Raw genomic sequence first — 111,983 nt, 5'->3', positions numbered from 1 at the left:
TCACCGGGATCATCAGCAGCGTCATGGCGACGCCGGTGATGCGCTGGCGCCAGAAATCGGACGTGCCCGAATGCGCCGCGCCGAGATTGCGCACGCGGCCGAGCGGGGTGCGCATGGAGGAGCCCTTCGGAGAGCCGTGGGATTCGTCGAAACTCATCGTCCGCCTCCGATCGCGTAGGCGATGATCCAGACCAGGACCGTGAGCACGATGCCGCCGATCAACGCGCCCCAGGTCAACGCTTCGCGCTCATTGGCCTTGAAGCCGTAGCCCAGGTCCCAGACGAAATGCCGGATGCCGCTGAGCATGTGGTGCATCAGCGCCCAGGTGAAGCCGAACACGATCAGCCGGCCGATGATGCTGCCGGTGAAGGCCTGGACGTGGCTATAGGCGGCCGGGCCCGAGGCTGTCGCAATCAGCCACCAGGCCAGCAGCAGCGTTCCGGCGTAGAGGGCAATCCCGGTGGCGCGATGGACGATGGAGAGTGCCATCGTCAGGGTCCAGCGGTAGACTTGCATGTGCGGCGAAAGCGGTCGTTCGATCCGTGCGGTCATGGGCTTCAATTGCTTTATTGCGGCCCAGCATGGGGCGCGCGGGGATCGCGAAAGGTCGGCTCTATTTACGGAGTCGATTTCACCTGCGCAATCACCAAATCGCCATAAATCGAACCTGGGTTCAGCTCTAGGCCCTTGATGTAACAAGGCCAATCGCCGGCTTGGTATACCAGAGCCATGGCGCACCGGCTAAAGACAGAACCAGAATTCATCTCTTGTTAGGAGGGCCGCGGCGCATTGAAATTACTATTGGAACGGCTCTAAGCCGCCGCAGTCCGGCGAGGCTTCGAACCAGTCGGTTCATGACGTTCAAACCGGCAGCGGTGGTCGGCGAGCAATTTTCAATTTCCGCCAAGCGCACCGATTTTTCGCGAGACGGACGGATATGCGCAACCTGCATCCCACCCCAGACCGCCGATGCGGCGGTCGACCCGACAAATCAGATCGCCTAGAGCATTGCGGGCAGCTGTCCGAGCGATGCATCGGAGAAGTTGCGAGCCATCGCCGGGGCAGGTCAGGGGTGATTGCAGGACTTGATATCAAGGAGATCCTTGAGCTCGCGCTGTTGCTGATCGCAACCGGCGCGCTCTCCGGATTTTTGGCCGGCGTGTTCGGCATCGGCGGCGGCGCGATTCTGGTGCCGGTATTCTACGAGTGCTTCCGCATCGCCGGTGTGCCGCTGGAGGTGCGGATGCCGCTCTGCATCGGTACCTCGCTTGCTGTCATCATTCCGACCTCGATCCGTTCGTTCCAGGCGCACTACAGGCGCGGCGCCGTCGATCTTGCCATCCTTCGGGTCTGGTGGCTGCCGATCCTGATCGGCGTCGTCGCCGGCAGCGTGGTCGCGCGCTACGCGCCGGAGCGGCTGTTCAAGATCGTGTTCGTCGCCGTCGCCTGGTCGGCCGCGGTACGGCTGATCTTCGCGCGCGAGAGCTGGAAGCTCGGCGATGATCTGCCGAAAGGTCCGCTGATGCGAATCTACGGCTTCTGCGTCGGCATTTTGTCGACGTTGATGGGTATCGGCGGTGGATTGTTTTCGAATCTGCTGATGACGTTCTACGGCCGTCCGATCCATCAGGCCGTGGCGACATCGTCGGCGCTCGCGGTGCTGATCTCGATCCCCGGTGCGCTCGGCTACATCTATGCCGGCTGGCCTGCGGCGGCTAGCTATCCCGGCGTTGCAGCCCTGCAAGTGCCGTTCGCGCTCGGCTACGTCTCGCTGATCGGCGCCGTGCTGGTGATGCCGATGAGCCTTGTGACCGCACCACTCGGTGTGAAGGCGGCGCATGCGATGTCGAAGCGGACGCTGGAGGTCGCGTTCGGGTGCTATCTGTTTATTGTCGGCAGCCGGTTTGTGATGAGCTTGATAGGCGGGCAGTAGCCGCCGCAAAATCCGTCATTGCGAGCGTAGCGAAGCAATCCAGAATCTTTCCGCAGCGGTAGTCTGGATTGCTTCGTCGCAAGGGCTCCTCGCAATGACGACGAGAGTGCAGCGAACAACAGCCCCTATTTCTTCGCGTAAAGATCCTTGTAAATATCCCGCAGCACGTTTTTCTGCACCTTGCCCATGGTGTTGCGCGGCAGCTCGTCGACGACGAAGACGCGTTTGGGCATCTTGAACTTCGCTAGCCGGCCGTCGAGCGCCTTCAGCACCGCGGCCTCGGTCACATCGGCGCCCTTGTTGCAGACCAGCACCGCCGTGACGCCCTCGCCGAAATCGGCGTGGGGCACGCCGATCACGGCAGATTCGATCACGCCGGGCATGGCGTCGATCTCGCTCTCGATTTCCTTGGGGTAAACGTTGAAGCCGCCGGAGATGACGAGATCCTTGCCGCGGCCGAGAATGTGGACGTAGCCCTTGGCGTCGATCTTGCCGAGGTCGCCGGTGATGAAGAAGCCGTCGTCGCGGAATTCCGCCTTGGTCTTCTCCGGCATGCGCCAATAGCCCTTGAACACGTTGGGGCCCTTGACCTCGATCATGCCGATTTCGTCACGCGGCAGTTCCTTGGCCGTCTCAGGATCTGTGACGCGTACGGAGACGCCGGGGAGCGGAAAGCCGACTGCGCCGGGCACGCGCTCGCCGTCATAAGGGTTCGACGTGTTCATGTTGGTCTCGGTCATGCCGTAGCGCTCGAGCACCGCATGCCCCGTCCGGGCCGACCATTCGCGATGGGTTTCGGCCAGCAGCGGCGCGGAGCCCGAGATGAACAGCCGCATGTGCTTTGTAGTTTCGCGCGACAGCGCAGCGTTCTGGAGCAGCCGGGTATAGAACGTCGGCACGCCCATCAGCACCGTGGCGCGCGCCATCAGCTTGATGATCAGATCCGGGTCGAGCTTCGGCAGGAAGATCATCGACGCGCGCGCGAACAGCGTCACGTTGGTCGCCACGAACAGGCCGTGGGTGTGGTAGATCGGCAGCGCGTGGATCAGCACGTCCTTGTCGGTGAAGCGCCAGAAGCCGACCAGCGAGAGCGAGTTCGACGCCAGATTGTCTTGGGTCAACATCGCGCCCTTGGAGCGGCCGGTGGTGCCGGACGTGTAGAGGATCGCGGCGAGATCGTCGTTTGAGCGCGGGACCGTGGCGAATTCGCTGCTCGCCTTGTCGGCGGCGTCCGTCAGCGAGCCCTTGCCGTCAGCCCCGAGTGTCTCGACTTTCGCCTTCACCTTGGCGGCGATGGGGGCGAGGCCCTCCGCCTTGGCGGGATCGCAGACCACCAGCGAGGGCTCGGCATCGCCGATGAAGTAATCGAGCTCATTCAGCGTATAGGCGGTGTTGAGCGGCAGGTAGACCGCGCCGGCCCGCACCGTGGCCAGATACAGCACGATGTTGGCCACGGATTTCTCGACCTGAACCGCAACGCGGTCGCCGGGCTTCACGCCGCGCGCGACCAGCACATTGGCCATTTGCCCGGCCCGGGCGATCAGATCGCCATAGCTGATGCGTCCTCCGTCGTGCGTCTCGATCGCGAGGCGCTTCGGATCGTCGAGGCCATCGAACAGGCGGGAAAACAGATTGGCGTTGGCTGCTTGGTTCATGCAAGATTTCCTCGACCGCAAGGCTTGACCACAAGGCTCGTCAGACAAGGCCGGTCAAAACCGAGGGCTGGATTAGCAAAAACCGCCCCGATGAAGCAACGGAGACAGTTTGCATGACCAAAAACGGGAAACGCGTGGCCTGGGTGACAGGCGGGGGCAGTGGGATCGGGGAGGCCGGCGCCGAGGCGCTGGCGGCTGACGGCTGGACGGTGGTGGTCTCGGGCCGGCGCAAGGACGCCCTGGATACCGTAGTCGCGAAGATCACCGGGGCGGGCGGCGCCGCCGAGGCCATCGCGCTGGACGTGTCGGTCGCCGCCGCCGCCCAGAAGGCTGCCGATCAAATCGTCGCGAAGCACGGCCGCATCGACCTGCTGGTCAACAATGCCGGCATCAATGTCCCCAAGCGCAGCTGGAAGGACATGGAACTGGAGGGCTGGGATAAGCTCGTCCAGGTCAATCTCAACGGCGTGCTCTACTGCATGCGCGCGGTGCTGCCGACGATGCGCAAGCAACAGGACGGCTCCATCATCAACGTCTCGTCCTGGGCCGGCCGCCACGTCTCGAAAATGCCGGGCCCGGCCTACACCACGACCAAGCATGCGGTGCTGGCGCTGACCCATTCCTTCAACATGGACGAATGCGTCAACGGCTTGCGCGCCTGTTGCCTGATGCCGGGCGAGGTGGCGACCCCGATCCTGAAGCTGCGCCCGGTGGTGCCGAGCGAGGAGGAGCAGGCCAGGATGCTGCAATCCGAAGATCTCGGCCGCACCATCGCATTCATCGCCAGCATGCCGGCGCGGGTGTGCATCAACGAACTCTTGATCAGCCCGACGCATAATCGCGGGTTCATTCAGACGCCGCACAACAGGGATTGAGCGGCAGGTAGATCGTCGAGGCTCGTCATTGCGAGCGAAGCGAAGCAATCCAGCGGTGCATCCGCGGTGGCAGCCTGGATTGCTTCGTCGCTTCGCTCCTCGCAATGACGCCCCCCACGAACACACCTGAACTTAGTTTCACCCATCACAAAGAAGTTTAATCCGAAACCGCTTCGCAAACCCTCCCGTAATTCGAGCCAACGACGTCGCTGCTGCTTCACGCTCACAGGTCGCAGCCACCGTTGTTGCCCAACTCGAACGCCGGCAATCGCCGGTCACAATCCAATCGGGAGACCCTCCATGTCGAAACGTATTGCCTATCTCGCTGCCGCCGCGTTCAGCACCCTGGCCATCACCGCGACCGTTGTCGCGCCCGCCCGCGCCGAGGAAAAGACCGTCATGGTCGGCGGCGCCGCGATGTTCCCGTCGAAGAACATCGTCCAGAACGCCGTCAACTCGAAGGACCACACCACGCTGGTGGCGGCGGTGAAGGCGGCCGGCCTGGTGCCGACGCTGGAAGGCAAGGGCCCGTTCACGGTGTTCGCGCCGACCAACGCCGCGTTCGGCAAGCTGCCGGCCGGCACCGTCGACACTCTGGTGAAGCCCGAGAACAAGGCGACGCTGACCAAGATCCTCACCTACCATGTTGTGCCCGGCAAGCTCGAGGCGTCCGACCTCACCGACGGCAAGAAGATGAAGACCGCCGAAGGCGAGGAGCTGACGGTGAAGAAGATGGACGGCAAGGTCTGGATCGTCGACGCCAAGGGCGGCACCTCGATGGTGACGATCTCCAACGTCAACCAGTCGAACGGCGTGATCCATGTGGTCGACACCGTGCTGATGCCGGCGACGTAAATACCGCGCGGCCCGGCTTCATCCCCGAACCGGATGCGACGAAATGGCGAGCCGGGGGTGCCCGGCTCGCTTTATTGTGACCACGATAGCCCGCCGGTATCGATTCGATGCCGGGCAGGGCGTAACGAAAGCGGAAGCATCGGCGTATAATTGCTGTCAGACGATGTTCAGGACGGAACCATCATGTCGAGCCTCACAGTCACCGACGAGCAGGTCAGCGCCGCCCCGGCCAAGGTGATCCAGCCGGCCTGGGTCCGGGTCATGCACTGGATCAACGCCCTCGCCATGATCCTGATGATCCTGTCGGGCTGGCAGATCTACAACGCCTCGCCGCTGTTCGGTTTCAGCTTTCCGCGCGACTACACGCTCGGCGGCTGGCTCGGTGGCGGCCTGCTCTGGCACTTCGCGGCGATGTGGCTGTTGATGATCAACGGCCTCGCCTATCTCGTCACCGGTTTTGCCACCGGCCGCTTCCGCAAAAAACTGCTGCCGATCACCCCGTCCGGCGTGCTCCACGATGTCAGGGCTGCGCTGACCTTCAAGCTCGGCCATGCCGATCTCACCGTCTACAATTACGTCCAGCGCGTGCTGTATGCCGGCATCATCCTGGTCGGCGTGATCATCGTGCTGTCGGGGCTGGGAATGTGGAAGCCAGTGCAGCTGCACTGGCTCGTGAGCCTGTTCGGCGACTATCCGACCGCGCGCTACATTCATTTCTTCTGCATGGCCGCGATCTGCGCGTTCCTCGTCATTCACGTTTTACTCGCGCTGCTGGTGCCGAAGAGCCTGCGTGCGATGATCATCGGTCGCTAGAGCGGAGAGAGAGTCATGGCCAAGCGCTCATTCCTGATTCCCGGCGTCGACAAGCGGCTGCTGATCAAGGACTCCATCAAGACGATGCCAGAGGTCAGCCGCCGCCGCTTCATCGCGGGCGGCGCCAGCCTCGGCGCGTTGACGCTGCTCACCGGCTGCGACGTGATCGACTCGTCCTCCGCTGAGGAGATGCTGAAGTCGGTTTCGAAATTCAACGATGCCGTGCAGGCCTTCATCTTCAATCCCGACGCGCTGGCGCCGACGTTTCCCGAGAGCGCGATCACAAAGCCGTTTCCGTTCAACGCCTATTACGATCTCGACGACGCGCCTGATGTCGACGGTGCCGACTGGAAGCTCGAAGTCCGCGGCCTCGTCGACAACAAGAAGTCGTGGACGCTTCCGGAATTGTACAAGCTGCCGCAGGTCACGCAGATCACCCGTCACATCTGCGTCGAGGGCTGGAGCGCGATCGGCAGCTGGACCGGCACGCCGATGCGCGACTTCCTCAAGCTGATCGGCGCCGACACGCGCGCCAAATACGTCTGGTTCCAGTGTGCCGACAAGGACGGCTACAATTCCCCGCTCGACATGCGCACCGCGCTGCATCCGCAGACCCAGATGACGTTCAAATACGCAGGCGAAATCCTGCCGCGCGCGTATGGGTTTCCAATGAAGATCCGCGTGCCGACAAAACTCGGCTTCAAGAACCCGAAATACGTGGTGTCGATGGAAGTCACCAACGACTACAAGGGCGGTTATTGGGAAGACCAGGGGTACAATTCGTTTAGTGGGAGCTAGGCGCGCCGCTGCCGTAGGGTGGGCAAAGCGTAGCGTGCCCACCAACACTCCATCCGCGACAACGGCCATCGTGGGCACGGCGCTTCGCGCCTTTGCCCACCCTACGGCACCGTTTTTTTGGCCGGCCCCACCTTCCGCTGGCACAGCGCCGCCACCGCGCCCAACGCCAGCAGCGCCGCCGAGACATTCAGCGCGTAACTCAAGCTCCCCAGCGCGTCCGTGATGGCGCCGACCACGATCGGGCCGAGCGTCTGGCCGACGCCGAACGAGATCGTCATCGCCGCGATCGCGGTCGGCCATACCTCGGGCGGATAGTTGAAGCGCACGAAGGCGGTGGTCGAGCCGACCACGGCGAAGAAGGCGACGCCGAACACGACGGCCGACACAGCGAGCCATGCCGGCGAATGCCCGAGCATCGGCAGGGCGGCGCCGAGCGCGTTGGTACCGAGAATGATCGCGGTGGCCAGTCCGCCGCGATCGAGCGCGAGCACGCGGCGCCAGGCCCACGGCGTGACGAAGGCGCTCAGCCCGATTAGGCTCCAGAACCCGGCCTGCGCCGCGGCCCCGCCGCCGCCGTCGCGCACATAGGCGATCATGAAAGTCATGTAGGCGATGTAGCCCGCGCCGAACAGGAAGTAGCCGGCGAGATAGATCAGCACGGGAAGAATCGCGAAGGCGCCGTGGCTGCCTTGCGAGAACCGCACGCCGCTCTCGATGCGGACCAGGAACAGCGGCACGGTCATGACGACGGACAGCAGGGTCATCGCCCACCACACTATCCACCACGAGCCCGGCCCGAAATATTGCAGCGTGAACGGGGCGATCAGGCCCGAGGCGAGAATGCCGATGCCGGGCCCGGCATAGAACAGGCTCAGCAGGAAATTGGCCCGCTCCGGGCGCGACTGCGCGATGGAAGCGGCCAGCGCGCCGCCGGCGACGAAACCGGCCGCCGCGCCAACGCCCAGCACGAGACGCGCCAGGCTCAGCGCGACGAAATTCCCGGTCAGCGCGCAAGTCGCGAGCGCGGCGACGCAGGCCAGGGTTCCGCCGCGGATCGCGGCCGACCAGCCGACGCGCTGGATCAGCCGGGACGCCACAAGCGCGCCCGCGAGATAGCCGACGGCGTTGATGGTGTTCATGAAACCGGCCGCCGAGTAGGACCAGCCGAGGTCCTCCCGCATGTCGGGCAGCACCAGCGAATAGGCGAAGCGGCCGATACCCAGCCCAACCGTCGCGGCCAGCGACAGGGTCAGGATCAACCGTGCGGGGTGGGCATCGGGTGGAGGGCGGTCAGGTGCGTGCAAGGGGTACTCCGGCATGCGCAGTGTGGCAGGCCCTGCCCGCCTTGCACAGCCGCGAGGCGGCAATGGTGTCTTGCCAAGCACGCATCGCCGCTCTAGCACTCCGGCCGAAATCGACCTCAGAGGAAACGACCATGGCGACCCACAAACTGCTGCTGCTTCCCGGCGACGGTATCGGCCCCGAGGTGATGGGCGAGGTGAAGCGGCTGATCGACTGGCTCAATTCGGCCGGGATCGCCAAGTTCGAGACTGACACCGGCCTCGTCGGCGGTTCGGCCTATGAGGCGCACAAGGTGTCGATCTCGGAAGGCGACATGGCCAAGGCCAAGGACGCCGACGCGATCATCTTCGGCGCGGTCGGCGGTCCCAAATGGGACGCGGTGCCCTACGAGGTCCGCCCCGAAGCCGGCCTGCTGCGCCTGCGCAAGGATCTCGGTCTGTTCGCCAACCTCCGTCCCGCGGTCTGCTACCCGGCGCTGGCGGAGGCCTCCAGCCTCAAGCGCGAGGCGGTCGAGGGCCTCGACATCATGATCGTGCGCGAGCTCACCGGCGGCGTCTATTTCGGTGAGCCCAAGACCATCACCGACCTCGGCAACGGCCAGAAGCGCGCCATCGATACCCAGGTCTACGACACCTATGAGATCGAGCGCATCGGCCGCGTCGCCTTCGAGCTTGCCAAGAAGCGCAAGAACAAGGTGACCTCGATGGAGAAGCGCAACGTCATGAAGTCGGGCGTGCTCTGGAACGAGGTCATGACCCAGGTCCACAAGCGCGAATACCCCGACGTCACGCTCGAGCACCAGCTCGCCGATTCCGGCGGCATGATGCTGGTGAAATGGCCGAAGCAATTCGACGTCATCGTCACCGACAATCTGTTCGGCGACATGCTGTCCGACATCGCGGCGATGCTGACGGGATCGCTCGGCATGCTGCCCTCGGCCTCGCTCGGCGAGGTCGACGTCAAGAGCAAGAAGCGCAAGGCGCTGTACGAGCCCGTGCACGGCTCGGCGCCTGATATCGCAGGCCAGGGCCTCGCCAATCCGATCGCGATGATCTCGTCGTTCGGCATGGCGCTGCGCTATTCCTTCGACATGGGCGCGCTCGCCGACAAGGTCGACGCCGCGATCGCCGCGGTGCTGGCCAGCGGCCTGCGCACCGCCGACATCAAGTCGGAAGGCACCATTGCCGCCTCGACCACGCAGATGGGCGAAGCGATCCTGAAGGAATTGCAGAAGCTGCACGCGTAACGACGCGCGTCGCTGACATCTCAAACAAAATGGCCGGGCGCGAGCCCGGCCATTTTTATTCGTCGATATGTCCGCCTCAGTTTGTAGGGTGGGCAAAGCGAAGCGTGCCCGCCATTCTGATCGGCATTGCCGAGAGATGGTGGGCACGGCGCTTCGCGCCTTTGCCCACCCTACAAGGTCTCATCAAAACAAAAATGGCCGGGCGCGAGCCCGGCCATTTTGATTCGGTCGATATGTCCGCCTCAGTACAGCGGGAAATTCTGCGGATAGCCGCCAACATCCTGCGGCGTGCTCAGCGGCTGGCGATCGATCGGGCGGTTGAGATTTTCGCGCGCGAAGGTCGGATAGCCCACCGCCGGCGGGAAGGCGTAGTCGGAGAATTTGCGGTCGCCCGGATTGACCTCGGTGCCGCCGTCGAGCCAGGAGCGCTTGCTCACATAGATGCGGGTGCGGCCCTGCTGATAGCTCGCATTGGGGCCGCTCGGGCCGTAATAGTGACGGCCGCTGTCATAGCGCTGCTTCTTGGTGTCGGCCGAGGCGGGTGTCGCGAAGGCTGAGGACATGGCAATCACGGCGCCGGCCGCAAGCCACATCGCCAGTTTGTTCGCGGCAGAGAAATTCGAGCTCATCACGTCCCCTTCAGGCGGCAAGCCGCCAATCAATTTCACCCCCATACTAACCCGGCCGGGGCGACTGCAACTAGGTCTATTGGGTCACACCAGCGCTGAATAATCGTGCACGCCGGCAAAAGTTGCATGGATACAGCCACTTGAGCTTGATGCCGGTCAGAGCGCGCCGCGCAATTGCGCATTGGCGGCGCCGAGCAGCCAGTCCGACGAGCCCGGGAGCGCGCAGGGGCGGCGCTTCAGCTCCGCATGGGCGAACAATTCGGCCAGCTTCGGCTCGTTGCCCGAGGTCAGCAGCGTCAGCCGGTTCAGCGTGCAGGCGATCGCCGCGCGCCGGGCGGGCAGGCTGTCGCCCTGGCAGGAAAATCCGGAGATCTGGAGCGCCGGCTCCTCGCTGCGCTTGAGGTAGCCGAGGCAGGCCCGCGCGCCCTCCGTCGTGCCGGTCGGCTGGAATAGGGCGACGGGGCCGAATTTCGTGTCGATCAGGCCGGCTTGCTCCAGCCGGGCCGCGGTGCCCAGTCCCATCCGGGCGGCCAGATCCAGAGTTGCCGGGCGCGCCACGTCGAATTCGCCGCCTTCCCGGTAGATCTCGAGCTCGGCCATGAGTTCGGCTATGGGCTTGTCCGCCTCGCTGGCCCAGCGCATCACGTCCCTGCGGCCGCCTTCGGGGTGCCTGAAGATGGCGTAAGAAGCTGTTTTTTCTGACGAATCCAGCCGGCTAAGGGCGAAACCCTGAGGCGAGCGGTCGGCCACGCTCCAACTCGGCTTCAGCGCCGGATCATCGTCGCGCAAGTTTGGCAGCTGGCCGAGTGCGGCAAGGCCGAGGATGGCAAACAGCACCAAAGCCCCCACATAGGCGAACAGGCGCGCCAGCGTGCCGACGACCTCGTCGGCGAAGGCCGCAAGCGCCAGATGGATCTGGGTGGGGTTTGTGGCCGTGCTGGCCTCAGGCGACTGCATCCACGTCCCTAAGGCATGGTCCAACGTTGTCTTGAGGCCGGTTCTCGCATAGAAGCGCTGCTCTTCCTGTTTAAGCCTCAGCTTCAGGAAAGAGCTTTTTCGTCGGAGAGTGAACGATGGGTTACAAAGTCGCAGTCGTCGGCGCGACCGGCAATGTCGGACGGGAAATGCTCAACATTCTGGATGAGCGCAAATTCCCTGCGGACGAGGTGGTGGCCCTGGCCTCACGCCGCAGCATGGGCGTCGAGGTCTCCTACGGCGACCGCACCCTGAAGGTCAAAGCGCTCGAGCATTATGACTTCTCCGACGTCGACATCTGCCTGATGTCGGCGGGCGGCGAGGTGTCGAAGGAATGGTCGCCGAAGATCGGCGCCGCCGGCACCGTCGTGATCGACAATTCCTCGGCCTGGCGCATGGACCCGGACGTGCCGTTGATCGTGCCGGAAGTGAATGCGGACGCGACTGCGGGCTTCAAGAAGAAGAACATCATCGCCAACCCGAACTGCTCGACCGCGCAGCTCGTGGTCGCACTCAAGCCGCTGCACGACAAGGCGACGATCAAGCGCGTCGTGGTCTCGACCTATCAATCGGTGTCGGGCGCCGGCAAGGACGCAATGGACGAATTGTTCTCGCAGACCAAGGCCGTCTACACCAATCAGGAGCTGGTCAATAACAAGTTTCCCGCGCGCATCGCCTTCAACGTCATTCCCCAGATCGACGTCTTCATGGAGGACGGCTACACCAAGGAAGAGTGGAAGATGATGGCGGAGACCAAGAAGATTCTTGATCCCAAGATCAAGCTCTCCGCGACCTGCGTGCGCGTGCCTGTTTTCGTCGGCCATTCCGAAGCCGTCAACATCGAGTTCGAGAACCCGATCAGCGCGGACGAAGCGCGCGACATCCTGCGCAAGGCGCCGGGCTGCCTCGTCATCGACAAGCATGAGCCCGGCGGCTACGCCACGCCGTATGAAGCCGCCGGCGAGGACGCCACCTATATCAGCCGCATCCGCGAGGACGCGACGGTGGAGAACGGTCTCGTGCTGTGGTGCGTCTCGGATAATCTACGCAAGGGCGCCGCGCTCAACGCGATCCAGATCGCGGAAGTCCTGATCAACCGCAAGCTGATCAGCGCGAAGAAGAAGGCGGCGTAGCTCCGCTGCCGTAGGGTGGGCAAAGGCGCGGAGCGCCGTGCCCACCATCTCTCCACGATCGCGATAGAAGCGGTGGGCACGCTACGCTTTGCCCACCCTACAAGAGCTGGGGACCTACGCCACCTCGCGCGCGTTCCTGAATTCCTTCGCCGCCTTGTCCAGCACGAACAGCGATCCCTCCGCGACGCCGAAATAGGCGCCGTGGGTCTGCATCTGGCCGCTCTCGACCGCCTTCTGCACGAACGGGAAGGTCATCAGGTTTTCCAGGCTGCGGAACACCGCGGCCTTTTCGATGCGCTCGACGAATTGCGCCATGGTCTCGTGGTCGCGCTGCTCCACCACTTCGCCCGGCTTGATGAACATCTGCATCCATTTGCCGATGAAGTCGCCCGGCGTGAGCGGCTCGATCTTGTCGACGAAGGCGCGGATGCCGCCGCATTGCGCGTGCCCGAGCACCACGATGTGCTTCACCTTCAGCACCGTCACGGCATATTCCAGCGCCGCCGAGACGCCATGCGCGTTGCCGTCGGGCTGATACACCGGCACCAGATTGGCGATGTTGCGGACGACGAAGAGTTCGCCCGGCCCGACGTCGAAGATCACTTCGGGAGAAACGCGGCTATCGCAGCAGCCGATCACCATCACTTCAGGGAACTGCCCCTTCACCGACAGCTCGCGGTAGCGGGTCTGCTCGGTCGGCAGCCGCTGGGTGGCGAAGGCCTTGTAGCCTTCCAGCAAATGCTCTGGGAATGTGGTCATAGCCTATGCCTAATCATATACCGCTGGGACGAACAAGCCTTTCGAATAGGCAGGCCAGATGCTATCGGCTTCGGTCGGAAGTGAGACGAGGTAACCGGAAGGAACGCTTGCATGACCCGCCCGCGCCGCAGCCATCTGTTCATGCCCGGCTCCAACCCCCGCGCGCTGGAAAAGGCGCGCAATCTCGCCGCCGACGGCCTGATCCTCGATCTGGAAGACTCCGTCGCGCCCGATGCCAAGGCGGTGGCGCGCGACGGCATAGCGGCCGCGATCGCAGCCAAAGGGTTCGGCAAGCGCGAGATCCTGATCCGGACCAACGGCCTCGACACGCCCTGGTGGAGCGACGATTTCGCGATGGCCGCCAAGGCCTCGCCGGACGGCATCCTGGTTCCAAAAGTTTCAAGCGTCGAGGACCTCGACACGATCGGCCGTCGTCTCGCCGAACTCGGCGCGGCGCCGACCGTAAAGGTGTGGGCCATGATCGAGACCGCACGCGCCGTGCTGCATGCCGAAGAGCTGGCGGCCGCCGGGCGCGATCCAGCGCGGCGCCTGTCAGGCTTCGTGTTCGGCCCGAACGACATCTCGCGCGAGACGCGCATCAAGATGCTGCCGGGCCGCGCGGCGATGATCCCGATGATCACCCATTGCATCCTGGCGACGCGCGCCCATGGCCTCGAAATCCTCGACGGCCCCTACAGCGACATCGCCAATTCCGATGGTTTCGCCACCGAATGCGCGCAAGCGCGCGATCTCGGTTTCGATGGCAAGACGCTGATTCATCCCTCGCAGATCGAAGCCTGCAACGCGATCTTCACCCCGCCCGAAGAGGACGTCGCGCGCGCGCGAAAGATCATCGCCGCGTTCGAATTGCCGGAGAACGTCTCGCGCGGCGCGATCCGTCTCGACGGCGCCATGGTGGAGCGCCTGCACGCCGACATGGCGCGGCGCACGATCGAGATCGCGGACGCGATTGCGGCGATGGGGAAGGGCTAGTTGCCTAGCCGAAAAAGCGGAGCGCCGGCGCCATGAAAGTGAAACGCATCGTCACGAACATCGCCGCGGCCGACGTATCGCTGGCGCGCCGATTCTACCAGGACGTCCTCGGCCTGGAGGCCGTCATGGACCAGGGATGGATCGCGACATTCGCTGCACAATCGAAAATGGCTCCTCAACTGAGCATCGCAAGTGAAGGCGGTTCGGGTACGCCGGTCCCGGATCTTTCGATCGAAGTGGATGACCTGGATGAAGCGTTACGCAGAATGGAGCGTGCTGGCGTCACATTGGAGTATGGACCTGCGACGGAGCCGTGGGGTGTACGCAGGTTCTACGTGCGCGATCCTTTCTTCTAGCTCACGAGTGACGCCGTCGGCCGTGGTCGACGCATTGGCGCAGTAGCCGTGTGGGAATCAAAGGGCGATGGGTGCGGCCGCGGCGGGCGGGCCAGGGCCGCATCCAGTTCGTAACCCAATCGCGCCTCGCTCAGATCGTCTGGCCGCCGGACACCTCGATCCGCTGCGCCGTGACCCAACGATTGTCGGGACCGAGCAGGCTCGCGACCATCGGTCCGATATCATCGGGCAGACCGACGCGGCCCAGTGCGGTCATCTGCGCAAATTGGTTGTTCAAATCCGGCATGTCCCGAACCGCGCCACCGAGAAAATCGGTTTCGATCGCGCCCGGCGCGACGACGTTGGCCGTGATGCCGCGCCCACCAAATTCCCTGGCCATGTAGACGGTCAGAACCTCGATGGCGCCCTTCGCAGCCGCGTAGGCCGAGAAGCCGGGGAAGGACACGCGCGTCAGCCCGCTCGAGAAGTTGATGATCCGGCCCTTGTCGGAGAGCAAGGGTAGCAAGGCCTGCGTCAGGAAGAAGGGTCCCTTGACGTGCGTGGCGAACAGGGCATCGAACTGTTGTTCCGTCGTCTCCGCGATCGCGGCCATCTCGCCCTGACCGGCATTGTTGACGAGGTGATCGAATCTCTCGGCGCGCCAATGCTCCGCCAACGCGGATCGAACTTTTGTGAAGAACGCGGGAAAGCTCGACACGGCGGTGACATCAAATTCCAGCGCGATGGCCTTGCGCCCCAGCGATTCAATCTCGGCGACGACTTCGCGTGCTGCGGCGGCCCCGTTGCGATAGGTCACGATCACATCGCCGCCGTGACGTGCGATGGCGATGGCGGTGTTGCGGCCAAGGCCACGACTGGCCCCGGTGACGAGAGAAATGGTGGGCATCGGAAATTCCTCGAAGCGTTGCGGTGATGTCCGTTTGCCCGCGATCGATCGTCCGGTGTTGCCGGATCCTCGGAGTGCCTTGCCCAACACTCCGGGATGCGGCGACGGCGGACTTGCCCAAAACTCCTGATTTTCTGCCTGAACGGCCGGCGCCGATTGCCTGTGCGCCAAGCTCGGCCTAAAATTGGCGCGTGACCGAAACGCTTCTCCAGATCGCCAGTCGTTATTCCGCGGCTCACGCCGACGACAGGGGCGTCGCCTCCACGCCCTTCGCCGGCGTCTCGATCATCCGCGAGACCGCGCCGAGTGCGCTCCTGTACGCGATCTCCAGGCCTCTGGTCGCACTCGTCTTGCAAGGCGCCAAACGTGTGGCGACGGGCCGGACGTCCTTCGACTTCGGAGCAGGCGCTTCCTTGTTGATTGCGAGTGATGTGCCGACGGTCAGCCAGATCACGCGCGCGACGGCGGCCGCGCCCTATTTTTCGCTCGTCGTCGAGCTCGACCCCACAATCATCGAGGGACTGGTGGTCGAGATGGGTTCGCTCCCGTTCATCCCATCCCGGCCGCTGCGAGTCGAGCCGACGGAGCAGGAGCTCGCGGACGCAGCGCTCCGGCTGTTGCGCCTGATCGACCGCCCCTCAGCCTTGCCGATCTTGCGCGGCCAGCTGATGCGAGAGCTGCATTATTGGCTGCTGGCCGGCCGCCACGGCGGGGCCATCAGGGCGCTCGGAATTGCCGATAGCCATGCACAGCGGATCGGCCGCGCGGTTGCGCTCATTCGTGCCGGCTATGCCAAGCCGTTGCGCGTCGATCGGTTGGCCAAAGCCGCCGCGATGAGCCCGTCGGCATTTCACGCGCACTTCCGGAGCGTCACTTCGCTGACCCCGCTACAGTTTCAGAAACAGCTTCGCCTGATCGAAGCCCGCCGCGCGATGCTGGCCGACGGTGTGCAGATCGCGACCGCGGCTCATCAGGTCGGCTACGAAAGCATCACGCAGTTCACGCGAGAATATTCCCGGCTGTTCGGCATGCCGCCTGGGCGCGACATGCGCGAGGCGAAGCGGCGGATTGAATCGGCGGCTTGAAGAGTTCTCCAATGGCGACGGTTGACAGACTCTACATCCTCGACGGTGGCATTGCGCAGGTCGCGGACGGGTCGATCTATTCTCCGGGCATCAATGTCGGGATACCCATGACGCTGAGCTGCAATGCCTATCTCGTCAGTCATCGTGGCGAATGGCTGATCTGGGATACGGGAATCGAGGATGAGCTATCGAAGCATCCGGAAGGACGCATCATTGCCCATGGCATACGCGGCGTCGTGCGTCGTCCCATCGCGGACCAACTGGACGAAATCGGGGTGCGGCCCCGCGACATCGGCACGATCCTGCTTTCCCACGCGCATTTCGATCATATCGGGAATGTCGATCTGTTCGAAAATGCCAGATGGATCGCTCAGCGGGCTGAATTCGAGGCCATGTTCGGACCGGAGCCCGAAGAATTCGGCTATTCGCTGCAGCACTACAGATCCCTGAAAGAGCGGCCTTACCAGATCGTCGATGGTGACCACGACGTATTTGGCGACGGCGCGGTGCGCATGATCTTCACGCCGGGCCATACCCTCGGGCATTGCTCGCTGATGGTGAGGCTACCGCGGCGCGGCGCTGTGCTGCTGAGCGGCGACGTCGCGCACAATCGCGAGAACCTCCGGCACATGCGCGTGCCGTCCTTCAATGCCGACCCGCAGGCAACGGTCGCGTCCATGGCCAAGGTGGTCGAGCTGCTTCGCTCCGAGAATGCCGAAATCTGGATCAATCACGATACGGCTGAGAGCGACGAGCTGCCTCACGCGCCAGACTGGATCGTGTAAGCGCGCGTCACCGTGGCGCGATCGCAGCACGATCGAGCGCCCGCGATTCTGCCTTTTCCCGTTGCGGCGGTGAAGAACAATGCTACCTTCGCGCCCGACATTTTGATCCGGGCAAGCATTTGATGCGCGTTCTTTGGCTAGCTGCCGTCGTCGCCACTTCACTCTCGTTGGTCTCGCCGGCGCTTGCGCAGCAGGCCCGGGTGGCGCTCGTCATCGGAAACGGTGCCTATGAGAAAGTGCCCGAATTGCCGAACCCGACGCGCGATGCGGCAGACGTTGGTCGCGCGCTGGAGCGGCTTGATTTCAAAGTCACCCAGGTCAAGAACGCGACGGCGCAAGAGATGAGGAAGGCCGTCGTCGAGTTCGGCCGCTCTGCCGAGGGAGCAGACCTTGCGGTCGTTTTCTATGCCGGACACGGCATGGAGGTCAGCGGCGAGAACTGGCTGATTCCGGTTGGCGCAGAGCTGCGCAGCGATACCGACATCGAAAGCGAGGCCATCAGCCTGCGTTCGGTGAGCCTTCAGGTTTCGAAGGCACGAAAGTTGGGCCTTGTGATACTGGACGCATGCCGCAACAATCCTTTTGCCGCAAAGATGAGGCGCTCGCTGAGCACCCGGGCCGTGGCTCGCGGACTCGCTCCGACGGAGCCATCCGATAACGTTCTGATTGCGTACGCCGCCCGGGACGGTACTACGGCAAGTGACGGGGATGGCCGGAACAGCCCATTCACGGCATCGCTCCTTCGGCACATTGAAACGCCGGGGCTGGAGATATCGTTTCTGTTTCGTCGTGTTCGTGACGACGTGATGGCGGCCACCAGACGCGAGCAGCAGCCTTTCGTATACGGCTCTTTGTCGAAGGAAGAGATTTACCTGAGAGCTCCTGTGGCGAGCGCTCAAACGCCAGTCGCGTCGGCTCCCGTGCCCGCAGATGCCGCGGAAGACGAGAAGTTTTGGCTGTCTATCCAGACGTCCACGGTGGCAGGCCTCTACGAGGAGTTTCTGGCCAGGTATCCCCGCAGCAGCCACGTCGCAGAAGCGCGCCAGCGGGTCAAGAATTTCAACGCCAACGAAGTTGCGGTGCTCTCATCTCCAGCTGCCCCTCCGAAACCGGACGCAAAAACCGTCGTCCGAAATCTATTTGCGCCCGAAGATAATCAGAAAGTTGCAGCCATCGCGGCAGCTCAGCAACTCAAACTGCCAAGCTTCGCTATCTCGCCTGATCAGAATGATCCGCTCAATGCCAACTCCAGATTTGTCGGCGTGTGGTCCAACAAGCGTGGATGGACGAATGGCAAAGGGCGCTATGCCATGCTGATCGTTACGGAGGTCTCTGCCACCGGGTTAGCCAAGGGACACTACCTCTGGGGGCCGCCGACAAAGGCATCGTGGGTGAAGGATCAGGCGGGGTATCGATCGTTTTCCGAATACATTGTGAACGACAAATTTTCCATCAGCGGAACACCCGTCACCGTCAGGATGGACAAGAACGTCCTTGCGCTGTCGTCCGTCAACAAGGACAATCCAACTGAGAAGGCGAACATAGAGCTTGGCCCTGTCTGGAAGCTCGTGCCGGTGCCGGAGGATGTTGAGCCTTCAAGCAAGCGCGAGAAAACCTCGCAGCCTCGTGCTGCCAAAAAGGAAAGCGCGGCCGAACCGAGCCCGCCGGGCAATGTCAGTGGGACGAGCATGGAAGAGCGCTATCGTGCTTGCAGAAAGCTCGTCAAAGGATTTTCCCGGCGCGAAGCTTGTGCCCGAACGGGCGTGATCTAGCACCGGCGGGACATCCGGCCGCTAAACTAATCCCTTGATAAGAGCAATGCCTCAGCGATGCGCGTGATCGGCGCGATCGAGCGACTCCAGTGTCGAGGCATTCGCGCAGAATCCGTGGTAGTTCTCCGCGGCGGTGCCGTCGGCCAGCTCGCGATCGCACTGGCCCTTGTGGCTGCAAAGTGCGCACACCCGCTCCATGTCGCGCAGCAGCAGCGGATGCGCGCGGCCAAGCCCTTCGGCGCTGATGCCGAGCTGCTCCAGCATCTTCGGCAGCTCGTCCGCGGCGTGCTTGCCGTGGCGGACCAGCTCCTCCAGATCGTCAGGCGCGATCCGCAGATCTTGCGCGATCCGGTCGAAATCGGCGCGGTCGAGCTGCCGGATCTCGTTCAGCTCGCGGCGATGCTTCAGCCAGCTTGCAAAGGATTCGATGAGGTCCTGGACAATGGGATAAGGCCTGGTTGCGGTGCTCATGCGAAGCTCCATTGGAACGGCGGAATTGGAGCGAGACTAGGCACAATGGTGCAGGTGCGCGTTGCGCTGGATCAAATAGCGATGACGGGACCGCGGCCTCCGGTGTACCTCTCCCGCTTGCGGGAGAGGTCGGCGCGTCCGGGCGATGCGAAGCATCGTCCCGCGCGCCGGGTGAGGGTTCTCTCCTCTAGGGGATTGTCCCGTCGTGGAGACTCCCTCTCCCGCAAGCGGGAGAGGGAGCGCACCTCTTGCGCGGCAGTTAGCCAAACCGCTCCGCGGCCCACGCATAAAGACTGCCCGGGATCGGTTTCTCGCCGCCGCGACCCTTGGGCGAGATGTGCAGGCCGATGATGTCGCGGTCGGTGACGAGGCCGAGATAGCTCGAGGGATCGAAGAACAGTTTTGGCTCGGCATGCACGGCGTAGAACGATTGCTTCGGCAAGGCGCAGTGCAGCTCGCCGGTGCGGCGCGCGAGCGCGGTGAGTGCCGCCGGGCCGAAGATCGCAACACGGATATCGGAGAGGCGGTTCGAGCCGCCGCGCAGGCGGCGCATCGCAAACGTGACGCGATGGCGTATCGACAGCCAGTTCGGCGTCAGCTCCTCCTGCTCCATCAGCTCTTCGAAGGCGGCAACGATGCCGTGCCGGGGCGGAAGGTAAATCACGGAATTGCCGAGCTGGCGCGGACGCTCCCACGCGAAGTAGGGCTTTGCCGGATCGATCTCGACGGGCCTCAGCAGCAGCACGTCGGCGTCGAGCCAGAGGCCGAGTCCCTTCGCCATCAGCTTCATGCGGAAGAAGTCGCTGAACTGAAGCGTGGTCCAGTCGCGCCAGCTGCCGTCCGGCTGCGGCGGTCGCAATCGTTCGGAGAACGCATGCGGCAGGATCGCCTCGGCATCCGCATTCGCGATGCCTGCGGGCAGGCCGGGAATGGTGTCGAAACTGTAGACCGTGACCTTGTGGCCGGCAGCCAGCTGCGAGCGCAGACAGGTCTGGCGCAGGGCGTCCATCGGGCCGTGCCAGAAGGTGACGATGTCAGGCAACATGGGCGCAAGCTATAGAGGACAACGCTGGCAAAGAAAAAGCCCCGGCGCTGTCAGCACCGGGGCTCAAACAAAAACTTGAGATCAGGCCCAGGCGCGTTCGCGCTTGAGCTTCTCCTCATAGGTATCGATCGAGGCCTTCTTCTCCATCGTCAGGCCGATGTCGTCGAGGCCGTTGATCAGGCAGTGCTTGCGGAACGGGTCGATCTCGAACTTGACCTTGCCGCCGTCGGGGCCGCGAATCTCCTGGTTCGGCAGGTCGATCGTCAACGTCGCGTTGGCGCCGCGCTCGGCGTCGTCGAACAGCTTGTCGAGGTCTTCCTGGGCCACGCGGATCGGCAGAATGCCGTTTTTGAAGCAGTTGTTGTAGAAGATGTCGCCGAACGAGGTCGAGATCACGCAGCGGATGCCGAAGTCGAGCAGCGCCCAGGGCGCATGCTCGCGGCTCGAGCCGCAGCCGAAATTGTCGCCGGCGACCAGCACCTTCGCATTGCGATAGGCCGGCTGGTTGAGGACGAAATCAGGATTCTCGCTGCCGTCGTCCTTGTAGCGCTGCTCGGAGAAGAGCCCCTTGCCAAGGCCGGTGCGCTTGATGGTCTTGAGGTACTGCTTCGGAATGATCATGTCGGTGTCGACATTGATGATCTTCAGCGGCGCCGCGACGCCTTCCAGCGTGGTGAACTTGTCCATGGTTGCACTTTCCCGGGATGGTCTAGGGAACCGGTATTTATCGCGATCGCGGCGGAAATCCTAGGCCGAATTCGGCAGGTCTCGTCTGCCTAACCAGGCTCTTGAGCCTCGATCGCGGCCATATCGTCGTCCGAGAGACCGAAATGATGGCCGATCTCGTGGATCAGGACGTGGCGAACGATATGGCCGAGGCTTTCGTCGTGCTCGGCCCAATAGTCCAGGATCGGCCGTCGGTAGAGCCAGACCATGTTGGGCAGCCGTGCTACGTCGCCAAAACTCTGCTGCGGCAGGCCGACGCCCTGGAACAGGCCGAGCAGGTCGAACTCGCTCTCGCATGCCATCTCGTCCAGGACTTCCTCCGTGGGGAAGTCGTCGACGCGGATGATCACGCCCTCGCACAGCCTACGAAACTCCGCCGGCAGGCGTTCGAAGACTTCATGCGCCATGGCTTCCATCTCGGCCAGCGAGGGCGCTTTCAATTCCGTCCACATGGGCTTCTCATAGCGTGGGTTTCGCGGCGACGCATCCGGCTTTATAAGCGCGGCGAGGTTGACGGGCGCCGTCAAAACGGGGAGCGTAGGCCTCGAAGTGGACGTTCAAATGGGCGGAAAAATGCGAGCGAAAACAGCGCTGACGCTACTGTGCATGGGGTTGTTTTCGCAGTTTTGCGTTGGCGCGGAGGCCCAGACCGCGACTCCCGGGATCAGGCTGGCCCAGGCGGCCTCGCGAGACGATCTGCCGCCGCCGCGCAAGCGGCCCCCGGCGCGCCTGCGCGTCACGCCCTATTACAGTCCTGATGGCGTCTATCCCCGCTACAATCCCGGTCCCGATGCGGTCCGCGAGTGCAACGCCACCTATGTGCAGGAATTTCGCCCCAGCGGCACGGTGATCGTGCCGCATATGAGCTGCTACTGGCGCCGGGGCTGATACGAACGCCGTGCCCGTCGCGCGCTGAGGCGGAGGTCGTCATGACGAGATGGTTCGCATTGGCGGTTGGCGTCGGGCTTGCCGCAGGCCTGTCTCACGCGTCCGCTGCGCACAGGGTGACGAAGCTGCCCGATGCGTCGGCCGGGCGCGCGGTGTTCGACGGGCGCCGACATGTGCGGTCCGACGTCGTGCGATACGCCCCGCGTCGTGATCCGCATTACTACGCGCGGCCGGTCTACTACCGTCCTTATCCCTACGGCGTGCCCGCACCGTTCGTGCTCGGCTTCGGGCCGTGGCGGTGACCTCGCGGCGCGATGCTGCGCCCGTCGTTCATTCATGAGGCATTCACGTCGCTGTCCCTAATTTAATCTTGGGAGCGACCGCCAATGAACAGGGATGACGCGCGCCGGGAGCGAGCGTCGCAACTCCGCTGTCCAGATTCAGGGAGAAGTCCATGCTGAGAATATTGGGTCTCAGGGCAAGCCCGATGCGCTTGCTCGGCATTGCGGCCGCCGCGACGCTGATGCTGTCGGCCGGAACGACGCGTCGTGCTGAGGCGATGACTCCAATCAATCCGACGGCGTTGCCTGTGGCGAAGGCCGCAAGTGACGATGTGATCCCGGTTCGCCACGGCGGCGGTGGCGGCGGTGGGCATGGTGGCGGCGGCTTTCATGGCGGCGGCGGTTTCCACGGTGGAGGCGGCTTCCACGGTGGCGGAGGACATATCGGTGGCTTCCGCGGCGGTGGTTTCCATGCTGGTGGCTTCCGCGCCGTGCCCGCGTTTCATGGCGGCGGCTATCGCTACGGCGGAGTTCGCCACTATGGCGGAGGCGGATTCCACCGCTACGGCATCTATCGCCCGCATTACGGCTATCGCCATTTTCATCGGCGCTATTACGGCGGCTACTATCCCTATTACAGCCATCCGCGCCGATGCCGGGTCATCTGGACCTATTACGGCCCGCGCCGCGTCTGCCGCTGGCATCGCTGGCACCATCCGTACCGCTATTGGTAAGCACGATCGAAATGAAAAGGGCGCCTCGACGGCGCCCTTTGTTCATCCGGTGGCTTAAAGCCAATCCTTCAGTTTCCACGACGCCGACGTCCATCGCGTCAGGTTCTCGATCTTCCATTGCTTGAACATCGCCGGCGGCCAGCGGCTGAGCTTCGAGGTCTCCTCGACCTCGGGCTTGGCGACCTTGCGCAGCGGTGCCGCGCGCCGCCGATGCTGGGGCGTCGCCGCGCTGATCAGATCGACATATTCAGGCTTGCTGGCCATGAGCTCGTGTCCTCGCGAAATGTTCGCGAGGACGCAGTGTCGGCGCTGCCGATTAACGGCGGTTTGCCGCAATCGCTCAAATTAAAACGAGCGGCTTACCGCCACTCCCTGATGTCGACGAAGTGACCCGCGATCGCCGCGGCTGCGGCCATCGCCGGCGACACCAGATGGGTGCGGCCCTTGAAGCCCTGGCGGCCCTCGAAATTGCGGTTCGAGGTCGAGGCGCAGCGCTCTTCCGGAGCCAGCTTGTCGGGGTTCATCGCGAGGCACATCGAGCAACCGGGCTCGCGCCATTCGAAGCCGGCCTTGATGAAGATCTTGTCCAGACCTTCAGCCTCGGCCTGCTCCTTCACGAGGCCGGAGCCCGGCACGACCATGGCGTTGACGCCGCCTGCGACCTGCTTGCCTTCCGCGATCTTGGCGGCGGCGCGCAGATCCTCAATCCGGCCGTTGGTGCAGGAGCCGATGAAGATGCGGTCGAGCTTGATGTCGGTGATCTTCGTTCCCGCGGTCAGGCCCATATATTTCAGCGCGCGGTGCTTCGACAGGCGCTTGGCCTCGTCCGCGATCTTGTCGGGATCGGGCACGCTGCCGGTCACCGAGATCACGTCTTCAGGGCTCGTGCCCCAGGTCACGATCGGCGGCAGCTTCGCTGCATCGAGCCGCAGCTCGTGGTCGAAATGCGCGCCCTCGTCCGAGCGCAACTTCTCCCAGTAACGCATCGCCGCATCCCAGTCGGCGCCCTTCGGTGCCTTCGGGCGGCCGCGCAAGAAGTCGAACGCCTTCTGGTCGGGCGCGACGAGGCCGGCGCGCGCGCCACCTTCGATCGACATGTTGCAGACGGTCATGCGGCCTTCCATGCTGAGTGCGCGGATCGCGTCGCCGGCGTATTCGAGCACGTAGCCGGTGCCGCCCGCGGTGCCGATCTCGCCGATGATCGCGAGGATGATGTCCTTGCCCGTCACACCATCCGGCAATTTGCCGTCGACGGTGACGCGCATGTTCTTCGCCTTCTTCTGGATCAGCGTCTGCGTCGCCAGCACATGCTCGACTTCCGACGTGCCGATGCCGTGCGCGAGCGCGCCGAACGCACCATGCGTCGAAGTGTGGCTGTCACCGCAGACGATGGTGGTGCCGGGCAGCGTGAAGCCCTGCTCGGGACCGATGACGTGGACGACGCCCTGACGCTTGTCGAACTCGTCGTAATATTCGATGCCGAATTCCCTGGCGTTATCGGCGAGTGCCTTGATCTGCTCGATGCTCTCAGGGTCGGGGTTCGGCTTGGTGCGGTCGGTGGTCGGCACGTTGTGATCGACGACGGCGAGCGTCTTTTCCGGCGAATGCACCTTGCGGCCGGTGGCGCGCAGGCCTTCGAACGCCTGCGGTGAAGTGACCTCGTGCACCAGATGACGATCGATATAGAGCAGGCAGGTGCCGTCGTCGGCTTCGTGCACCAGATGGTCGTTCCAGATCTTGTCGTACAATGTGGTCGGCTTGGACATGAGCGTCAGCTCCAGAATGTTGTGTCGAGCGGGTTGCGCGGCTGGCGCGCGGGGCAACAAAATCGTCAGCGCAGCTTTTAGGCTGCGCGCGTAAGCTCTGACGTTGCCGAGGTCGCGAAGCGTCCGAAGAACCGGCCGGGCAGCCGCGAGCGATCGTCGATGACGACGCGCTTGACGGGCGAGAGGCTGGTCAAATCTGGAAACATTCCAGGAATATATAGCAGGCCGAACCGGAATCGCGAGGGCTTTGACGCGCACGGCTGACGCAACAAAAAAGCGCGGGGTTTGGCCCCGCGCTTTCTAAAACTCGTCTGTAAGCGGAGCTTACTCGTTGACGGCAGCAGCCGGGCGGTCCTGCTTCTTCTCGACGATGCGGGCCGACTTGCCGCGAAGGTTGCGGAGATAATAGAGCTTGGCGCGACGCACCTTGCCGCGGCGCACCACCTTGATCGAGTCGATCATCGGCGACATCACCGGGAACACGCGCTCCACGCCTTCGCCGTACGAAATCTTGCGCACCGTGAAGCTCTCGTTGAGGCCGCCGCCGGAACGGCCGATGCAAACGCCTTCATAGGCCTGCACGCGGGTGCGGTCGCCTTCGACGACCTTCACGTTGACGATCACGGTATCGCCGGGGCCGAACTCCGGGATCTCCTTGTTGGCGGAGAGCTTGTCGAATTGCTCTTTTTCGAGCTGTTGGATCAGGTTCATGGGTAAATCTCCATCGGCGCGCCCAGCCTTGGAAAACGGGGGCTGCGCGAAATTCGTTTATCCAGCCATTGCGGATGTGGCCGCTGCTATAAGGCAAGCCGGAGCGTTTGTCACCCGTCTGTCTTGTTTTTTGGCGTTTTTTGGCGTCCTGCCTGATTCGGGACTTTGCTCGGGATCTGGGCCCACAAATCCGGTCGCCGGGCCGCCGTCAGGGCCTCGGATTCCGCCCGCCGCCAGCTCGCGACCTTGGCATGGTCGCCCGAGGTCAGGATCTCCGGGATCGGGGTTCCCTCGAACAGCTGCGGCCGGGTGTATTGGGGGTATTCGAGCAGGCCGTCCGAAAAGCTTTCCTCGGTTCCCGAGGCTTCCTTGCCCATCACGCCCGGTAGCAGCCGGACGCAGGCGTCGATCAGGGCCAAGGCTGCGATTTCACCGCCGGAGAGGACGTAATCCCCGATCGAGACCTCCTCCAGGCCCCGCCCGTCGATCACGCGCTGGTCCACCCCCTCGAACCGCCCGCAGACGATCAGGGGACCCGGACCCTTGGCCAGCTCCGTGACCCGGGCCTGGGTCAATGGCCGACCCCTCGGACTCATCAGCAGTTTCGGCCGGTCCGGGCCGATCCCGGCGGCATCGATGGCCGCCGCCAGAACATCGGCCCGAAGCACCATGCCCGGTCCGCCGCCGGCCGGGGTATCATCGACGCTGCGATGGCGGTCGGTGGCCGAGGCCCGGATGTCCCGTGCCTCCAGCTCCCAGAGCCCGCCAGCCAGCGCCCGGCCGGCCAGGCTCACGCCGAGCGGCCCCGGAAACATCTCCGGAAACAGCGTCAGCACCGTCGCGCGCCAGGGTGAGGGGTTGGTCATCGGATCTCAGTTATTGTCGTCCCGGACAAGCGGAGCGCAGATGGGACCCATAACCACCGCACTTCGTTTGGCGACGGCTGGAGCGATCAGTTTAGCTAAAAATTCTGGCCTGTGGTTATGGGTCCCGGCCCCCCGTGCGCAAGTTGCGCACTAGGCCGGGACGACCCGGGGAGGGATCCTCCCCCGCGATCTCCTGCGGCAGCGCGATCACGACGCGGCCGCCGGTGAGATCGACCTCCGGCACCACCGCGTCCGTGAACGGCAGCAGCATCGTGGTCCCCGTGGGCGGCGCGATCTCGATGATGTCGCCGGCGCCGAAATTGTGGATCGCGAGCACGCGGCCGAGCGCATCGCCGGCGGTGGTGACGGCGGCGAGCCCGATCAGATCGGTGTGGTAATATTCGCCCTCGTCCGTCGCGGGCAGCTTTTCGCGCGCGACGTAGAGCTCGATGCCGTTGAGGCGCTCGGCCTCATCGCGGGTCGTGACGCCCTTGAACGTCGCAACCAGATAATCCTTGGCCGCGCGCGCCGTTGCGACCTCGAACTGGCGCTTGCCATCCTTGGACGAGAGCAGGCCGTAGCTCCGCACGGCAAATGGATCCTCGGTAAAGGTCCACAGTTTGACCGCGCCGCGCACACCATGCGCGGCGCCGATCCGCGCGACGCAGACCAGCGCCGGCATGATCTGGCCTTAACCCTTCGCGGCGGCTTCGGCCTGCGCCTTGCGCTCCTTGCGCGGCACGGCCTTCTCGGGATTGTTGCGCACTTCGCGCTTCTTGACGCCGGCGGCGTCGAGGAAGCGGGACACGCGGTCCGACGGCTGCGCGCCCTTGGCGAGCCAGGCCTTCACCTTGTCCATGTCGAGCTTCAGACGGGTCTCGTTGTCCTTCGGCAGCAGCGGGTTGAAATAGCCGAGACGCTCGATGAAGCGACCGTCGCGGGGAAAGCGCGAATCGGCGACGACGACGTGATAGACGGGGCGCTTCTTGGTGCCTGCGCGGGCGAGACGGATAACGACGGACATCTAAGTTCTCCTTCAAAGTACGTTTTGTTCGGTTGATTGGTATTCCGCGTTGCGCGAGACCGTTGCGATCTCCCGCGACGAATTCCTCATTTCTTCTTGCCCGGGAAACCGCCGAGGCCCGGCAGCATCGGCTTGCCGCTCAGCCCGGTCAGACCCGGAACGTTCGGCAGACCCTGGCGCAGCCCGGGCGGCAAATCCTTCGGCAGGCTGGGCAGACCTTGTCCGCCGCCGCTCTGCATCTTTTCCTGCAGCGCCTTCATCTCTTCCGGCGAAGGCGGCTTCATGCCGCCGCCAAAGCCCATCGCCTGCGCGATGCCCGCGAGCGGACCGCGCTTGCCGGAGCCCATGGCCTTCATCATGTCGGCCATGTTCCGGTGCATCTTGAGCAGCTTGTTGACCTGCTCGACGCTCTGGCCGGAACCTGCGGCGATACGCTTCTTGCGGCTGGCCTTGAGCAGATCGGGATGACGGCGCTCGTCGCGCGTCATGGAATCGATCACCGCGACCTGGCGCTTCAAGATCTTGTCGTCGATGCCGGCGGCCGCGATCTGGTTCTTCATCTTGGCGATGCCGGGCATCATGCCCATCAGCCCGCTGATGCCGCCCATATTGGCCATCTGCGACAGCTGCTCGCGCATGTCGTTGAGGTCGAACTGACCCTTGCGCATCCGCTCTGCGGTGCGCGCGGCCTTTTCGGCGTCGATATTGGCCGCAGCGCGTTCGACCAGCGACACCACGTCGCCCATGCCGAGGATGCGGCCGGCGATACGGTCGGGATGGAAATCCTCCAGCGCGTCGGTCTTTTCACCGGTGCCGAGCAGCTTGATCGGCTTGCCGGTGACCGCGCGCATCGACAGTGCGGCGCCGCCGCGGCCGTCGCCGTCTACGCGTGTCAGCACGATGCCGGTGAGGCCGACGCGCTCGTCGAAGGCGCGGGCGAGGTTGACGGCGTCCTGGCCGGTGAGGCTGTCCGCCACCAGCAGCACTTCATGCGGATTGGCGGCGGCTTTGATGGCTGCTGCTTCCGCCATCATCTCTTCGTCGAGCGTGGTGCGGCCGGCGGTGTCGAGCAGCACGACGTCGTAGCCGCCGAGCTTGCCGGCCTCGAGCGCGCGCTTCGCGATCTGCGCCGGCTGCTGGCCGGCGACGATCGGCAGTGTCGGAATGTCGAGATCGCGGCCCAGTACGGCCAGCTGCTCCATCGCCGCGGGACGGTAGATGTCGAGCGAGGCCATCAGCACCTTGCGCTTGTCGCGCTGGACCATGCGACGGGCGAGCTTTGCGGTGGTGGTGGTCTTGCCGGAGCCTTGCAGGCCGACCATCATGATCGGCACCGGCGGCACGGAATTGATGTCGATGGTCTGGCTTTCGGCGCCGAGCGTATTGATCAGCTCGTCATGGACGATCTTGACCACCATCTGGCCGGGCGTCACCGACTTGACGACGGTGGCGCCGATCGCCTGCTCGCGGACCCGCTCGGTGAAGCTGCGCACCACTTCGAGGGCGACGTCGGCTTCCAGCAGCGCGCGGCGCACCTCGCGCATGGCGGCGTCGACGTCCTTTTCGGTCAGCGCACCGCGCCCCGTCAGACGATCGAGAATGCCGCCAAGCCGTTCCGACAGATTGTCGAACAATGCCGTTGTCCTCTTTAACCTCTCCCTGCAAGAGCGGGGCGAGGGAGCAGAAATCCAAACACCTTTACGCCCGAGGGCGCATCGCGCTGTCGGGCGTTGGCCTCTGGCCTCTGGGGCCAGTGGGCGGGTCGAAAAGAAAGCCTTTCCGAGAAAGTGCCGGGGTTAAACGCCGCTCCCGCCCGAAAGTCAAGGAAAGTTAGGACGCCGGGACGCCTTCGGGAGGGCAAGGCCTTGAAAATATGACATTTTCGGCATTGGGTTCCTTTTCCGCAGACCCCGCCCATATAGCGGTAATGTCCTGCCCCTCCGACCATCCCTGAAGCCAGATCCGTGCCGATCACCCGCCGCCGCCTTTTCGGACTGCTCGCCGGGGCCAGCGCATTGGTCGGCGTGCCCTCCCTTTGGATGTCCCGCATGAAAACCTATGACGGCCCGGTCTCCGACCATTTCGACGGACTGACCTTCTTCGATCCGGACGGCGCGCCGCCACGATCGCTTCGTGAGGTCCTGCGCTGGCAGTTCGGCGGCAAGCGGCAGCGCGCGACCTGGCCGGATTGGGCGCCGAGCCCCCATGCCGACACCCCGCCGAACCGCGTCGACGGCAACAAGGTGCGGCTCTCCTTCATCGGCCACGCCAGCTGGCTCATCCAGACCGGCGGCCTCAACATTCTCGTCGATCCCGTCTGGTCGACGCGGGTCTCGCCCGTCAGCTTTGCCGGGCCGAAGCGGCACAACGATCCCGGCATTGCCTTCGACAAGCTGCCGAAAATTGATGCCGTGCTGGTCTCGCACGGCCATTACGATCATCTCGACATGGCGACGTTGTCGCGGCTCGCCAAGAATTTCGCCCCGCGTGTGGTGACCCCGCTCGGCAACGACGTCACGATGCGCAGCACCGATGCGACGATCAAGGTGGAAGCGTTCGACTGGCACGATCGCGTCGAGCTCGGCGGCGGCATCGCCGTGACGCTGGTGCCGACCCGGCACTGGTCGGCGCGCGGCATGTTCGATCGCAACAAGGCGCTGTGGGCGAGTTTCGTGCTGGAGACGCCTGCGGGGAAAATCTACGTCGTCTGCGATTCCGGCTATGGCGATGGCGGGCATTTCCGCCGCGTCGCCGACAAGCACGGGCCGCTCCGTCTGGCGATCCTCCCGATCGGCGCCTACGAGCCGCGCTGGTTCATGCGCGATCAGCACATGAACCCGGAAGACGCGGTGAAGGCGCTGGCGGATTGCGGCGCGCAGAAAGCACTAGGGCATCACCACGGCACGTTTCAGCTGACCGATGAGGCGATCGACGCGCCAGCGAAGGCGCTGGTCGAAGCACTCGATGCCGCAAAGGTTCCGCAGGAAAGATTTGTGGCGATGAAGCCGGGGCAGGTGGTGGAGATTTAGCTTCGTCGCCGCTGCTAACACCTCTGTCGTCCCGGCGAAGGCCGGGACCCATACTCCTCAGAAGAAGTTATGGCGCGAGGTGGCAATGACCAATCCTTGCCAAATCGCATTCGGTGGTTGTGGGTCCCGGCCTTCGCCGGGACGACAATTGAATCTGTAGCGGCAGCTGCCTCACTGCCCCTGCTTGATCGCCCAGCTCACATTCACCGTCACCGCCAGCGTTTCCTCGCCGGGCGCAACGGCCGCGCCGCCTGCGGCCATCGGCGCTGCGGCCATGCGTCCCTTGAACAGCGGCATCGGAGCGCCGCCTTCGGACACACTCAGCGGCGCGCCGAGCGTGACGCCAGTGGCCTTGGCGTAGATCTCCGCTTTGCGGCGGGCGTCTGCGACAGCCTTCTCGCGGGCATCGTCGAGCAGTCTTGAGGCCTGCGTCACCTCGAAAGAGATGTTGCCGATATCGTTGGCGCCGGCGCCGACCAGTGTGTCGATGATGGCGGCGACCTTGGTCACGTCGCGGATCTTCACGGTGACGCGGTTTGAGGCGCGGAAGCCGACCACGGGCGAGGCGCCGGTGGATTTGTTCTGGCCGTATTGCGGCTGCAGCGACAGCCGCGAGGTCTGGTAATCCTTCTCGTCAATGCCTGCGCCCTTCAGCGCCAGCAGCACCTTGCCCATCGCGGCGTTGTTGGCGTCGGAGGCTTCCTTCGCGGATTTGGCGTCGTTGGCGACGCCGGCGTCGATCTGCGCCAGATCAGGCGCGGCGGAGATCGTGGCTTCGCCGCTCACCGAAATCGCGGACGGAAAATCGTCGGCGAGCGCGGGCGCTGCCGGCAGCACGGCGGCAAAGGACGTAACGAGGGAGGTCAAAAGGATGGCAGGCTTGTTCATCAGTCTCACTTCAGCGGCACGAAAACATTGATCACGAGTTTGTCCTCGGCCGTCTTCAGGGGGTCGGTGAGGTATTCCTCGATGAAAGTGTCCTTGGCTTCCAGCTTCTTGTCGTCGAGGTGATTGGTGATCGCCTCATAGGTGTTGTCCATGTTGTCGTAGGAGCCGCGATGGACGAATTTCAGCGCCTTGCCCTCCGGCGATTTGCCGATGCTCATGTCCTTGGGCAAGTTCTTCGGGTCTTGCTCGACCGGGATCTCGGCAAGGAAGGTGAAGCCGGTATCGTCAGTCGAAGTGTAGACAATCATCGAATTGCCGGCGTGCTTGATGCCCTGCTTGTCCAGCAGCGTGTTCAGTGCCTTGAAGGCGTCGATCAGCGTGTCGAAGGCAGAGTCCCAATTGGCAGTGCCCTTGACCATCACGACCTTCTTGGGCTCGAGCGTGGTCTCCTGTCCGAAGGGATCGGCCGTCTGCACGGGAGCCGGCGTAGCGGCCGCAGCGGGCGGCGGGGCGGCCGGGCTCGGTGAGGCACTGGCTGCGGGCGAGGGCGAAGCGCTTGCCGCCGGCGACGGGGTGGCCACGGGTGCCGCGCTCGCGGCCGGGGAGGGCGAAGCTGACGGGGCCGGCGAGGGGCTCGCTGATGCCGCCGGCGCCGGGCTCGGCGTCTGGGCCAGCGTGGCGGACAGACCAAACGACAAGGCTGCTGCCGGGATCAGCGCGGCCAAAGCGAGACGACGAAACCTGAACATTTTTATTCTCCCCAAAACCTTGCGCACCAAGGCCTTAACCCGCCAAAGCCTCAATCCGGCTGCGCCGTCCCGGTTTGCGCGAATTGCGCCGTTCTAACACGCGAGCGCCGAATTCGTCCCATGACAGATGCGTCATGGCAGCGTCCTGGCTCTCGGCGGCAAATTACTGGCCAAGCCGGCCAGGATCGCCATATAAGGCAGGCGAAATTCGGGAATTTTCATGAGCGCGCTGGCCAACCACGCATTTGCCAAGATGAACGGCATCGGCAACGAGATCGTCGTTGTCGACATGCGCGATTCCACCTCAAAGGTCACCCCGGACGATGCCCGCGCGGTGGCATCGGCGCGAGGCGGCGTGCCCTTTGATCAGCTCATGGTGCTGCAGAAGCCGCGCTTCGACGGCACCGAAGCCTTCATCAGCATCTACAACAGTGACGGCTCCGAGGCAGGCGCCTGCGGCAACGGTATGCGCTGCGTCGTCCGCCGCATCTTCGAGAAGACCGGCCAGACCAATGCAACGTTCGAGACGGCCGCGGGCCTGCTCAATGCCTGGCAGGGTCCGGCGCCCGATCTTTATACGGTGGACATGGGCGCGCCAAAATTCGGCTGGCAGGACATTCCGCTCGACCAGGAATTCCGGGACACCCGCTACATCGAATTGCAGATCGGCCCGATCGACAATCCGATCCTGCATTCGCCCTCGGTGGTCAGCATGGGCAATCCGCATGCGATCTTCTGGGTCGATGACGTCAACGCCTACGACCTCGAGCGTTTCGGTCCGCTGCTGGAGAACCATCCGATCTTCCCGGAGCGCGCCAACATCACGCTCGCCCATATCGTCGATCCCCAGCACATCACGATCCGCACCTGGGAGCGCGGCGCCGGCCTGACCAGGGCCTGCGGCTCGGCCGCCTGTGCCACGGCGGTCGCGGCGGCGCGGCTGAAGCGCGCCGAGCGCAATGTCGAGATCACGCTGCCCGGCGGCAAGCTCGGGATCGAATGGCGCGAGCGCGACGATCACGTGCTGATGACGGGCACGGCGACCTTCGAATATGAAGGCAGTTTCGATCCCGCGCTGTTCGCGTCGGTCGGGTAATGACCGTCGACATCGTCACCTTCGGCTGCCGCCTCAATGCCTTCGAGGCCGAGGTGATCCGCCGCGAGGCCGAGGGCGCAGGCCTCTCCGATACCATCGTCATTAATAGCTGCGCCGTCACCAACGAGGCGGTGGCGCAGGCGAGGCAGTCGATCCGCAAATTGAAGCGCGAGCGGCCGGGAGCACGCATCGTCGTCACCGGTTGCGCGGCGCAGACGCAAAGCGGCATGTTTGCCGGGATGGCCGAAGTCGACCGCGTCGTCGGCAATGACGACAAGATGCGGTCGTCCGCATGGCGCGAGGCGCGTACGGCGTTCGATCTCGGTGCCAGCGAAAAAATCGCCGTCAGCGACATCATGTCGGTGAAGGAGATGGCGCCGCATCTCGTCGACGGCTTTGCGAGCGGCCTGCCGCGCGTGTTCGTGCAGGTGCAGAACGGCTGCGACCATCGCTGCACCTTCTGCATCATCCCGTTCGGGCGCGGCAATTCGCGCTCGGTGCCGATGGGCGCCGTGGTCGATCAGGTGCGGGCATTGGTCGAGCGCGGCCATGCCGAGATCGTGCTGACCGGCGTCGACCTCACCAGTTACGGCACGGACCTGCCGGGCGCGCCGAAGCTCGGCATGCTGACGAAGCAGATCTTGCGGCATGTGCCGGAGCTGAGGCGCCTGCGCATCTCATCGATCGATTCGATCGAGGCGGACAGCGATCTCTTGGATGCCATCGCCGAGGATTCGCGGCTGATGCCGCATCTGCACCTGTCGCTGCAGTCCGGCGACGACATGATCTTGAAGCGCATGAAGCGGCGACATACACGCGGCGACGCCATCGCGTTCTGCGACCAGGTCCGTCGCCTGCGCCCGGATATCGCGCTGGGTGCCGACATCATTGCGGGCTTTCCGACCGAGACCGAGGAGATGTTCTCGCGTTCGCTCGATCTGGTCGAGGAATGCGGCCTGACCTTCCTCCACGTCTTCCCCTATTCGCCGCGTCCCGGCACGCCGGCCGCGCGGATGCCACAGGTTGCGGGCGGTGCGATCAAGGAGCGTGCGAAGCGGCTGCGTGCGGCGGGCGAAGTGGCATTGCGCCACCGGCTGCAAGCCGAGATCGGCGCCACGCGTGAGGTGCTGATCGAGAGCGACGGTCAGGGACGCACGGAGCATTATCTGCCGGTGGCGATTGCGGGCGAGCGTATCGGCAGCGTCGTGCCGCTCCGGATCGCCAGTCATGATGGCGCGCGGCTGACGGTTTAGCTCTCGAGACGCTGAACTTGCTCCGCCGTCGTCCTGGCGAAAGCCAGGACCCATTACCCCAGGGAGAAGTTGTCGCACGCGACGGCCAACTAGCAGTCTTCGCCAAACTGAATTCGGTGGTTATGGGTCCTGGCTTTCGCCAGGACGACGGCGGAATATTTGGCGCGCAGCGTCTCTAACGCGCCTACAACGCCCGCACCTGCCAGAACCGCAGCGTCCGCCGCGCATTCTCCGGGGTCATGCGCGCGTAGTTGCTTTGAGCCCTTGCGATATCGGCGGGCTTCATCGCGCCGCTCGCAAAGCGGCTTTCGAGCACGGCGGCGGTGGTTTCCCAGGTGAGCTGCGCCGCCTTGCATGGCACCAGCAGGCCGTCCTCGCGCAGGCTTTGCATCAGCGGGCGAATCACTTCGACGGTCGATCCCGACAATGCGGCCAATGCGGCCACCGCCTCTTCGTAGCGCCGCTGCGTGGCGAAGCCGAGCAGCGTCGCTTCGCTGAGCTGGCCGGCCGCCTTGAGGCCCGCGACGGCGCGCTTGGCACCTTCGAAATCGCGGACCCCCGACATCTCGCGCTCGACACCGACGGTGACGGCGGCGATCGCGGTCTGGATCTCCTCGAACAGATGCGGCGGCGCGCGCGACAACAGACGGGTCCGCACGGCATCGCTCGCCGAGCGCAGCAATTGACGGCGCAGGTCTGACGGCAGATCGACGCGGACGCCGACGCTGACCGCGAGCTCGGGATCGGCCTCGGCTTGTCCGACGATGACAGCAAATCCGTTTCCGGACACGCGCGCCCCGGGATTGGCGGCGAGCCGCCGGCTGACGCTGGGATAGCGCCGCGCCAGCAATGCATCGGTGACGATCTCCCTCAGCCACCAACGTCCGGCGACCGCGAGCAGATGCGGCTCGCCCTTGGATGATGCGATCTGCACCAGCGCGCCATCGTCGAGGCGCGCGGATTCCCGCAGCACGGGACCGGCGATGCGGATTTCGTCATTGTTGGCGAGGCGGCGAATGACCGATGGCGGCGCCTGCGCGATCGGGGCGAGTTGCGCGCTGATCTCGGCGAGCGCAACGCGTGCGCCCATGTCGGCGATGGCCCGGAGCTCGATGGTGCCGATCAGGCGATCGAGCACGTCGTCGAACAGGGCGATCTGCTCGTCATCGAAACTGCCGGCGGAGGACAGGAACAGGTCGGTGACGCGGCGGGCTGTTGCCAGGCCCTTTTCCGCCGAGCCAGTCCGAAGCGCGGACTCGACCTCGTCGATGATCGATAATTCGGCCGTGGACATGACGCGCAGCTCGTCCTGAGCAGATTGACGGAAGCTTGTTCTAAGCAACCATTATCATTAGCGACGAGCACTGAACGTTTCGTAAACTATAGGGAGCGCGGCGGGCACTGCCCTCATCCTGAGGGGCCCGCAAAGCGGGCGTCTCGAAGGATGGCCGCGGGCGAGATGCGGGCCTGCATGGTTCGAGACGGCCGCTACGCGGCCTCCTCACCATGAGGGACTGACAGGATTATTCTCCGTTCCACCCGCAGGCCCGGAGCCGCTCGTGCATGTGGGGTGGGGCCGGCGCCACCACGCGGACCGGCTCCTTGTTCCGAGAGATCGGCACCACGATCTCGCGGGAATGCAGGTGTAGCTTCGGCTCGCCGAAGCGCGGGCCGTTGCCGTAAATGTTATCGCCGAAGATCGGCCAGCCGGTCGCCGACGAATGCACCCGCAATTGATGGGTCCGTCCGGTCACCGGTTCCATGGCGAGCCAGGTCAGGCCGTCGCCCCGGCCCATCACCTTCCAGTTGGTGATGGCCTTCTGGCCCTCGGGATCGGGCTTCTGCCACCAGCCGCGCTCGGCATTGAGCCGGCCGAGGGGCATGTCGATGGTGCCTTCGTCCTCAGTGGGGCCGCCCTCGACGATGGTCCAGTAGGTCTTGCCGATCTTGCCATGCTTGAACAGCAGGCCGAGCGACGCCGTCGCCTTGCGATGGCGGCCGAGCACGAGGCAACCGGAGGTGTCCTTGTCCAGCCGGTGGGCCAGCACCGGCGGCCGCGGCAAGCCGAAACGAAGCGCGTCGAAGGAGGTTTCCAGATTAGCGCCGCCCTTGGGTCCGCGATGCACCGGCAGGCCGGCCGGCTTGTCGATGACCAGCATCAATCCGTCGCGATGGAGCACGCGGCCTAAGATTTCCTCGGCGGTCAATTCGGGAACATCGAGCAATTGCAGGACTTTCGGTCAAGACTTTCGTTTGCGAGCCGGAACGGCTAACACACCGCCACCATGAACGATACCACCCCCGAGACCCCCAAGCTGAGCTGGTGGCGCCGCCTGTCCGACGGGCTGAAGCGCACCTCGTCCTCGCTCGGGACCGCGGTCGCCGACCTCGTCACCAAGCGCAAGCTCGACCGCGCCATGCTCGACGACATCGAGGACGTGCTGCTGCGCGCCGACCTCGGCACCTCGGTCGCGGTGCGGATCGCGGATGCGGTCGGTAACGGGCGCTACGACAAGGCGATCTCGGCGGACGAGGTCAAGGACGTCGTCGCGACCGAGGTCGAGAAGGTGCTGGCGGCGGTGGCGAAACCGCTCGAGATCGACGCCGGCAAGAAGCCGTTCGTCATCCTGGTGGTCGGCGTCAACGGCTCCGGCAAGACCACCACCATCGGGAAACTCTCGCAAAAATTCGCGTCCGAAGGCCGCAAGGTGATGATGGCGGCCGGCGACACGTTTCGCGCCGCAGCGATCGAGCAGCTCAAGGTCTGGGGCGAACGCACCAGGACCCCCGTCATATCGGGCGCACAAGGCTCGGATTCGGCGAGCCTCGCCTTCAACGCGCTGACGGCGGCGAAGGAGCAGGCCACCGACGTGCTCCTGATCGACACCGCCGGGCGGCTTCAGAACAAGGCCGAGCTGATGAACGAGCTCGAAAAGGTCGTGCGCGTCATCCGCAAGGTGGACGCGACTGCGCCGCATGCGGTGCTGCTTGTGCTGGACGCCACCGTCGGCCAGAACGCGCTGTCGCAGGTCGAGGCCTTCCATCGCACCGCCGGCGTCACCGGCCTCGTGATGACCAAGCTCGACGGCACCGCCCGCGGCGGCATCCTGGTGGCGCTCGCGGAAAAATTCAAACTACCGGTGCATTTCATCGGCGTCGGCGAAGGCGTCGACGATCTCGCGCCGTTCACCGCGCGCGATTTCGCCCGCGCGATTGCCGGAATCGAAAGCTGAAGAATGGATAAGACCCAGCCGCATCCGCTGTTCAAGCTCGCGACCGAGCTCGGCCCGCTGCTCGTGTTCTTCTTCGTGAATGCGAAGTTCAATCTGTTCGCCGCGACCGGCGCCTTCATGGTCGCGATCGTGGCGGCGATGATCGCCTCCTATGTGGTGACTAGGCACATCCCGATCATGGCGATCGTAACAGGCGTCATCGTGCTGGTGTTCGGCACGCTGACCCTGGTGCTGCACGACGAGACCTTCATCAAGCTCAAGCCGACCATCATCTACGCTTTGTTCGCTGCGATCCTCGGCGGCGGCCTGTTGTTCGGCCGCTCCTTCATCGCCGTGATGTTCGACCAGATGTTCAATCTGACGCCGCAGGGCTGGCGCATCTTGACGCTGCGCTGGGCGCTGTTCTTCGCCGGCATGGCGGTGCTGAACGAGATCGTCTGGCGCACCCAGAGCACGGACTTCTGGGTCAACTTCAAGGTGTTCGGCGTCACCCCGATCACGATGATCTTCGCCATTGCCCAGATGCCGCTGACCAAGCGCTATCACCTCGAGCCGGCGTCGCTGGAAGCGAGCGAGGCCGAGACGGGGGATGTGCGGAAGGGGTGAGGGTCCCGTGTCCCGGACGCGCTGCAGCGTGAAACGCTGCTGCGCAGAGCCGGGACCCAGAAGGCAACGCGTCGCGCTGTGACATGGGCCCCGGCTCTGCAGCGCACCGCTCACGCGCTGCGCAGCGTCCGGGGCACGAGAGCGGCGATCAGCTCCCCGCCGCCTTCAACGCCTTCTCCATCTGCGGCAACAACACCGTCCGCAAATTCTCCGGCGTGATCGGTCCCACCAGCTTGTAGACGATGGTGCCTTCGCGACCGACGACGAAAGTCTCCGGCACGCCATAGACGCCCCATTCGATCGAGGCGCGGCCGTTGGCATCGACGCCGACGCGGCCGAACGGGTTGCCGTAGCGCCCCAGGAAGCGCCGCGCATTGTCGGCGGCATCCTTGTAGTTGATGCCGACGAGCTGGAAGCGCTTGTCTTTTGCCAGTTCGGTCAGCAGCGGCGCCTCGTCGTGGCACGGCACGCACCAGGACGCCCAGACATTGACGAGGCTGACCTTGCCCTTGAACGCAGCGGGATCGAGGCCGGGGACCTGCGCGTTGTCAGCCTGCAATCCCTCGAGCGCCGGCAGCATGGTTTGCGGCGCAGGCCGCCCGATCAGCGCGGAAGGGATCCGCGAGGGATCGCCGCTGCCAAGCCGGAACCAGAACAACACCGCCAGCGCAATGAAGGCGATCAGCGGCAGCACCATCAGGAAGGTGCGGCGCTGTGGCGGAGCGGACGTCGATTGCTCGCTCATGATTGCTCGCTCATTCTCGATCTCTCATGGCCGATCCGTCGCGCTACGGCCGGAGCGGCGGGTCACGCCGCTGCGCTCGAGCTCGCGCAGGCGCTGTGTCTGGCTACGATAATCGAGCACGATCCAGCCGATCAGGATCACGACCACAAGGGCGGCCGCGACATAGGACGTCACGATGAAGGACGCGTAGGGACCGAGCGACATGATCATGCAGCCCCAGCTTCTTTTGACGTGCTGCCCTCGCGCGAGCCGGTGCCGACTTCTGAAAAGGCCACACGGCTCGCCTGCATCATCTGCAGGGACCGCACGCGCCGGCGCAAAATCTCGTTGCGCATCGCAGCCAGATGCAGCGTGACGAACAGCAGGGTGAACGCGATCGCCATCACCAGCAACGGAATCAAAAAGGATTTGTCGAGCGACGAGCCGCCCATCCGCATCACTGACGCCGGCTGGTGCAGCGTGTTCCACCAGTCGACCGAGAACTTGATGATGGGCAGGTTGAGCGCGCCGACCAGCGTCAGCACGGCGGCGGCGCGCGCCGCGCGGGAGGGCTCGTCGACCGCGCGCCACAGCGCCATCAGGCCGAGATACATCAGGAACAGGATCAGCACCGACGTCAGCCGCGCGTCCCATTCCCAATAGGTGCCCCACATCGGCCGGCCCCACAGCGAGCCCGTCAGCAGCGCAAGGAAGGTGAAGCTGGCACCGATCGGAGCTGCCGCCTTGGCGGCGACGTCGGCCAGCGGATGCCGCCACACCAGCGTGCCCAGCGAGGCGATGCTCATCACGCCCCACACGAACATCGACAGCCAGGCATTGGGCACGTGGATGAACATGATCTTCACCGTCGCGCCCTGCTGATAGTCGTCGGGCGCGGTGGCGGACTGATAGAGCCCGATCGCGAGCAGGATGATTGTCGCAGCCGCAAGCCACGGCAGCAGCCGCGCCGTCAGCGCGAGGAACCGTGTGGGGTTGGCGAGGTCGATCAGCGTCATGGTATCCTGATAATCACAGGTAAGCGCTCACGCAATCAGCACGAAAGTCCGCAGCGAAAGTTGATCGGGGTCAAGGTCAGTCCAGCCCATCTCAATCCAGCCCATGCTTCAGGCTCGCCGCAGCCGCGAACGGGCCGATCACGAGGCTGACCAGCGACAGCGCGCACAGGATCGAGAACGGCGCGCCGAACGTCATGGGTCCGACGATCGCCGCCTGCGAGGCCGCGACGCCGAAGATCAAGACCGGTATCGACAGTGGGAGCACCAGAACCGCCATCAGCAAGCCGCCACGATGCAGCGTCACCGCCAGCGCCGCGCCGATCATGCCGGTGAACGTCAGCGCCGGGGTGCCGGCGAGCAGCGTCAGCGCCACCGCGCCGGTCGCGACCATGTCGAGGTTGAGCAGCAGGCCGAGCACGGGGGTTGCGACGATCAGCGGCAGGCCGGCGGCCAGCCAATGCGCCAGCGCCTTTGCCGCGCAGGCGAGTTCCAGCGGGGTCCGGCTCATCGTGATCAGGTCGAGCGAGCCGTCCTCGTGGTCGGCCATGAACAGCCGGTCCAGGGTGAGCAGGCTCGCCAGCAGCGCCCCCAGCCACAGGATCGCCGGCCCGAGCCGCGACAGCAGTGCCAGATCCGGCCCCACCGCAAACGGCATCAGCACCACCACGGTCAGGAAGAACAGCACGCCAATCAACGCCCCGCCGCCGACGCGGAGCGCAATCCGGATGTCCCGGCGGATCAGGGCAGACAGGGCGGTCATGGGTTGGCTCTTTCCACGGCGAGACGGCCATAAGAGCTCGGCTGGTGCCCAGGGCAAACTGCGCTCCCTCCCCCCTTGTGGGGGAGGGCGGGGGAGAGGGGTGGCCCCGGGAGAGATGCGGATCGTTCGCGCGCGGCCAGCAACAGATAGCCCGTTTTTCCAGCGCTTGATCCGAGAAAGTGTCGCCCGCCGCACCCCCCTCCCTGACCCTCCCCCACAAGGGGGGAGGGAACGGAGAGAGCGGCACCCCGCCGCTCGGAAAACTGAGGGTCCATCGGAATCACACCGCACCCCCGATCCGCAGCTCCCGCGAATCGATCCCGAGGGGGGCGTGGGTGGCGGCGACGATCAGGCCGCCGCGCGCCAAGTGCTCGCGCATCAATCCGGAAAACATGTCCTGGCCCGCGACATCCAGTGCCGTGGTCGGCTCGTCCAAGAGCCAGACCGGCCGGCGGACGGTCAGCAGGCGGGCCAGCGAGAGCCGGCGGCGCTGGCCTGCGGACAGGAAGGCGGCGGGCAGATCGGCGGCATGGTCGAGCCCGACGGTGGCGAGGCTCTCGCCGGCGTCGAAACGCTCGCCGCCCAAGAAATCGGCCCAGAACGTCAGATTCTCCGCCACGCTCAGGGCTGGCTTCAGGGCGTCGCGATGACCGAGATAATGGCATTGCTCCGGCAATGTCAGCTCGGCGTCACCTCCATCCAGCGCGATCGTGCCGCCCGCCGGAATGAGCAGGCCCGCGATCAGCCGCAGCAGCGAGGTCTTGCCCGATCCGTTGCGGCCGACGACCGCCACGGCTTCGCCGGAGACGGCCCCGAAATCGAGCCCGGCAAACACCTCGCGGCCGCCCCGCACGCATGTGACCCCATGTCCGGAAAGCTGCATCTCGCCTCGTACCAGCCCGCTCAACGTCAGGCCTCAGGAAAACTTGGGGTAGCGTATGGGAATTTTTGGCTCGCGGATTGCCGCGGCACGTTTGTGGCTGTGGCGGCGCGGTTAGAAAGCTTCTATAAGCCCGGAACTACTTGATGCAGCAACTCAACCTGCCCCTGCAAGCGACTCAGCCTGCCTACGCTGACGGTGTTAAAATACCCTGCCGGGTATAACTGACAATTGGGATTTCCTACATGACCTCGCTCGACAGCTTCAAATGCAAAAAGACCCTCAAGGTCGGCGCCAAGACCTATGTCTATTACAGCCTGCCCACGGCCGAGAAGAATGGTCTGAAGGGAATTTCGAAACTCCCCTATTCGATGAAGGTCTTGCTCGAGAACCTGCTCCGCAACGAGGACGGCCGCTCGGTCAAGAAGGAAGACATCGTCGCGGTGTCGAAGTGGCTGCGCAAGAAGTCGCTGGAGCATGAGATCGCCTTCCGCCCGGCGCGCGTGCTGATGCAGGACTTCACCGGCGTCCCCGCCGTGGTCGATCTCGCCGCGATGCGCAACGCGATGCAGAAGCTTGGCGGCGATGCCGAGAAGATCAATCCGCTGGTGCCGGTCGACCTCGTCATCGACCACTCCGTGATCGTGAACTTCTTCGGTGACAACAAGGCGTTCGGCAAGAACGTCACCGAGGAATACAAGCAGAACCAGGAACGCTACGAGTTCCTGAAATGGGGCCAGAAGGCGTTCTCGAACTTCTCCGTCGTGCCGCCCGGCACCGGCATCTGCCACCAGGTCAATCTCGAATATCTCTCCCAGACGGTCTGGACCAAGAAGGAGAAGATGACGGTCGGCAAGAAGACCGGCACCTTCGAGGTCGCCTATCCCGACTCGCTGGTCGGCACCGATTCCCACACCACCATGGTCAACGGTCTCGCCGTGCTCGGCTGGGGCGTCGGCGGCATCGAGGCCGAAGCCTGCATGCTCGGTCAGCCGCTGTCGATGCTGCTGCCCAACGTCGTCGGCTTCAAGCTGAAGGGCGCGATGAAGGAAGGCGTCACCGCGACCGACCTCGTGCTGACGGTCACGCAGATGCTGCGCAAGCTCGGCGTCGTCGGCAAGTTCGTCGAGTTCTTCGGCCCCGGCCTCGACCATCTCTCGGTCGCCGACAAGGCGACCATCGCCAACATGGCGCCCGAATATGGCGCGACCTGCGGTTTCTTCCCGGTCGATGCCGCCGCACTCGATTATCTCAAGACCTCCGGCCGGGCCTCGGCGCGCGTCGCGCTGGTGCAGGCCTATGCCAAGGCGCAAGGGCTGTTCCGCACCGCCAAGTCGGCCGATCCGGTGTTCACGGAGACGCTGACGCTCGACCTCGGTGACGTCGTGCCGTCGATGGCCGGTCCGAAGCGCCCCGAAGGCCGCATTGCGCTGCCGTCCGTGGCCGAGGGCTTCTCGCTCGCGCTCGCCACCGAATACAAGAAGGCCGAGGAGCCGGCGAAGCGCTTTGCCGTCGAGGGCAAGAAGTTCGACATCGGCCATGGCGACGTCGTGATCGCCGCGATCACCTCCTGCACCAACACCTCGAACCCGAGCGTGCTGATCGGCGCCGGTCTGCTGGCGCGCAACGCCGCCGCGAAGGGCCTCAAGGCAAAGCCGTGGGTGAAGACTTCGCTCGCCCCGGGCAGCCAGGTGGTGGCGGCCTATCTCGCCGATTCCGGTCTCCAGGCCGATCTCGACAAGGTCGGCTTCAACCTGGTCGGTTTCGGCTGCACCACCTGCATCGGCAATTCCGGTCCGCTGCCCGAGGAGATCTCGAAGTCGATCAACGACAACGGCATCGTCGCGGCTGCCGTGCTCTCCGGTAACCGCAACTTCGAAGGCCGCGTCTCGCCGGACGTGCAGGCGAACTATCTGGCCTCGCCGCCGCTCGTGGTCGCCCACGCGCTCGCGGGCACCGTCACCAAGAACCTCGCCATCGAACCGCTCGGTGAAGGCAAGGACGGCAAGCCGGTCTACCTGAAGGACATCTGGCCGACGACGAAGGAGATCAACGCCTTCATGAAGAAGTTCGTGACCGCGGCGATCTTCAAGAAAAAGTATGCCGACGTGTTCAAGGGCGACACCAACTGGCGCAAGATCAAGACGGTCGAGAGCGAGACCTATCGTTGGAACATGAGCTCGACCTATGTGCAGAACCCGCCCTATTTCGAAGGCATGAAGAAGGAGCCGGAGCCGGTCACCGACATCGTCGAGGCCCGCATCCTCGCCATGTTCGGCGACAAGATCACCACCGACCACATCTCGCCGGCCGGTTCGATCAAGCTCACCTCGCCCGCCGGCAAATATCTCAGCGAACACCAGGTACGTCCGGCCGACTTCAACCAGTACGGCACGCGGCGCGGCAACCATGAAGTCATGATGCGCGGCACCTTCGCCAATATCCGCATCAAGAACTTCATGCTCAAGGGCGCGGATGGAAATATCCCTGAGGGCGGTCTGACAAAACACTGGCCAGACGGCGAGCAGATGTCGATCTACGACGCCGCGATGAAGTACCAGCAGGAGCAGGTGCCGCTGGTGGTGTTCGCCGGCGCCGAATACGGCAACGGCTCCTCGCGCGACTGGGCCGCGAAGGGCACGCGTCTGCTCGGCGTGCGCGCCGTGATCTGCCAGAGCTTCGAGCGCATCCACCGCTCCAACCTGGTCGGCATGGGCGTGCTGCCGCTGACGTTCGAGGACGGCACCTCCTGGTCGTCGCTCGGTCTGAAGGGCGACGAGAAGGTCACGCTGCGCGGCCTCGTCGGCGAGCTCAAGCCGCGCCAGAAGCTGACCGCGGAGATCGTCTCCGGCGACGGTTCGCTGCAGCGCGTTTCGCTGCTCTGCCGCATCGATACGCTGGACGAGCTGGAATACTACCGCAACGGCGGCATCTTGCACTACGTGCTGCGCAAGCTCGCGGCGTAAGCGCGGACTTGTGAACGGTGGCTCACTGCGAAGTGAGTAGTAGGTTACACGAAGGCGGCCTATCACAAGGCCGCCTTCACGCGTTTGCGGCAGGCTTCAGATGGGCCCGCCCGGCGGAGAACCCCACGCTTTGGACGGTTACTTTGGCGGACGAAAGTGTGAGGCCCGTAAGACTACGGTGACCATCCGGCGGTAAGATTTCCCTCTCACGAGCAATGGTGTACGGCGTTCGACATGACAACAATGACGGCTTCTCATCTGGTTTCACGCTGGTCCGGCGCCCTCTGGTCGGGAGCTCTTGGTCTCTGTGCAATCGTCGCCGTCATTCGTCCTGCCGAGGCTGATCCCCGCGCCGTTGTCGAATTGTTTACCTCGCAGGGCTGCTCCTCCTGCCCGCCGGCCGACAAGATCATCGGCGACCTCGCCCGCGATCCTTCGATCATCGCGCTGAGCATGCCGATCGACTATTGGGACTATCTCGGCTGGAAGGACACATTGGCCGATTCGCGCTTCTCTGCACGGCAGCGTGCCTATTCGCGCATGCGCGGCGACCGCGAAGTCTACACACCGCAGGTCGTGGTCAACGGCTCCACGCATGTCGTCGGCAGCGACCGCACCGGCATCGAAAGCGCGATCGGCAAAACCGACACGGGCACGGGCGTGATGAGCGTGCCGGTGACGATGTCGCTCGCGGGCAAGCAGATCAACGTCTCGGTGGCCGCGAGCAACGAGCCGACCGTGTCCCACGGCGAGGTCTGGATCTGCTCGATTGCGAAATCGGTGCCGATCGCGATCAGCCGCGGCGAAAATCGCGGACAGCAGGTCATCTATCACAACGTGGTGCGCAACCTGCTCAAGGTCGGCGACTGGACCGGCCGTCCGGAAAGCTGGACGGTGCCGATCGAGAACCTCACGCGCGACGGCGTCGACGGTGCCGTGGTCTATGTTCAGGACGGCAGCCGCGAGAAGCCGGGCCCGATGCTGGGCGCGGCGTATACGTCGCTGCACTGACGCGCACACTTCGAATCTTCCGACTCAAGCACGCTCTCAATCCTCATGGTGAGGAGGCGCGTCAGCGCCGTCTCGAACCATGCAGGCCCTACTGAGGCAGCTCGGCCTCGATCCTTCGAGACGCCGCTTCGCGGCTCCTCAGGATGAGGGGAGAGAGTTTGTGCGGAGATGGTGAGATATGCGTCGAGGCAGAAACATCCCGACACAGACAAAACCGACCCAAACAAAAAAGGACCAACTCGCGTTGGCCCTCCTTGTCGTGCGAACAGACCCGATCCTGACGGCCCCGGGGGGCTGGGGGCTGAGGAATCCGGAACCGAAAGGACCGGGTCAACGCACACAAGCCTTTTCGCAATGCAGGGCGGCAGTCGCTTGGCGGAAAAGCGGCGACACTATGATTCCTGCTAACGATCCCGTGACGGTTTGCCGCGACAGAGTTCCACCGCTGCGTGTGGGCGGTTTGCTCCGGTCCAGTGTCCTTCCAGGGGCCCCTTGCGGTGGGGAACAGTTGGCGCGATCATGCAACTGTCATGATCCGCGGTTCCGGGGACGGTCTTCGCGGACGCGGTCATGCTGATGCGACAGGAGGCGACCTATGAGTCTGTCGGAGGATGCCGATCCGAGCGAACAGCGCGCGGCGGCGCGCCCCGCCGCTTCGAATGCGCAGCTGAGCCGCGTGACGTTCAACCGGCTCGAGCTGCACCGTATTCTCAATCTCTACGGCCGGATGGTCGCCGACGGCGAGTGGCGCGACTATGCCATCGACTTCCTCAGGGATCGCGCCGTGTTCTCGGTCTTTCGCCGCGCCTCGGAAGTGCCGATCTATCGTATCGAGAAGGATCCGCGCCTCGCGCGCAAGCAGGGCATGTACAGCGTGATCTCGGCGACGGGCCTGATCCTGCGCCGCGGCCACGAGCTGGAGCGCGTGCTCCTGGTGATCGATCGCAAATTGGCGGTGGTGTGAGCAGGGATCCAGTAGCCCGGATGAGCGTAGCGACATCCGGGTCTTTGCTTGCAGCCTTCCCGGGTATCGCTTCGCTCACCCGGGCTACGGGCCTTACTTCCCCGGCACGCTCTTCGCGCCCTCGCCAAGATCCCGCTGCATCATCACCGTGTCCAGCCAGCGGCCGAATTTCAGCCCGACGCTGGGATGCGTGCCGATCATCTTGAAGCCGCCCTTGCTGTGCACGCCGATCGAACCCGCATTGGCGGAATCGCCGATCACGGCGATCATCTGGCGGAAACCGCGCGCCTCGCACTCGACGATCAGCCGCTCCAGCAGGAGCGCTCCGATGCCGCGGCGGTGGAAGGACGGATCGAGATAGATCGAGTTCTCGACCGTGAAGCGGTAGGCCGGCCGCGGCCGGTAGGCGCCGGCATAGGCGTAGCCGGCGACGCGCCCGTCGAGGATGGCGACGAAATAGGGGTAGCCGCCGTCGATCAGCGTACGGTAGCGGCGCGTCATCTCGGCGAGATCGGGCGGCTCCAGCTCGAACGTCGCGGTGCCCTCGCGGACAGCCTGCTGGTAGATGGCGGTGATGGCGGGAAGGTCGGCCTCAATGGTGGGCCTGATATCGGGTGCGGACATGCCGCAAGATTAGAGCCTTCCTGGGACGGCTGGAAGAGGCGAACCGCCTCCCCACGTCGTCATTGCGAGCGAAGCAGCCTCCATCTTCTCCGCTGTCATGCCCCGCGTAGGCGGGGCATCCAGTACTCCGAAACAGTGCAGCAAGAACAGAGCCGCTGCGGCGTACTGGATCGCCCGCCCCAGTGCGCAATTGCGCACAAGGCGGGCGATGACGACGTCCGGCCCACCCAAACAAAAACCCCGGCCTTTCGGCCGGGGTTCGTGTCCGTCCTCTCGCCTCAGCGCTTAGTCGCGCTGGCCGAGGAGCTGCAGGAGCAGCGTGAACAGGTTGATGAAGTTCAGGTACAGCGACAGCGCGCCGGTGATGGCCGCACGCTCTGCGATGTCACCGCCGGCCGAGGCGTAGCCGTAGATGTAGTCGTTCTTCAGCCGCTGGGTATCCCAGGCGGTGAGGCCCGCGAACACCAGCACGCCGACCACCGACACCACGAACTGCAGCACCGAGCTCGCCAGGAACAGGTTTACCAGGCTCGCGATCACGATGCCGATCAGGCCCATGAACAGGAACGAACCCATTCCGCTCATGTCACGCTTAGTGGTGTAGCCGTAGAGGCTGAGCGCGCCGAAGGTCGCCGCGGTGATGAAGAACACCCGCACGATCGAGGTGTGCGTGAACACCAGGAAGATCGAGGACAGCGAGACGCCCATCAGCGCCGCGAACACCCAGAACAGGATCTGGGCGGTCGAGGGAGCGAGACGGTTGATGCCCGCCGAGATCACGAACACCATGGCGAGCGGCGCGAGCATGAACAGCCACTTCAGCGGGCTGACGAACATCGCGTAGCCGAACGGCGTCAGGAACAGCTTGCCGACGCGGACGGCTTCCGGGGTCGGAACATCCGTCACGGCGGCCATGTAGACGCCGAGCGCGGCCAAGCCGGTGATGGCGAGGCCAATGCTCATGTAGTTGTAGATGCGCAGCATGTAGGCGCGCAGGCCGGCATCGACCGTCGCGGCGTCAACACGCCCGGCGGCCCTGCCGAAAGGAGAAGCGTAATTGCGGTCTAGGTCCGACATGGTCGAATTCCCGTTGGTTGGTCCGGTCCGGCATGAGGGTCGCCATGCCGCCGGTTCGTCAAACTCTATCTCGGATACCGATGTCTGCCGACTAAATTTTGGCTAACAATCGGGGCTCCGAACCCACTCGATATGTGGGAAACTAACACATCCGCTGCAACCGTCCACGCGCGGCTGAATGTCGCCCTTCCCTGCAATCCAGACGAGCGGACGTGGTTAATCGCCGGAATCGTGCGATTTCGCTCCCGCGCAGCCGCCCGCTACCATTTGTCACAAATTCCGCAACACCGTGGCGGGCTTTTTGTTCAACGCCAGCAGCGTGCCGGCGAGCCCGAGGCCGACCGTGACGACCAAGGCAGCCGCGACCACGCCGGCGGCGCTGCCGCCCTGCCAGACGAAAGTGAGGGTCATCAGCCGGGTCACGATCATCCAGGCCGCGACGCTGCCGGCGATAACGCCGAACACCGCCGTAGCGAGGCCAATCAGGAGGTATTCGAGGGCATAGGCGCCGAGCAGCCGCAGCCGGGTCGCGCCCAGGGTCTTGAGGATTACAGCATCGTAGACCCGGTGGCGATGGCCGGCGGCGAGCGCGCCGCCCAACACCAGGATCGCCGAGATCAGGGTCACCGCGCTGGCGCCCCGAATCGCCAGCGCCAGGTTGGTCACGACCGAGCCGACCGTCTCCATCACCTCGCGCACGCGCACGCTCGTCACCATCGGATAGGCGTCAGCAACCTCCCTGATGATCTTGCCGTCGCCGGCCGCATCGCCCCCGGCTTCCGTCAGCGTCGCGATGTGGGTGTGCGGCGCGCCCTTGAACGCGTTCGGCGAGAACACGAGGACGAAATTGATGCCGAGGCCCTGCCAGTCGATGCTGCGCAGATTGCTGATTTTTGCGGGGATGTCGCGGCCGAGGATATTGACCACGACCTCGTCGCCGAGCTTGAGGCCGAGTCCGTCCGCGATCTTCTTCTCCATCGAAACCAGCGGCGGGCCGGAATAATCGGCGCTCCACCACTCGCCCTCGACCACCTTGGAGCCTTTCGGCAGCTCGGCGGTATAGGTCAGCCCCCGGTCGCTCTGCAGCACCCACTCGGAATCGGTGCTGGGCTTGAGCTCTTCGGCGCGGACGCCGCGGGCTCCGACGATCCGCCCGCGCAGCATCGGCACGTCGTCGACCTTCGCGCCAGGGGCGATCTGGCGCAGATACGAGTCGAACTGCTCGGCCTGCGTGCTCGGAATGTCGATGAAGAAGAACGACGGTGCGTGCTCGGGCAGCGCCGCCAGGAACTGCCGGCGCAGATTGCCGTCGATCTGGGTGATGGTGACGAGCACGGCCAGCCCGAGGCCCAGCGACAGCACGACCGAGGGCGTCAGTGCGCCCGGCCGGTGGATGTTGGCAATCGCAAGCCGCAGCATCGGCCACCGCGTGCGCGGCAGCCGCCGTGCGATCGTCATCAGCAGAGCGGCAATGCCGCGCAGCAGCGCGAACACGACCACGGAGGAGGCCACGAACACCGCGGCGATGCGCTTGTCGAAGGACAGCCCGATCACGACCGCGATGAGCAGCGCGATCACGACGGCCATGAAGACGAGATAGCTCCAGCGCGGCCGGTGCCATTCGGAGCTGATGGTGTCGCGGAACAGCGCGGCCACCGGCACGTCGTGCACCCGCCCGAGCGGCCACAGGCCGAATGCAAGCGCCGTAAGCAGCCCGTAGACGAACGACAGCGCGAGTTCGTCGGCATGCACCGCCGGCACCACCGGCAGCGGCAGCAGCTTGCCGAACAGGCCGACGATTGCGAAGGGCATGGCGGCGCCGAGCGCGAGGCCGATCAGCGACCCGATCGCGGCGAGCAGGAGAACCTGGGCGAGATAGATGCCGAACACGTCGCGCCCGGTGGCGCCGACGGCCTTGAAGGCCGCGATCACCTCGAGCTTGTGGTCGATATGGGCCTTGACGGCATTGGCGACGCCGACGCCGCCGACCAGCAGCGCGGCAAGGCCGACCAGCGTCAGGAACTGCGTGAAGCGGTTGATGTTGCGCTCGAGCTGCGGCGAGGCGTTGGAGCGGCTGCGGACCTCCCAGCCGGCCTGCGGCGCAGCGTTGCGCGAATCCGCGATGAAGGCTTCGGTGGCGCGCTCGCCGTTGGCGATCTCCGGCAGCTTCACCCGGTAGACCCAGCGCACCAGGCTGCCGGGCTGGACCAGCCCCGTGGCGCGCAGGCCCGCTTCGCTGATCAGGAAGCGCGGGCCGAAGCCGATGCCGCCGGCGAGCTTGTCGGGCTCGGCTTCGACGGCGCTGCGGATCTGGAACGTCGCAGCCCCGACGGTGACGCGATCGCCGGTCTTGAGCGACAGCCGCGCCAGCAGCGTCGGATCGGCGGCCGCGCCGAACGCGCCGTCGTGCTCCGCGAGCAGGTCGGACATCGGCAGCGGCGGCGCCAGCGTCAGCTGTCCCAGCATCGGATAGGTGTCGTCGACGGCCTTCATCTCGACCAGCGCCAGCTTGCCCTCGGCCGAGCGCGCCATGCCGCGCAGTGTGGCGGCGCTCGAGACGGTGCCGCGCGAACGCAGGAAGGCGACTTCCTCCGGCTTCGCCTCGCGCTGAAACAAGACGAAGGACACGTCGCCGCCGAGCAGCGTACGGCCCTCGCGGGCGAGGCCGTCGCTCAGGCTCGCCGAGACCGAGCCGACACCGGCGATCGCCATCACGCCGAGCGCGATGCAGGCAATGAAGACGTAGAAGCCGCGCAGGCCGCCGCGCAATTCGCGCAGCGCGTAGCGCAGCGACAGCGCAACGCCATTGGGCTTCGCAAACGGTTCGGCAGCGAGGCTCATGCCGGCGCCGACTGCGTGTCGATGCGCCCGGAGCGCAGGCGGATCACGCGATCGCAGCGATGCGCGAGCGAGGAATCGTGCGTGACCAGCACCAGCGTCATGCCGCGCTCGGCATGCTTGCTGAACAGGAGGTCGACGATCTGTTGTCCCGTGGCTTCGTCGAGATTGCCGGTCGGCTCGTCGGCAACGAGGATCGCGGGATCGGGGGCCAGCGCGCGGGCCAGCGCCACGCGCTGCTGCTCGCCGCCGGAAAGCTGGGTCGGATAATGATGCAGACGGTCGCCGAGCCCAACCGATTGCAGCTCCTGCGCCGCGCGCTTGGCGGCGTCGGGATTGCCCGCAAGCTCGAGCGGCACCGCGACGTTCTCCAGGGCGGTCATGGTCGGGATCAAATGGAAGGACTGGAAGACGATGCCGACCTGGCGGCCGCGGAAGCGGGCCAGCGCGTCCTCATCGAGGGCATTGAAAGGCGTGCCGCTGACCACCACCTCTCCGCTATCAGGACGCTCCAGCCCCGCCATCACCATCAGCAGCGTGGATTTGCCCGAACCTGACGGGCCGATCAGGCCGATCGTCTCGCTCCGGCCGACGCGCAGGCTGATATCCTTGAGAATGTGAACGCGTGCCGCGCCCGTACCCAATGACAGATTGACGTTGGAGATGGCGATGGTGTCCGCCGAGCTGTCGGCGAGCGACGAGGAAGAGATGCGAGTATCCATGGTCCGGTCATATGGCAACTCCGCACGCGCGGTCGAGAGGCGTTACGGATTGTTCATGCACATAGCCGTGTTGATGCTCGCTTTGATGACGGTCGCAAATCCGGCATGGACTCCGGCTTGGGCCGAGGCGGCGAAACCGATCAAGCTGGTGGTTCTCGGCGATTCCCTGAGCGCCGGCCTTGGCCTCCCGGCCCAGGAGGCGTTCCCCACAAAACTTCAAAAAGCCTTGCAAAACAAAAGCATAGAGGTCGACATGACCAATGCCGGGGTGTCCGGCGACACCTCCTCGGGGGGGCGTGACCGGCTCGACTGGTCGGTCCCCGACGGAACCGACGGTGTGATCATCGAGCTCGGCGCCAACGACGCGTTGCGCGGCATCGATCCCGATTTGACCCGCGCCGCGCTCACCGAGATCGTCCAGCGCCTCAAGGCGCGCAAGATCGCGGTGATGCTGTGCGGCATGCTGGCGCCGCCGAATTACGGCGCGGACTATGCCGCGCGCTTCAATTCGATTTATCCGGATCTGGCGAAAAAATTCGGCGTGCCGCTCTATCCGTTTTTTCTCGACGGTGTCGCGGCCGATGCCAAGCTCAACCAGGCCGACGGCATTCATCCGACCGCGCCCGGCGTCGACATCATCGTCAGGAATATCTTGCCCACGGTTGAGGCATTCATTGGCACGATAGCTGAGCAGCGGCGTTGAAAAGCAGGCAACGCTAACCGTAATTCCCAGGGTTTTACCGGAGTAAGGCGCGCGATGCTTCGCAGAGTCACACAACTGCGATAGGAATTGAGGTACCGGTGATTCGTCGCCGGCTCTAAAATTTGGATATGATCTTTCCCTGAGATCATGCCCAAGCATCGGGAGTGCGAAACGATGCCGCGTTTGTTCACTGGTCTGGAAATTCCGGCCGAGATTGGCCAGTCGCTTTCCAATTTGCGGGGCGGCCTTCCCGGCGCCCGCTGGATCGATCCCGAAAATTATCACGTCACCCTGCGCTTCATCGGCAATATCGATGGCATGTCCGCCAACGAAATCGCCTCGATGCTGTTTCGCGTCGACCGCAAGCCGTTCGAGGTGAAGGTGCAGGGTTTGCAGAGTTTCGGCGGACGCAAGCCGCGCGCGGTGGTCGCCACCATCGTGCCGAGCAAGCCGCTGATGGAATTGCAGGCCGAGCTCGAGCGCCTGATGCAGCGGATCGGCCTCGACCCTGAAGGCCGCAAGTTCATCCCGCACGTCACGCTGGCCCGGCTGCACGACGCCACCGACCGCGACGTCGCCGATTATCTCTCGCTGCGAGGCTATTTTCCCAGCAAGGCGTTCACGGCCGAACGTTTCGTACTGTTCTCGTCCCGCGCATCGACGGGCGGCGGCCCGTATGTGGTCGAGGACGCTTATGAGTTGTGTGAGTGAGTCTGGCTCGCAGAAGATGGAGCGACGCCGACCCATATGGCGCGTAGATGCCTAGCATCGACTGAAGTCAGAATGGCAATCCGTGTTCGTCGTATCCAACTATTTCGTCGGGCATCCGGTCGGCTAATACAGGCAGCTCGCTCCAGCGTCGACGGATTGCGGCCATATCCTCCAAAAGAGCAGTTTTGCAGTACTGATTGTCGATGCGCCTGAGGCGCTCTTCGATAGCTCGCGTCGTAGCAAGGGCAACCGTCTCGCCAGTGAGTTGCGCCAGACGCCTCTCGAGACGTTCGATCTCGGAGTCCTCGATACTAAGGGCCATGCCAGGAACCTCAAAGTAGCCGCTTTAGCCCTGTGATATCTCAATTATTCGCCTCCGACCACGTGGATGTGGGCGGAGCGCATAAGCCCTTGCGCCAATACGGAGTTGCAATTTCCGCTCATCTCTGGCGGTAAAGAGCATGCTCTCGACCCCCAGTTCCTCATTCCGCGAAGCCTATCAGGCCCAGATCGCGTCCGGTGCGATCGAGCCCGACGCTGCGCAGGCCGAAATCGCCGACGCCTATGCGGCGCTTGACCAGCGGCTCGCCGATTACAAGCCGCAGCGCAAGCAGGGCCTGCTCAGCCGCCTGTTCAGCAGCGACAAGGACGAGGCGCCGCATGGGCTCTACGTCCATGGCGAGGTCGGCCGCGGCAAGACCATGCTGATGGATCTGTTCTTCCAGCACTCGACCGTCGAGCACAAGCGGCGCGCGCATTTCCACGAATTCATGGCCGATGTGCACGAGCGCATCTACGATTTTCGCCAGGGCATCGCCCGCGGCGAGATCGCCGACGGCGACGTCATCGCGCTGACGGCGCATGCGATCTTCGAGGAGAGCTGGCTGCTCTGTTTCGACGAATTCCACGTCACCGACATCGCGGACGCGATGATCCTCGGCCGCCTGTTCGCAAAGCTGCTGGAGCTCGGCACCGTGGTGGTTGCGACCTCCAACGTCGCGCCTGACGACCTCTACAAGGGCGGTCTGAACCGTTCGCTATTCCTGCCCTTTATCAAACAGATCACCGACCACATGGACGTGCTGCGGCTCGACGCGCGCACCGACTTCCGGCTGGAAAAGCTTCAGGGCGTGCCGATGTGGTTGACGCCGGCAGACACCGAAGCCGACGCCGCGCTCGACCGCGCCTGGTCGAAGATGTCAGGCAGCGCCAAATGCAAGTCGCGCGATATTTCGATCAAGGGCCGCATCCTGCACGTGCCGTGCTCGGCCCACGGCGTGGCGCGCTTCGCGTTCGCCGATCTCTGCGAGAAGCCGCTCGGGGCATCCGACTATCTCAGGCTGGCGCACGACTATCACACCATCCTGGTCGACCATATTCCAGTGATGGATTTCTCCCAGCGCAACGCCGCCAAGCGTTTCATTACGCTGATCGACACGCTCTATGACAATGCCGTGAAGCTGATGGCCTCGGCCGATGCCAACCCGATCTCGCTCTATCTCGCCAATGAGGGCAACGAGGCCAACGAGTTCAAGCGCACCGCCTCGCGCCTGATCGAAATGAGCTCGGAATCCTATCTGGCACTGCCCCACGGTCGCAAGGATTCCACCGCCAGCGGTTCGACCAAGGGGTTGGTGGAGACTTAAGTCCTATTTCACCATCTTCTCCGGCGTCATTCCGGGGCGCGACGAAGTCGCGAGCCCGGAATCCATCCTGCCGCCGACTCTGCCGCCTCATGGATTCCGGGCCTGCGCCTGTTGGCGCATCCCGGAATGACAGCCTGGGTATTCTGGCTGCTATCCCGGCAAGCCCGACAATTGGGCAACCCGTGACTTGAACGGGGGAGGCGAAAGGGATAACCACCCGTCTCAGTTTTCCCCTCCTTACGTGTCTAAAGGACAGGTTCACATGGCGCGCGACAAGATTGCTTTGATTGGCTCCGGTCAGATCGGCGGAACGCTGGCTCATCTCATCGGCCTGAAAGAGCTGGGCGACGTGGTGATGTTCGACATCGCCGAGGGCGTGCCGCAGGGCAAGGCGCTCGACATCGCGCAGTCCTCGCCGGTCGACGGCTTTGACGCGCACTACACCGGCGCCAACTCCTACGAGGCGCTCGACAACGCAAAAGTCTGCATCGTCACCGCCGGCGTGCCGCGCAAGCCCGGCATGAGCCGCGACGACCTCCTCTCGATCAACCTCAAGGTCATGGAACAGGTCGGCGCCGGCATCAAGAAATACGCCCCCGACGCTTTCGTCATCTGCATCACCAACCCGCTCGACGCGATGGTCTGGGCGCTGCAGAAGGCTAGCGGCCTGCCGCACAAGAAGGTCGTCGGCATGGCCGGCGTGCTGGATTCGTCGCGCTTCCGCTACTTCCTGGCCGACGAGTTCAACGTTTCGGTCGAAGACGTCACCGCCTTCGTGCTGGGCGGCCATGGCGACACCATGGTGCCGCTGGTAAAATATTCCACCGTCGCCGGCATCCCGCTGCCCGATCTCGTCAAGATGGGCTGGACCTCGCAGGCGCGCCTCGACGAGATCGTCGACCGTACCCGCAACGGCGGCGCCGAGATCGTCAACCTCCTCAAGACCGGCTCGGCCTTCTACGCACCGGCGGCTTCCGCGATCGCGATGGCCGAGAGCTATCTGCGTGACAAGAAGCGCGTGCTGGCCTCGGCCGCCTACCTGAACGGCGAATACGGCGTGAAGGACATGTATGTCGGCGTGCCCGTCGTGATCGGCTCCAAGGGCGTTGAGCGCGTCGTCGAGATCGAGCTCGTCGGCAAGGATCGCGAAGCCTTCGACAAGTCGGTCGGCGCGGTGCAGGGTCTGGTTGATGCCTGCAAGAAGATCGCACCCGATCTTCTGGGCCGCTAAGGTCGAAACATTCCGCCGAAGATCGAAAACCGGTCTTCGGCGGTTTCATTTCCGGGGTCCGCCAAACCTTGTTTAAGATTGGGGCGGGTCCTGGTCCGCAAGTCCAGAGATCGATGTCAGAGAATCCGGGTTGCAGTTCCTGTGGTATATGGTATGCCAGCCACAAGACTGAGGTGGGCCTACGAGGTCACCGCCCGCGGGTTCAGGGAGCGACCATATGAATATCCATGAATATCAGGCCAAAGCGCTGCTGAACGAGTTCGGCGTCGCGATCTCCAAGGGCGTTCCGGTCCTGAAGGCGGCCGATGCGGACGCGGCGGCAAAGGCACTCCCGGGCCCGGTCTGGGTTGTGAAGAGCCAGATCCACGCCGGCGGCCGCGGCAAGGGCAAGTTCAAGGAAGCCTCGGCCGGCGACAAGGGCGGCGTCCGCATCGCCAAGTCGGCCGCGGAAGTTTCCGAATTCGCCAAGCAGATGCTCGGCGCCACGCTCGTCACCATCCAGACCGGCCCCGCCGGCAAGCAGGTCAACCGCCTCTACATCGAGGACGGCTCCGACATCGACAAGGAATTCTACCTCTCGATCCTGGTCGACCGCGAGACCTCGCGCGTCTCGTTCGTGGTGTCGACCGAGGGCGGCGTCAACATCGAGGACGTCGCGCATAACACGCCTGAGAAGATCGTGACCTTCTCGATCGATCCCGCGACCGGCATCATGGGCCATCACGGCCGCACCGTCGCGAACGCGCTGAAACTCTCCGGCGATCTCGCCAAGCAGGCCGAGAAGCTCACCGCGCAGCTCTACGCGGCGTTCGTCGCCAAGGACATGTCGATGCTGGAGATCAACCCGCTGGTCGTGACCAAGCAGGGCCAGCTCCGCGTGCTCGACGCCAAGGTGTCGTTCGACGACAACGCCCTGTTCCGTCACCCCGAGGTGCTCGCGCTGCGCGACGAGACCGAGGAAGACGCCAAGGAAATCGAAGCGTCGAAACACGACCTCAACTACGTCACCCTCGACGGCAATATCGGCTGCATGGTCAACGGCGCCGGCCTCGCGATGGCGACGATGGACATCATCAAGCTCTACGGCATGGCGCCGGCGAACTTCCTCGACGTCGGCGGCAGCGCCAGCAAGGAGAAGGTCGCGGCCGCCTTCAAGATCATCACAGCGGACCCGAACGTAAAGGGCATCCTGGTCAACATCTTCGGTGGCATCATGAAGTGCGACGTGATCGCCGAGGGCGTCACGGCCGCCGTGCGCGAGGTCGGCCTCAGCGTGCCGCTGGTGGTTCGCCTCGAAGGCACCAATGTCGAGCTGGGCAAGAAGATCATCCGTGAATCCGGCCTGAACGTGGTGCCGGCCGACAATCTCGACGACGCCGCGCAGAAGATCGTGAAGGCCGTCAAGGAAGGCTGAGGCCATGACCCAGGACCATCTCGCTGCATCATCCCCGCTGCCGGAGCACGCGCGTCTTGCCGCGTTCGCCGGTGAATGGAATGGCGAAGAGGTGGTCTTTCCGTCGCGCTGGACGGAGGGCGGGACGGCGACCTCTCACGTCGTGGCCCACATGGATCTCAACGGCTTCTACCTGATCCAGGACTCGGTCCAGACCCGCGACGGCAAGCAGAGCTTCGCCACCCACGGCATCTTCACCTTCGACCGCGAAGACCGGACCTACAAATTGTTCTGGTACGATTCGCTCGGCTACACGCCGCCCTCGCCTGCCTCCGGCGGATGGGTCGGCAAGACCCTGACGCTGGTGCGCGGCTCGCTCCGCGGCAATGCACGCCACGTCTATGAAATCATCGACGACGATTCCTATTCGTTGAAGATCCAGTTCTCGCCGGACGCGGAAGGCTGGGCCGACGTGCTCACCGGCGTCTACCGCCGCATCCACTGACCTCTCACTCGTTAGTTTCGCGAAAGCAGACCTCATGTCCATCCTGATCGACAAGAACACCAAGGTCATCTGCCAGGGCTTTACCGGCAAGAACGGCACCTTCCACTCGGAGGCCGCGATTGCCTATGGCACCAAGATGGTCGGCGGCACCTCGCCCGGCAAAGGCGGCGCGACGCATCTGGGCCTGCCGGTGTTCGACACCGTGCGCGAGGCGCGTGAGAAGACCGGTGCCGATGCATCGGTGATCTACGTGCCGCCGCCGGGCGCGGCCGATGCGATTTGCGAGGCCATCGATGCCGAGATCCCGCTGATCGTCTGCATCACGGAAGGTATCCCGGTCATCGACATGGTCAGGGTGAAGCGTTCGCTGGCCGGCTCCAAGTCGCGCCTGATCGGGCCGAACTGCCCGGGCGTCATGACCGCAGGCGAGTGCAAGATCGGCATCATGCCGGCCAACATCTTCAAGACCGGCAGCGTCGGCATCGTCTCCCGCTCGGGGACCCTGACCTACGAAGCCGTGTTCCAGACCACCCAGGAAGGCCTCGGCCAGACCACCGCGGTCGGCATCGGCGGCGATCCGGTCAAGGGAACCGAGTTCATCGACGTGCTGGAAATGCTGCTCGGCGACCCCAAGACCGAGTCGATCATCATGATTGGCGAGATCGGCGGTTCCGCCGAGGAGGACGCTGCCCAGTTCCTCAAGGACGAGGCCAAGCGCGGCCGCACGAAGCCGATGGTCGGCTTCATCGCCGGTGTCACGGCCCCTCCCGGCCGCCGCATGGGCCACGCCGGCGCGATCATTTCGGGCGGCAAGGGTGACGCCGGTTCCAAGACCGACGCGATGAAATCGGCTGGAATTACAGTGTCCCCGTCTCCCGCTCGGCTCGGGCATACGCTTGCCGAAAAATTGAAAGCCTGATTCACACCTTCGTAATTTTCCGGGCGAAGTTTCGCAGCAAATAGGGTAAATGGTGCCTGTCGCGCTGGTCCTCTGCCGGGGAGCCCAGCGCCAGCGCCGTTTGTTATGCGCGAACCGAAATCGCCAGGAACTCAAGTATGTCTCGCCAAGACGCGAACGCAGCCTTTGCCCTCTCCTCCTTTTTGCAGGGCACCAACGCCACCTACATCGACGAAATCTACGCCCGCTACGAGAAGGACCCGTCCTCGGTGGATGCCGAGTGGCAGGACTTCTTCAAGAGCCTCAACGACCAGCCGGGCGACATCAGCAAGAACGCCCAAGGCCCGTCCTGGGAGCGCGCCAACTGGCCGCTGACCCCGCAGGACGATCTGACCTCCGCGCTCGACGGCAATTGGGCCGAAGTCGAGAAGACGGTCGGCGCCAAGATCGCCGCCAAGGCGCAGGCCAAGGGCGGCGACAAGGGCGGCGGCCTCTCCTCCGCCGATTTGCTCCAGGCCACCCGCGACTCGGTCCGCGCCTTGATGCTGATCCGGTCCTACCGCATGCGCGGCCACTTCCACGCCAAGCTCGATCCGCTCGGCATCGAAGCCCAGCGCAATCGCGAAGAGCTCGATCCGCGGACCTACGGCTTCAGCGAAGCCGATTTCGACCGCAAGATCTTTCTCGACCATGTGCTCGGTCTCGAATACGCCAGCTTGCGCGAAATCACCGCGATCTGCGAGCGCACCTACTGCCAGACGCTCGGCGTCGAGTTCATGCACATCACCAACGCCGCGCAGAAGGCGTGGATCCAGGAGCGGATCGAGGGGCCGGACAAGGAAATTTCCTTCACCCGCGAAGGCCGCCGCGCCATCCTGATGAAGCTGGTCGAAGCCGAAGGCTTCGAGAAATTCTGCGACACCAAGTTCACCGGCACCAAGCGCTTCGGCCTGGACGGTGCTGAATCGCTGATCCCCGCGCTCGAGCAGATCATCAAGCGCGGCGGCAATCTCGGCGTGAAGGAGGTCGTGCTGGGCATGCCGCATCGTGGCCGCCTCAACGTGCTGACCCAGGTGATGGGCAAGCCGCACCGCGCGCTGTTCCACGAGTTCAAGGGCGGTTCGGCCAATCCTGATGCGGTCGAAGGCTCGGGCGACGTCAAATATCACCTCGGCGCGTCCTCGGATCGCGAGTTCGACGGCAACCGCATCCATCTGTCGCTGACCGCCAACCCCTCGCATCTCGAGATCGTCGATCCCGTGGTGCTCGGAAAAGTCCGCGCCAAGCAGGACCAGCACGGCGATCCGCCGGATATGCGCATCTCGGTGATGCCGCTCCTGATGCACGGCGACGCCGCGTTCGCCGGCCAGGGCGTGGTCGCGGAATGTTTCGGCCTGTCGGACCTGAAGGGCTACCGCACCGGCGGCTCCGTGCACTTCATCGTCAACAACCAGATCGGCTTCACTACCTATCCGCGTTATTCCCGTTCGTCGCCTTACCCGTCCGACGTGGCGAAGATGATCGACGCGCCGATCTTCCACGTCAACGGCGACGATCCGGAAGCCGTCGTGTTCGCGGCCAAGGTCGCGACCGAGTTCCGGCAGAAATTCCACAAGCCCGTCGTCATCGACATGTTCTGTTACCGCAGGCATGGCCATAACGAGGGCGACGAGCCGGCTTTCACCCAGCCGGTGATGTACAAGAAGATCGCGGCCCATCCGTCGACGCTCGAGCTCTACGCCCGCCGTCTCATCAGCGAAGGCGTGCTGACGGAGGGCGAGGTCGAGAAGGCCAAGGCCGACTGGCGCGCGCGGCTCGATGCCGAACTCGAAGCCGGCTCCGGCTACAAGCCCAACAAGGCCGACTGGCTCGACGGCAAATGGGCCGGCTTCAAGATCGCGGATCAGGAAGAAGACGCGCGGCGCGGCGTCACCGGCGTCGACATCGCCGCCCTGAAGGACATCGGTCGCAAGATCACCAAGGTGCCGGATGGTTTCCGCGTCCACCGCACCATCCAGCGCTTCCTCGAAAACCGCGCCAAGGCGATCGACGGCGGCACGGGCATCGACTGGGCGACCGGCGAGGCGCTGGCGTTCTGCACGCTGCTCAACGAGAACCACCATGTCCGCCTGTCCGGACAGGATTCGGAGCGCGGCACCTTCTCGCAGCGCCACTCGGTCCTGATCGACCAGGAAGACGAGAGCCGCTACACGCCGTTCAACCATCTCGGTCACGAGCAGGGCCATTACGAGGTCATCAACTCGCTGCTGTCGGAAGAAGCCGTGCTCGGCTTCGAATACGGCTATTCGCTCGCCGAGCCGAACACGTTGACCCTGTGGGAAGCGCAGTTCGGCGACTTCGCCAACGGCGCGCAGGTCGTGTTCGACCAGTTCATCTCCTCGGGTGAGCGCAAATGGCTGCGCATGTCCGGACTCGTCTGCCTCCTGCCGCACGGCTATGAAGGCCAGGGACCAGAGCACTCCTCGGCGCGCCTGGAGCGTTATCTCCAGATGTGCGCGGAAGACAACATGCAGGTGGTCTATCCGACCACGCCGGCGAACTATTTCCACGTGCTGCGCCGGCAGCTCCACCGCGAGATCCGCAAGCCGCTGATCGTGATGACGCCGAAGTCGTTGCTGCGTCACAAGCGGGCGGTGTCGCGTCTCGAGGAACTCGCGAAGGGAACGACCTTCCACCGCATCCTGTATGACGACGCCCAGATGCTGCCGGGCGAAGCGGTCAAGCTCGTTCCCGACGAGAAGATCCGCCGCATCGTGCTCTGCTCGGGCAAGGTCTATTACGACCTCTACGAGGAGCGCGAGAAGCGTGGCATGGACGACATCTACCTGATGCGCGTCGAGCAGCTTTATCCGGTGCCGCTCAAAGCGCTGGTGGCCGAGCTGTCGCGCTTCAAGAAGGCCGAAGTGGTGTGGTGCCAGGAAGAGCCCCGCAACATGGGTGCCTGGCACTTCATCGAGCCCTATCTGGAATGGGTGCTGAACCAGGTGAACGGTGCGAGCCGGCGTCCGCGTTATGTCGGCCGCGCCGCCTCCGCCGCGACCGCCACGGGTCTGATGTCGAAGCATCAGGCGCAGCTGAAGGCGTTCCTGGACGAAGCATTGAGCTGAACTTTTTCGAGCTGCGTCATGCCCCGCCTTGTGTGCCATGGCGCACTGGAGCGGGGCATCCGGCAAACCGTGGCGTCCGTGGTGAATGCGAACGTTTCGGCTTGCTGGATGGCCTGCTTTTCGCCGGCCGATGACACCTGAAAATTCCCGACCGCATTGGCGATCTCCTTAAGGAAAAGACCATGACTGAAATTCGTGTGCCGACCCTCGGCGAATCCGTCACCGAGGCCACCATCGGCCGCTGGTTCAAGAAAGCAGGCGATGCTGTCGCCGTCGACGAGCCCTTGGTGGAGCTCGAGACCGACAAGGTCACCATTGAGGTCCCGGCGCCGTCCGCGGGCACGCTGAGCGAGATCATCGCCGCAGATGGCACGACCGTTGCGGTCGGTGCGCTGCTCGGACAGATCACCGAGGGCACGGCCGGCGTCGCAAAGACGCCCGCCAAGCCGGCTGCCGCGCCCGCGCCTGCTCCCGCCGCGGCGGCTCCATCCGCCGCCCCGGCCGCGTCGAAAGCACCGCCGGCCGACTCGCCGCTCGCGCCCTCCGTGCGAAAGCTCTCGGCCGAGACCGGCATCGACGCCTCGACCGTTCCCGGCTCCGGCAAGGACGGCCGTGTCACCAAGGGCGACATGCTCGCCGCGATCGAGCGTGCGGCCTCGGCGCCGACCCCGGTCAACCAGCCGGCCGCAGCGGTCCAGGTTCGCGCACCCTCGCCGGCCGATGACGCAGCCCGCGAAGAGCGCGTCAAGATGACCCGGCTGCGCCAGACCATCGCGCGCCGCCTCAAGGACGTGCAGAACACCGCCGCCATGCTCACGACCTTCAACGAGGTCGACATGACCAACGTCATGGCGCTGCGTGCGCACTACAAGGATGCGTTCGAGAAGAAGCACGGCTCGAAGCTCGGCTTCATGGGCTTCTTCACCAAGGCCGTCGTGCAGGGGCTGAAGGACATCCCGGCCGTCAACGCCGAGATCGACGGCACCGACCTGATCTACAAGAACTACTACCACATCGGCGTCGCCGTCGGCACCGACAAGGGCCTCGTCGTGCCCGTGGTGCGCGACTGCGACAACAAGTCGATCGCGGAGATCGAGAAGGGCATCGCCGATTTCGGCCGCCGTGCCCGCGACGGCCAGCTCAAGATCGACGAGATGCAGGGCGGCACCTTCACCATCACGAACGGCGGCATCTACGGCTCGCTGATGTCGACCCCGATCCTGAACGCGCCGCAGTCCGGCATTCTCGGCATGCACAAGATCCAGGAGCGGCCGATGGTCGTCGGCGGCAAGATCGAGGTCCGCCCGATGATGTATCTGGCGCTGTCCTACGATCACCGCGTCATCGACGGCAAGGAAGCCGTGACCTTCCTTGTTCGCGTCAAGGAGAGCCTGGAAGATCCGGCGCGCCTGGTGCTCGATCTCTGATCGCTGATGCTCTGCGAGCGCCGTCGCCTTTCGCGACGGCGCGTGTCGAACCATGGAGACGCGCGTGACGGATAAAGTCGTTGTCATCACCGGCGGCAGCCGCGGCATCGGGCGGGCGACCGCGATTGCGGCGGCCGCGCGCGGCTTTCGCGTCGTGGTCGGCTATGCCAGCAACAAGACCGCCGCCGACGAGGTGGTCGCCGAGATCGCGGCCAGCAACGGCAAGGCCATCGCGGTGAAATGCGACGTCGCCGAGGAAAGCGATATCCTGGCGCTGTTCAAGGCCGCGGACGCGTTCGGCACGCTCGGGGCGCTCGTCAACAATGGCGGTATTGTCGGGACCAGCGGCGTGCGCGTCGACGAGATGTCGGCCGAGCGCATCCAGCGCGTGATGGCGGTCAACGTCACCGGCTCCATCCTCTGCGCGCGCGAAGCAGTGAAGCGGATGTCGACCAGGCACGGCGGCCAGGGCGGCGTCATCGTCAATCTGTCGTCGGTTGCTGCCAAGCTCGGCGCGCCGAACACCTATGTCGACTATGCCGCGTCCAAGGGCGCGATCGATTCCTTCACCGTCGGCCTCGGCCATGAGGTTGCCGGCGAGGGCATTCGTGTCGCGGGCATCCGGCCCGGCCTGATCGACACCGAAATCCACGCTGCCGGCGGTGAGCCCGACCGCGCCCATCGTCTGGCCCATATGGTGCCTATGAAGCGCGTCGGTACTGCCGATGAAGTCGCCAATGCCATCGTCTGGCTGATGTCGGACGAGGCCTCCTACGTCACCTCAGCCATTCTCGATGTGTCCGGCGGACGCTGACGCGCCGCGCGGACGCTGACACATCCCTCAACGCTAAACTTACGGGACTTTCTCTCATGGCATACGATCTCGTCGTCATCGGCACCGGACCGGGCGGTTATGTCTGCGCGGTGCGTGCAGCGCAGCTCGGCATGAAAGTCGCCGTGGTGGAAAAGAACGCGACGCTCGGCGGCACCTGCCTCAATGTGGGCTGCATGCCGTCGAAGGCGCTGTTGCACGCCTCCGAAATGTTCGAGGAGGCCGGACACTCCTTCGCCAAGATGGGCGTCAGCGTTTCCGCGCCGAAGCTCGATTTGCCTGCGATGATGAACTTCAAGCAGCAGGGCATCGACGGCAACGTCAAGGGCGTCGAGTTCCTGATGAAGAAGAACAAGATCGACGTGCTCAAGGGCGCCGGCAAGATTCTCGGCACCGGCAAGGTCGAGATCTCCGCCGACGGCAAGTCGCAAGTGATCGAGACCAAGAGCATCGTGATCGCCACCGGCTCGGACATCGCGCGGCTCAAGGGCATCGAGATCGACGAGACGCGCATCGTGTCGTCGACCGGCGCGCTGTCGCTGGACAAGGTCCCCGGCAAGCTCTTGATCGTCGGCGCCGGCGTGATCGGCCTCGAGCTCGGCTCAGTGTGGAAGCGTCTCGGCGCCGAAGTCGTCGTCGTCGAATTCCTCGACCGCATCCTGCCCGGCATGGACGGGGAGATTGCCAAGCAATTCCAGCGCATCCTGGAGAAGCAGGGCTTTACGCTCAAGCTGGGTGCCAAGGTCACGGGCGTGGACACCTCCGGCAAGGCGCTGAAGGCGACGGTCGAGCCCGCCGCCGGCGGCGCTGCCGAGACGCTGGAAGCCGATGTCGTTCTCGTCTGTATCGGCCGTGTGCCGTACACGGATGGGCTGGGCTTGAAGGAAGCCGGCGTTGCGCTCGACAATCGCGGCCGCGTGCAGATCGATCCGCACTTCGCCACCAGCGTGAAGGGCGTCTATGCCATCGGCGACGTCGTCGCGGGCCCGATGCTCGCGCACAAGGCCGAGGATGAAGGCGTCGCGGTTGCCGAGATCATCGCGGGGCAGGCCGGCCACGTGAACTACGATGTTATCCCAGGCGTCGTGTATACCACGCCGGAAGTATCCTCCGTCGGCAAGACCGAGGAGGAGCTGAAGCAGGCGGGCGTGGCTTATACGGTCGGAAAGTTTCCCTTTACCGCCAACGGCCGCTCCAAGGTCAACCAGACCACCGACGGCTTTGTGAAGATTCTCGCAGATGCGAAGACCGATCGCGTGCTCGGCGTGCACATTATCGGCATTGAGGCCGGTGAAATGATCCATGAGGCGGCCGTTCTCATGGAGTTTGGCGGCAGCGCGGAGGATCTCGCGCGCACCTGCCACGCGCACCCGACCCGCTCCGAGGCCATCAAGGAAGCCGCGCTTGCAGTCGGCAAGCGGGCCATCCATATGTAGGTGGCGCCCAGCGCCGAATCGGGCGGGAAACACATGCTACGCCGCCTGCTTCAACCGGTCTGGGTCCTGCTTGCGATCATCTTCCTGATCGAAGCCTGGCTGTGGGACCATCTCGAACCGATCGTCGCGCGGGTTGTCGCAATTGTCCCGCTCGCCCGGTTCAAGCAATGGCTGTCGGACCGCGTCGATGCGCTGTCGCCGGCGATGACGCTGATCGTGTTCGCCGTGCCCATCATCCCGCTGTTTCCGCTCAAGCTGGTCGGCCTGTGGCTGCTCACGCACGAATACTGGACCAGCGCGGTCTTCACCATCGTGTTCGCAAAGCTGCTCGGGGTCGGTGTCACCGCCTTCGTGTTCGACGTGACGCGCGACAAGCTGATGGAGATGCACTGGTTCGAGCGGCTTTATGATCTGGTGCTGAAGCTGCGTGCCAAGGCCGCCGAGCTGGTCGATCCGGTCAAGCGGCGCATCAAGGAGCTGATCGCCGGCAACGGCGAAGGCTGGTCCTCACGAACCCTCCGCCTGATCCAGCGTTTTCGCAAGAGCGTGCACGAAGCGCGTTGAGCGTCGACGCAATGAGCGTCGCGTAGCCCGGATGAGCAAAGCGACATCCGGGATTCCTTATTGTGGCTCCCCGCATGTCGCTGCGCTCATGCGGGTTACGAGCCTCAATGCAGATGCAGCAGATGCGGCGACCATGCGCCGAGCACGGTCATTCCAAGTCCGGCAAGCGACAGCAGGCCCGCGATCCAGGCGAGCGGTAGCATGCCGGTGATGATCGTCGCCGAGGCCAGGACGATGCCGATCTGGAAGGCGGCGGACGCCAGCTCGAAGTGATGATATTTCGCAGTCGCCTCGTCGCGTTCATGCTCGGCGTGCTTGGCCTTTTCGGCCAGCTGCTCGGTGCCTTCGCCGGTCTCGGGCTCGGAGCGGTAACGCTGCGCGGTCTTCTGCCAGTCCTCGATCTGCTTCTGCACGGCCACCTTGTTGGCCTCGTCGCTCGCCGCGCCGAGGATGAGCTTGCCCTGGTCGGCCATGGTCTGCACCACGGTGCGGCGGATGCTCTTGGCCTGGAAGAAGGCCCAGAGGTTGGAGGCCTCGACGTTCTTGCTGATCGATTCGGTCTGGGCGCCCTTGCCGAGCGTCTCGGAGATCGCCAGGAACAGCGCCAGAACGGCGATCAGGAGCGCGATCTTCTTGTTCGACCCGGACGCGTGTTCGGCGTGCTCGGCGTGCTCCATGCTTTCATGTGCGCTCATAAGTCCCTCCTGGCTCGGCTCCCCACGATTGACCGAACCGCGGGCGCCGCGCAAGAGGCATGCGCGCCGAGAGGCTTGGTATGACAGCTTCATGTCAGCATCAGCGCCGCGGATGCGCGCTGGCATAGACTTCGAGCAGCCGCTCTGCGTCGATGCCGGTATAGATCTGCGTGGTCGAGAGCGAGGCATGGCCGAGCAATTCCTGGATCGCGCGCAAATCGCCGCCGCGCGACAACAGATGCGTGGCGAAGGAATGCCGGAGCGCGTGCGGCGTGGCGCTGTCGGGCAGGCCGAGCGCGCCGCGCAGCCGCTCCATCGCGAGCTGGATGATGCGCGGGCTCAACGGCCCGCCGCGTGCGCCGACGAAGATCGGGCCTTCGGCCGGCAGCGGATACGGGCACATCGCGACATACTCCTGCACCAGTTCGAGCACGTTCTGGAGCACCGGCACCATGCGGGTCTTGTTGCCTTTGCCTGTCACGATTAGCACGTCGCCTTCACCGGGACGCGGCACCTCGCGGCGCGTCAGCCCCAGCGCTTCGGAGATGCGCAGGCCCGAGCCGTAGAGGAGTGCCATCACCGCGGCATCGCGCGCCAAAATCCAGGTCTCGCGATCCTCGCCGGCGCGCTCGTCGGCGTCCGCAAGACGTTTGGCCGACGCCATCGGCAGCGGCTTTGGCAGGCTCTTTGCGACTTTCGGCGCGCGGATCGCCGAGAGTGCGCCGACCTTGCCCTTGCCTTCGCGTTCGAGGAAGCGGCCAAACGAGCGCAGGCCCGCGAGTGCGCGCATCAGCGAGCGCCCGGCAATATCATCGGCGCGGCGCATCGCCATGAAGGCCCTGATATCGGTGGCTTCCAGCGCGGCGAAACGCTTCAGCGTCACCCGCTCGCCCCAATGGCCGCAGAGGAAATTCAGGCACTGCCGCAAATCGCGGCCATAGGCCTCGAGCGTCTTCGGCGACAGCCGTCGCTCCGCGCCGAGATGCGACAGCCAGCGCGTCATCTCCTGCGCGATGTCAGGATCGGCGCTGGCGAGCTCGATCTGTGGGGCGGCCGCTTTGCTCATGCGCTCTGGACGTGGTGATTCCACTCAGTATATCGCATCACACTCGTTTATCGTTCGCTAAGGCCGCCTCAGGGCGCTAGCCTTGAAGCCCCCGGGTTCCGATTCCCCTCCATGGACCACACGTCGCGCAGCAACGCCGTCTCCGCCAACGCGACCCGCATGGTCGACGTGCTGGTGCCGGTCGCGCTCGACCAGACCTATTCCTACAAGGTGCCGCGCGGGATGGAGCTGAAGGCGGGCGACATTATTGGCGTGCCGCTCGGCCCGCGCGAGGTGCTCGCCGTGGTTTGGGCCGAAAACGCCAATCCGGATCCGCGCCTGCACAACCGCCTCAAGGAGGTCAGCGAAAAGCTCGACATCCCGCCGCTGAAGCCCGAGCTGCGTGCAGTCGTGGACTGGATCGCCAATTACACGCTGAGCCCGCGCGGCATGGTACTGCGCATGTGCCTGCGGATGGGCGAGAACCTCGGCCCCGAGCGGGTGCGCGCCGGCGTGCGCCTGACCGGCGATCTCCCGCGGCGACTGACGCCGGCGCGGCAGCGCCTGATCGAGGTGCTGTCGGACCGGCTGCTGCACGGCAAGTCCGAGGCGGCCAAGGAGGCCGGCGTTTCGGCCGGCGTGATCGACGGCCTCGTCGACGAAGGCACGCTCACGGTCGAGCCGATGCCGCCGCCTCCACCGCCGCCGCCGCCCGATCCGGATTTCAGCCGGCCGGATTTTTCGCCGCTCCAGCGCGCCGGAGTTGATGCGATGCGCGCGCTCGCGGCCAACGGCAGCTTTCACGTCGCGCTGCTCGACGGTGTCACCGGCTCGGGCAAGACCGAGGTTTACTTCGAAGCCGTGGCCGAGGCGATCCGCCGCGGAAAACAGTCGCTGATCCTGATGCCGGAGATCGCGCTCACCGGCCAGTTCCTCGATCGCTTCGCGCAGCGTTTTGGCGTGCGTCCCTTGGAATGGCATTCCGAGCTGACGCCGCGCACCCGCGCACGCAATTGGGCGGCGATCTCCGAGGGCAGCGCGCCGGTCGTGGTCGGCGCGCGCTCGGCGCTGTTTCTGCCCTACGCCAATCTCGGCCTCATCGTGGTCGATGAAGAGCACGACCAGGCCTACAAGCAGGACGAAGGCGTGCATTATCACGCCCGCGACATGGCGGTGGTGCGCGCGCATATCGCGAAGGTTCCGATCGTGCTGGCATCGGCGACGCCGTCGGTCGAATCCGAGGTCAATGCGCGCAAGAACCGCTATCAGCGCATCGCGCTGCCGTCACGCTTCGGCGGCCAGCACATGCCGCATATCGAGGCCATCGACATGCGCCGCGAGCCGCCGGCGCGCGGCCGCTTCATCTCGCCGCGGCTCGCGTCCGAGATCAGGACCGCGATCGAGCGGCGCGAGCAGGCGCTATTGTTCCTCAATCGCCGCGGCTATGCGCCGTTGACGCTGTGCCGCGCCTGCGGCCATCGCTTTGCCTGCACCATCTGCGATGCCTGGTTGGTCGATCACCGCTTCCGCCAGCGCCTCGTCTGTCACCATTGCGGCTTCTCGATGCCGCGTCCGCAAACCTGCCCGCATTGCGCGGCGGAGGAATCGCTGGTCGCGGTCGGGCCCGGCGTCGAGCGCTTGCAGGAAGAGGCGGCCGCGCTGTTCCCGGAGGCGCGCACCATGGTGCTGTCGAGCGATCTCATCACCTCGATCGAGACGATGCGCTCCGAGCTGAATGACATCGCGGAGGGCCGCGTCGACGTCATCATCGGCACCCAGCTCGTCGCCAAGGGCCACAATTTCCCGCGGCTCAATCTTGTCGGCGTGGTCGATGCGGATCTCGGCCTGTCCAATGGCGATCCGCGCGCCTCCGAGCGCACCTGGCAATTGCTCAACCAGGTGATCGGCCGCGCCGGGCGCGAGCAGGGCCGCGGCGTCGGCTATCTCCAGACCCACCAGCCCGACCATCCCGTGATGAAGGCGCTGATCGCCTGCGACCGTGAAGCGTTCTACGACAGCGAGATCGATTTGCGCGAACGCACGCTCTATCCGCCGTTCGGGCGGCTCGCGAGCCTGATCATTTCCGCCGGCGACCGGCCGAGCGCCGAAGGCTTTGGCCGCCACCTCGTTGCGCTCGCGCCGCGCGACGAGCGGGTGGTGGTGCTGGGCCCGGCGGAAGCCCCGCTCGCCGTCATCAAGGGCCGCTACCGCTTCCGCATCCTGTTGAAATCGGCGCGCGGCTTCGACCTGTCGGATTATCTGCGCAACTGGCTTGCCGTATGCCCGAAGCCGAAGGGCAATCAAAAGCTCGAGGTCGACGTCGATCCGCAGAGCTTTTTGTAGCCGCTGTCATTCCGGGGCGCGACGAAGTCGCGAACCCGGAATCCATTCATCCACCGACCCTGCTGTTCGATGGATTCCGGGCTCGCGCTGCGCGCGCCCCGGAATGACGAAGCCCGCCGTCCCCCAAGACGGCGGGCTTGTTTCACGCGTCGCGCGTCTTAGGAGACGACTTCCGCGGTGACGCGGCCGACGCCGGCGCCGGTGAGGCCGATAGCGCGGGCAGCGCCCGTGGAGAGGTCGAGGACACGGCCGCGAACGAACGGGCCACGGTCGTTGATGGTGACGATGACGCTGGAGCCGCCATGGGTGACCCGCAGCTTGGTGCCGAACGGCAGCGAACGGTGCGCCGCGGTCATGGCGTTCTGGTTGAAGCGCTGGCCCGAGGCAGTCCTGCTGCCGGACTCGTTCCCGTAAAAGGAAGCCATGCCGGAGAAGGCACGTCCGGTGCCCTGCGACGGCGTCATCGACGCATTGGCGTTACGCCAATCGGAGGACGTGTTGGCATCGTTCTGGGCCTGGTGGCGGTGATGGGAATACCGATGGTGATGCCGGGATTTGGCGGAAGCTTCGGTGGCAGTTCCCCCGATGAGAAGAGTTGCGGCAACAAAGGCGATCGCCGTACGCGGCCGGGTCACTGAGCCCAGCGTCTTCAAACAAAGCATATATTGGTCCCTAAGCTAGTATTGCCACATATGTGGCAAGTGGAGCCCCCGTAAGTTTGCGAGCGGGACCGCGTTTCGATTCCTAATGAGGCGTGAATTGGGCAGTAAATCCGTTCTGTGTCGCCGTGTAATATCTTGTTACCCGCAGAGATATTCAGCCGACATTCCGTAATATTGAAATTTTAACGATTCGTTAACCTCTAAACTACTCGCGAATACTGTAAAACGAAGTCATCGCTTTCTGCGTTTAGAATTGGGTAAGTATTCGGCGAGTGAAGCGGATGCGCCCGAAATCACGCCTCAGCAATCCGTGTTCATGGCCGCTATGCGCTGTGGGCAGGAACCAATGGCCCGGCGTCGGCTCGAGGGCTCGCTTAAGCGCTGTGGCAATTCCGCGGCGTGGCAGGTCGTCGTCGCGTCGTCGTGGACTGCGACGAACTGGCGACAGAACGTCATGCCTTTAATTTGGCGTCATGTTGCACGTGCGCGCCTGCTATGTTAGCAAAGCCGCGATTTTAACGAGCCCGGCACTTCCGTGTGGGGTCGAAAATCGAAGTCCCGCTTGAATTCCAAGGGCTTGGATCGCTAGGCGCCGCTTTGTGGCGACGGTTTTTCCCTTGCGAGTTTGACAGCAAAAAGAGCACGTCTGTGGCTGCAGAAGATACGTCCGTTTCCGGTGTGTCGGGCCGTTATGCAACGGCCTTGTTTGAACTGGCCCGCGACCAGAAAGTGGTCGACGAGGTCAAAGCCGATCTCGAAAAATTCGAGGGCATGCTGAACGAAAGCGCCGATCTGAAGCGCCTCGTCCGCAGCCCTGTGTTCGCGGCCGATGCCCAGTCCAGGGCCCTCTCGGCCGTGCTGGAGAAGGCGGGCATCGCCGGCATCTCCGCCAATTTCCTGAAAGTGCTGACCGCCAACCGCCGCCTGTTCGCGGTGGCTGACGTCATCCGCGCCTATCGCGCCCTGGTCGCCAGGTTCAAGGGCGAGGCGACGGCCGACGTCACCGTGGCGGAGGCGCTCTCGGACAAGAATCTCGACGCCCTCAAGGTTGCCCTGAAGTCGGTGACCGGCAAGGACGTCGCGCTCAACGTGAAGATCGATCCCTCGATCATCGGTGGCCTCGTGGTCAAGCTTGGCAGCCGGATGATCGATAGCTCGCTTCGCACCAAACTCAATTCGATCAAGCACGCGATGAAAGAGGCAGGCTGATGGACATCCGCGCCGCGGAAATTTCCGCGATCCTCAAGGACCAGATCAAGAATTTCGGCCAGGAAGCTGAAGTCTCCGAAGTCGGACAGGTGCTGTCCGTCGGCGACGGTATCGCCCGCGTTTACGGTCTGGATAACGTCCAGGCCGGTGAAATGGTCGAGTTCGAGAACGGCACCCGCGGCATGGCGCTGAACCTCGAGACCGACAACGTCGGTATCGTCATTTTCGGCGCCGACCGCGAGATCAAGGAAGGCCAGACCGTCAAGCGCACCCGCGCCATCGTGGACGCGCCGGTCGGCAAGGGCCTGCTCGGCCGCGTCGTCGACGCGCTCGGCAATCCGATCGACGGCAAGGGCCCGATCCAGGCCGACAAGCGCATGCGCGTCGACGTCAAGGCGCCCGGCATCATTCCGCGCAAATCGGTGAACGAGCCGATGGCGACCGGCCTCAAGGCGATCGACGCCCTGATCCCGATCGGCCGCGGCCAGCGCGAGCTGATCATCGGCGACCGTCAGACCGGCAAGACCGCGATCGCGCTCGACACCATCCTCAACCAGAAGCCGCTCAACGCGCAGCCGGACGAGAACATCAAGCTGTATTGCGTCTACGTCGCGATCGGCCAGAAGCGCTCGACCGTTGCCCAGTTCGTGAAGGTGCTGGAAGAGCAGGGCGCGCTCGAATATTCGATCATCGTGGCCGCTACCGCGTCGGATCCGGCGCCGATGCAGTACATCGCGCCGTTCACCGGCTGCACCATGGGCGAGTACTTCCGCGACAACGGCATGCACGCCGTCATCATCTATGACGATTTGTCCAAGCAGGCCGTCGCCTACCGCCAGATGTCGCTCCTGCTGCGCCGTCCGCCGGGCCGCGAAGCCTATCCGGGCGACGTGTTCTATCTGCATTCCCGCCTGCTCGAGCGCGCGGCGAAGCTGAACAAGGACCAGGGCTCGGGCTCGCTGACGGCGCTACCGGTCATCGAAACCCAGGCCAACGACGTGTCGGCCTACATTCCGACCAACGTCATCTCGATCACCGACGGCCAGATCTTCCTGGAAACCGACCTGTTCTTCCAGGGCATCCGCCCCGCGGTGAACGTCGGTCTGTCGGTGTCGCGCGTCGGCTCCTCGGCGCAGACCAAGGCCACCAAGAAGGTCGCCGGCAAGATCAAGGGCGAGCTCGCGCAGTACCGCGAAATGGCGGCGTTCGCGCAGTTCGGCTCCGACCTCGACGCCTCGACCCAGCGCCTGCTCAACCGCGGCTCGCGTCTCACCGAGCTCCTGAAGCAGCCGCAGTTCGCGCCGCTGAAGATGGAAGAGCAGGTCTGCGTGATCTGGGCCGGCACCAACGGCTATCTCGATCCGCTTCCGGTCAACAAGGTGCGCGCGTTCGAGGACGGTCTGTTGTCGCTGCTGCGCGGCAAGAACGTCGAGATCCTCAACGCGATCCGCGACAGCCGCGATCTCTCCGACGACAGTGCCGCCAAGCTGAAGTCGGTGGTCGAAGGTTTCGCCAAGAGCTTCGCATAAGAGAACGGTCGCAAAGGCCGGGCTTGTTGTCCCGGCCTTCCGTGCCTCACCGCATGGAAACGAAGACGTGGATGCCCGGGACACGCCCGGGCATGACGACTGGGATAGGCTAGCGGCTTGATCCAGGGGATCGAACCGCCGGGGTGAACGAAGAATGGCGTCACTTAAAGACATGCGCGTCCGCATCGCCTCCACCAAGGCGACGCAGAAGATCACCAAGGCCATGCAGATGGTCGCAGCGTCCCGGTTGCGCCGCGCCCAGCAGGCGGCCGAGGCGGCGCGGCCCTATGCCGACAAGATGAGCGCGGTGATCTCCAATATCGCCAGCGCTGCCGCCGGTTCGCCCGGCGCTCCGGTGCTGCTGGCCGGCACCGGCAAGGATCAGGTTCACCTGCTGCTGGTCTGCACCGGCGAGCGCGGTCTGTCCGGGGCGTTCAACTCCTCGATCGTGCGCCTCGCGCGCGAGCGCGCCCAGGCGCTGCTGGCGCAGGGCAAGGAAGTCAAAATCTTCTGCGTCGGCCGCAAGGGCTACGAGCAGCTCCGCCGTCTCTACGACAAGCAGATCGTCGAGCATCTCGACCTGCGCGGCGTTCGTCAGCTCGGCTTCGTCAACGCCGAGGACATCGCAAAGAAGGTTCTGGCCCGCTTCGACAACGGCGAATTCGACGTCTGCACGCTGTTCTACGCCCAGTTCAAGTCGGTGATTGCCCAGGTCCCGACCGCGCAGCAGATCATTCCGCTGACCGTGGAAGAAAAGGCGGCGAACGCGCCGTCGACGTCCTACGACTACGAGCCGGAGGAAGATGAACTCCTCTCCGGCCTGTTGCCGCGGAATATCGCGGTCCAGATTTTCCGTGCACTGCTGGAAAACAACGCCTCGTTCTATGGCGCGCAGATGAGCTCCATGGACAACGCCACCCGCAACGCCGGCGAAATGATCCGCAAGCAAACCCAGATCTACAACCGAACCCGTCAAGCCCAGATCACCAAGGAGCTGATCGAGATCATCTCCGGCGCCGAGGCGGTCTGACGCAAGAATCAAACGACGGTCGTTCAAGTAAAGAATTTCGAAGGAGAGCTTCATGGCTACAGCAGCTAACCAGGTCGGTCGCGTCACCCAGGTCATGGGCGCCGTCGTCGACGTTCAGTTCGAAGGCCATCTGCCGGCCATTCTGAATTCGTTGGAAACCAAGAACGGCAACATCCGCCTCGTGCTGGAAGTTGCGCAGCATCTCGGTGAGTCCACCGTGCGCACGATCGCGATGGACGTGACCGAAGGTCTGGTCCGCGGCCAGGCAGTGACCGACACCGGTCAGCCGATCTCGGTTCCGGTGGGCGCGGGCACGCTCGGCCGCATCATGAACGTGATCGGCGAACCGATCGACGAAGCCGGCCCGATCCAGTCCGAAGGCAAGCGCGCCATCCACCAGGAAGCGCCGAGCTACACCGACCAGTCGACCGAAGCTGAAATTCTCGTCACCGGCATCAAGGTCGTCGACTTGCTCGCGCCCTACGCCAAGGGCGGCAAGATCGGCCTGTTCGGCGGCGCCGGCGTCGGCAAGACCGTGCTGATTCAGGAGCTGATCAACAACGTCGCGAAGGCGCACGGTGGTTACTCCGTGTTCGCCGGCGTCGGCGAGCGTACCCGCGAGGGCAACGACCTCTATCACGAATTCATCGAGTCCAAGGTCAACGCCGATCCGCACAATCCGGATCCGAGCGTCAAGTCGAAATGCGCGCTGGTGTTCGGCCAGATGAACGAGCCGCCCGGCGCCCGCGCCCGCGTCGGCCTCACCGGTCTGACCGTCGCCGAGCACTTCCGTGACCAGGGCCAGGACGTGCTGTTCTTCGTCGACAACATCTTCCGCTTCACCCAGGCCGGTTCTGAAGTGTCGGCGCTGCTCGGTCGTATCCCGAGCGCCGTGGGTTACCAGCCGACGCTTGCCACCGACATGGGCGCGCTGCAGGAGCGCATCACCACCACGCAGAAGGGTTCGATCACCTCGGTGCAGGCCATTTACGTTCCGGCCGACGACTTGACCGACCCGGCGCCCGCGACCTCGTTCGCACATTTGGACGCCACCACGGTGTTGAACCGCGCGATCTCGGAAAAGGGCATCTATCCGGCGGTGGATCCGCTCGACTCGACCTCGCGCATGCTCTCGCCGCTCGTCGTCGGTCAGGAGCACTACGACACCGCGCGTCAGGTCCAGCAGGTGCTGCAGCGCTACAAGTCGCTGCAGGACATCATCGCCATTCTCGGCATGGACGAGCTTTCGGAAGAGGACAAGCTGACGGTGGCCCGCGCCCGCAAGATCGAGCGCTTCCTATCGCAGCCGTTCCACGTCGCCGAAATCTTCACCGGCTCGCCCGGCAAGTTTGTCGATCTCGCGGACACCATCAAGGGCTTCCGCGGCCTCTGCGAAGGCAAGTACGACCACCTGCCGGAAGCCGCCTTCTACATGGTCGGCACCATCGAAGAGGCGATCGAGAAGGGCAAGAAGCTGGCGGCCGAGGCGGCCTAAGCTGCGAAGGGCGAGCAGGGAGTAGCGAATAGTCGCGCTGCTCCCGCTCCATTCGCGATTCGCTACTCACCATTCGCAGGTTTCCAATGGCCACCTTCCACTTCGATCTCGTCTCGCCGGAAAAGCTCGCCTTCTCGGGCGAGGTCGACCAGGTCGATATCCCCGGCGTCGAAGGTGATTTCGGCGTGCTGGCGGGACACGCTCCGGTCGTGGCCGCGATCCGGCCCGGCATTCTCACCGTGACCACCGGCGGCAAGCACGAGAAGATCATCGTGCTCGGCGGTATCGCCGAAGTTTCCGACAAGGGCCTGACGGTACTCGCCGACGTCGCGACCTCGCTGGCCGAGCTCGATCGCGCCCAGTTCGCCGCGACTATCTCGGAGATGGAAGAGGGATTGAAGGAGCACGAAGGCAACGAGCTCGATCAAGCCATCGCGCGGCTCGACCACTTCAAGAGCATCCAGCAGCAGCTCAGCAGCACGGCTATGCACTAAGCCCCGGTGCATCGCGCCGGGGCCCGAACTGAAAATTCCTGAATAAGTTCAGCGCTCGTCACGGAAGTGGCGGGCGCTGAAACTTTGTTGCACCGCGCCGCCAATCGCGCCATTCTGCGCTCGCGAACTTTGTTCCGGGGGCCGGCCGCAAATGAAACGCAAGATCGCAGCGATTTTCGCAGCCGATATTGCCGGCTATTCACGACTGGTCGCGGAAGACGAAGAGGAGACGCTGCGGCGTCTCGCCTCCTATCGCGAGGTCGTCGACGATTTCATTGCCAAGGCGGGCGGACGCATCTTCAACACCGCGGGCGATGCCGTGCTCGCCGAATTTCCAAGCGCAGTCGATGCGGTGCGTTGCGCGATCGACATTCAGGAATCCCTGCGTACCCGCAACATGGCCTATCCGCCGAGCCGGCAGATGTCGTTCCGCATCGGCATCACCATCGGCGACGTGGTCGAGCGCGACGGCGATCTGCTCGGTGACGGCGTCAACATCGCCGCCCGGCTCGAGGGCCTCGCCGAGGTCGGCGGCATCTGCGTCTCCCGCGCCGTGCACGAGCAGGTCGCCAACAAGCTGTCGGTGCAGTTCGCCGATATCGGCGCGCAGGAAGTCAAGAACATCCCGACGCCGGTGCACGCCTACATGGTGGCAATGCGGCGCGGGGACGGCAGCTACGCCACGCCGCAGATCAAGAAGGTGGCGAAGGCTGCGGCCGCGCCGAACTGGATGTGGCCGCTGGTGGTCGGTGTCGTCTCCGTCGTCGCCATCGGCGCCGGTGGCTTCCTCTATTTCACCAAGCTCGAGACGACCAGGGCGCCGGCGATCGCAGCGATTGCGCCAAGCTCTGCATCAAGCCCCGCATCAACTGCGCCAAGCCCGTCATCCACCATGGCGGCGAAAGCGCCGATGCCCATGCCGGCACCCTCCGCTTCGCCGATGGCCGGCAAGTTTCCCGCCGACAGCGTCCCCTTCATCAACGAGCGCATCCGCAACTACCTGGCTGGCGACTATTCCGCTGCCGGCAACTACAAGGCGTTCGCGCTCAATGTCGGCGGGTTCACCGGCGCGTCGTTGAATCAGCCGAACGAGGAAGCCGCGCGCAACGCCGCACTCGATCAGTGTCAGAAGCGCGCCGATGCCGCGCAGTCGCCGCGGCGCTGCGAGCTCTATGCGGTCGGCAACACTATCGTCTACACGCACGGCAAGCCGCCGATGCCGCCGCAACCGTTCGTCCGGCATGATGCCATGACCGAGCGCGCCTTTGCCTCCAAAGACTTTCCGATGGTGCGCGATCCCGCGAAAGTCCGCCTCGAGAACATGTTCGTGCCCGCTGCAAAATCCCGCGCGGTCGCGCTCGGCCCGGGCGGTCAATATTTCATGGTGATGGGCGCATCATCCGCCGACGATGCCGCGCGGCGTTCGCTGGAATCGTGCGGCGCGATCGCCGGCGTCGCTTGCCTGGTCGTTGCGGTCGACGAGAATTTCGTCGTGCCGATCCCGACCCTGCTGAGGATCACCGGCTTCTTCCACGCGGCGTCCAACGCGTCGATCGTCGCAGATGCGCGCGACGAGGTCGTGCGCAAGCTCGCCGACGGCATGGGCTGGAACGCCGTCGCGGTCGGCACCGCGGGCCGGCCGGGCCTCGGCCTCAAGGCCGCGGACGAGCAGACCGCCGTCAATTCCGCGCTCGCCGACTGCGCCAAGCGCGACAGCGACTGCCACGTCATCGCGATCGGCCCGTTCACGGTGGGACCGATCAATTAGGCTCGCGCAAATTTCCGGCGAAAGTTCTCTAATGATTTCAACCCCGTTCTACTGTGCATGGGGTTGTTTTCGCGTTTTTAGTTCGCGAAGGGCGCAAACTGCTGCGCCACTGCGCTGTAGACGTGGCGGCGGAACGGCACCACGACATCGGGGACACGGTCGAGCCGCTCCCAGCGCCAGGCGTCGAACTCGGCGGGCTGTCCGTTGCGCGGCGTCAGCGGATCGATCTCGTCATCCTTGCCGGTGAAGCGCAGCGCGAACCATTTCTGGCGCTGGCCGCGGAATTTCGCCAGCCGATGCGTCTGCGGTCCGTCATAGGGCGGAAATTCGTAAGTCAGCCAGTCGGTCTCGCCGAGATAGGTTGCGCTCTTGACGCTGGTCTCTTCCCAGAGCTCGCGCAGCGCGGCATCGCGCAAATCCTCGCCCTCGTCGACGCCGCCCTGCGGCATCTGCCAGTCGAGGCCCGGCAGGATGATCTCGGGTCCGTCGCCCTTGAAGCGATGCCCGATCAGCACGCGGCCATCGGCATTGAACAGCGCGATTCCGACATTGGGACGGTAAGGCTTTTCATGGGTCACGCGTGGATCTCTCGTCGTCATTTCAGGCGATGCATTAGCATCAAGCTAGAATGGCGACCTGAACTAATCCTGCGCCAGCGCGGAAAATTCCTTCACCACGCGCTCGTAGACCGGACGCTTGAACGGGATGATCAGCCCGGTCAGGTTCTTCATCGGTTCCCAGCGCCAGCTCACGAACTCGGCCTTGTGGCCGCCGCCGGGCTTTTCGACGTTGATCTCGCTGTCCTTGCCGGTGAAGCGGACCGCGAACCATTTCTGGCGCTGGCCGCGGTAGCGGCCCTTCCAGGCGCGCCCGGCAACCGTGCGCGGAATGTCGTAAGTGAGCCAGTCCGGAACCTCGCCGAGCCGCTCGACCGAACGGACGCTGGTCTCCTCATAGAGCTCGCGCTTGGCGGCCTCCCAATTGTCCTCGCCGGGATCGACGCCGCCCTGCGGCATCTGCCAGACATGGGTGTCGTCGACATGCTCGATGCCGCCGGCACGCCGGCCGATGAACACCAGTCCGTCCTTGTTGAGCAACATCACGCCGACGCAGGTCCGGTAGGGCAGATCCTCGTAACGCGCCATTCCGCCAGACCTCTCGCATGCCGTCGGTAAGGCTGAAGCAGGCCCCGCGGGCCTGTGCCGTACCAATCCGTTGATTTAGCTGGATTTTGATTTCAGCATCGCGGTTGTCAATGGCACCAAAAGGATACCTCGGTCGCCCAATGTTTTGGTCCAGACGCCAATGCGCTCGATCGAGACCGGGAGGGCGGAGGCGGTGCCTACGGCCACGCCGCGCTCGCGTGCCGCCGCTTCGAGCTTGGTCAGGGCGCGGTCGATCTCCGCCGGGGTCGGCACTGCGTCGATTGCGATATCGCCCTTGCCGAACGGCATCGCCAGGCTGCCGGCGGCTTGCGGTGCGATGCTGCGGGGCGAGGAGCCGTCGTCGAAGAAGCCGAGACCGCGCCTGGCCGCCTCGCGGATGATCGGCTGCATCGCCGGCTCCGTTGCGATGAAGCGGGCACCCATGAAATTGGTGAGGCCGGCATAGCCCTGGATCCGGCTCAGATGCCAGTACAGGCGGTCCATGTTCTGGTCGGCACTCAGCGAGGTCAGCAGCGTCTGCGGTCCCGGATCGTTGTCTGGGAAGTCGTAGGGCTCCATCGGAATCTGGAGGAAGATCTCGTGGCGCTGGGCGCGGGCGCGCTCGGCGAGTTTTCCTGGATCGGACCCATAAGGCGTGAAGGCCAGCGTCACCGCCGGTGGCAGCCGCATGATGGCATCGGTGGTCTTGGCGGCGCCGACGCCGAGGCCGCCGATCAGGATCGCGACCACCGGCATCTTGGCGGCCTTGGCGCGATCGGCATCCGCCGCATAGACGTTGAACGGCTTCAGATCCCCGGAAATCGCCGGGATCATGCCGTAGCGCGATTTCTCGAGGAGTTTTGTGTCGATCCCGGCCATGACGGGCGGCGGTGCGGAGGCTGAGGCCGCCTCGCTCTTGCCGGCGGCATCGCCGCCGATCACCACGTCGTGGCGGGTGCCGGTGGAACCGTCGATCATGGTGACGGTCTTCTGCTCGCCCGCCTGCTTCGGTGCCTCCTTGGCCTCGTGCTTGCTTTCCTGCTTGCTGTCCTGGCCGTGGCTGGCGGCGGCCGGCTTGTCGTCGCCGGCCTTGTCTGCGGCACTGGGCTCGCGGATCGCGAGCCGCGTCATCGGCTCGCCGCCGAGCGGATCCTTGTTGAAGATGGCGAAGCCGGCAAAGGTGACCAGGAACAGGCCGAGCAGGACTGCGAGCAGCTGCATGGCGGTGAACGGCAGCCGCAGCCGGCGTTTCCGGCGCGGCTTGTCCCGTCCGAGCGGGGCGCTCAGATCATCGGCCGTTTCAGTCATGCGCGATCCCGAATCACTCGAGATGACGATACCACGCCGGGGTCAAGCGGCGGCAGGCCGGGATAGGCCGGGGATATCAGGAGTTCCAAGCAAAAAGGGCGGCTCCGGGAGCCGCCCTTTTCGTCAGATCGCGATGCGCCGACTTAGTTCGCCGCTTTGGGCTTGTCGGTCGTGGCCTTGTCGCCGCCCGGGGTGGGCGCCGCGGAGGCGCTGTTCTTGATGCCGTGGAGCAAATCGTCGGCGAGCTTGAGCGCCTTGTCGTCCTTGGCGTCCGGCGGAACGTAGGACTGCGAGCCGGTCTTCTCGTCGCCGTCGTTCTTGAGATGGCCGCGCAGCGAAGCTTCGCCCTTGGTGTCGGTGCGCGACTTCAGCTCGTCCGGCACGTCCTGCAGCACTTCGATGTCGGGCACGATGCCCTTGGCCTGGATCGACTTGCCCGACGGCGTGTAGTAGCGCGCCGTGGTCAGACGCAGCGCGCCGTTGCCGGAGCCGAGCGGAATGATGGTCTGCACCGAGCCCTTGCCGAACGAACGCGTGCCGACGATGGTCGCGCGCTTGTGGTCCTGCAGCGCGCCGGCGACGATCTCCGACGCCGAAGCCGAGCCGCCATTGACCAGCACGATGACCGGCTTGCCCTTGGTGAGGTCGCCCGTATGCGCGGTCCGGCGCTGGGTCTCCTCGGCATTGCGGCCGCGGGTCGAGACGATCTCGCCCTTCTCCAGGAAGGAGTCGGAGACGGTGACCGCTTCCTCGAGCAGGCCGCCCGGGTTGTTGCGGAGGTCGATGACGTAGCCCTTCAGCTTGTCGCCGATCTGATTCGAGAGGTTGGCGACCTCGCGCTTCAGGCCTTCGGTGGTCTGCTCGTTGAAGGTGGTGATGCGGATATAGGCGATGTCGTCGGCCTCGATGCGGGCGCGCACCGAGCGGACGCGGATATTGTCGCGCACCAGCGTGACGTCGATCGGATTGTCCTGGCCCTTGCGGATGATCTTGAGCTTGATCTTGGTGTTGACGGGGCCGCGCATCTTCTCGACCGCCTGGTTCAGGGTCAGGCCCTGCACCGCCTCGTCGTCGAGATTGGTGATGATGTCGTTGGCCATGACGCCGGCCCGCGAGGCCGGGGTGTCGTCGATCGGGGAGACCACCTTGATCAGGCCGTCTTCCATCGTGACTTCGATGCCGAGGCCGCCGAACTCACCGCGGGTCTGCACCTGCATGTCGCGGAAGCTCTTGGCGTCCATGTAGCTCGAATGCGGATCGAGACCGGTGAGCATGCCGCTGATCGCGGATTCGATCAGCTTGGTGTCGTCGGGCTTCTCGACATAGTCCGAGCGCACGCGCTCGAAGACGTCGCCGAACAAATTGAGCTGGCGATAGGTGTCCGCGGTGGCGGCTCGCGCGCTGGAGCCCATGAAGACTGCGCGCGGTTGCGTCACGAACAGCGTCAGCGCCGCACCGGTGGCCGCGCTGAGGAGGATAACTGAAGTCTTGCGCATCATCCGCGAACCTTCTCGCCTTCATTTGCGGCCCACCATGGGCCTGGATCGATTGGAGTGCCGTCTTTGCGGAACTCGACATAGAGCACAGGTTGACTCGCGTTCGTGGCGAGAATGGAGGCGACTTGAGAAGTCGACCCCATGGTCGCGACAGGCTCCCCCGTGAGCACAAACTGACCGATGTTGACCGAAATGCGCTCCATCCCGGCGATCAGCACATGATACCCGCCCCCGGCATTGAGGATCAAGAGTTGTCCATAGCTGCGGAAGGGGCCGGCATAGACGACCCAGCCATCACACGGCGTCGTGACCTGGGAGCCGGGCCGGGTCGCCAGCGAAATGCCCTTCTGGACCCCGCCGAGCCCGTCCGAACCGCCGAAATCCCTGATCTTGTTACCGTTAACCGGAAGAGGCAGCAGGCCCTTGGCCGCAGCGAAGGCCATCGCAGGGGTGGTCCGGGAACGATCCTTGAAAGCGCCAGGGCCGGTCTTGGCGCTGGCGGCTGCGTTTGCAGCCGCCTTTGCCTCGGCCTGCTTGGCGGCCTCAGCCGCCTTCTCGGCCGCCTTGGCGGCACTTTGCAGATCCTGCTCCATCTTGGCGATCAGCCCCTGGAGATCGCCGACCTGTCGTGAGAGCGCGACGGCACGCGCATTCTCGGCGTCGAGGTCCTTTTCGCGCGACGCCTGCTGGCGCTGCCGCTCGTCGACCAGAGCCGCGAGCCGGGTCTGGTCGTTGCGGACCTTGTCGCGGTCGGAGGCAAGCTGGTCGCGCTCGGTCGCGATGGTCTTGCGCAAGGCCACGAGCTCGCCGAGCTCGCTTGCGATCTTCTCGGCGCGCCCGCGCAATTCCGGCACCACGGCACCGAGCAGCATCGCCGTGCGCAGCGATTGCAGCGCGTCCTCGGGCCGTACCAACAGCGCCGGCGGCGTCCGCCTTCCGGCGCGCTGCAAGGCCGCCAGCACCTCGACGATGTCGGCGCGGCGCGAATCGAGCGAGCTGCGCATCGCCTGCTCGCGGCCGTTCAGCGATCGCAGCCGCGCTTCGGCTTCGTCGATCTTGGTCTCGACGGTGCGCACATTGGCGGCGGTGTCGATCAACTGTTGATTGAGCTGGGTGCGGTCCTGGCCGAGCGAGGTGATCTCGGCCTTGAGCTTGGCCTGCGCTTCCTCCGCGCTCTTCTTGCTGGCGCGCGCGGCTTCGAGCTCCTGCTCGCGCTGCTTGATCGCATCGGGCGCGACGGCCGCAGTCTGCGGTGCAGGCGTCTGAGCTTGCGCAAGGCTTGCGCCCAAAATACTTGCGCCGGTCATGCCGGCGATCAGCAGCAGGTTGAGGACAGGCGCTCGCATCGCTTTAGGCAAAGGTGCTCGTTGTGGCGCGGATCACGCGCGGTGATAGGGGTGGCCGGCCAGAATGGTGGCGGCCCGATAAAGCTGTTCCAGAAGCATGACGCGGACCATTTGATGCGGCCAGGTCGCAGAGCCGAACGCGATCGCGAGCTTGGCCTTACGGCGCAATTCGGGCGAAAGTCCGTCCGCCCCTCCGATCATGAAGATAGTATGACCGGCACCCTCGTCGCGCCAGCGGCCGAGATGCCGTGCGAATACGGTCGAATCCAGATTCTGGCCGCGCTCGTCCAGCGCCACCAGGACCGATTTTTCGGGAATATGCGCCGAGATCGCCGCGGCCTCTTCGGCCATCCGCGTCGCGGTATCGCGCGCGCGGCTTTCGGGCAATTCGTGGATGGCGAGCTCGCGGAATCCGAGCTTGCGGCCGGCCTCGTCGAACCGCTCGAAATAGCGGTCGGCAAGCTCCCGTTCGGGGCCCTGCTTCAGCCGGCCCACCGCAATGACAGCTATGCGCATGATATGTTCAGGGTCGCGTTTTCTGGACCGCGCGCGATATGCGCGCGCACGACGCTAGCATGCGCGTCAGCCGATTCGAAATCGGCCAGCAGCCTCTCAGATCGCCTTCGCCGCCCCTGGGCCCTGCGTGTACAATCTCTCGAGACTGTAGAACTCGCGGACCTCGGGTCTGAACACGTGCACGATCACATCGCCGGAATCGATCAGCACCCAGTCGCAATTGGGCAAGCCCTCGACGTGGATGTTCTTGATGCCGTTTTCCTTGAGGCCTTTGGCGACGTTCTCCGCGATCGCGCCGACGTGCCGGTTCACCCGGCCGGTCGTGACGATCATGTAGTCGGAGTAGGCCGATTTGCCGCGAAGGTCGATGGTAACCGTCTCTTCCGCCTTCATGTCGTCGAGGCGGGAGAGGATCAGGCTCAGCGTCTTGTCGGCGTCGGGTTGCGCCTTCAAGGCCGCAGCTTTGGTCGATGTTTTACGCGTCGGCTTGGCAACCTTGGGTAAAACAGACTTCGGTGAAGCCGTCTTGGGTGATGCTGTCTTGGACAATACAGATGTGGTCAGGGACCATTCCTTTCACTGTATCGCGAACGCCGAATCCGGCGCTCACTGGTTACACTACATCATGTGGGGTTAAGGGTTTCAATATGCCAGAGAGCCCGAAGGCCGGATGGCGTTCGCACAATCTGACTCACTTCGTACCTTTCCAGCTTCCGTCCGGGTTCCGTAAGCCGGTCGACGAGAGATTCAGCTTCATACCGGTCAGGAATACCCAGGCCGGGGCGGCCCGATCGGCAAGCAATGGCGCCTCATTCTCCGGCATCCGATAGCGCCTGAGCGCCTGGGCGGCGGGAGAGGCGAGGGCGCGAAAGCTCTGCGGCGGGCGATCGATGACCGCGATCGGCACCTGACCGGCGATGCGCCGCCAGTGCTGCCAACGATGGAATTGAGCGAGGTTGTCGGCGCCCATGATCCAGACAAAGCGCAAGCCCGAGAGGCGGCGGCGCAAGGTGTTGATCGTGTCGATGGTATAGCGCGTGCGAATGACGGATTCGAGACAGCTGACCTCGATCCTGGGATCGTCCGCCACGTCGCGCGCCGCCTGCATGCGCTCGCCGAGCTCGTGCAACGCGCCGTTCTCCTTCAGCGGATTGCCTGGCGTCACCAACCACCACACGCGATCGAGCTGGAGACGTTTCAGCGCGAACTGGCTGATCGCGCGATGGGCCTGGTGCGGCGGATTGAACGAGCCGCCGAGCAGGCCGATACGCATGCCCGAAGTGTGGCTTGGTATGGCCTGCGCGAAGAAACGTGGCGCGACGAAATTGTTGCTCAATGCCCCGCGCCTTGCGTCGCCTACGGCCGCGTCTGTCCGGTGCCGTGAACGCGATATTTGAAGCTCGTCAGCTGCTCGGCGCCAACCGGGCCGCGGGCATGGAATCTGCCGGTGGCGATGCCGATCTCGGCGCCGAAGCCGAACTCGCCGCCGTCGGCGAACTGTGTCGAGGCGTTGTGCAGCACGATCGCGGAATCGACCTCGCTCAGGAATTTCTTCGCAGCGGTCTCATCGGCGCTCACGATCGCATCGGTATGGTGCGAGCCGTGGTTCTGGATATGCGCAATCGCGCCGTCGACGCCGTCCACCACCTTCGCTGCGATGATCGCATCGAGATATTCGGTGTCCCAATCGTCCGCGCTCGCGGGTTTGACGCGGGCATCGGTCTTTTGCACGGCATCGTCGCCGCGCACTTCGCAGCCGGCCTCGATTAGCATCTCGACCAGCGGCTTGAGATTTTTACCGGCAGCGGCGCGATCGACCAGCAGCGTCTCGGCGGCACCGCAGACGCCGGTGCGCCGCATCTTGGCATTGAGCACGATCGATTTCGCCATGGCGAGGTCGGCGCTGCCGTCGACGTAGACGTGATTGACGCCTTCGAGATGCGCGAACACCGGCACGCGCGCTTCCTGCTCGACGCGCGCGACGAGGCTCTTGCCTCCGCGCGGCACGATCACGTCGACGGCGCCGTTCAACCCCGACAACATCTGGCCGACCGCCGCACGGTCGCGCGTCGGCACCAGCGTGATTGCAGCCTCGGGGAGGCCCGCTTCGCGCAGGCCCTGCACCAGGCAGTCATGGATCGCGCGGCAGGAGCGGAAACTGTCGGAGCCGCCGCGGAGGATCACGGCATTGCCCGACTTCAGGCACAGCACGCCAGCGTCCGCCGCAACGTTTGGCCGGCTCTCAAAAATCACGCCGACGACGCCGAGCGGCACGCGCACGCGCTCGATGGTCATGCCGTTCGGCCGCTGCCAGCTCTCGGTGACGATGCCGACCGGATCGGCGATGCCGCGCACGATGCCGATGCCCTCGGCCATGCCCTCGACCCGCGCCGGCGTCAGCGTCAGGCGGTCGATGAAGGACGAGGTGGCATTGCCGGAGGCGCGGGCCTCGGTGACGTCCTCGGCATTGGCGGCAAGGATCGCAGCTGCATTGTTGCGGATCGCCCGCTCCATGGCCTCGAGCGCCCGGTTCTTCTGCTCCGGCGGCGCCAGCCCCAGCACGCGCGCGGCAGCGCGGGCACGGGTACCGAGATCGGTCATCAGCGCCTGAAGATCGGCATTGCCGTCGACGGCTTTGAGGGGGGCGGCCATGGGAGTTTCAACCTTCTGCTAAGGCGGTGTCCTAGCACGGAAATCCCGCTTTTGCGAAGGGCGGGGCGGGTATGGCAGGGCTTCACGTGCTGGTTCGGCTGGGCCAATGACCCATCTACGGCGTTATGGCCGGGCTTGTCCCGGTCATCCACGGATTGCCACGCGGTCCAAAGAACGTGGATGCCCGGGACAAGCCCGGGCATGACGGTTTGGGCGCCTGCCGAGCGTTACCCGCCCACCACCAGATCATCCCGGTGGATCATCTCCGCCCGCCCGCTGATGCCGAGGATGGCCATCACATCGGGGGAGGAGCGGCCCTTGATCCGCTCGGCATCGTCGGCGTCGTAGGCGATCAGGCCGCGGCCGACCTCGCTGGTGTCGGGGCCGCGCACGATCACGGCGTCGCCGCGGGCGAACTGGCCCTCGACCTTGATCACGCCGGCCGGCAGCAGGCTGGCGCCCGCGCGCAGCGCCGCGACCGCGCCGGCGTCGATCGTCAGCGTGCCTTTCGGCTCCAGCGAGCCTGCGATCCAGCGTTTTCGCGACGTGATGGGATTGGCCGGCGTCAGGAACCAGGTGCAGCGGCCGCCATCGGCGATCGCCTGAAGCGGATGCTCGATCTTGCCCGAGGCGATCAGCATATGCGTGCCGCCGGTGGTCGCGATTTTTGCGGCTTCGACCTTGGTGCGCATGCCGCCGCGCGAGAGCTCGGATTCGGCGTCGCCTGCAACGGCCTCGATCTCCGAGGAGATGCTGTCGACGACCGGAATGAGCTTGGCGTTCGGGTTGTTCTTCGGCGGGGCGTCGTAGAGCCCGTCGATGTCGGACAACAGCACCAGCAGGTCCGCGCTCGCCATGGTGGCGACGCGCGCGGCGAGGCGGTCATTGTCGCCGTAGCGGATCTCGTTGGTCGCGACCGTGTCGTTCTCGTTGATCACGGGGATCGCGCGCCACTCCAGCAGCTTGCCGATGGTGGAGCGCGCGTTGAGATAGCGGCGGCGCTCCTCGGTGTCCTGCAGTGTCACCAGGATCTGGCCGGCGCCGATGCCGTGGGCGCCAAGGACCTCCGACCAGATCCGCGCCAGCGCGATCTGACCGACGGCGGCGGCCGCCTGGCTCTCCTCCAGCTTCAGCGGGCCGCGCGGCAATTTCAGGCGGCTGCGGCCGAGCGCGATCGAGCCGGAGGAGACGACGAGAACGTCACGTCCCTCGCGATGCAGCTTGGCCATGTCGTCGGCGAGCGCGGCAAGCCAGGACGCCCGCACCTCGCCCTTGTCGGAATCGACCAGCAGCGCGGAGCCGACCTTGACGACGATGCGGCGGAATTGACTGAGTTCGGGGCTGGCCATGTGTTTATGTGCTGGAGAGCGGCGCCGGTAAGGCCTGCTTTTGCAGCAGGACGATGGCCGGCGCAAGGCGGCAGGCCCGGTAAACGGCGCTTGTCCGGAACGCTCGTCTGGCTCTAACTGTCGCCAACCATAATGGGCTCAAAGAGGAAACCAATGGATCGCCGCAACTTCATCGCCGGATGCCTCGGGTTGCCGTTGTTGGCGCAGGTGGGCGGTTCGCAAGCACAGACCGGGCTGACAAAAATGATCTTCCCGTTCGCGGCGGGAGCGGGTGGCGACACGCTGTGCCGGCTGATCGCACAGGAGATGGCGCCGACGCTGCAGCGGACCGTCGTGGTCGAGAACCGCACCGGCGGTGACGGCCTGATCGGCATCAAGGCGGTGAAGGGGGGCAGCCCCGACGGCAGCATGGTGCTGGTGACGACCGGGCCCACGATGTACCTGCTGCCGATGGTGGAGACGACCCCGAGCTTCGACACCGCAAGAGATTTCGTCCCGGTCTCGCTGCTGGCGCGGTTTGAGTTCGCCGTCGTGATCAGTCCGACGATCGATGCCGCGGATTTCAAGGGATTCGTCGCCTGGCTGAAGGCGCATCCGGACAAGGCATCGTTCGGCGTGCCGAGCAACGGCACCATCCCGCATTTCATGGGCTCCAAGCTCGAGAAGGACCTCGGCATTCCCATGACGCGCGTGCCCTATCGCGGCAGTGCGCCCATCCTCAACGACATCATCGGCGGTCACATCTCCTTCGGCATCGTCACTTTGGCCGATGCGCTGCCGCAGCATCGCGCCAAGGGCGTGAAGATCATCGCGGTCGCGAGCGCCGAACGTTCGCCGTTTGCTTTGGAGGTGCCGACCTTGAAGGAGAGCGGCATCGATCTCGTCGCGGACGCCTGGTACGGCATGTGGCTTCCCGCCGGCAGCCCGCCGGAATTCGCCAGCAAGCTCGGCGCGGCCGCAAGCGCCGCGCTCGCCAAGCCTGAGGTGAAGGAGAAGCTCACCGCGATCGGGCTGATTCCGGTCGGCAGTAGCGCGGAAGGTCTGGCCAACGAGCTCGCCGCCAACACGGCGTTCTGGCAACCGATCGTGAAGGCGACGGGATACAAGATCGAGAATTGACCCAGGCGCCTCACTCTGTTCCCTCATCCTGAGGAGCGCGCTCTTGCGCGCGTCTCGAAGGATGAAAGGCCGAGCTGCCGCAGCGGGGCCTGCATGGTTCGAGACGGCGCTCCGCGCCTCCTCACCATGAGGTCTTAGAGCTTCGCGCGTTGCGCGATGCCGTCCTTGATCGACGCCAGCTCCGCTTCGTCCCAGATGCCGATCAAAATCCCGCCCTTCACCTGGAGCTGGTTGTCGGCATAGGCCGCGATCTTCTCGCGCGAGGTCGTGATGTGGTCGTTGGGGTGCAGCGCCCAGTCGAACAGCTCAGCCTGCAATCGTGCGCTGATGCCGGCGCAATCGGGATCGTCGCCGCGATCCAGAAATTCATCCGGATCGGATTCGAGGTCATACAGCATCGGCCGGAAGCCTGAGGCGTGGATGTATTTCCAGCGGCCGTCGAACACCATGAACAGGCGGCAGCGTTCGATCGGCTGGTTCAGCTTCAGCCGCACGTCCTGCATGACATAGTCGTATTCGGAGAACGCCACCTTGCGCCAGTCCGGCGGGCTCTCGCCGCGCAGCAGCGGCAGCAGCGAGCGTCCCTCGAGGATGTGGCCCGGCACCTTGCCGCCGAAATAGTCGACGAAGGTCGGCGCGAGATCGATGGCTTCGACCAGCGCATCGTTGCGCGTGCCGCGCGTCGCATCCGTCTCCTTCGAGGGATCGATGATGATGAGCGGGATCTTTGCCGACTGCTCGTGAAACAGATCCTTCTCGCCCATCCAGTGATCGCCGAGATAATCGCCGTGATCGGAGGTGAACACGATCATGGTGGTGTCCGAGAGGCCGCGCTCCTCCAGAAACTTCATCAGCACGCCCATCTGGTCGTCGATCTGGGTGATCAGGCCCATATAGGTCGGGATCACCTTCTCGCGGGCATCGTCGCGCGCCATGTTGCGGGAGTAGCGCATGTCCATATAGGCGCCGAACACCGGATGCGGATTCTGGCGCTCGCGCTCGGAGCGGATCGCCGGAATCATATCGGATGTCGAATACATGCTGGCGTAGGGTTCGGGCGCGATGTAGGGCCAGTGCGGCTTGATGTAGGACAGATGCAGGCACCACGGCCTGCCGCCGGTCGCGGCCTCGCTGATGAAGTCCATCGCGCGGCGCGTCATGTAGGGCGTCTCGGAATGCTCGTCCGGCACGCGCGCGGCCTTGTCGGCATGCACGAGCAGCCAGCCGTTCTGGAGCGAGCCGTCCTCGGCCGCGCCGGAATTGGCCCAATGCTCCCAGGGATTGGGCGCATCAAAACCCTGCTGGCGCAGATACTCGTCGTATTTCGGACGTGGCCGTCCCGTGGGATGCAGGCCGTCGTCGCGCTCATAGGGCTCGAACCCGCATTCGGCGACGTGCACGCCGATCATCGATTCCGGCGGGATGCCGAGCGCCTTCATGCCTTCGAGATCGGGCGCCATGTGGGTCTTGCCGACCAGCACGTTGCGCACGCCGAGCTTGTTGAGGTGATCGCCGAGGGTGGGCTCGCCGACGCGCAACGGCCAGCCGTTCCAGTGCGAGCCGTGCGAACGCATGTAGCGCCCGGTGTAGAACGACATGCGCGACGGGCCGCAGATCGGCGACTGCACATAGGCCTTGCTGAACAGCACGCCGCGCTTCGCCATGGCATCGATGTTCGGCGTCTTCAGCGTGGGATGGCCGGTGCAGCCGAGATAGTCATAGCGAAGCTGGTCGCACATGATCCAGAGAACGTTCTTCGCGCGCGCCATGAATCATCCCTGCCGTTTCTTGATTGGCCGATGCTGCGCTATCGAGGGCGCGAAGACAAGCAGGGGGTCCGATTCCGCTGCGTCACAAGCAACGAACCTCATCCTGAGGAGCCCGCGACAAGCGGGCGTCTCGAAGGATGGCCACGGGCGAGAGCCGGGCCTTCATGGTTCGAGACGCGCGTTCCGCGCTCCTCACCATGAGGGTCTTCAAGCCGGATTGTTCAAACCGACCAAGGCTCCGCTTCGGCCGCGCTCTTGGCTTTCGCCGAGACCGGGCTCTCGCCGATCACATCCGCCAACGCGCGCAGCGCTTCCTGCACGCCATCGCCGGTGGCGGCGGAGAGCAGCAGCGGGGTCTTCTTGGCGGCGCGCTTCAGCCGGTCCTTCTGCTTCTTCAACTCGTCCGGCTCGACCGCGTCGATCTTGTTCAGCGCGACGATCTCGATCTTGTCGGTGAGCTGCCCGGCATAGGCGTCCAGCTCGGTTCGCACCGTCTTGTAGGCCTTGCCGGCGTGCTCGCAGGTCGCGTCGATGAGATGCAGCAGCACGCGGCAGCGCTCGACATGGGCGAGGAAGCGGTCGCCGAGACCGACGCCTTCATGCGCGCCCTCGATCAGGCCGGGGATATCAGCCAGCACGAACTCGCGGCCGTCGGCATTCACGACGCCGAGCTGCGGATGCAACGTGGTGAATGGATAGTCGGCGATCTTCGGCTTGGCCGCGCTGACCTTGGCGAGGAAGGTCGATTTGCCGGCATTGGGCAGGCCGACGAGGCCGGCATCCGCGATCAGCTTCAGCCGCAGCCAGATCCAGCGCTCCTCGCCGGGCTGGCCGGGATTGGCATTGCGCGGCGCGCGGTTGGTCGAGGTCTTGAAATGCGCGTTGCCGAAGCCGCCATTGCCGCCTTCGGCCAGCACGAATTTTTCGCCGACAGTGGTGAAATCGTGGATCATGGTCTCGCGATCTTCATCGAAGATCTGCGTGCCCAAGGGGACCTTCAGCACGATCGACTTGCCATTGGCGCCGTGGCGGTCCGACCCCGAGCCGTTCTCGCCCTTCTGGGCCTTGAAGTGCTGCTGGTAGCGATAGTCGATCAGCGTGTTCAGGCCGTCTGCGACCTCGATGATGACATTGCCGCCGCGGCCGCCATTGCCGCCGGAGGGACCGCCGAATTCAATGAATTTTTCGCGGCGGAACGCCACGCAGCCGTTTCCGCCGTCGCCGGAGCGGATATAGACCTTTGCTTCGTCAAGGAATTTCATGGGCCATAGGTAGGCCAGCCGGTCCCGCGCGGCAACCCGGATAGGCCCGCAAATCGGCCGAAACCCGGCGATTTGTGGCCTTGCTTAACCACAGGATGACGTCAGAGGGGCCGGCGCCGGATCAGGAATTTCTGCGTGCCCTCCAGCACCAGCTCCTTGCGCTGGTTGAACACGGTGCTTTTGAGCGTCACCGCGCCGGTCGAGCGTCCCGGCACCAGCTCGATGACCTCGAGCGCGGGATAGATTGTGTCGTCGGCGAACACCGGTTTGAGGAACCGGCTGGATTGCTCGAGGAAGCCGACCAGGGAGTCCTCGACCATGAACGGAAACAGGCCCGCGCCGGGTGCGGTGTGGATCAGCGTCTGGAAACCTTGGGCGAGCAGATGCGGCATGCCGCGGCTGCGGCAATACTCCACGTCGTAATGCACCGGATGGGTGTCGCCGCTCGCGGTCTGGAACGCCGTGAACACGGCCGTCGTCTGCGTGCGGCTCGGCAGCACGAAGCGTTCGCCGACCTCGAAATCCTCAAACCAGCGTTGCGCGGGGATCATGCGATGCCGGGCCGGGTCGAAGTCGGTCATGTCCTGGCTCTCTTCCTGGCTCTTTCGTTCGTGGGCAGCCTATCGCTACCGCGACGCGAAGAGTGCGGCAATCCGTTCAATTCGTCTTGCATGGCCTTGTCGCGGGCGCTCACGTCATTAAAACGACCGCAAGCGACTCCGGTCGCCGTTCCGACGCTCTCTCCGCTCGTCATTGCGAGCGAAGCGAAGCAATCCAGACTGTCGCCGCGGCAACAGTCTGGATTGCTTCGTCGCAAGAGCTCCTCGCAATGACGAGTTTCCACGAACGACAGCAATGCCCCTCTTCAAGAATCTCTCGGCCTATGACGAACGCTCGGCGCGCCTCGCCGGGATCGCACTCATGGTGCTGTCGATCTTCATGTTCTCGTTCGGCGACGCCATGGGCAAGTTCCTGGTCGGGACTTATTCGGTGGGGCAGCTGCTGTTCCTGCGCGCCTGCGCAGCGCTGCTGCTGCTATCGCCGCTGGTCTGGCGGCAGCGTCACCAGTTCCTGCAGCTGGAGCGGCCGGGCCTCCAGCTCTTTCGCGTCGTGCTGTCGACGCTGGAAGTGGCGGCCTTCTTCCTTGCGACGGTCTACCTGCCGCTCGCCGACGTCATCACCTATTATCTCGCCGGGCCCATTTTCGTCACCGCGATGTCGGCGATCTTTCTCGGCGAGAAGGTCGGCTGGCGGCGCTGGACGGCGATCCTGATCGGCTTCTGCGGCGTGCTGATCGCGCTGCGGCCGTCGGCACAGACGGTGAGCCTGCCGGCGCTGATCGCGCTTGGCGGCAGTCTTTCCTTCGCAACGCTGATGCTGATCACGCGCAGCCTGCGCAAGACGCCCGATATCGTGATGGCGTCGTCGCAATTCGTCGGCACGTTCTTGCTGGGTGCGGTGCTGTCGGCGTTCCACTGGGTGCCGCCGACACCGGGCAGCCTCGTGATCTTCGCGCTGGCGGGATGCGTCTCGGTCACGGCGCTGTTCTGCGTCAACCGCTCGCTTAAGCTCGCGCCGGCCAGCGTCGTCGTGCCCTATCAATATTCGATGATCGTCTGGGCGGTGATCTTCGGCTTCGTCGTGTTCGGCGACGTGCCCGAAATCGCCACCATCGTCGGCGCCGCCATCATCATCGGCGCCGGGTTCTACATCTATCTGCGTGAGCGCGATCTGGGGCGCGGGGACGTGGATGTGAATCCGCCGGCGTAATTCCAACCACGCTGTCGTCCCGGCGCAGGCCGGGACCCCATACCCACAGGGTGCAGTTTTGCGAAGACTCGGAGTGGGAGCCTTCGCAAAATTCGGCTTCGGGGTTATGGTCCCGGCCTTCGCCGGGACGACACTGAGAGTGTAGCGCCGCCTCCGCCTACCTCACCCTCCGCGCACTGCTCCAGCTCTTCAGCGACGCCCACACACTGCGTGACAGGCGGAAGCAGTCGACGGGCGTGGACGAGCCCAGCGCCAGGAAGCGATGCAGCTGGACGCCGCTCCACTGGAAGCCGCACTTCTCCAGCACGTTGCGCGACGCCGGGTTGGTGACGCGCGCGCCCGCATAGAGATGATCGTCCTCGAACTCCTCGAAGAAGAAGTCGATTGCGCCGCGCGCGGCCTCGGTGGCGAAGCCCCGGCCCCAATGCTCGACGCCGAGCCAATAGCCGAGCTCCGCATTGTCGGGCGTCGAGCGGTCGATGCCGACCACGCCGACGGGGCCGCTGTCATGCTCGATCAGGAACACGGTCTCGCTGCCGGGCGCAGCGGTGGCGCGGATGAAGGCGACGGCGTCGTCCTGCGAATAGGGATGCGGGAGGCGCCTTGTGTTTTCGGCGACACGGCGGTCGTTGGCGAGGAGGGCGATGGTCCTGACGTCGGCGAGGGTCGGCCGCCGCAAGGTCAGCCGCTCGGTGGCGACGACGCTGGGTCTCGCCTCCCGCAAGGTCACGCTCGAAAAGTCCTGCAACATGTCCGGCTCCGTCGAAGTCACTCAGTGAAAAATGAGCACGCAAACGAAAGGGGAGGCCGGTTTCCCGCCTCCCCTGGAGCCTTCGATCTCTGTGATCTCAAGGACTCCGCCGGTTCGGTCTGGGACCCGGCGGACTCCAAATTTGATCCACCGTCTATTCAGCCGCCTCTGCGAGCGGGAGCACCGAGATGAAGGTGCGGCCGTTGGCTTTGGCCTGGAACGTTACGCGACCCTCGACCTTGGCGAACAAGGTGTGGTCCGTGCCCATGCCGACATTAAGGCCGGGATGCCAGGTGGTGCCGCGCTGACGCGCAATGATGTTGCCGGGAATCACAACTTCCCCGCCGAACGCCTTGATACCGAGGCGCTTGCCCTTGGAATCGCGACCGTTGCGCGATGAACCGCCTGCTTTTTTGTGAGCCATGGCTCGTCTCCGAAATTCTACGTATGTCTAGATCAATTCCTTGACGGAATCATTTCACAATTTCTCACGCATCAATTCGTGATGGCGCGTGATCAAATTATGCGGCGGCCTCTTCGGTGGTCGTTTCCTTGACGACCTTTTCCCGCTTCGGACGCGGCCCCTTGGTGGGCTTGGCGCCGTCCGTCAGGATCTCCGAGATGCGCAGCACGGTGATCTCGTCGCGATAGCCGCGCTTGCGGCGCGAGTTCTTGCGGCGGCGCTTCTTGAAAGCGATGACCTTGGGACCGCGCTTGTGGTCGAGCACCTCGACCGCAACGGACGCGCCTGCGACCGTGGGCAGACCCAGGATCGGCGTGTCGCCGCCGACCAGGAGAACTTCATTGAGCTGCACGATCGAGCCGACTTCGCCTTCGATCTTGCCTACTTCCAGGACATCATCCGGAACGACGCGGTACTGCCGGCCGCCGGTTTTGATGACTGCGAACATCGTTGTTTTCCTTCGTGTTCATTCCCGGCCTCGCGACATATCGTCGGGGCCGGCTTTTTGTCAGTCGTTATGGGTTTATGCGAGTTTCGTGCGGGCGGGAGTTATCCCTTTGAAAACCCACGCAAAAACAAGCGGCGCGAGAAACGCCCCGCGCCGGTCGCGGGATTTATAGCCGCTGACAGTACGGAGTCAAGGAAAAGCCGGCGAAAACGGCCCGGATTTGAAGCATTTGGGCCCGATCCGGCCCCGCAGGCGAATTTCGGCCCGCGCGGCAACCAACAGGTTCCCCCGCCGTTGTCCCCGCGAATTCAGTCAGACGGGCAAGGGGCTTACCATGGCAACAGACGAGCTGGTCAAGACGACGACGGGCATCGCCACCCACGGCGCGGAGCGGTTGCCGTCGGTGGACATCGACAGCTTCAACATCGAGATGAAGGACGAGGACGGGTTTCTCGGCGACCGCGCCAGCAAGGGAGCGTTTCGCGAGATCCTCGATCGCTGGCGCAAGCCGCTGCGCAAGACCGGCGAGGACCCGTTCGGCAAGGAGCCGTCCGAGGAGATCAGCAAGAAGACACTGGATGCCATCCTGATCGGGGACGACACCGAGGCCTCCGCGCTGGTGCACAGCGCGATCGAGGACTTTGCCCAGGAGCTCGCCTATGTCACCCGGCGTTTCCTCAAGTCCAAGGCCTGGGCCAAGACCGAGCGCATCGTGGTCGGCGGCGGTTTCCGCGATTCCCGGCTTGGCGAGCTCGCGATCGCGCGCGCGGAGATCATCCTCAAATCCGAGGACTTCAAGATCGACATGATGCCGATCCGCCATCACCCCGATGAAGCCGGCCTGATCGGCGCGCTGCATCTGGCGCCGTCCTGGATCTTCGAGGCCCATGACAGCATCCTCGCCGTCGATATCGGCGGCACCAACATCCGCTGCGGCCTGGTCGAGACCAGCTGGAAAAAGGCAAAAGACCTGTCGAAAGCCAAGGTCGTGAAGTCCGAGCTGTGGCGCCATGCCGACGACGAGCCGACGCGCGAAGGCGCGGTGAAGCGGCTCACCAAGATGCTGAAGGGGCTGATCACCGAGGCCGAAAAAGAAGGCTACAAGCTGGCGCCGTTCATCGGCATTGCCTGTCCCGGCGTGATCAACGCCGACGGCTCCATCGAGAAAGGCGCGCAAAACCTGCCGGGCAATTGGGAGAGCAGCAAATTCAACCTGCCGGCGAGCCTGCTCGAGGGCATCCCTTCCATCGGCGAGCACGATACCGCGATCCTGATGCACAATGACGGCGTGGTTCAGGGCCTCTCCGAGGTGCCGTTCATGCAGGACGTCGATCGCTGGGGCGTGCTCACCATCGGCACCGGGCTGGGCAATGCCCGCTTCACCAATCGCCGCAAGGACAACGGCAAAGACAAAGATAATGGCAAAGACCGGGAGTCCACGGAGAACGGGAAGAAAAAAGGCAAAGAATGACAAAGAATGACAAGGAGTAACCTTGTCTGGTTAGGTTAAGAAACGGATTGCGTTGCGGTGCACGGGTTACACGCTACGGTGGAACCGTCGCCTCACCTGGCCGGCGAAGCCGCCCTTCCCAGCCAGTATTTTAATGAGCGGCACGGGACCGCCAGTGTTTACCGCGTCTGGCGGTCCCACCCTTTTTTTCGAACATGCGATGAATCTCAGTGCCCGCCCCAACCGGTGGTGCGCTCCCTCCCCCGCCTGCGGGGGAGGGCGGGGGAGAGGGTGTCTCCGCATTGGGGTCGCGAATCGGACTCCACCTCGCGCCCGACAAATACGCGTCAAACCGGCAATGGGGCCGCCTTTCCCTCGCGTTCGTGCCGGGAAGGGGCGGCCGGGTCGAAACAGGCAGCGGATTTTCGCGCTCGCAAGCCTTGTCTGGCCCGCCATCCTCGCCTATTAACGCCCGAACCACAGGGGCCCTGCTCCTTACTTGGCGCCTTCAGGAGAGGTGGCAGAGTGGTCGAATGCACCGCACTCGAAATGCGGCATAGGTGCAAGCCTATCGGGGGTTCGAATCCCTCCCTCTCCGCCAATATCATCCGCCACAATAAAACGGATTCCAGAAAGCGCGGCAGATCAGTCCGATCTTGCGGGCCCTCGCTCCGCCAGCACCGTCCGCGCCGTCGCCACAAACGCCTGCGCGGCCGGGGACAACGTCCGACCCTGGCGCTGCAGCAGCGACACCGGGCGGGTAATGGCCGGGCGTATCAGCGGCTTTGCGATCAGAGTCGGAAATTGATCTGCCGGCAGCATCGTCGCAGGAAGGATCGCGAGGCCGAGGCCCTGCGCCGTCATGGCGAGCGCGGTGTTGATCAGCGTCACTTCATAGGTTGGGTTGAGGTGCTTGCCCTGGGTGCCCAGCGCCTGATCGATCTGCATGCGAATCCGCGTCTCGCCCCGCATCGCGATCGTCGGCATCTGAGCCAACTCGTCCCATGTCAGCGAGCGCCGTGCCGCGAAGTCGGCGGTGCGGCGGCCGATCGCGCTCAGGCGGCCGCGGGTCAGCGTCTCGATCGTGAGCTCCGCGAATTCTCCCTCGACACTGCCGATCGCGAACTCCGCATCCGTCGCGATCAGACGCGGAACGAGATCGTCGGCGGCGACGTCGCGCATGTCGATTTCGATGTCGGGATAGCCTGCCCGGAATTTTGCGAGCACCGAGGGCAGCAGCGCCGATGCGGTACCGGCTGAGGCGAGAAACGCGACCCGGCCGGCGCGCGCTTGCGCCAGGTCGCGCATGCGCCGCGACAGGCCCAGTGCATCGCCCAGCATCCGTTCGGCGACATGAACTGCCTCGTCAGCGGCCAGCGTCGGCTGCACCGAACGCGTGGAGCGATCGAACAGTTTGACGCCGAGCTGCGCTTCGAGCTGCTGGATCAACAGGCTCGCCGCCGATTGCGTGATCCCCAGCTCGCGCGCGGCCCGCGTGATGCTGCGCGTGCGGTACACGCCGGTGAAGGCCTGCAATTGCCGCAAGGTGACGTTCATAGGCAAAGCTCATGAATTGATGAGTTCTTTCCGGCTTATCACATAAGCGAGCATGCAATAAAATGCATCCCGTGGACGGTGAAGCCGCGATCGCCAAGGGATTGGAAACGAACATGAGGACACAGGTGCTGGTGGTGGGCGCCGGGCCCATCGGATTGACCGCGGCGATGGATCTGGCTTCCCGTGGGATCGACGTCGTGGTCGCGGAGATCCGCCATGCCGGCGATCCGCCCAGCGTCAAATGCAATCACGTCTCGGCGCGTTCGATGGAGATCTTCCGCCGGCTCGGCGTCGCCGCAAAGCTGCGCGACGCAGGCCTGCCCGCAGATTTCCCGAACGACTGCTCCTACCGGACCACGGCGACCGGCATCGAGCTGTGTCGCATCGACATTCCCTCGCGCGCACGCCGCTACAATGCCACCGGCGGCCCCGATACCTGGTGGCCGACGCCGGAGCCGCCGCACCGGATCAACCAAGTCTATCTCGAGCCGATCCTGTTCAGCCATGCCGCCGCCCAGTCGCGCATCACCATTCTGGCGCGCACGGAAATCACGGACATCGAGCAGAATGACGACCATGTGGTCGCATTGGCGCGCGACCTCGACAGCGGAAGCTCGCTCCGCATCGAGGCTTCCTTTGTGATCGGTTGCGATGGCAGCCGTTCGCTGGTTCGCAAATCGATCGGTGCCAACCTGTCCGGCACGCCGGTGATCCAGCGCGTGCAATCGACCTTCATCGAAGCGCCGCAGCTCAAGGAGCTGATGGGCGCGCACAAGCCGGCCTGGATGGTGCTCTCGCTCAACCCGCGACGTTCAGGCACGACAGTCGCGATCGACGGTCGTGACCGCTGGCTGATCCACAATCACCTGAAGCCAGACGAGCCCGAATTTGATTCGGTCGATCGGGACTGGGCGATCCGCGCCATTCTCGGCGTCGACGAGCGCTTCGAATACCGCGTCCTCAGCAAGGAGGACTGGGTCGGGCGTCGACTTGTCGCCGATCGCTTCCGCGACCGCAGGGTCTTCATCTGCGGCGACGCCGCGCATCTGTGGATGCCGTATGCGGGCTACGGCATGAATGCGGGCATTGCGGACGCCGTCGACCTGTGCTGGCAGGTGGCGGCGCATCTGAACGGGTGGGCGCCGGCTTCGATCCTCGATGCCTACGAGGCGGAGCGTCAGCCCATCACCGAACAGGTGTCGCGCTTTGCCATGGACCATGCGATGAAGATGATGGCGCAGCGTGGCGGCGTCTCCGCGGAGATCGAGGACGACACGCCGCGCGGCCACGCCGCGCGTGCAGCGCTGGCCAAGGCGGCCTACGATCTCAACGTGCAGCAATATTGCTGTGCCGGATTGAACTTCGGCTACTATTACGATGCCTCGCCGATCATTGCCTATGACGGCGAGACGCCGCCGGCCTACGCGATGGGCAGCTTCACGCCCTCCACCGTGCCCGGCGCTCGCGCGCCGCACCTGTTTCTGCGGGACGGACGATCGCTCTACGATGCCTTCGGCGCCGGCTACACTTTGCTGCGGTTCGATCCGGCGATCGATGTGGCGCTATTGAAGTCTGCCGCAGAGCAGCGCGGCATTCCGCTCGCGCTGCTCGACATCGCGCCGGACGAAGCGAACGGCGCGTATGCCGAGAAGCTGGTGCTGGCTCGGCCCGATCAGCACATCGCCTGGCGCGGGCAGGCCGCGCCCGCGGACCCACAAGGCTTGCTGACGCGCATCATCGGCGCTTCGGCGTAAGGCGATTTGAAGCCGACGGTCTCGCGGCGAAGTCCGCCGGGAGGTGGTTCACCAAGGCGTGGTTCACAAACAAGAACGTACCGGGGAGGGAAACGTGTTTCACGTTGCAAGCCGCCGCATTTTGGCCGTGCTGACGGCCGCGAGTTTCGCCGTGCTGCCGCTGGAGGCGGGCCGAGCGGCCTATCCCGAGCAATTGATCAAGATCATCGTGACCTTTCCGCCCGGCGGCAGCGCCGATACCGTCATCCGCGCGCTCGAACCGCTGGTCACCGCCGAGCTCAAGCAGGGTCTCGTGATCGAGAACCGCGCGGGTGCTGGAGGCAACATCGGCATGGCTGCCGTGGCACAGGCCAAGCCTGATGGCTATACGCTCGGCGTCGCGCCGGCAGGCAGCCTGACGGTCAATCCGCACCTCAATTCGTCGATGCCGTTCGATCCGAAGGATCTTGCGCCGATCACCCTGCTCGCGAAAATTCCCTTCGTGCTCGTCGCCTCGGCGGACGTGCCGGCGCACACGACGGCGGAGGCGATCGCGCTTGCCAAGGCCAAGCCGGGCGCGTTGTCGATCGGGCATGGCGGCAATTCGACGGCCATGCACTTGACCGCAGCACTGTTCACGCAGAAGACCGGGATCGCCATGGAGCTGGTCCCCTATCGCGGGACCGCACCGGCGACGGTCGACGTTCTCGCAGGCCATGTCCCCTTCGCGGTACTGGATATCCCCGCATCGAGGCAACTGATCCTCGAAGGCAAGCTCAACGCCATCGGTGTGTCGTCTGCGCAGCGTCTGTCGTCCTTGCCCGATGTGCCGACACTCGCCGAGAGCGGTATTGCGGGTTTCGAATCCGTCGGCTGGTTCGGGCTGGTTGCTCCGGCCGGCACGCCAGCCGATATCGTCGGCCGGTTGAACGAAGCTTTCGGAAAAGCCCTGAAGGATCCGTCGGTGGTCGAGAAGATCCGGACGCTTGGCGCAGAGCCTGCACCGACCTCGCCCCAGCAGTTCAGCCGTTTCATCCAAAGCGAAAGTGCGAAATGGGGCAAGCTAATCAGTGAAGCGGGCATCAAGGCGAATTAAGTGTCGCCCAGTCGGACGATTCCGGCCCCGTGTAAGTCATTGATCTTGCAGTCCCCGGCTACTGTGCATGGGGTTGTTTTCGCGCTTTTTGTTGTTGGGCCTTGGAAGGCTTACAGGTAATCGTCACGCCACCCCGGCTGGCGCCTCCAGATCGGACCACCACCCACCACACGAGACGGACATGCAATCTTCCGGCAGCGGCTGGAGCAACGGGCTTCTTGGCGTCATCATCTTCAGCGGCTCGCTGCCGGCGACGCGCGTGGCGGTCGGCGGGTTCTCCGCGCTGTTCCTGACCTCGGTGCGCGCGGTCATCGCGGCGTTGATCGGCGTGGCGGTGCTCGGCCTGCTCCGTCAGGCGCGGCCGCAGCGCAAGGATCTCCTCTCGCTCGCGATCGTCGCCATCGGCGTCGTGGTCGGTTTTCCCTTGCTGACGGCGCTTGCGCTCCAGCACATCACCTCGGCGCATTCGATCGTCTTCATCGGGCTCTTGCCGCTGTCGACCGCGGTCTTCGGCGTGCTGCGCGGCGGAGGTTGGCCGCAGCCGATGTTCTGGCTGTTCGCGGTTCTGGGCAGCGCCACCGTCGCGGGCTTTGCGCTGTCCAACGACGGCACCGCATCGCTCGCCGGCGATCTGCTGATGGTCGCGGCGATCGTGCTGTGCGGGCTCGGCTATGCCGAAGGCGCCGCGCTGTCGCGCCGGCTCGGCGGCTGGCAGGTGATCTCCTGGGCGCTGCTGCTGTCGCTGCCGCTGATGCTGCCGGTCGCGATTCTAACCTGGCCCTCGGCATGGAGCTGCATCAGCGTGCCCGCCTGGATCGGGCTCGCCTACGTCTCGGTGTTCAGCATGTTCGTCGGCTTCATCTTCTGGTATCGCGGGCTCGCGATCGGCGGCATCGCCCGTGTCGGCCAGTTGCAGCAGCTCCAGCCGTTCTTCGGCCTCGCGCTTGCCGGCCTGCTTCTGCACGAACCGGTCGCCTGGAGCATGATCGTCGCGACCGCGTTGGTGGTCGCCTGCGTGTTCTTCGCGCGGCGGTTTGCCTGAGGCCGAATGGATCTGGCCTTACGTCTTGCCCGGTTGCGGCTTTTCAATCCCCGGCAGCTGCGCGATTCCCTTGGCGAGAAAATCGATCAGCAGCCGTACCCGCGCGATGCCGGACCGCTCCGGGACGATCAGCATGTTGAACGGAACGGAAGGCGGCGCGTAGTCTTGAAGCACGCGCTCGAGTTGGCCGGAGGCAAGAAGGTCGTCGACGAGCCAAAGATGGGCCGGCGCAATGCCACGACCGGCCGCGAGCGCCTCGCGTGCGGCAAGCCCGTGATCCACCCGCAGCCGCCCTGCGAACGGGACCACATGACGGCCGCCGCGGCGCCCGTGCAGCACGAGCACGTCGCTGCCGGCGATGTTCGACATCCTGACACCCTCGTGGCTGGCGAGATCCTGCGGGCGCGTGGGCCTGCCGCGCGAAGCCAGATAGTCCGGTGCGGCCACAAGCACCCGCCGCGACTGGCCAAGCAGCCTGAGCTTCATCGAGCTGTCGGTGAGCGGCCCCAGACGCAGGGCGATATCGACACCTTCCCGCACAAGGTCGATCCGCTCGTCGGTCAGGCTGAGATCAACCGCCACGTCCGGATAGCGGTCCTGGAACGCGAAAACCAAACGACTGACGTGGAGCACGCCGAAGGCCGCGGTGCAGGAGACGCGCACCGTTCCGGCCGGCGCGCCGCGCGTGCTGCGCGCCTCGTCACCCGCCAGTTCGACCAGGCGGAGGATCTGCACGCAGTCGGCGTAGTAGCGGCGCCCCTCCTCCGTCATCGTCACGCTGCGCGTGGTCCGCGTGAGCAGCGGCACGCCGACGGCCTGCTCCAGTTCCCGAAGGTGCCGCGTCACCGTCGACTGGCCGAGACCAAGCTCGCGGGCGACCGCGGACAGGCTTCCGCGCTCGGCGACCCGCACGAAGCTGCGCATGCGTTCGAGCGTCACGTCCGATCTATCCATATTTCGGCATGATCCTATCCATTGGCGACAACTACCGGATTGCAGTCGGAGGCGCTACCTGCTGCTCGCAATCGTCAACCAAGGTGCTGATCATGAAAGTGTTGATCGTCTTCGCTCATCCCGAACCGCGCTCCCTCAACGGCTCGCTCCGCGATGTCGCCGTCAGAGAACTCGAGGCTGAGGGACACGAGGTGCGGGTGTCAGACCTTTACGCCCACGGATGGACATCCGAGGTCGGCCGCGCCGACTTTCCGCTGCTGCCACAGGACGCGCGGCTGGCGCCGGCCGCCGCCTCCAAGCAGGCGTTCGAGTCGGGCACGCTCACCGCGGACGTCAAGGCCGAGATCGAGAAGCTGCTGTGGGCGGACGTCCTGATCCTGCAATTCCCGCTGTGGTGGTTCAGCATGCCGGCCATCCTCAAGGGCTGGGTCGACCGCGTGTTCGCCTACGGTTTCGCGTATGGCGTCGGCGAGCACAGCGACAAGCGCTGGGGCGACCGTTACGGCGAAGGCAGACTAGCGGGCAAACGCGCGATGCTGATCGTGACGGCCGGCGGCTGGCAGGAGCATTATGCGGCGCGCGGGATCAACGGGCCGATCGACGACCTGCTGTTCCCGATCAATCACGGCGTCCTCTATTATCCCGGATATGACGTGCTTCCGCCGTTCGTTGTCTACAAGGCCGACAAACTGGACGAAGCCGGTTTCCAGGCGACTGCCGAACGTTTGCGCGAGAGGATGCGAACGCTTGCGACGACATCGCCGATTCCTTACCGACGCCAGAATGGCGGCGATTACCTGATTCCGAGCATGCAGCTCCGCGCAGGACTTGAGCATTCCGGCGCGACCGGATTCGCGCTTCACGTCGAGCAGGCCGAGGCACGCAGCCCGAATGGTGAGGCGAGCTCCATGCGCTCGACGACGGATCGTTGCGCGGCAACGGCGTAATCCGTCGCGCGCGCGACATCACCCTATCACCGTCCGCGTCAGCGTGCTCCGCGCAAATTTCTTCAGCGGCATCGGCTTGCCGAACAGAAAACCCTGCACGAGGTCGAAGCCGAGCTCGTTGGCGGCGACGAGGTCGGCGCGGCTCTCGACGCCCTCGGCGACGGCGTGCACGCCGTAGCCATGTGAAAGCTCGACGATGTGGCGGCACACCGTGCGCTTGAGGCGATCAGTGCCGCTGCCGGTGACGAAGTGCCGGTCGGCCTTCAGCTTGATGAACGGAATTTTTCCGAGGTCCATCAGCGACGGCCAGTTGGCGCCGAGATTGTCGATCGACAGGCCGATATTGTGCAGACGCAGTTCGCGGGCGACCTCGACCAGGAGATCGAGGTCGCGGATCGCCTCCTCGCTGTCGATCTCGATCGTCAGCCCGCCGAACGCCGGATGCGTCGGCATGCGGCGGCAGAGATCGCCCACGGCTTGCGGCTCCTTCAGATACGACGCCGGCAGATTGATCGCGAGATCGACCGGGCTCTGCTGCTCCAGCAGATAGTGCCAGTCCTGCATGGCGCGCTCGATCACGAATTCGGAGAGGTCGCGCAGATTCGGGTCGTGCTCTTCGGGGATGAAATAGGCCGGCGGCACCACGCCCCAGGTCGGATGCCGCATCCGCACCAACGCCTCTGCGCTATTGCGGATCAGCGTGCGCGCGTCGATCTTGGGCTGGTACCAGAGCTCGAGCCAGCCAGCGTGCAGGGCCTCGCCGACATGCACGGCCGGGCTCGGCGCCGGCTCCTCCGGCAATAGCATCGCGACGCGGTCGCGCAGCGTCTCCGCGGCAAAGGGCGTGGTCAGCGGCGGCAGCATCTTGAGGCCGTATTCCTCGCCGACCTGCTGCACCGCCCTGACGATGATCGACTCGCGGGCGCCCACCGTCAGAACCTTTCCGTCAAAGGCCTCGCGCACCAGCGTCTCCAGAAATTTTCCGGGCTCGATGCCGTCGGCAGCGATGCCGAGCAGGATCAGGTCGGGCAATCCGCTCGTCAGCACGCTCTGCAGCTCCTCGGCGCTGGCGCATTCGGTGGTGACGAAGCCGAGATCCTCCAGAACTTCCGCGAGAAACGCGCGCAGATGGCGCTTGCCGTCGGCGACGCAGGCGCGCGGCTTCATCTTTCGCCGTCCGAAGGTCTTCGGCCTTCGTTCGGCGAGTTCTACAATTTCGTCGTTCATCGCAAGCACTCCCGTTCCGTGCCGGTGTGTTAGCGACGTGAGCAGTTTCAAATATGGAAGGCTTCAGTCGATTGTCGAATTATCTGGGTAACGTTAAAGCACCCATCACGTCTAAAATTGTCTGCGTCTTGTTCGAGAAGTTTTTACGTCTGCCCGCGCATCGGGCGCAGGGTTGCGGCAATCACTGGAGATTCCGCGACGCGCAGTAAGGCTGCATGCACGCGCACTGTCCTGCAATTGGACCAAGCCGCGCGCGCCTCGCCCAATTGAATAATGGCGTGCCTCAATTGCGCGCGATGCGCGCATTTTTCCCGGTTCGCTCGTGACGGTTCTGCGACAATGCGTCGGTGCGCGCTGGCGCCCGTGTGAAGCACATCACAAGCGGATTGCTGCACGTGCGCTATTGCTCTGGGCAGCCGGTGGTGGGCTGTCGAGGATCGCAGCAATGACGTCGCGGCGAATAATGTATTGGTGGTTCAGGTTCGTGCTGTCAGGGCGATTTCTCGATCGCTTCCTGTGCCTGCCGCGCGCGCATTAGCGCGGGATCAGGTTTGGCCGATCAGCTTGCGCAACGCGGCCGCGCCGTCCTCGATCGCATCGCGTCCCTTCCAGGCCAGATAAGACAGCTTTCCACCGAGCGTATCGTGGCTGCGCAGCCGGCGCGAGCCGAGAATGTGGCCGACATTGGAGGGGAAGCGGCTCACCTCGGCGGCCACCAGCGCCGCGATCGCGTCCATCAATTGCTGGAGCCGAATGCCCCATTCGCAATGCTCGATGCCGTCGATCCGCACCTTGAGCGCATATTCGGTGTCGTAGATCTCGGCGAGCAGGTCGCGTGCGATCAGCACCCGGTTGTGACGGAGCGCGATGCGCAAGGCGAGGCGCCTGTCGTCGAGCTGGTCGAGCACCATGTGAACGACGCAGGCATAGGGCGTGGCGGCGACATCGGCGGCGCTCTTGCTCGCGGCGGCCTTGGTGGCAAGGCGCACCAGTTGCCAGAACGTCTTCAGCCGCCTCGCCACCAGCGTCAGCGCGAACGGCAGCGCCTCGGGATGGGCCTTCTTGAAGGCGTCCAATCGTGTGGTGATCTGATCGACCAGGCCGTCGTCGAATTTCGCGATCTTCTCGGGCAGCTTTTCGTTGAACTTCGGCAGCGCAGCGCCGGCGCGCAGCACGTGCTGCATCTTCTTCACGTCGTCGAAGGCGGTGCGCGACGCCGTATATTGCGCGAGCTTGCCGCGCGCGAACTCGGTGCTCTCCGCTGAGGCGAGGGTGCTCTCGAGAACCTTGACGACCTTGGTCTGGAAGGTCGATGCGATCTTCAGCACTTCCTTCTGGTTGTTGGCGGCGACCTGGTCGTTGATGGCCTTGATGTAGTCGCGCGCCATGGTCGGCAGCAGGTCGCGGCAGATCCATTCCCAGATCGGGGTGAGGGTGTTGCGCGAGATCCGCCCCATATTGGCATGCTCGGGCGCGCCGTCGATCAGGAGCAGTTCGAGCGGCGCAAAGAAATGGCGCGAAGGACTGGTGGCGCGCGCCTGGCTCGATCCGTCCTTGCGAAATTCGGCGCGCAGCCGCGATTGGAGGTCGGACGAGCCCGGCATGTCGATGCCGCACAGCTCAAGCCGTTCGAGCTCGCTGAGCAGGCAGCTGCGCGACAGCGGCGTCAGCTTCTGCAAGAAGTTCGATAGCTGGTCGATCTCGTTCATTGCACGCAATCTTCCGCAACGATTCCAGCAGGCCTATCGGCCCCATGCATGGAGGCATTTGCGCGCTCTCAATTGTGACATAGAGAAGCAAGCCGCCGTTAATATATCCGTAAAATCCGGGGCCTCAGGTAATCGGCGCGGGTCGGATCGTTAAGAAGGCTTCGGGTGACCCGCCTACCATTTGGGCAGGTTCAGCAACCTAAGACTGTTGAGAGGCGTTGCTACTCAAGCATAAAGTGTGCCTGTGTCGGGGTTTCAGCACAAAACTGCCAAATTCACCGTAGTCTTACGGAGCAAAAAGTTAACCACAGATCGCGTCGGGTTCCGCTAAACGAGTGACATGGGGTCACAGAATGATACGGCCACTGATTCGCGGCCGTCGGAATGGTACGACAGCAACGCTGCTCCAACTGAAGAGCTCGATGTCGTCCGCCTGAACGCCGCCCGCGCCAAGGCGGCCGACGAAATGGCCGCCGCCATCGCCCGCGAGCTCAACGGTCCCCTCACGGCGCTCCTGCTCTACATGGGCGAGATCAAGCATCACAGCGATCAGCTCGCGCCGGTGACGGGCGACCGTGCCTATTTGCAGCGGGTCGTGGAGAATGCGCTGGTGCAGACCGAGCGGGTTTGTGGCCTCGTCAAACAGCTTGCCGGTTCTCCCACGGGTGGCCTGCCGACCGCGTCCAGGGCCGAGGAGGCCGAACCGAAGCTCACGCGCGCGCCACAGCCGCAGCGGGTGTCGAGCGCCGAGATCCTCGGCCTGTCAGGCCAGAAGCGGCTGACCAAGCGCGAGGGCGAGGTGCTGAGGCTGATCAGCGAGGGATATTCGAACAAGCAGGGTGCGCTTCGGATGCAGATCAGCCCGCGCACCTTCGAGAGCCATCGCGCCGAGGCGATGCGGAAGCTCGGTGCGCGCAACACGGCGGACCTCGTCCGTGCGGCGCTGCTGCATTCGATCGACTGAAGGCTCTTGCCTCGGGCCGCCCGCCAGCGGCGAGGGCCAAGCGTGAGAGATCTCTCGAGAAAGACCCGCGGCTCCGATCGTGCTCAGAAATAATCTTCGGCGAAGGGACGCGCGCGCGACGAGGGCCGCAGCGGCTTGAGCTCTTCCTTCGGCACGTTGGGAATGATCGTGATGGTCCAGCGGGGCGGCATGCTCGATTCCTGCTCCAGCACCGAACGCACGAAGCCCGTCACCGTCGCCTCGCCAGCGGCCACCGTCGCCATCCGGCCGTTGAACTGTGCGATGCGGAAGCGACGAACTTCTTTCTGGTCCGCGGTCTCGTAGGTGAACATGGAAACCCTCCTGGTTTCCGGCGACTATCGCTGCCTATGATTAGCCATCTGTGAAAATCCCAAGCCGTAGAAGTACGGCGGGCATGCACGCGTGAGTGGTTACGGCGTTTTCGAGCGCGCGCGTCAGCCCTCCGGCTCCTGCGCGCGCCCGGCGGCATAGGCCGCGTCCATCAGGTCCAGGAGGTCGCGAAATCCGGCGTCGCCGAGCCTCTCCGCGGTCTTCTCCAGCCGCAGCGCCAGCACCGCGAGCCTGACATAGCCGAACGTTCCGGCCGCGCTCTTCAGCGAATGCGCTTCGCGCGCGATCCTGCCGTGGTGCTGCGCGAGCGAGAGCGTGCGGAACAATTGCAGGCGCGCACAGGTCTCGCTCCAGAACACGTCGCGCACTTCGCAAGCACCGTCCTCGCCGATCTCGCGCACCAGCGCCTGGTACGCGCCCGGCTCGCGCGCAGGCTCGGCATCAAGCGCTGTCTGCGCAGGCGCGACGGTGACTTCGAACATGGTTTGGCCTGCCTTGATCACGGTTGGTTTGCCGCTGGCCCGTACAGGCGCGCGCGTCACGTCCATGTCTACGGCATCCGGATTTCAGTTCCGGTAGCAGGACAATCCGTGTTTGCGGGCCGGAATTAGCGGCCGGTTTACCACGCCGCGGCACCGTCAGCGTGGGCCGAGCAGCCGGTCATACTGCGCCTTCACGGTGGCGTAGCATTCGCACGCCGTCTGCCGCAGGCCGTCCAGGTTGAGGATCTGGATGTGTCCGCGGCTGTAGTGAATGAAATTCGCCTGCTGCAAGGTATTGGCGACCAGCGACACGCTGTTGCGCCGAGCGCCGATCATCTGCGCCATCGCCTCCTGGGTCAGCAGCAGCCGGTAATCGCCGGAGAGGTCATGGGTGTGCAGCAGGCAGCGCGACAGCCGTGCCTCCACCGGATGGGCGGCGTTGCAGCCCGCGGTCTGCTGCACCTGCGCGTAGACCGCGAGCCCGTGACGCGTGAGCAGCGTCCGCAGGGTGCCGCTCTGGTCGGCCGCGATGCGCAGCCGGTCGAGGTCCATCATAGAGGCGGAGCCGGGAACCAGCACGATGGCCGTGTTCAGCGCGCAGGCATCGCCCATGGTCGAGAGCGTTCCGAGCAGGCTGTCGCGGCCGATCATGGCGACTTGCACGTGCTCGCCCCTGGCGAGCTCGACCACCAACGAGATGACGCCGCGATGAGGAAAGTAGGCGCGCTTGAGCGTTTCGCCGGTCTCGACCAGCACCGCGTCATGCGGCAGATCGCCCGTACGCAGGTGCGGGCGGATCAATTCATAATCGTCTGCCGACAGCGCGGACAGGAAACCGTTGGAGGAACGCACCATCGTTTCCAAAGTAGCCTCCCGTCTCTCGGACCCGCGGGGCCGCAGCACGCGAAACTGCTTGCCGTCCGCGCAAGTTCCATCATCTTCCCGTCGGGATATATAGGCAATTGGGACAAGTTGTCCCTCCGGTGATCGCCGCTGCACGTCGGCCTCGCCAAGACAGATTCCCTGACCATTTCCACGGTACCGATTTGGGAACCCAGCAGATCCAGATCGTCGACTGGAGCATCTATTCGGAGGGTGATCGCGGTCATGGTTGATCCGGCGCGTTTCGAAGTGATCCCCGCCATGTTCCTGTTCGTCATACGGTTGTGCCGCAGCAAAACCTTATTATAATGGTTGTGGCGCTCTGCGTATACCCGTTGGGGGCAGACAGGCTGGTGCATTTGCGGCCGAAATGAAGAACGGCACGCTGATTCGCTGATGAGCCTGCGGACCGGTCTGCGAGGGGTTGCGCAGGTAAAAGCGGCAAGGGGGCCTTCATGAGCCGGAAGCATTGCATCCGCGCTGCCATCGGACGCCGATCGACCCGTGCACCCTCGTTGGTCGGACGAGTGCCTGCAATTCTCAAACATTGTTTTGAACCTTGGCGCCGCGTGGCCGCAGATTCCGCGTCCATCGTCTTCCTCGCGCCGGCAACGACATTCTCAACAGTTCATTTCTCGAGCAAAGGAGAAAGGCGTGCGCCACGGTTCAATTATTGAATCGCCGAATCGGGAAGCTCAAACGGGGACAGAAAGTCTGCGCCATATTCTCGTCGTCGACGACGACCCGATGGTCTGCATGGCCATCGAGGTCTATCTCCAGCGCAACGATTTTCGGGTGACGATCGCCGAAGGAGGGGAAGCCGGACTTCGCGCGCTCGAACACGAGCAGTTCGATCTAATGATCATCGATATCTTCATGCCGCACATGCGCGGGTTCGAATCGGTCAGGATCTTCCACGAGCGGGCGCCGGCCGTTCCGCTGATCGCGATGTCCGGCTACGCGTTCGCAAATCTGAATTCGCCTGCCCCCGATTTCCTCCGGATGGCGCTGGAGCTCGGTGCGGCGCGCTGTCTGCGCAAGCCGTTCACGCCGCACGCGCTGCTCGCCGCCATCAACGATTGCCTGGCGGAGCACCGTCCCCACGGCGACCTTGCCTCGGCCGCGCGCCTGGGTTAGCGCGGCACCGGCCGGAGTGACGCGGGTAACGGTTCGTTTACCGCAAATGCGGGTCTTGCGTATCCCGGCAAAGCACCAAGCGAACGTGGCGAGACTGCCGCGGCTTGCAGGCGGCTCGATACAATTCCGCGAAGACCGCGCATATCGTCCTTCACGAGCAGGGCTTTCCCGCGCGCCTGGTCCCGCTGTTATCGGCACGTTCACCTAACGCGTCTCGCCGTTGCGGCGTGGGGCCGGTTTTGCCGAAAAACGCTGTCGCATGCGGTCGAACGGCAAACTTGTCTTCAATATCCGTATTAGCACGGAGGATGAAATTAACGGGACCGTGAAAGGGGATGTCTAACGATCCAAGGTGGGGACTTCCGTTCATGCCAGCGCGGCTCGGGTGTCGAGGTCCAGATCCAGGTCAGTAAGGCGTAGCTCATGGATGATCTGTTGCGGGAGTTTTTGACGGAAACCAGTGAGAGCCTGGACACCGTGGACAATCAGCTGGTGAAGTTCGAGCAGGAGCCGAAC

110 protein-coding genes and 1 tRNA gene (1 of these 111 running past the window's edge) are annotated in these 111,983 nt (G+C 64.5%); 52 read left to right on the top strand and 59 right to left on the bottom strand.

The window, feature by feature from the left end; genetic code table 11:
• Positions 1–157, bottom strand: the 5' end (the start) of a protein-coding gene (gene sdhD / locus ABIB91_RS30200; RefSeq protein ID WP_275174734.1) for a succinate dehydrogenase, hydrophobic membrane anchor protein. Its footprint begins 260 nt before the window's first position; the window shows 157 of its 417 coding nt (coding positions 1–157); its start codon is at positions 155–157; its stop codon lies off the left edge, out of view.
• Entirely contained in the window at positions 154–552 is a 399-nt protein-coding gene (gene sdhC / locus ABIB91_RS30195; protein ID WP_007598778.1) for a succinate dehydrogenase, cytochrome b556 subunit, read from the bottom strand. The genes sdhD and sdhC overlap by 4 nt, the downstream gene beginning before the upstream one ends.
• 520 nt (positions 553–1,072) lie before the next feature.
• Here sdhC and ABIB91_RS30190 point away from each other — a divergent pair.
• Entirely contained in the window at positions 1,073–1,933 is an 861-nt protein-coding gene (locus ABIB91_RS30190; RefSeq protein ID WP_354169894.1) for a sulfite exporter TauE/SafE family protein, read from the top strand.
• A 125-nt stretch (positions 1,934–2,058) separates the two neighbouring features.
• Here ABIB91_RS30190 and ABIB91_RS30185 read toward each other — a convergent pair whose 3' ends face one another.
• The gene (locus ABIB91_RS30185) at positions 2,059–3,588 is read right to left on the bottom strand and encodes a malonate--CoA ligase (protein WP_354169892.1); all 1,530 of its coding nucleotides are present in this window, start codon (positions 3,586–3,588) and stop codon (positions 2,059–2,061) included.
• A 113-nt stretch (positions 3,589–3,701) separates the two neighbouring features.
• On the opposite strand from ABIB91_RS30185, the gene ABIB91_RS30180 reads away from it, so the two are divergent.
• The 4 genes from ABIB91_RS30180 (at position 3,702) to ABIB91_RS30165 (ending at position 6,929) form a co-directional block, all read left to right on the top strand.
• Positions 3,702–4,463: an SDR family oxidoreductase gene (locus tag ABIB91_RS30180; protein ID WP_007598784.1), complete on the top strand. Its 762-nt coding sequence runs from the start codon at positions 3,702–3,704 to the stop codon at positions 4,461–4,463.
• Between the two features lie 300 nt (positions 4,464–4,763).
• Complete coding sequence (locus ABIB91_RS30175; RefSeq protein WP_007604237.1) at positions 4,764–5,318, top strand: fasciclin domain-containing protein; 555 nt, start codon at positions 4,764–4,766, stop codon at positions 5,316–5,318.
• Positions 5,319–5,501: 183 nt separating this feature from the next.
• Entirely contained in the window at positions 5,502–6,131 is a 630-nt protein-coding gene (locus ABIB91_RS30170) for a cytochrome b/b6 domain-containing protein (protein WP_354169890.1), read from the top strand.
• A 15-nt stretch (positions 6,132–6,146) separates the two neighbouring features.
• A complete protein-coding gene (locus ABIB91_RS30165; RefSeq protein ID WP_027566359.1) occupies positions 6,147–6,929 on the top strand; it encodes a molybdopterin-dependent oxidoreductase in 783 nt (260 codons plus the stop codon).
• Between the two features lie 101 nt (positions 6,930–7,030).
• Here the strand turns inward: ABIB91_RS30165 and ABIB91_RS30160 are convergent, their stop codons facing one another.
• Positions 7,031–8,233, bottom strand: coding sequence for a YbfB/YjiJ family MFS transporter (locus ABIB91_RS30160; RefSeq protein WP_354169887.1), 1,203 nt, complete (start codon positions 8,231–8,233; stop codon positions 7,031–7,033).
• Between the two features lie 131 nt (positions 8,234–8,364).
• On the opposite strand from ABIB91_RS30160, the gene leuB reads away from it, so the two are divergent.
• Positions 8,365–9,477, top strand: coding sequence for a 3-isopropylmalate dehydrogenase (leuB, locus tag ABIB91_RS30155; protein ID WP_354169885.1), 1,113 nt, complete (start codon positions 8,365–8,367; stop codon positions 9,475–9,477).
• A 242-nt stretch (positions 9,478–9,719) separates the two neighbouring features.
• Here the strand turns inward: leuB and ABIB91_RS30150 are convergent, their stop codons facing one another.
• Positions 9,720–10,106 (bottom strand): hypothetical protein, encoded by a 387-nt coding sequence (locus ABIB91_RS30150; RefSeq protein WP_027566362.1) that lies wholly within the window; start codon positions 10,104–10,106, stop codon positions 9,720–9,722.
• Positions 10,107–10,262: 156 nt separating this feature from the next.
• The gene (locus tag ABIB91_RS30145) at positions 10,263–11,063 is read right to left on the bottom strand and encodes a hypothetical protein (RefSeq protein WP_354169883.1); all 801 of its coding nucleotides are present in this window, start codon (positions 11,061–11,063) and stop codon (positions 10,263–10,265) included.
• Between the two features lie 116 nt (positions 11,064–11,179).
• Here ABIB91_RS30145 and ABIB91_RS30140 point away from each other — a divergent pair, with 116 nt between their 5' ends.
• Positions 11,180–12,214, top strand: coding sequence for an aspartate-semialdehyde dehydrogenase (locus ABIB91_RS30140; protein WP_007598796.1), 1,035 nt, complete (start codon positions 11,180–11,182; stop codon positions 12,212–12,214).
• Between the two features lie 114 nt (positions 12,215–12,328).
• Here the strand turns inward: ABIB91_RS30140 and ABIB91_RS30135 are convergent, their stop codons facing one another.
• Complete coding sequence (locus ABIB91_RS30135) at positions 12,329–12,973, bottom strand: carbonic anhydrase (protein WP_007598798.1); 645 nt, start codon at positions 12,971–12,973, stop codon at positions 12,329–12,331.
• Positions 12,974–13,084: 111 nt separating this feature from the next.
• Between ABIB91_RS30135 and ABIB91_RS30130 the strand changes: the two genes are divergently transcribed.
• Together ABIB91_RS30130 and ABIB91_RS30125 are read left to right on the top strand one after the other, a co-directional pair.
• Positions 13,085–13,966 carry an HpcH/HpaI aldolase/citrate lyase family protein gene (locus tag ABIB91_RS30130; RefSeq protein WP_354169880.1) on the top strand — a complete coding sequence of 294 codons (882 nt, stop codon included), beginning with the start codon at positions 13,085–13,087 and terminating at the stop codon, positions 13,964–13,966.
• 32 nt (positions 13,967–13,998) lie between these two features.
• Positions 13,999–14,322, top strand: a complete 324-nt coding sequence (locus tag ABIB91_RS30125; RefSeq protein ID WP_354169878.1) for a VOC family protein — start codon at positions 13,999–14,001, stop codon at positions 14,320–14,322.
• 130 nt (positions 14,323–14,452) lie between these two features.
• Here ABIB91_RS30125 and ABIB91_RS30120 read toward each other — a convergent pair whose 3' ends face one another.
• Positions 14,453–15,208, bottom strand: coding sequence for an SDR family NAD(P)-dependent oxidoreductase (locus ABIB91_RS30120; RefSeq protein ID WP_354169876.1), 756 nt, complete (start codon positions 15,206–15,208; stop codon positions 14,453–14,455).
• A gap of 191 nt (positions 15,209–15,399) precedes the next feature.
• Between ABIB91_RS30120 and ABIB91_RS30115 the strand changes: the two genes are divergently transcribed.
• From ABIB91_RS30115 to ABIB91_RS30105, 3 genes are all read left to right on the top strand, one after another.
• Positions 15,400–16,293, top strand: a complete 894-nt coding sequence (locus ABIB91_RS30115; protein ID WP_354169874.1) for an AraC family transcriptional regulator — start codon at positions 15,400–15,402, stop codon at positions 16,291–16,293.
• Between the two features lie 11 nt (positions 16,294–16,304).
• Entirely contained in the window at positions 16,305–17,078 is a 774-nt protein-coding gene (locus tag ABIB91_RS30110; protein WP_354169872.1) for an N-acyl homoserine lactonase family protein, read from the top strand.
• Positions 17,079–17,278: 200 nt separating this feature from the next.
• The gene (locus ABIB91_RS30105) at positions 17,279–18,850 is read left to right on the top strand and encodes a caspase family protein (RefSeq protein WP_354169870.1); all 1,572 of its coding nucleotides are present in this window, start codon (positions 17,279–17,281) and stop codon (positions 18,848–18,850) included.
• A gap of 51 nt (positions 18,851–18,901) precedes the next feature.
• On the opposite strand, the gene ABIB91_RS30100 is transcribed toward ABIB91_RS30105, so the two are convergent.
• The 4 genes from ABIB91_RS30100 to ABIB91_RS30085 form a co-directional block, all read right to left on the bottom strand.
• Positions 18,902–19,321: a hypothetical protein gene (locus tag ABIB91_RS30100; RefSeq protein WP_354169868.1), complete on the bottom strand. Its 420-nt coding sequence runs from the start codon at positions 19,319–19,321 to the stop codon at positions 18,902–18,904.
• Between the two features lie 259 nt (positions 19,322–19,580).
• Positions 19,581–20,366, bottom strand: a complete 786-nt coding sequence (locus tag ABIB91_RS30095) for a glycosyltransferase family 32 protein (RefSeq protein WP_354169866.1) — start codon at positions 20,364–20,366, stop codon at positions 19,581–19,583.
• 81 nt (positions 20,367–20,447) lie between these two features.
• On the bottom strand, positions 20,448–21,053 hold the full coding sequence (leuD, locus tag ABIB91_RS30090; RefSeq protein ID WP_007604257.1) for a 3-isopropylmalate dehydratase small subunit: 606 nt from the start codon (positions 21,051–21,053) through the stop codon (positions 20,448–20,450).
• 89 nt (positions 21,054–21,142) lie between these two features.
• Positions 21,143–21,544, bottom strand: coding sequence for a metallopeptidase family protein (locus ABIB91_RS30085; protein ID WP_007598813.1), 402 nt, complete (start codon positions 21,542–21,544; stop codon positions 21,143–21,145).
• A 154-nt stretch (positions 21,545–21,698) separates the two neighbouring features.
• Here ABIB91_RS30085 and ABIB91_RS30080 point away from each other — a divergent pair, with 154 nt between their 5' ends.
• From ABIB91_RS30080 to ABIB91_RS30070, 3 genes are all read left to right on the top strand, one after another.
• On the top strand, positions 21,699–21,980 hold the full coding sequence (locus ABIB91_RS30080) for a hypothetical protein (RefSeq protein WP_354169913.1): 282 nt from the start codon (positions 21,699–21,701) through the stop codon (positions 21,978–21,980).
• A gap of 41 nt (positions 21,981–22,021) precedes the next feature.
• A complete protein-coding gene (locus ABIB91_RS30075) occupies positions 22,022–22,282 on the top strand; it encodes a hypothetical protein (RefSeq protein ID WP_007598817.1) in 261 nt (86 codons plus the stop codon).
• A 152-nt stretch (positions 22,283–22,434) separates the two neighbouring features.
• Entirely contained in the window at positions 22,435–22,995 is a 561-nt protein-coding gene (locus ABIB91_RS30070) for a hypothetical protein (protein WP_354169863.1), read from the top strand.
• A 54-nt stretch (positions 22,996–23,049) separates the two neighbouring features.
• Here ABIB91_RS30070 and ABIB91_RS30065 read toward each other — a convergent pair whose 3' ends face one another.
• From ABIB91_RS30065 to ffh, 7 genes are all read right to left on the bottom strand, one after another.
• Positions 23,050–23,259, bottom strand: a complete 210-nt coding sequence (locus tag ABIB91_RS30065) for a hypothetical protein (protein WP_354169861.1) — start codon at positions 23,257–23,259, stop codon at positions 23,050–23,052.
• A gap of 95 nt (positions 23,260–23,354) precedes the next feature.
• A complete protein-coding gene (gene leuC, locus ABIB91_RS30060; protein ID WP_354169859.1) occupies positions 23,355–24,761 on the bottom strand; it encodes a 3-isopropylmalate dehydratase large subunit in 1,407 nt (468 codons plus the stop codon).
• 324 nt (positions 24,762–25,085) lie between these two features.
• A complete protein-coding gene (rplS, locus tag ABIB91_RS30055) occupies positions 25,086–25,472 on the bottom strand; it encodes a 50S ribosomal protein L19 (protein ID WP_007598824.1) in 387 nt (128 codons plus the stop codon).
• 110 nt (positions 25,473–25,582) lie between these two features.
• Entirely contained in the window at positions 25,583–26,338 is a 756-nt protein-coding gene (gene trmD / locus ABIB91_RS30050; RefSeq protein ID WP_354169857.1) for a tRNA (guanosine(37)-N1)-methyltransferase TrmD, read from the bottom strand.
• Positions 26,339–26,453: 115 nt separating this feature from the next.
• Entirely contained in the window at positions 26,454–27,020 is a 567-nt protein-coding gene (gene rimM, locus ABIB91_RS30045; protein WP_354169855.1) for a ribosome maturation factor RimM, read from the bottom strand.
• A gap of 9 nt (positions 27,021–27,029) precedes the next feature.
• Positions 27,030–27,362: a 30S ribosomal protein S16 gene (gene rpsP / locus ABIB91_RS30040; RefSeq protein ID WP_007598827.1), complete on the bottom strand. Its 333-nt coding sequence runs from the start codon at positions 27,360–27,362 to the stop codon at positions 27,030–27,032.
• A gap of 86 nt (positions 27,363–27,448) precedes the next feature.
• The gene (ffh, locus tag ABIB91_RS30035) at positions 27,449–28,996 is read right to left on the bottom strand and encodes a signal recognition particle protein (RefSeq protein WP_354169853.1); all 1,548 of its coding nucleotides are present in this window, start codon (positions 28,994–28,996) and stop codon (positions 27,449–27,451) included.
• 330 nt (positions 28,997–29,326) lie between these two features.
• Here ffh and ABIB91_RS30030 point away from each other — a divergent pair, with 330 nt between their 5' ends.
• On the top strand, positions 29,327–30,391 hold the full coding sequence (locus ABIB91_RS30030; RefSeq protein WP_354169851.1) for an MBL fold metallo-hydrolase: 1,065 nt from the start codon (positions 29,327–29,329) through the stop codon (positions 30,389–30,391).
• A gap of 171 nt (positions 30,392–30,562) precedes the next feature.
• Here ABIB91_RS30030 and ABIB91_RS30025 read toward each other — a convergent pair whose 3' ends face one another.
• On the bottom strand, positions 30,563–31,279 hold the full coding sequence (locus tag ABIB91_RS30025; protein ID WP_354169849.1) for an SIMPL domain-containing protein: 717 nt from the start codon (positions 31,277–31,279) through the stop codon (positions 30,563–30,565).
• 5 nt (positions 31,280–31,284) lie between these two features.
• On the bottom strand, positions 31,285–32,028 hold the full coding sequence (locus ABIB91_RS30020) for a GyrI-like domain-containing protein (RefSeq protein WP_354169847.1): 744 nt from the start codon (positions 32,026–32,028) through the stop codon (positions 31,285–31,287).
• Between the two features lie 220 nt (positions 32,029–32,248).
• On the opposite strand from ABIB91_RS30020, the gene dapF reads away from it, so the two are divergent.
• Together dapF and mtaB are read left to right on the top strand one after the other, a co-directional pair.
• On the top strand, positions 32,249–33,124 hold the full coding sequence (gene dapF / locus ABIB91_RS30015; protein ID WP_354169845.1) for a diaminopimelate epimerase: 876 nt from the start codon (positions 32,249–32,251) through the stop codon (positions 33,122–33,124).
• Positions 33,124–34,377, top strand: a complete 1,254-nt coding sequence (mtaB, locus tag ABIB91_RS30010; RefSeq protein WP_354169843.1) for a tRNA (N(6)-L-threonylcarbamoyladenosine(37)-C(2))-methylthiotransferase MtaB — start codon at positions 33,124–33,126, stop codon at positions 34,375–34,377. The genes dapF and mtaB overlap by 1 nt, the downstream gene beginning before the upstream one ends.
• A gap of 184 nt (positions 34,378–34,561) precedes the next feature.
• Here mtaB and ABIB91_RS30005 read toward each other — a convergent pair whose 3' ends face one another.
• Together ABIB91_RS30005 and ABIB91_RS30000 are read right to left on the bottom strand one after the other, a co-directional pair.
• On the bottom strand, positions 34,562–35,671 hold the full coding sequence (locus ABIB91_RS30005; RefSeq protein ID WP_354169841.1) for a DUF2336 domain-containing protein: 1,110 nt from the start codon (positions 35,669–35,671) through the stop codon (positions 34,562–34,564).
• A gap of 229 nt (positions 35,672–35,900) precedes the next feature.
• Positions 35,901–36,602 carry an RluA family pseudouridine synthase gene (locus ABIB91_RS30000; protein WP_007598835.1) on the bottom strand — a complete coding sequence of 234 codons (702 nt, stop codon included), beginning with the start codon at positions 36,600–36,602 and terminating at the stop codon, positions 35,901–35,903.
• Between the two features lie 60 nt (positions 36,603–36,662).
• On the opposite strand from ABIB91_RS30000, the gene ftsY reads away from it, so the two are divergent.
• Both ftsY and ABIB91_RS29990 read left to right on the top strand, forming a co-directional pair.
• A complete protein-coding gene (gene ftsY, locus ABIB91_RS29995) occupies positions 36,663–37,610 on the top strand; it encodes a signal recognition particle-docking protein FtsY (RefSeq protein ID WP_354169839.1) in 948 nt (315 codons plus the stop codon).
• A 3-nt stretch (positions 37,611–37,613) separates the two neighbouring features.
• On the top strand, positions 37,614–38,216 hold the full coding sequence (locus ABIB91_RS29990; RefSeq protein WP_354169837.1) for a septation protein A: 603 nt from the start codon (positions 37,614–37,616) through the stop codon (positions 38,214–38,216).
• 148 nt (positions 38,217–38,364) lie between these two features.
• Here ABIB91_RS29990 and ABIB91_RS29985 read toward each other — a convergent pair whose 3' ends face one another.
• From ABIB91_RS29985 to ccmA, 5 genes are all read right to left on the bottom strand, one after another.
• Complete coding sequence (locus ABIB91_RS29985) at positions 38,365–38,961, bottom strand: DsbE family thiol:disulfide interchange protein (RefSeq protein ID WP_354169835.1); 597 nt, start codon at positions 38,959–38,961, stop codon at positions 38,365–38,367.
• Between the two features lie 24 nt (positions 38,962–38,985).
• Entirely contained in the window at positions 38,986–39,171 is a 186-nt protein-coding gene (ccmD, locus tag ABIB91_RS29980) for a heme exporter protein CcmD (RefSeq protein WP_247400619.1), read from the bottom strand.
• Positions 39,168–39,956, bottom strand: a complete 789-nt coding sequence (locus ABIB91_RS29975; protein ID WP_354169833.1) for a heme ABC transporter permease — start codon at positions 39,954–39,956, stop codon at positions 39,168–39,170. Before ABIB91_RS29975 ends, ccmD begins: the two co-directional genes overlap by 4 nt.
• A 91-nt stretch (positions 39,957–40,047) precedes the next feature.
• Positions 40,048–40,716, bottom strand: a complete 669-nt coding sequence (gene ccmB / locus ABIB91_RS29970) for a heme exporter protein CcmB (protein ID WP_106945554.1) — start codon at positions 40,714–40,716, stop codon at positions 40,048–40,050.
• A 280-nt stretch (positions 40,717–40,996) separates the two neighbouring features.
• Positions 40,997–41,599 carry a heme ABC exporter ATP-binding protein CcmA gene (gene ccmA / locus ABIB91_RS29965; RefSeq protein ID WP_354169830.1) on the bottom strand — a complete coding sequence of 201 codons (603 nt, stop codon included), beginning with the start codon at positions 41,597–41,599 and terminating at the stop codon, positions 40,997–40,999.
• Positions 41,600–41,841: 242 nt separating this feature from the next.
• On the opposite strand from ccmA, the gene acnA reads away from it, so the two are divergent.
• The 3 genes from acnA (at position 41,842) to ABIB91_RS29950 (ending at position 46,537) form a co-directional block, all read left to right on the top strand.
• The gene (gene acnA / locus ABIB91_RS29960) at positions 41,842–44,562 is read left to right on the top strand and encodes an aconitate hydratase AcnA (RefSeq protein WP_354169828.1); all 2,721 of its coding nucleotides are present in this window, start codon (positions 41,842–41,844) and stop codon (positions 44,560–44,562) included.
• A gap of 234 nt (positions 44,563–44,796) precedes the next feature.
• Positions 44,797–45,573 carry a DUF1223 domain-containing protein gene (locus ABIB91_RS29955; RefSeq protein WP_007598850.1) on the top strand — a complete coding sequence of 259 codons (777 nt, stop codon included), beginning with the start codon at positions 44,797–44,799 and terminating at the stop codon, positions 45,571–45,573.
• 595 nt (positions 45,574–46,168) lie between these two features.
• On the top strand, positions 46,169–46,537 hold the full coding sequence (locus ABIB91_RS29950) for a DUF2794 domain-containing protein (RefSeq protein ID WP_007598853.1): 369 nt from the start codon (positions 46,169–46,171) through the stop codon (positions 46,535–46,537).
• A 93-nt stretch (positions 46,538–46,630) separates the two neighbouring features.
• Here the strand turns inward: ABIB91_RS29950 and ABIB91_RS29945 are convergent, their stop codons facing one another.
• The 4 genes from ABIB91_RS29945 to ABIB91_RS29930 all read right to left on the bottom strand — a co-directional run bounded on the left by ABIB91_RS29945 (position 46,631) and on the right by ABIB91_RS29930 (position 51,798).
• A complete protein-coding gene (locus tag ABIB91_RS29945; protein ID WP_007598854.1) occupies positions 46,631–47,161 on the bottom strand; it encodes a GNAT family N-acetyltransferase in 531 nt (176 codons plus the stop codon).
• Positions 47,162–47,446: 285 nt separating this feature from the next.
• Positions 47,447–48,238, bottom strand: coding sequence for a Bax inhibitor-1/YccA family protein (locus tag ABIB91_RS29940; protein ID WP_007598855.1), 792 nt, complete (start codon positions 48,236–48,238; stop codon positions 47,447–47,449).
• A gap of 270 nt (positions 48,239–48,508) precedes the next feature.
• Positions 48,509–51,079, bottom strand: coding sequence for an ABC transporter permease (locus tag ABIB91_RS29935; RefSeq protein WP_354169825.1), 2,571 nt, complete (start codon positions 51,077–51,079; stop codon positions 48,509–48,511).
• The gene (locus ABIB91_RS29930) at positions 51,076–51,798 is read right to left on the bottom strand and encodes an ABC transporter ATP-binding protein (protein ID WP_007604314.1); all 723 of its coding nucleotides are present in this window, start codon (positions 51,796–51,798) and stop codon (positions 51,076–51,078) included. Before ABIB91_RS29930 ends, ABIB91_RS29935 begins: the two co-directional genes overlap by 4 nt.
• A gap of 55 nt (positions 51,799–51,853) precedes the next feature.
• On the opposite strand from ABIB91_RS29930, the gene ABIB91_RS29925 reads away from it, so the two are divergent.
• Positions 51,854–52,501: an arylesterase gene (locus tag ABIB91_RS29925; RefSeq protein ID WP_354169823.1), complete on the top strand. Its 648-nt coding sequence runs from the start codon at positions 51,854–51,856 to the stop codon at positions 52,499–52,501.
• A gap of 174 nt (positions 52,502–52,675) precedes the next feature.
• On the top strand, positions 52,676–53,212 hold the full coding sequence (gene thpR / locus ABIB91_RS29920; protein ID WP_007598862.1) for an RNA 2',3'-cyclic phosphodiesterase: 537 nt from the start codon (positions 52,676–52,678) through the stop codon (positions 53,210–53,212).
• A gap of 67 nt (positions 53,213–53,279) precedes the next feature.
• On the opposite strand, the gene ABIB91_RS29915 is transcribed toward thpR, so the two are convergent.
• Positions 53,280–53,534, bottom strand: coding sequence for a type II toxin-antitoxin system VapB family antitoxin (locus ABIB91_RS29915; RefSeq protein WP_354169820.1), 255 nt, complete (start codon positions 53,532–53,534; stop codon positions 53,280–53,282).
• A 139-nt stretch (positions 53,535–53,673) separates the two neighbouring features.
• Here ABIB91_RS29915 and zapE point away from each other — a divergent pair, with 139 nt between their 5' ends.
• The 10 genes from zapE (at position 53,674) to ABIB91_RS29865 (ending at position 66,272) form a co-directional block, all read left to right on the top strand.
• Positions 53,674–54,858, top strand: a complete 1,185-nt coding sequence (gene zapE / locus ABIB91_RS29910) for a cell division protein ZapE (protein WP_007598866.1) — start codon at positions 53,674–53,676, stop codon at positions 54,856–54,858.
• Between the two features lie 262 nt (positions 54,859–55,120).
• On the top strand, positions 55,121–56,089 hold the full coding sequence (mdh, locus tag ABIB91_RS29905; protein WP_007598869.1) for a malate dehydrogenase: 969 nt from the start codon (positions 55,121–55,123) through the stop codon (positions 56,087–56,089).
• A gap of 217 nt (positions 56,090–56,306) precedes the next feature.
• Positions 56,307–57,503: an ADP-forming succinate--CoA ligase subunit beta gene (sucC, locus tag ABIB91_RS29900; RefSeq protein WP_007598871.1), complete on the top strand. Its 1,197-nt coding sequence runs from the start codon at positions 56,307–56,309 to the stop codon at positions 57,501–57,503.
• Positions 57,504–57,507: 4 nt separating this feature from the next.
• Positions 57,508–57,987, top strand: a complete 480-nt coding sequence (locus ABIB91_RS29895) for a DUF1579 family protein (protein ID WP_007598873.1) — start codon at positions 57,508–57,510, stop codon at positions 57,985–57,987.
• A 34-nt stretch (positions 57,988–58,021) separates the two neighbouring features.
• A complete protein-coding gene (sucD, locus tag ABIB91_RS29890; RefSeq protein WP_354169817.1) occupies positions 58,022–58,906 on the top strand; it encodes a succinate--CoA ligase subunit alpha in 885 nt (294 codons plus the stop codon).
• Between the two features lie 137 nt (positions 58,907–59,043).
• The gene (locus tag ABIB91_RS29885) at positions 59,044–62,013 is read left to right on the top strand and encodes a 2-oxoglutarate dehydrogenase E1 component (protein WP_007604326.1); all 2,970 of its coding nucleotides are present in this window, start codon (positions 59,044–59,046) and stop codon (positions 62,011–62,013) included.
• 182 nt (positions 62,014–62,195) lie between these two features.
• Complete coding sequence (gene odhB / locus ABIB91_RS29880) at positions 62,196–63,440, top strand: 2-oxoglutarate dehydrogenase complex dihydrolipoyllysine-residue succinyltransferase (RefSeq protein ID WP_354169814.1); 1,245 nt, start codon at positions 62,196–62,198, stop codon at positions 63,438–63,440.
• A gap of 52 nt (positions 63,441–63,492) precedes the next feature.
• Positions 63,493–64,254: an SDR family oxidoreductase gene (locus ABIB91_RS29875; RefSeq protein ID WP_088941101.1), complete on the top strand. Its 762-nt coding sequence runs from the start codon at positions 63,493–63,495 to the stop codon at positions 64,252–64,254.
• A gap of 56 nt (positions 64,255–64,310) precedes the next feature.
• Positions 64,311–65,708 carry a dihydrolipoyl dehydrogenase gene (gene lpdA, locus ABIB91_RS29870; RefSeq protein WP_354169812.1) on the top strand — a complete coding sequence of 466 codons (1,398 nt, stop codon included), beginning with the start codon at positions 64,311–64,313 and terminating at the stop codon, positions 65,706–65,708.
• Positions 65,709–65,741: 33 nt separating this feature from the next.
• Positions 65,742–66,272 carry a hypothetical protein gene (locus ABIB91_RS29865; RefSeq protein WP_219681808.1) on the top strand — a complete coding sequence of 177 codons (531 nt, stop codon included), beginning with the start codon at positions 65,742–65,744 and terminating at the stop codon, positions 66,270–66,272.
• A gap of 104 nt (positions 66,273–66,376) precedes the next feature.
• On the opposite strand, the gene ABIB91_RS29860 is transcribed toward ABIB91_RS29865, so the two are convergent.
• Both ABIB91_RS29860 and ABIB91_RS29855 read right to left on the bottom strand, forming a co-directional pair.
• Positions 66,377–66,967 carry a DUF4337 domain-containing protein gene (locus ABIB91_RS29860; protein ID WP_007598882.1) on the bottom strand — a complete coding sequence of 197 codons (591 nt, stop codon included), beginning with the start codon at positions 66,965–66,967 and terminating at the stop codon, positions 66,377–66,379.
• Between the two features lie 100 nt (positions 66,968–67,067).
• On the bottom strand, positions 67,068–68,033 hold the full coding sequence (locus tag ABIB91_RS29855; protein ID WP_354169810.1) for a tyrosine recombinase XerC: 966 nt from the start codon (positions 68,031–68,033) through the stop codon (positions 67,068–67,070).
• 111 nt (positions 68,034–68,144) lie between these two features.
• Between ABIB91_RS29855 and ABIB91_RS29850 the strand changes: the two genes are divergently transcribed.
• The gene (locus ABIB91_RS29850) at positions 68,145–70,355 is read left to right on the top strand and encodes a primosomal protein N' (protein ID WP_354169808.1); all 2,211 of its coding nucleotides are present in this window, start codon (positions 68,145–68,147) and stop codon (positions 70,353–70,355) included.
• A gap of 158 nt (positions 70,356–70,513) precedes the next feature.
• On the opposite strand, the gene ABIB91_RS29845 is transcribed toward ABIB91_RS29850, so the two are convergent.
• Entirely contained in the window at positions 70,514–71,017 is a 504-nt protein-coding gene (locus ABIB91_RS29845; RefSeq protein WP_354169806.1) for a septal ring lytic transglycosylase RlpA family protein, read from the bottom strand.
• Between the two features lie 648 nt (positions 71,018–71,665).
• On the opposite strand from ABIB91_RS29845, the gene ABIB91_RS29840 reads away from it, so the two are divergent.
• From ABIB91_RS29840 to ABIB91_RS29815, 6 genes are all read left to right on the top strand, one after another.
• Positions 71,666–72,226: a F0F1 ATP synthase subunit delta gene (locus tag ABIB91_RS29840; protein ID WP_354169804.1), complete on the top strand. Its 561-nt coding sequence runs from the start codon at positions 71,666–71,668 to the stop codon at positions 72,224–72,226.
• Entirely contained in the window at positions 72,226–73,755 is a 1,530-nt protein-coding gene (gene atpA / locus ABIB91_RS29835) for a F0F1 ATP synthase subunit alpha (RefSeq protein WP_106945574.1), read from the top strand. The genes ABIB91_RS29840 and atpA overlap by 1 nt, the downstream gene beginning before the upstream one ends.
• A 154-nt stretch (positions 73,756–73,909) precedes the next feature.
• Complete coding sequence (locus ABIB91_RS29830) at positions 73,910–74,785, top strand: F0F1 ATP synthase subunit gamma (protein WP_354169802.1); 876 nt, start codon at positions 73,910–73,912, stop codon at positions 74,783–74,785.
• Between the two features lie 52 nt (positions 74,786–74,837).
• Complete coding sequence (gene atpD / locus ABIB91_RS29825) at positions 74,838–76,280, top strand: F0F1 ATP synthase subunit beta (RefSeq protein ID WP_354169800.1); 1,443 nt, start codon at positions 74,838–74,840, stop codon at positions 76,278–76,280.
• Between the two features lie 86 nt (positions 76,281–76,366).
• Positions 76,367–76,774, top strand: a complete 408-nt coding sequence (locus ABIB91_RS29820; protein WP_007598897.1) for a F0F1 ATP synthase subunit epsilon — start codon at positions 76,367–76,369, stop codon at positions 76,772–76,774.
• A gap of 151 nt (positions 76,775–76,925) precedes the next feature.
• A complete protein-coding gene (locus ABIB91_RS29815; RefSeq protein WP_354169798.1) occupies positions 76,926–78,542 on the top strand; it encodes an adenylate/guanylate cyclase domain-containing protein in 1,617 nt (538 codons plus the stop codon).
• A 77-nt stretch (positions 78,543–78,619) separates the two neighbouring features.
• Here the strand turns inward: ABIB91_RS29815 and ABIB91_RS29810 are convergent, their stop codons facing one another.
• From ABIB91_RS29810 to proB, 10 genes are all read right to left on the bottom strand, one after another.
• A complete protein-coding gene (locus ABIB91_RS29810; protein ID WP_007598899.1) occupies positions 78,620–79,120 on the bottom strand; it encodes an RNA pyrophosphohydrolase in 501 nt (166 codons plus the stop codon).
• A 63-nt stretch (positions 79,121–79,183) separates the two neighbouring features.
• Positions 79,184–79,687 carry an RNA pyrophosphohydrolase gene (locus tag ABIB91_RS29805; RefSeq protein ID WP_007604352.1) on the bottom strand — a complete coding sequence of 168 codons (504 nt, stop codon included), beginning with the start codon at positions 79,685–79,687 and terminating at the stop codon, positions 79,184–79,186.
• 75 nt (positions 79,688–79,762) lie between these two features.
• Positions 79,763–80,995 carry a divergent polysaccharide deacetylase family protein gene (locus ABIB91_RS29800; protein WP_354169795.1) on the bottom strand — a complete coding sequence of 411 codons (1,233 nt, stop codon included), beginning with the start codon at positions 80,993–80,995 and terminating at the stop codon, positions 79,763–79,765.
• A gap of 143 nt (positions 80,996–81,138) precedes the next feature.
• Complete coding sequence (locus ABIB91_RS29795; protein WP_007598902.1) at positions 81,139–82,494, bottom strand: S41 family peptidase; 1,356 nt, start codon at positions 82,492–82,494, stop codon at positions 81,139–81,141.
• A complete protein-coding gene (locus ABIB91_RS29790) occupies positions 82,491–83,837 on the bottom strand; it encodes a murein hydrolase activator EnvC family protein (protein ID WP_219681804.1) in 1,347 nt (448 codons plus the stop codon). The genes ABIB91_RS29795 and ABIB91_RS29790 overlap by 4 nt, the downstream gene beginning before the upstream one ends.
• Positions 83,838–83,870: 33 nt before the next feature.
• The gene (gene rlmH, locus ABIB91_RS29785; RefSeq protein ID WP_007598905.1) at positions 83,871–84,353 is read right to left on the bottom strand and encodes a 23S rRNA (pseudouridine(1915)-N(3))-methyltransferase RlmH; all 483 of its coding nucleotides are present in this window, start codon (positions 84,351–84,353) and stop codon (positions 83,871–83,873) included.
• Positions 84,354–84,449: 96 nt separating this feature from the next.
• On the bottom strand, positions 84,450–84,806 hold the full coding sequence (gene rsfS / locus ABIB91_RS29780; RefSeq protein ID WP_007598906.1) for a ribosome silencing factor: 357 nt from the start codon (positions 84,804–84,806) through the stop codon (positions 84,450–84,452).
• A gap of 238 nt (positions 84,807–85,044) precedes the next feature.
• A complete protein-coding gene (locus ABIB91_RS29775; protein WP_354169791.1) occupies positions 85,045–85,689 on the bottom strand; it encodes a nicotinate-nucleotide adenylyltransferase in 645 nt (214 codons plus the stop codon).
• 20 nt (positions 85,690–85,709) lie between these two features.
• Complete coding sequence (locus ABIB91_RS29770) at positions 85,710–87,005, bottom strand: glutamate-5-semialdehyde dehydrogenase (protein ID WP_354169789.1); 1,296 nt, start codon at positions 87,003–87,005, stop codon at positions 85,710–85,712.
• Between the two features lie 227 nt (positions 87,006–87,232).
• Entirely contained in the window at positions 87,233–88,354 is a 1,122-nt protein-coding gene (gene proB, locus ABIB91_RS29765; protein WP_354169787.1) for a glutamate 5-kinase, read from the bottom strand.
• 153 nt (positions 88,355–88,507) lie between these two features.
• Here proB and ABIB91_RS29760 point away from each other — a divergent pair, with 153 nt between their 5' ends.
• Entirely contained in the window at positions 88,508–89,473 is a 966-nt protein-coding gene (locus ABIB91_RS29760) for a Bug family tripartite tricarboxylate transporter substrate binding protein (protein ID WP_354169785.1), read from the top strand.
• 134 nt (positions 89,474–89,607) lie between these two features.
• Here the strand turns inward: ABIB91_RS29760 and ABIB91_RS29755 are convergent, their stop codons facing one another.
• The 3 genes from ABIB91_RS29755 to ABIB91_RS29745 all read right to left on the bottom strand — a co-directional run bounded on the left by ABIB91_RS29755 (position 89,608) and on the right by ABIB91_RS29745 (position 93,085).
• The gene (locus tag ABIB91_RS29755) at positions 89,608–91,242 is read right to left on the bottom strand and encodes an alkaline phosphatase family protein (RefSeq protein ID WP_354169783.1); all 1,635 of its coding nucleotides are present in this window, start codon (positions 91,240–91,242) and stop codon (positions 89,608–89,610) included.
• A 221-nt stretch (positions 91,243–91,463) separates the two neighbouring features.
• Positions 91,464–92,504: a GTPase ObgE gene (obgE, locus tag ABIB91_RS29750; RefSeq protein ID WP_219681802.1), complete on the bottom strand. Its 1,041-nt coding sequence runs from the start codon at positions 92,502–92,504 to the stop codon at positions 91,464–91,466.
• Positions 92,505–92,605: 101 nt separating this feature from the next.
• Positions 92,606–93,085 (bottom strand): MaoC family dehydratase, encoded by a 480-nt coding sequence (locus ABIB91_RS29745; protein WP_354169781.1) that lies wholly within the window; start codon positions 93,083–93,085, stop codon positions 92,606–92,608.
• A gap of 274 nt (positions 93,086–93,359) precedes the next feature.
• On the opposite strand from ABIB91_RS29745, the gene ABIB91_RS29740 reads away from it, so the two are divergent.
• Positions 93,360–94,274, top strand: a complete 915-nt coding sequence (locus ABIB91_RS29740) for a DMT family transporter (protein ID WP_354169779.1) — start codon at positions 93,360–93,362, stop codon at positions 94,272–94,274.
• 157 nt (positions 94,275–94,431) lie between these two features.
• Here the strand turns inward: ABIB91_RS29740 and ABIB91_RS29735 are convergent, their stop codons facing one another.
• The 3 genes from ABIB91_RS29735 to rplU all read right to left on the bottom strand — a co-directional run bounded on the left by ABIB91_RS29735 (position 94,432) and on the right by rplU (position 95,936).
• On the bottom strand, positions 94,432–95,025 hold the full coding sequence (locus tag ABIB91_RS29735) for a GNAT family N-acetyltransferase (protein WP_354169776.1): 594 nt from the start codon (positions 95,023–95,025) through the stop codon (positions 94,432–94,434).
• Positions 95,026–95,179: 154 nt separating this feature from the next.
• Positions 95,180–95,449: a 50S ribosomal protein L27 gene (gene rpmA / locus ABIB91_RS29730; protein WP_007598923.1), complete on the bottom strand. Its 270-nt coding sequence runs from the start codon at positions 95,447–95,449 to the stop codon at positions 95,180–95,182.
• 97 nt (positions 95,450–95,546) lie between these two features.
• Entirely contained in the window at positions 95,547–95,936 is a 390-nt protein-coding gene (gene rplU / locus ABIB91_RS29725) for a 50S ribosomal protein L21 (RefSeq protein WP_007598925.1), read from the bottom strand.
• Positions 95,937–96,270: 334 nt separating this feature from the next.
• On the opposite strand from rplU, the gene ABIB91_RS29720 reads away from it, so the two are divergent.
• Together ABIB91_RS29720 and ABIB91_RS29715 are read left to right on the top strand one after the other, a co-directional pair.
• The gene (locus ABIB91_RS29720) at positions 96,271–97,407 is read left to right on the top strand and encodes an ROK family protein (protein WP_354169774.1); all 1,137 of its coding nucleotides are present in this window, start codon (positions 96,271–96,273) and stop codon (positions 97,405–97,407) included.
• A gap of 490 nt (positions 97,408–97,897) precedes the next feature.
• Positions 97,898–97,987: transfer RNA gene (locus tag ABIB91_RS29715), tRNA-Ser, on the top strand.
• Between the two features lie 44 nt (positions 97,988–98,031).
• Here the strand turns inward: ABIB91_RS29715 and ABIB91_RS29710 are convergent.
• Positions 98,032–98,943, bottom strand: a complete 912-nt coding sequence (locus ABIB91_RS29710; RefSeq protein ID WP_007598929.1) for a LysR family transcriptional regulator — start codon at positions 98,941–98,943, stop codon at positions 98,032–98,034.
• Positions 98,944–99,056: 113 nt separating this feature from the next.
• On the opposite strand from ABIB91_RS29710, the gene ABIB91_RS29705 reads away from it, so the two are divergent.
• From ABIB91_RS29705 to ABIB91_RS29695, 3 genes are all read left to right on the top strand, one after another.
• Positions 99,057–100,697: an FAD-dependent oxidoreductase gene (locus tag ABIB91_RS29705; RefSeq protein ID WP_035995374.1), complete on the top strand. Its 1,641-nt coding sequence runs from the start codon at positions 99,057–99,059 to the stop codon at positions 100,695–100,697.
• Between the two features lie 94 nt (positions 100,698–100,791).
• Positions 100,792–101,772 (top strand): Bug family tripartite tricarboxylate transporter substrate binding protein, encoded by a 981-nt coding sequence (locus tag ABIB91_RS29700; protein WP_354169771.1) that lies wholly within the window; start codon positions 100,792–100,794, stop codon positions 101,770–101,772.
• A gap of 181 nt (positions 101,773–101,953) precedes the next feature.
• Positions 101,954–102,814: a DMT family transporter gene (locus ABIB91_RS29695; RefSeq protein ID WP_354169769.1), complete on the top strand. Its 861-nt coding sequence runs from the start codon at positions 101,954–101,956 to the stop codon at positions 102,812–102,814.
• Between the two features lie 18 nt (positions 102,815–102,832).
• On the opposite strand, the gene ABIB91_RS29690 is transcribed toward ABIB91_RS29695, so the two are convergent.
• Complete coding sequence (locus ABIB91_RS29690; protein ID WP_354169767.1) at positions 102,833–103,768, bottom strand: LysR family transcriptional regulator; 936 nt, start codon at positions 103,766–103,768, stop codon at positions 102,833–102,835.
• 92 nt (positions 103,769–103,860) lie between these two features.
• Between ABIB91_RS29690 and ABIB91_RS29685 the strand changes: the two genes are divergently transcribed.
• Positions 103,861–104,715 (top strand): NAD(P)H-dependent oxidoreductase, encoded by an 855-nt coding sequence (locus ABIB91_RS29685; protein WP_354169765.1) that lies wholly within the window; start codon positions 103,861–103,863, stop codon positions 104,713–104,715.
• Between the two features lie 18 nt (positions 104,716–104,733).
• On the opposite strand, the gene ABIB91_RS29680 is transcribed toward ABIB91_RS29685, so the two are convergent.
• Positions 104,734–105,942 carry an EAL domain-containing response regulator gene (locus ABIB91_RS29680; RefSeq protein ID WP_354169763.1) on the bottom strand — a complete coding sequence of 403 codons (1,209 nt, stop codon included), beginning with the start codon at positions 105,940–105,942 and terminating at the stop codon, positions 104,734–104,736.
• Between the two features lie 545 nt (positions 105,943–106,487).
• A complete protein-coding gene (locus ABIB91_RS29675) occupies positions 106,488–107,651 on the bottom strand; it encodes a hypothetical protein (protein ID WP_354169761.1) in 1,164 nt (387 codons plus the stop codon).
• Between the two features lie 340 nt (positions 107,652–107,991).
• On the opposite strand from ABIB91_RS29675, the gene ABIB91_RS29670 reads away from it, so the two are divergent.
• Positions 107,992–108,615 carry a LuxR C-terminal-related transcriptional regulator gene (locus tag ABIB91_RS29670; protein WP_354169760.1) on the top strand — a complete coding sequence of 208 codons (624 nt, stop codon included), beginning with the start codon at positions 107,992–107,994 and terminating at the stop codon, positions 108,613–108,615.
• A gap of 83 nt (positions 108,616–108,698) precedes the next feature.
• Here the strand turns inward: ABIB91_RS29670 and ABIB91_RS29665 are convergent, their stop codons facing one another.
• The 3 genes from ABIB91_RS29665 to ABIB91_RS29655 all read right to left on the bottom strand — a co-directional run bounded on the left by ABIB91_RS29665 (position 108,699) and on the right by ABIB91_RS29655 (position 110,303).
• Entirely contained in the window at positions 108,699–108,947 is a 249-nt protein-coding gene (locus ABIB91_RS29665; protein WP_007598946.1) for a hypothetical protein, read from the bottom strand.
• 123 nt (positions 108,948–109,070) lie between these two features.
• Positions 109,071–109,448 carry an Hpt domain-containing protein gene (locus ABIB91_RS29660; protein ID WP_035995376.1) on the bottom strand — a complete coding sequence of 126 codons (378 nt, stop codon included), beginning with the start codon at positions 109,446–109,448 and terminating at the stop codon, positions 109,071–109,073.
• Positions 109,449–109,604: 156 nt separating this feature from the next.
• The gene (locus ABIB91_RS29655) at positions 109,605–110,303 is read right to left on the bottom strand and encodes a Crp/Fnr family transcriptional regulator (protein WP_219681736.1); all 699 of its coding nucleotides are present in this window, start codon (positions 110,301–110,303) and stop codon (positions 109,605–109,607) included.
• A 741-nt stretch (positions 110,304–111,044) separates the two neighbouring features.
• Between ABIB91_RS29655 and ABIB91_RS29650 the strand changes: the two genes are divergently transcribed.
• Positions 111,045–111,467 carry a response regulator gene (locus ABIB91_RS29650; RefSeq protein WP_249800166.1) on the top strand — a complete coding sequence of 141 codons (423 nt, stop codon included), beginning with the start codon at positions 111,045–111,047 and terminating at the stop codon, positions 111,465–111,467.
• The last annotated feature ends 516 nt before the right edge of the window (positions 111,468–111,983 follow it).

The organism is Bradyrhizobium sp. JR4.3 (assembly GCF_040547695.1).
Classification (GTDB): Bacteria; Pseudomonadota; Alphaproteobacteria; order Rhizobiales; family Xanthobacteraceae; genus Bradyrhizobium; species Bradyrhizobium canariense.
The sequence above is the reverse complement of the archived record's forward strand: the minus strand, read 5'-3'. Positions and strand labels throughout refer to the sequence as shown.

Coding starts and splice junctions, on each gene's coding strand:
- sdhC (WP_007598778.1), bottom strand. CDS start 552: ATGACCGCACGGATCGAACGACCGCTTTCGCCGCACATGCAAGTCTAC.
- ABIB91_RS30185 (WP_354169892.1), bottom strand. CDS start 3,588: ATGAACCAAGCAGCCAACGCCAATCTGTTTTCCCGCCTGTTCGATGGC.
- ABIB91_RS30180 (WP_007598784.1), top strand. CDS start 3,702: ATGACCAAAAACGGGAAACGCGTGGCCTGGGTGACAGGCGGGGGCAGT.
- ABIB91_RS30175 (WP_007604237.1), top strand. CDS start 4,764: ATGTCGAAACGTATTGCCTATCTCGCTGCCGCCGCGTTCAGCACCCTG.
- ABIB91_RS30170 (WP_354169890.1), top strand. CDS start 5,502: ATGTCGAGCCTCACAGTCACCGACGAGCAGGTCAGCGCCGCCCCGGCC.
- ABIB91_RS30165 (WP_027566359.1), top strand. CDS start 6,147: ATGGCCAAGCGCTCATTCCTGATTCCCGGCGTCGACAAGCGGCTGCTG.
- leuB (WP_354169885.1), top strand. CDS start 8,365: ATGGCGACCCACAAACTGCTGCTGCTTCCCGGCGACGGTATCGGCCCC.
- ABIB91_RS30150 (WP_027566362.1), bottom strand. CDS start 10,106: ATGAGCTCGAATTTCTCTGCCGCGAACAAACTGGCGATGTGGCTTGCG.
- ABIB91_RS30145 (WP_354169883.1), bottom strand. CDS start 11,063: ATGCAGTCGCCTGAGGCCAGCACGGCCACAAACCCCACCCAGATCCAT.
- ABIB91_RS30140 (WP_007598796.1), top strand. CDS start 11,180: ATGGGTTACAAAGTCGCAGTCGTCGGCGCGACCGGCAATGTCGGACGG.
- ABIB91_RS30135 (WP_007598798.1), bottom strand. CDS start 12,973: ATGACCACATTCCCAGAGCATTTGCTGGAAGGCTACAAGGCCTTCGCC.
- ABIB91_RS30130 (WP_354169880.1), top strand. CDS start 13,085: ATGACCCGCCCGCGCCGCAGCCATCTGTTCATGCCCGGCTCCAACCCC.
- ABIB91_RS30125 (WP_354169878.1), top strand. CDS start 13,999: ATGAAAGTGAAACGCATCGTCACGAACATCGCCGCGGCCGACGTATCG.
- ABIB91_RS30120 (WP_354169876.1), bottom strand. CDS start 15,208: ATGCCCACCATTTCTCTCGTCACCGGGGCCAGTCGTGGCCTTGGCCGC.
- ABIB91_RS30110 (WP_354169872.1), top strand. CDS start 16,305: ATGGCGACGGTTGACAGACTCTACATCCTCGACGGTGGCATTGCGCAG.
- ABIB91_RS30100 (WP_354169868.1), bottom strand. CDS start 19,321: ATGAGCACCGCAACCAGGCCTTATCCCATTGTCCAGGACCTCATCGAA.
- ABIB91_RS30095 (WP_354169866.1), bottom strand. CDS start 20,366: ATGTTGCCTGACATCGTCACCTTCTGGCACGGCCCGATGGACGCCCTG.
- leuD (WP_007604257.1), bottom strand. CDS start 21,053: ATGGACAAGTTCACCACGCTGGAAGGCGTCGCGGCGCCGCTGAAGATC.
- ABIB91_RS30085 (WP_007598813.1), bottom strand. CDS start 21,544: ATGTGGACGGAATTGAAAGCGCCCTCGCTGGCCGAGATGGAAGCCATG.
- ABIB91_RS30080 (WP_354169913.1), top strand. CDS start 21,699: ATGGGGTTGTTTTCGCAGTTTTGCGTTGGCGCGGAGGCCCAGACCGCG.
- ABIB91_RS30075 (WP_007598817.1), top strand. CDS start 22,022: ATGACGAGATGGTTCGCATTGGCGGTTGGCGTCGGGCTTGCCGCAGGC.
- ABIB91_RS30070 (WP_354169863.1), top strand. CDS start 22,435: ATGCTGAGAATATTGGGTCTCAGGGCAAGCCCGATGCGCTTGCTCGGC.
- ABIB91_RS30065 (WP_354169861.1), bottom strand. CDS start 23,259: ATGGCCAGCAAGCCTGAATATGTCGATCTGATCAGCGCGGCGACGCCC.
- leuC (WP_354169859.1), bottom strand. CDS start 24,761: ATGTCCAAGCCGACCACATTGTACGACAAGATCTGGAACGACCATCTG.
- rplS (WP_007598824.1), bottom strand. CDS start 25,472: ATGAACCTGATCCAACAGCTCGAAAAAGAGCAATTCGACAAGCTCTCC.
- trmD (WP_354169857.1), bottom strand. CDS start 26,338: ATGACCAACCCCTCACCCTGGCGCGCGACGGTGCTGACGCTGTTTCCG.
- rimM (WP_354169855.1), bottom strand. CDS start 27,020: ATGCCGGCGCTGGTCTGCGTCGCGCGGATCGGCGCCGCGCATGGTGTG.
- rpsP (WP_007598827.1), bottom strand. CDS start 27,362: ATGTCCGTCGTTATCCGTCTCGCCCGCGCAGGCACCAAGAAGCGCCCC.
- ABIB91_RS30025 (WP_354169849.1), bottom strand. CDS start 31,279: ATGAACAAGCCTGCCATCCTTTTGACCTCCCTCGTTACGTCCTTTGCC.
- ABIB91_RS30020 (WP_354169847.1), bottom strand. CDS start 32,028: ATGTTCAGGTTTCGTCGTCTCGCTTTGGCCGCGCTGATCCCGGCAGCA.
- dapF (WP_354169845.1), top strand. CDS start 32,249: ATGAGCGCGCTGGCCAACCACGCATTTGCCAAGATGAACGGCATCGGC.
- mtaB (WP_354169843.1), top strand. CDS start 33,124: ATGACCGTCGACATCGTCACCTTCGGCTGCCGCCTCAATGCCTTCGAG.
- ABIB91_RS30005 (WP_354169841.1), bottom strand. CDS start 35,671: ATGTCCACGGCCGAATTATCGATCATCGACGAGGTCGAGTCCGCGCTT.
- ftsY (WP_354169839.1), top strand. CDS start 36,663: ATGAACGATACCACCCCCGAGACCCCCAAGCTGAGCTGGTGGCGCCGC.
- ABIB91_RS29990 (WP_354169837.1), top strand. CDS start 37,614: ATGGATAAGACCCAGCCGCATCCGCTGTTCAAGCTCGCGACCGAGCTC.
- ABIB91_RS29985 (WP_354169835.1), bottom strand. CDS start 38,961: ATGAGCGAGCAATCGACGTCCGCTCCGCCACAGCGCCGCACCTTCCTG.
- ccmD (WP_247400619.1), bottom strand. CDS start 39,171: ATGATCATGTCGCTCGGTCCCTACGCGTCCTTCATCGTGACGTCCTAT.
- ABIB91_RS29975 (WP_354169833.1), bottom strand. CDS start 39,956: ATGACGCTGATCGACCTCGCCAACCCCACACGGTTCCTCGCGCTGACG.
- ccmB (WP_106945554.1), bottom strand. CDS start 40,716: ATGACCGCCCTGTCTGCCCTGATCCGCCGGGACATCCGGATTGCGCTC.
- ccmA (WP_354169830.1), bottom strand. CDS start 41,599: ATGCAGCTTTCCGGACATGGGGTCACATGCGTGCGGGGCGGCCGCGAG.
- acnA (WP_354169828.1), top strand. CDS start 41,842: ATGACCTCGCTCGACAGCTTCAAATGCAAAAAGACCCTCAAGGTCGGC.
- ABIB91_RS29955 (WP_007598850.1), top strand. CDS start 44,797: ATGACAACAATGACGGCTTCTCATCTGGTTTCACGCTGGTCCGGCGCC.
- ABIB91_RS29950 (WP_007598853.1), top strand. CDS start 46,169: ATGAGTCTGTCGGAGGATGCCGATCCGAGCGAACAGCGCGCGGCGGCG.
- ABIB91_RS29945 (WP_007598854.1), bottom strand. CDS start 47,161: ATGTCCGCACCCGATATCAGGCCCACCATTGAGGCCGACCTTCCCGCC.
- ABIB91_RS29940 (WP_007598855.1), bottom strand. CDS start 48,238: ATGTCGGACCTAGACCGCAATTACGCTTCTCCTTTCGGCAGGGCCGCC.
- ABIB91_RS29935 (WP_354169825.1), bottom strand. CDS start 51,079: ATGAGCCTCGCTGCCGAACCGTTTGCGAAGCCCAATGGCGTTGCGCTG.
- ABIB91_RS29930 (WP_007604314.1), bottom strand. CDS start 51,798: ATGGATACTCGCATCTCTTCCTCGTCGCTCGCCGACAGCTCGGCGGAC.
- ABIB91_RS29925 (WP_354169823.1), top strand. CDS start 51,854: ATGCACATAGCCGTGTTGATGCTCGCTTTGATGACGGTCGCAAATCCG.
- thpR (WP_007598862.1), top strand. CDS start 52,676: ATGCCGCGTTTGTTCACTGGTCTGGAAATTCCGGCCGAGATTGGCCAG.
- ABIB91_RS29915 (WP_354169820.1), bottom strand. CDS start 53,534: ATGGCCCTTAGTATCGAGGACTCCGAGATCGAACGTCTCGAGAGGCGT.
- zapE (WP_007598866.1), top strand. CDS start 53,674: ATGCTCTCGACCCCCAGTTCCTCATTCCGCGAAGCCTATCAGGCCCAG.
- mdh (WP_007598869.1), top strand. CDS start 55,121: ATGGCGCGCGACAAGATTGCTTTGATTGGCTCCGGTCAGATCGGCGGA.
- sucC (WP_007598871.1), top strand. CDS start 56,307: ATGAATATCCATGAATATCAGGCCAAAGCGCTGCTGAACGAGTTCGGC.
- ABIB91_RS29895 (WP_007598873.1), top strand. CDS start 57,508: ATGACCCAGGACCATCTCGCTGCATCATCCCCGCTGCCGGAGCACGCG.
- sucD (WP_354169817.1), top strand. CDS start 58,022: ATGTCCATCCTGATCGACAAGAACACCAAGGTCATCTGCCAGGGCTTT.
- ABIB91_RS29885 (WP_007604326.1), top strand. CDS start 59,044: ATGTCTCGCCAAGACGCGAACGCAGCCTTTGCCCTCTCCTCCTTTTTG.
- odhB (WP_354169814.1), top strand. CDS start 62,196: ATGACTGAAATTCGTGTGCCGACCCTCGGCGAATCCGTCACCGAGGCC.
- ABIB91_RS29875 (WP_088941101.1), top strand. CDS start 63,493: ATGGAGACGCGCGTGACGGATAAAGTCGTTGTCATCACCGGCGGCAGC.
- lpdA (WP_354169812.1), top strand. CDS start 64,311: ATGGCATACGATCTCGTCGTCATCGGCACCGGACCGGGCGGTTATGTC.
- ABIB91_RS29865 (WP_219681808.1), top strand. CDS start 65,742: ATGCTACGCCGCCTGCTTCAACCGGTCTGGGTCCTGCTTGCGATCATC.
- ABIB91_RS29860 (WP_007598882.1), bottom strand. CDS start 66,967: ATGAGCGCACATGAAAGCATGGAGCACGCCGAGCACGCCGAACACGCG.
- ABIB91_RS29855 (WP_354169810.1), bottom strand. CDS start 68,033: ATGAGCAAAGCGGCCGCCCCACAGATCGAGCTCGCCAGCGCCGATCCT.
- ABIB91_RS29850 (WP_354169808.1), top strand. CDS start 68,145: ATGGACCACACGTCGCGCAGCAACGCCGTCTCCGCCAACGCGACCCGC.
- ABIB91_RS29845 (WP_354169806.1), bottom strand. CDS start 71,017: ATGCTTTGTTTGAAGACGCTGGGCTCAGTGACCCGGCCGCGTACGGCG.
- atpA (WP_106945574.1), top strand. CDS start 72,226: ATGGACATCCGCGCCGCGGAAATTTCCGCGATCCTCAAGGACCAGATC.
- ABIB91_RS29830 (WP_354169802.1), top strand. CDS start 73,910: ATGGCGTCACTTAAAGACATGCGCGTCCGCATCGCCTCCACCAAGGCG.
- atpD (WP_354169800.1), top strand. CDS start 74,838: ATGGCTACAGCAGCTAACCAGGTCGGTCGCGTCACCCAGGTCATGGGC.
- ABIB91_RS29820 (WP_007598897.1), top strand. CDS start 76,367: ATGGCCACCTTCCACTTCGATCTCGTCTCGCCGGAAAAGCTCGCCTTC.
- ABIB91_RS29815 (WP_354169798.1), top strand. CDS start 76,926: ATGAAACGCAAGATCGCAGCGATTTTCGCAGCCGATATTGCCGGCTAT.
- ABIB91_RS29805 (WP_007604352.1), bottom strand. CDS start 79,687: ATGGCGCGTTACGAGGATCTGCCCTACCGGACCTGCGTCGGCGTGATG.
- ABIB91_RS29800 (WP_354169795.1), bottom strand. CDS start 80,995: ATGACTGAAACGGCCGATGATCTGAGCGCCCCGCTCGGACGGGACAAG.
- ABIB91_RS29795 (WP_007598902.1), bottom strand. CDS start 82,494: ATGATGCGCAAGACTTCAGTTATCCTCCTCAGCGCGGCCACCGGTGCG.
- ABIB91_RS29790 (WP_219681804.1), bottom strand. CDS start 83,837: ATGCGAGCGCCTGTCCTCAACCTGCTGCTGATCGCCGGCATGACCGGC.
- rlmH (WP_007598905.1), bottom strand. CDS start 84,353: ATGCGCATAGCTGTCATTGCGGTGGGCCGGCTGAAGCAGGGCCCCGAA.
- ABIB91_RS29770 (WP_354169789.1), bottom strand. CDS start 87,005: ATGGCCGCCCCCCTCAAAGCCGTCGACGGCAATGCCGATCTTCAGGCG.
- proB (WP_354169787.1), bottom strand. CDS start 88,354: ATGGCCAGCCCCGAACTCAGTCAATTCCGCCGCATCGTCGTCAAGGTC.
- ABIB91_RS29760 (WP_354169785.1), top strand. CDS start 88,508: ATGGATCGCCGCAACTTCATCGCCGGATGCCTCGGGTTGCCGTTGTTG.
- ABIB91_RS29755 (WP_354169783.1), bottom strand. CDS start 91,242: ATGGCGCGCGCGAAGAACGTTCTCTGGATCATGTGCGACCAGCTTCGC.
- obgE (WP_219681802.1), bottom strand. CDS start 92,504: ATGAAATTCCTTGACGAAGCAAAGGTCTATATCCGCTCCGGCGACGGC.
- ABIB91_RS29745 (WP_354169781.1), bottom strand. CDS start 93,085: ATGACCGACTTCGACCCGGCCCGGCATCGCATGATCCCCGCGCAACGC.
- ABIB91_RS29740 (WP_354169779.1), top strand. CDS start 93,360: ATGCCCCTCTTCAAGAATCTCTCGGCCTATGACGAACGCTCGGCGCGC.
- ABIB91_RS29735 (WP_354169776.1), bottom strand. CDS start 95,025: ATGTTGCAGGACTTTTCGAGCGTGACCTTGCGGGAGGCGAGACCCAGC.
- rpmA (WP_007598923.1), bottom strand. CDS start 95,449: ATGGCTCACAAAAAAGCAGGCGGTTCATCGCGCAACGGTCGCGATTCC.
- rplU (WP_007598925.1), bottom strand. CDS start 95,936: ATGTTCGCAGTCATCAAAACCGGCGGCCGGCAGTACCGCGTCGTTCCG.
- ABIB91_RS29720 (WP_354169774.1), top strand. CDS start 96,271: ATGGCAACAGACGAGCTGGTCAAGACGACGACGGGCATCGCCACCCAC.
- ABIB91_RS29710 (WP_007598929.1), bottom strand. CDS start 98,943: ATGAACGTCACCTTGCGGCAATTGCAGGCCTTCACCGGCGTGTACCGC.
- ABIB91_RS29705 (WP_035995374.1), top strand. CDS start 99,057: ATGAGGACACAGGTGCTGGTGGTGGGCGCCGGGCCCATCGGATTGACC.
- ABIB91_RS29695 (WP_354169769.1), top strand. CDS start 101,954: ATGCAATCTTCCGGCAGCGGCTGGAGCAACGGGCTTCTTGGCGTCATC.
- ABIB91_RS29690 (WP_354169767.1), bottom strand. CDS start 103,768: ATGGATAGATCGGACGTGACGCTCGAACGCATGCGCAGCTTCGTGCGG.
- ABIB91_RS29685 (WP_354169765.1), top strand. CDS start 103,861: ATGAAAGTGTTGATCGTCTTCGCTCATCCCGAACCGCGCTCCCTCAAC.
- ABIB91_RS29680 (WP_354169763.1), bottom strand. CDS start 105,942: ATGAACGACGAAATTGTAGAACTCGCCGAACGAAGGCCGAAGACCTTC.
- ABIB91_RS29675 (WP_354169761.1), bottom strand. CDS start 107,651: ATGAACGAGATCGACCAGCTATCGAACTTCTTGCAGAAGCTGACGCCG.
- ABIB91_RS29670 (WP_354169760.1), top strand. CDS start 107,992: ATGGGGTCACAGAATGATACGGCCACTGATTCGCGGCCGTCGGAATGG.
- ABIB91_RS29665 (WP_007598946.1), bottom strand. CDS start 108,947: ATGTTCACCTACGAGACCGCGGACCAGAAAGAAGTTCGTCGCTTCCGC.
- ABIB91_RS29660 (WP_035995376.1), bottom strand. CDS start 109,448: ATGTTCGAAGTCACCGTCGCGCCTGCGCAGACAGCGCTTGATGCCGAG.
- ABIB91_RS29655 (WP_219681736.1), bottom strand. CDS start 110,303: ATGGTGCGTTCCTCCAACGGTTTCCTGTCCGCGCTGTCGGCAGACGAT.